This is a genomic window from Qipengyuania sp. R86523, assembly GCF_044596365.1.
GTDB classification, from domain to species: domain Bacteria; phylum Pseudomonadota; class Alphaproteobacteria; order Sphingomonadales; family Sphingomonadaceae; genus Qipengyuania; species Qipengyuania citrea.
Window position 1 is genome coordinate 1,015,620 of sequence record NZ_CP138997.1, and the last position, 110,809, is coordinate 1,126,428.

Annotated in this window: 114 protein-coding genes and 2 pseudogenes (1 of these 116 running past the window's edge); 50 read left to right on the top strand and 66 right to left on the bottom strand. The window is 66.5% G+C overall.

Features of this window, described 5'->3' with window-relative positions:
- Window positions 1-26 precede the first annotated feature (26 nt).
- Window positions 27-440 carry a DUF6628 family protein gene (locus SJY12_RS04975; RefSeq protein WP_063505516.1) on the top strand — a complete coding sequence of 138 codons (414 nt, stop codon included), beginning with the start codon at window positions 27-29 and terminating at the stop codon, window positions 438-440.
- Window positions 441-453: 13 nt separating this feature from the next.
- Here the strand turns inward: SJY12_RS04975 and SJY12_RS04980 are convergent, their stop codons facing one another.
- Complete coding sequence (locus tag SJY12_RS04980; RefSeq protein WP_397506233.1) at window positions 454-1,659, bottom strand: trans-sulfuration enzyme family protein; 1,206 nt, start codon at window positions 1,657-1,659, stop codon at window positions 454-456.
- Window positions 1,660-1,690: 31 nt separating this feature from the next.
- Window positions 1,691-2,239: a TetR/AcrR family transcriptional regulator gene (locus tag SJY12_RS04985; RefSeq protein ID WP_341859883.1), complete on the bottom strand. Its 549-nt coding sequence runs from the start codon at window positions 2,237-2,239 to the stop codon at window positions 1,691-1,693.
- A 74-nt stretch (window positions 2,240-2,313) separates the two neighbouring features.
- On the opposite strand from SJY12_RS04985, the gene SJY12_RS04990 reads away from it, so the two are divergent.
- On the top strand, window positions 2,314-2,700 hold the full coding sequence (locus SJY12_RS04990) for a hypothetical protein (RefSeq protein ID WP_050599243.1): 387 nt from the start codon (window positions 2,314-2,316) through the stop codon (window positions 2,698-2,700).
- Window positions 2,701-2,743: 43 nt separating this feature from the next.
- Complete coding sequence (locus SJY12_RS04995; RefSeq protein ID WP_397506235.1) at window positions 2,744-4,015, top strand: phospholipid carrier-dependent glycosyltransferase; 1,272 nt, start codon at window positions 2,744-2,746, stop codon at window positions 4,013-4,015.
- Window positions 4,016-4,241: 226 nt separating this feature from the next.
- Here SJY12_RS04995 and SJY12_RS05000 read toward each other — a convergent pair whose 3' ends face one another.
- The 6 genes from SJY12_RS05000 to SJY12_RS05025 form a co-directional block, all read right to left on the bottom strand.
- Window positions 4,242-5,384: a glycosyltransferase gene (locus SJY12_RS05000; protein ID WP_397506237.1), complete on the bottom strand. Its 1,143-nt coding sequence runs from the start codon at window positions 5,382-5,384 to the stop codon at window positions 4,242-4,244.
- Between the two features lie 32 nt (window positions 5,385-5,416).
- On the bottom strand, window positions 5,417-6,484 hold the full coding sequence (gene leuB / locus SJY12_RS05005; RefSeq protein WP_397506238.1) for a 3-isopropylmalate dehydrogenase: 1,068 nt from the start codon (window positions 6,482-6,484) through the stop codon (window positions 5,417-5,419).
- 117 nt (window positions 6,485-6,601) lie between these two features.
- Complete coding sequence (locus SJY12_RS05010; RefSeq protein WP_397506240.1) at window positions 6,602-7,198, bottom strand: DNA repair protein RecO; 597 nt, start codon at window positions 7,196-7,198, stop codon at window positions 6,602-6,604.
- A 113-nt stretch (window positions 7,199-7,311) separates the two neighbouring features.
- Window positions 7,312-7,557, bottom strand: coding sequence for an accessory factor UbiK family protein (locus SJY12_RS05015; RefSeq protein WP_050599249.1), 246 nt, complete (start codon window positions 7,555-7,557; stop codon window positions 7,312-7,314).
- A 339-nt stretch (window positions 7,558-7,896) separates the two neighbouring features.
- The gene (locus SJY12_RS05020; protein WP_397506242.1) at window positions 7,897-8,445 is read right to left on the bottom strand and encodes a TspO/MBR family protein; all 549 of its coding nucleotides are present in this window, start codon (window positions 8,443-8,445) and stop codon (window positions 7,897-7,899) included.
- 73 nt (window positions 8,446-8,518) lie between these two features.
- Window positions 8,519-9,538, bottom strand: coding sequence for an NAD-dependent epimerase/dehydratase family protein (locus SJY12_RS05025; protein WP_397506243.1), 1,020 nt, complete (start codon window positions 9,536-9,538; stop codon window positions 8,519-8,521).
- A 71-nt stretch (window positions 9,539-9,609) separates the two neighbouring features.
- Between SJY12_RS05025 and SJY12_RS05030 the strand changes: the two genes are divergently transcribed.
- On the top strand, window positions 9,610-10,725 hold the full coding sequence (locus SJY12_RS05030) for an NAD(P)/FAD-dependent oxidoreductase (RefSeq protein ID WP_397506245.1): 1,116 nt from the start codon (window positions 9,610-9,612) through the stop codon (window positions 10,723-10,725).
- Between the two features lie 8 nt (window positions 10,726-10,733).
- On the opposite strand, the gene SJY12_RS05035 is transcribed toward SJY12_RS05030, so the two are convergent.
- The 4 genes from SJY12_RS05035 to SJY12_RS05050 form a co-directional block, all read right to left on the bottom strand.
- On the bottom strand, window positions 10,734-11,819 hold the full coding sequence (locus SJY12_RS05035; RefSeq protein WP_397506246.1) for a histidine kinase dimerization/phosphoacceptor domain -containing protein: 1,086 nt from the start codon (window positions 11,817-11,819) through the stop codon (window positions 10,734-10,736).
- Window positions 11,820-11,946: 127 nt separating this feature from the next.
- Window positions 11,947-12,999: a TIGR00341 family protein gene (locus SJY12_RS05040; RefSeq protein WP_397506248.1), complete on the bottom strand. Its 1,053-nt coding sequence runs from the start codon at window positions 12,997-12,999 to the stop codon at window positions 11,947-11,949.
- 29 nt (window positions 13,000-13,028) lie between these two features.
- Entirely contained in the window at window positions 13,029-13,265 is a 237-nt protein-coding gene (locus SJY12_RS05045) for a hypothetical protein (RefSeq protein ID WP_230833711.1), read from the bottom strand.
- 21 nt (window positions 13,266-13,286) lie between these two features.
- Window positions 13,287-13,850, bottom strand: a complete 564-nt coding sequence (locus SJY12_RS05050; RefSeq protein WP_230833712.1) for a hypothetical protein — start codon at window positions 13,848-13,850, stop codon at window positions 13,287-13,289.
- 188 nt (window positions 13,851-14,038) lie between these two features.
- Here SJY12_RS05050 and SJY12_RS05055 point away from each other — a divergent pair, with 188 nt between their 5' ends.
- Window positions 14,039-15,439 carry a glycoside hydrolase family 140 protein gene (locus SJY12_RS05055; RefSeq protein WP_397506250.1) on the top strand — a complete coding sequence of 467 codons (1,401 nt, stop codon included), beginning with the start codon at window positions 14,039-14,041 and terminating at the stop codon, window positions 15,437-15,439.
- On the opposite strand, the gene gorA is transcribed toward SJY12_RS05055, so the two are convergent.
- Window positions 15,436-16,800, bottom strand: coding sequence for a glutathione-disulfide reductase (gorA, locus tag SJY12_RS05060; protein ID WP_397506251.1), 1,365 nt, complete (start codon window positions 16,798-16,800; stop codon window positions 15,436-15,438). The genes SJY12_RS05055 and gorA overlap by 4 nt on opposite strands.
- Before the next feature lie 155 nt (window positions 16,801-16,955).
- Here gorA and SJY12_RS05065 point away from each other — a divergent pair, with 155 nt between their 5' ends.
- Complete coding sequence (locus SJY12_RS05065; protein WP_397506253.1) at window positions 16,956-18,056, top strand: mechanosensitive ion channel family protein; 1,101 nt, start codon at window positions 16,956-16,958, stop codon at window positions 18,054-18,056.
- Here SJY12_RS05065 and SJY12_RS05070 read toward each other — a convergent pair.
- Window positions 18,053-19,441: a DEAD/DEAH box helicase gene (locus SJY12_RS05070; protein WP_397506255.1), complete on the bottom strand. Its 1,389-nt coding sequence runs from the start codon at window positions 19,439-19,441 to the stop codon at window positions 18,053-18,055. The genes SJY12_RS05065 and SJY12_RS05070 overlap by 4 nt on opposite strands.
- Window positions 19,442-19,741: 300 nt before the next feature.
- On the opposite strand from SJY12_RS05070, the gene SJY12_RS05075 reads away from it, so the two are divergent.
- Complete coding sequence (locus tag SJY12_RS05075; protein WP_397506257.1) at window positions 19,742-20,983, top strand: NRAMP family divalent metal transporter; 1,242 nt, start codon at window positions 19,742-19,744, stop codon at window positions 20,981-20,983.
- A gap of 6 nt (window positions 20,984-20,989) precedes the next feature.
- Here SJY12_RS05075 and pgi read toward each other — a convergent pair whose 3' ends face one another.
- Window positions 20,990-22,540: a glucose-6-phosphate isomerase gene (gene pgi, locus SJY12_RS05080; RefSeq protein ID WP_397506259.1), complete on the bottom strand. Its 1,551-nt coding sequence runs from the start codon at window positions 22,538-22,540 to the stop codon at window positions 20,990-20,992.
- Between the two features lie 69 nt (window positions 22,541-22,609).
- On the opposite strand from pgi, the gene lepB reads away from it, so the two are divergent.
- From lepB to SJY12_RS05100, 4 genes are read left to right on the top strand one after another with little or no spacing between them, the layout of a single operon-like run.
- Window positions 22,610-23,509: a signal peptidase I gene (gene lepB, locus SJY12_RS05085; protein WP_397506261.1), complete on the top strand. Its 900-nt coding sequence runs from the start codon at window positions 22,610-22,612 to the stop codon at window positions 23,507-23,509.
- Window positions 23,506-24,177: a ribonuclease III gene (gene rnc / locus SJY12_RS05090; RefSeq protein ID WP_050599274.1), complete on the top strand. Its 672-nt coding sequence runs from the start codon at window positions 23,506-23,508 to the stop codon at window positions 24,175-24,177. The genes lepB and rnc overlap by 4 nt, the downstream gene beginning before the upstream one ends.
- Window positions 24,174-25,076, top strand: coding sequence for a GTPase Era (gene era / locus SJY12_RS05095; RefSeq protein ID WP_397506263.1), 903 nt, complete (start codon window positions 24,174-24,176; stop codon window positions 25,074-25,076). Before rnc ends, era begins: the two co-directional genes overlap by 4 nt.
- 18 nt (window positions 25,077-25,094) lie before the next feature.
- A complete protein-coding gene (locus SJY12_RS05100) occupies window positions 25,095-26,348 on the top strand; it encodes an MgtC/SapB family protein (RefSeq protein WP_397506265.1) in 1,254 nt (417 codons plus the stop codon).
- A 12-nt stretch (window positions 26,349-26,360) separates the two neighbouring features.
- Here the strand turns inward: SJY12_RS05100 and SJY12_RS05105 are convergent, their stop codons facing one another.
- The 4 genes from SJY12_RS05105 to plsY form a co-directional block, all read right to left on the bottom strand.
- Window positions 26,361-26,543: a hypothetical protein gene (locus tag SJY12_RS05105; protein WP_050599265.1), complete on the bottom strand. Its 183-nt coding sequence runs from the start codon at window positions 26,541-26,543 to the stop codon at window positions 26,361-26,363.
- On the bottom strand, window positions 26,543-29,134 hold the full coding sequence (gene topA, locus SJY12_RS05110) for a type I DNA topoisomerase (RefSeq protein ID WP_397506267.1): 2,592 nt from the start codon (window positions 29,132-29,134) through the stop codon (window positions 26,543-26,545). The genes SJY12_RS05105 and topA overlap by 1 nt, the downstream gene beginning before the upstream one ends.
- Before the next feature lie 123 nt (window positions 29,135-29,257).
- A complete protein-coding gene (dprA, locus tag SJY12_RS05115) occupies window positions 29,258-30,364 on the bottom strand; it encodes a DNA-processing protein DprA (protein ID WP_397506268.1) in 1,107 nt (368 codons plus the stop codon).
- The gene (gene plsY, locus SJY12_RS05120) at window positions 30,361-30,966 is read right to left on the bottom strand and encodes a glycerol-3-phosphate 1-O-acyltransferase PlsY (RefSeq protein WP_230833770.1); all 606 of its coding nucleotides are present in this window, start codon (window positions 30,964-30,966) and stop codon (window positions 30,361-30,363) included. Before plsY ends, dprA begins: the two co-directional genes overlap by 4 nt.
- Before the next feature lie 125 nt (window positions 30,967-31,091).
- Here plsY and murI point away from each other — a divergent pair, with 125 nt between their 5' ends.
- The 5 genes from murI (at window position 31,092) to SJY12_RS05145 (ending at window position 36,002) form a co-directional block, all read left to right on the top strand.
- The gene (gene murI / locus SJY12_RS05125) at window positions 31,092-31,895 is read left to right on the top strand and encodes a glutamate racemase (RefSeq protein WP_397506270.1); all 804 of its coding nucleotides are present in this window, start codon (window positions 31,092-31,094) and stop codon (window positions 31,893-31,895) included.
- Window positions 31,896-32,003: 108 nt separating this feature from the next.
- Complete coding sequence (gene hemA / locus SJY12_RS05130) at window positions 32,004-33,224, top strand: 5-aminolevulinate synthase (protein WP_050599270.1); 1,221 nt, start codon at window positions 32,004-32,006, stop codon at window positions 33,222-33,224.
- Between the two features lie 51 nt (window positions 33,225-33,275).
- Window positions 33,276-34,475 (top strand): cell wall hydrolase, encoded by a 1,200-nt coding sequence (locus SJY12_RS05135; protein WP_397506273.1) that lies wholly within the window; start codon window positions 33,276-33,278, stop codon window positions 34,473-34,475.
- A gap of 64 nt (window positions 34,476-34,539) precedes the next feature.
- Window positions 34,540-35,232 carry a nitroreductase gene (locus SJY12_RS05140; RefSeq protein ID WP_083437327.1) on the top strand — a complete coding sequence of 231 codons (693 nt, stop codon included), beginning with the start codon at window positions 34,540-34,542 and terminating at the stop codon, window positions 35,230-35,232.
- Window positions 35,229-36,002, top strand: a complete 774-nt coding sequence (locus SJY12_RS05145; protein WP_397506275.1) for a hypothetical protein — start codon at window positions 35,229-35,231, stop codon at window positions 36,000-36,002. Before SJY12_RS05140 ends, SJY12_RS05145 begins: the two co-directional genes overlap by 4 nt.
- On the opposite strand, the gene SJY12_RS05150 is transcribed toward SJY12_RS05145, so the two are convergent.
- The 5 genes from SJY12_RS05150 to SJY12_RS05170 form a co-directional block, all read right to left on the bottom strand.
- Window positions 35,999-36,625 carry a 2-hydroxychromene-2-carboxylate isomerase gene (locus tag SJY12_RS05150; protein ID WP_397506277.1) on the bottom strand — a complete coding sequence of 209 codons (627 nt, stop codon included), beginning with the start codon at window positions 36,623-36,625 and terminating at the stop codon, window positions 35,999-36,001. The two genes, SJY12_RS05145 and SJY12_RS05150, sit on opposite strands and share 4 nt — an antisense overlap.
- Window positions 36,622-37,320, bottom strand: a complete 699-nt coding sequence (locus tag SJY12_RS05155) for a glutathione S-transferase N-terminal domain-containing protein (protein ID WP_230833774.1) — start codon at window positions 37,318-37,320, stop codon at window positions 36,622-36,624. The genes SJY12_RS05150 and SJY12_RS05155 overlap by 4 nt, the downstream gene beginning before the upstream one ends.
- A 124-nt stretch (window positions 37,321-37,444) precedes the next feature.
- Window positions 37,445-38,647 carry a type III PLP-dependent enzyme gene (locus tag SJY12_RS05160; protein WP_050600331.1) on the bottom strand — a complete coding sequence of 401 codons (1,203 nt, stop codon included), beginning with the start codon at window positions 38,645-38,647 and terminating at the stop codon, window positions 37,445-37,447.
- Window positions 38,648-38,835: 188 nt separating this feature from the next.
- Entirely contained in the window at window positions 38,836-40,014 is a 1,179-nt protein-coding gene (locus tag SJY12_RS05165) for a carboxynorspermidine decarboxylase (RefSeq protein WP_397506280.1), read from the bottom strand.
- A 104-nt stretch (window positions 40,015-40,118) separates the two neighbouring features.
- A complete protein-coding gene (locus tag SJY12_RS05170) occupies window positions 40,119-41,330 on the bottom strand; it encodes a saccharopine dehydrogenase family protein (protein WP_397506282.1) in 1,212 nt (403 codons plus the stop codon).
- Window positions 41,331-41,397: 67 nt separating this feature from the next.
- Here SJY12_RS05170 and SJY12_RS05175 point away from each other — a divergent pair, with 67 nt between their 5' ends.
- The 3 genes from SJY12_RS05175 (at window position 41,398) to SJY12_RS05185 (ending at window position 43,328) form a co-directional block, all read left to right on the top strand.
- Window positions 41,398-42,354: a threonine/serine dehydratase gene (locus SJY12_RS05175; protein WP_397506284.1), complete on the top strand. Its 957-nt coding sequence runs from the start codon at window positions 41,398-41,400 to the stop codon at window positions 42,352-42,354.
- A gap of 84 nt (window positions 42,355-42,438) precedes the next feature.
- Window positions 42,439-42,888, top strand: coding sequence for an MAPEG family protein (locus tag SJY12_RS05180; protein ID WP_050600328.1), 450 nt, complete (start codon window positions 42,439-42,441; stop codon window positions 42,886-42,888).
- A gap of 11 nt (window positions 42,889-42,899) precedes the next feature.
- A complete protein-coding gene (locus SJY12_RS05185; protein WP_397506286.1) occupies window positions 42,900-43,328 on the top strand; it encodes an MAPEG family protein in 429 nt (142 codons plus the stop codon).
- Between the two features lie 43 nt (window positions 43,329-43,371).
- Here the strand turns inward: SJY12_RS05185 and trxB are convergent, their stop codons facing one another.
- The 11 genes and pseudogenes from trxB to SJY12_RS05240 form a co-directional block, all read right to left on the bottom strand.
- Window positions 43,372-44,355 (bottom strand): thioredoxin-disulfide reductase, encoded by a 984-nt coding sequence (trxB, locus tag SJY12_RS05190; RefSeq protein WP_334200077.1) that lies wholly within the window; start codon window positions 44,353-44,355, stop codon window positions 43,372-43,374.
- 63 nt (window positions 44,356-44,418) lie between these two features.
- A complete protein-coding gene (locus SJY12_RS05195; RefSeq protein WP_397506650.1) occupies window positions 44,419-44,910 on the bottom strand; it encodes a tyrosine-protein phosphatase in 492 nt (163 codons plus the stop codon).
- Window positions 44,911-44,944: 34 nt separating this feature from the next.
- Window positions 44,945-45,229: pseudogene (locus SJY12_RS05200) on the bottom strand (tyrosine-protein phosphatase); the annotation flags it as partial.
- A gap of 27 nt (window positions 45,230-45,256) precedes the next feature.
- Window positions 45,257-46,663 carry a trehalose-6-phosphate synthase gene (locus SJY12_RS05205; RefSeq protein WP_397506289.1) on the bottom strand — a complete coding sequence of 469 codons (1,407 nt, stop codon included), beginning with the start codon at window positions 46,661-46,663 and terminating at the stop codon, window positions 45,257-45,259.
- The gene (locus SJY12_RS05210; RefSeq protein ID WP_050600325.1) at window positions 46,645-48,432 is read right to left on the bottom strand and encodes a glycoside hydrolase family 15 protein; all 1,788 of its coding nucleotides are present in this window, start codon (window positions 48,430-48,432) and stop codon (window positions 46,645-46,647) included. The genes SJY12_RS05205 and SJY12_RS05210 overlap by 19 nt, the downstream gene beginning before the upstream one ends.
- The gene (gene otsB / locus SJY12_RS05215; protein WP_050600324.1) at window positions 48,429-49,172 is read right to left on the bottom strand and encodes a trehalose-phosphatase; all 744 of its coding nucleotides are present in this window, start codon (window positions 49,170-49,172) and stop codon (window positions 48,429-48,431) included. The genes SJY12_RS05210 and otsB overlap by 4 nt, the downstream gene beginning before the upstream one ends.
- Window positions 49,173-49,218: 46 nt before the next feature.
- Window positions 49,219-49,914: a TIGR02281 family clan AA aspartic protease gene (locus SJY12_RS05220; RefSeq protein ID WP_233996488.1), complete on the bottom strand. Its 696-nt coding sequence runs from the start codon at window positions 49,912-49,914 to the stop codon at window positions 49,219-49,221.
- A gap of 12 nt (window positions 49,915-49,926) precedes the next feature.
- Window positions 49,927-50,925: an L-histidine N(alpha)-methyltransferase gene (egtD, locus tag SJY12_RS05225; protein WP_397506652.1), complete on the bottom strand. Its 999-nt coding sequence runs from the start codon at window positions 50,923-50,925 to the stop codon at window positions 49,927-49,929.
- 3 nt (window positions 50,926-50,928) lie between these two features.
- A pseudogene (egtB, locus tag SJY12_RS05230) lies at window positions 50,929-52,179 on the bottom strand (ergothioneine biosynthesis protein EgtB); the annotation flags it as partial.
- 181 nt (window positions 52,180-52,360) lie between these two features.
- Window positions 52,361-53,734, bottom strand: coding sequence for a class II 3-deoxy-7-phosphoheptulonate synthase (locus tag SJY12_RS05235; protein ID WP_050600370.1), 1,374 nt, complete (start codon window positions 53,732-53,734; stop codon window positions 52,361-52,363).
- 123 nt (window positions 53,735-53,857) lie between these two features.
- On the bottom strand, window positions 53,858-56,797 hold the full coding sequence (locus SJY12_RS05240) for a M16 family metallopeptidase (RefSeq protein WP_397506292.1): 2,940 nt from the start codon (window positions 56,795-56,797) through the stop codon (window positions 53,858-53,860).
- 99 nt (window positions 56,798-56,896) lie between these two features.
- On the opposite strand from SJY12_RS05240, the gene SJY12_RS05245 reads away from it, so the two are divergent.
- The 7 genes from SJY12_RS05245 (at window position 56,897) to SJY12_RS05275 (ending at window position 61,134) form a co-directional block, all read left to right on the top strand.
- Window positions 56,897-57,478: a NifU family protein gene (locus SJY12_RS05245; protein ID WP_050600319.1), complete on the top strand. Its 582-nt coding sequence runs from the start codon at window positions 56,897-56,899 to the stop codon at window positions 57,476-57,478.
- A gap of 26 nt (window positions 57,479-57,504) precedes the next feature.
- Window positions 57,505-58,098 carry a malonic semialdehyde reductase gene (locus tag SJY12_RS05250; protein WP_063506370.1) on the top strand — a complete coding sequence of 198 codons (594 nt, stop codon included), beginning with the start codon at window positions 57,505-57,507 and terminating at the stop codon, window positions 58,096-58,098.
- A 36-nt stretch (window positions 58,099-58,134) separates the two neighbouring features.
- On the top strand, window positions 58,135-58,743 hold the full coding sequence (gene tsaB, locus SJY12_RS05255) for a tRNA (adenosine(37)-N6)-threonylcarbamoyltransferase complex dimerization subunit type 1 TsaB (RefSeq protein WP_160766570.1): 609 nt from the start codon (window positions 58,135-58,137) through the stop codon (window positions 58,741-58,743).
- Window positions 58,743-59,195 (top strand): GNAT family N-acetyltransferase, encoded by a 453-nt coding sequence (locus SJY12_RS05260; protein ID WP_397506295.1) that lies wholly within the window; start codon window positions 58,743-58,745, stop codon window positions 59,193-59,195. The genes tsaB and SJY12_RS05260 overlap by 1 nt, the downstream gene beginning before the upstream one ends.
- A gap of 115 nt (window positions 59,196-59,310) precedes the next feature.
- Window positions 59,311-59,751 carry a MucR family transcriptional regulator gene (locus SJY12_RS05265; RefSeq protein ID WP_050600315.1) on the top strand — a complete coding sequence of 147 codons (441 nt, stop codon included), beginning with the start codon at window positions 59,311-59,313 and terminating at the stop codon, window positions 59,749-59,751.
- Between the two features lie 71 nt (window positions 59,752-59,822).
- Window positions 59,823-60,245, top strand: a complete 423-nt coding sequence (locus SJY12_RS05270) for a Fur family transcriptional regulator (protein WP_050600369.1) — start codon at window positions 59,823-59,825, stop codon at window positions 60,243-60,245.
- The gene (locus SJY12_RS05275) at window positions 60,217-61,134 is read left to right on the top strand and encodes a lysophospholipid acyltransferase family protein (protein WP_397506297.1); all 918 of its coding nucleotides are present in this window, start codon (window positions 60,217-60,219) and stop codon (window positions 61,132-61,134) included. Before SJY12_RS05270 ends, SJY12_RS05275 begins: the two co-directional genes overlap by 29 nt.
- A 15-nt stretch (window positions 61,135-61,149) precedes the next feature.
- Here SJY12_RS05275 and SJY12_RS05280 read toward each other — a convergent pair whose 3' ends face one another.
- The 8 genes from SJY12_RS05280 to SJY12_RS05315 all read right to left on the bottom strand — a co-directional run bounded on the left by SJY12_RS05280 (window position 61,150) and on the right by SJY12_RS05315 (window position 67,147).
- A complete protein-coding gene (locus SJY12_RS05280) occupies window positions 61,150-62,034 on the bottom strand; it encodes a LysR substrate-binding domain-containing protein (RefSeq protein WP_082835752.1) in 885 nt (294 codons plus the stop codon).
- A gap of 67 nt (window positions 62,035-62,101) precedes the next feature.
- Window positions 62,102-63,019 carry a hemolysin family protein gene (locus SJY12_RS05285; protein ID WP_341859925.1) on the bottom strand — a complete coding sequence of 306 codons (918 nt, stop codon included), beginning with the start codon at window positions 63,017-63,019 and terminating at the stop codon, window positions 62,102-62,104.
- Window positions 63,020-63,040: 21 nt separating this feature from the next.
- Window positions 63,041-63,529, bottom strand: a complete 489-nt coding sequence (gene ybeY / locus SJY12_RS05290; RefSeq protein ID WP_397506299.1) for an rRNA maturation RNase YbeY — start codon at window positions 63,527-63,529, stop codon at window positions 63,041-63,043.
- Between the two features lie 47 nt (window positions 63,530-63,576).
- Window positions 63,577-63,876 carry a GIY-YIG nuclease family protein gene (locus SJY12_RS05295; protein ID WP_397506301.1) on the bottom strand — a complete coding sequence of 100 codons (300 nt, stop codon included), beginning with the start codon at window positions 63,874-63,876 and terminating at the stop codon, window positions 63,577-63,579.
- A 58-nt stretch (window positions 63,877-63,934) separates the two neighbouring features.
- Window positions 63,935-64,978, bottom strand: a complete 1,044-nt coding sequence (locus SJY12_RS05300; RefSeq protein WP_050600309.1) for a PhoH family protein — start codon at window positions 64,976-64,978, stop codon at window positions 63,935-63,937.
- Between the two features lie 95 nt (window positions 64,979-65,073).
- Window positions 65,074-66,417, bottom strand: coding sequence for a tRNA (N6-isopentenyl adenosine(37)-C2)-methylthiotransferase MiaB (miaB, locus tag SJY12_RS05305; protein WP_397506303.1), 1,344 nt, complete (start codon window positions 66,415-66,417; stop codon window positions 65,074-65,076).
- A 5-nt stretch (window positions 66,418-66,422) separates the two neighbouring features.
- Window positions 66,423-66,689 (bottom strand): hypothetical protein, encoded by a 267-nt coding sequence (locus tag SJY12_RS05310; protein ID WP_397506305.1) that lies wholly within the window; start codon window positions 66,687-66,689, stop codon window positions 66,423-66,425.
- Window positions 66,686-67,147 carry a peptidylprolyl isomerase gene (locus SJY12_RS05315; RefSeq protein ID WP_050600307.1) on the bottom strand — a complete coding sequence of 154 codons (462 nt, stop codon included), beginning with the start codon at window positions 67,145-67,147 and terminating at the stop codon, window positions 66,686-66,688. Before SJY12_RS05315 ends, SJY12_RS05310 begins: the two co-directional genes overlap by 4 nt.
- A 114-nt stretch (window positions 67,148-67,261) precedes the next feature.
- On the opposite strand from SJY12_RS05315, the gene mgtE reads away from it, so the two are divergent.
- From mgtE to SJY12_RS05330, 3 genes are all read left to right on the top strand, one after another.
- Window positions 67,262-68,713 carry a magnesium transporter gene (mgtE, locus tag SJY12_RS05320; RefSeq protein WP_397506307.1) on the top strand — a complete coding sequence of 484 codons (1,452 nt, stop codon included), beginning with the start codon at window positions 67,262-67,264 and terminating at the stop codon, window positions 68,711-68,713.
- A 258-nt stretch (window positions 68,714-68,971) separates the two neighbouring features.
- Entirely contained in the window at window positions 68,972-69,361 is a 390-nt protein-coding gene (locus SJY12_RS05325; protein WP_063511729.1) for a DUF1489 family protein, read from the top strand.
- A 71-nt stretch (window positions 69,362-69,432) separates the two neighbouring features.
- Window positions 69,433-69,675, top strand: coding sequence for a hypothetical protein (locus SJY12_RS05330; RefSeq protein ID WP_397506309.1), 243 nt, complete (start codon window positions 69,433-69,435; stop codon window positions 69,673-69,675).
- Window positions 69,676-69,732: 57 nt separating this feature from the next.
- Here the strand turns inward: SJY12_RS05330 and SJY12_RS05335 are convergent, their stop codons facing one another.
- The 3 genes from SJY12_RS05335 to SJY12_RS05345 all read right to left on the bottom strand — a co-directional run bounded on the left by SJY12_RS05335 (window position 69,733) and on the right by SJY12_RS05345 (window position 72,584).
- Window positions 69,733-70,416, bottom strand: a complete 684-nt coding sequence (locus SJY12_RS05335) for a DsbA family oxidoreductase (RefSeq protein ID WP_397506311.1) — start codon at window positions 70,414-70,416, stop codon at window positions 69,733-69,735.
- A complete protein-coding gene (gene nudC, locus SJY12_RS05340) occupies window positions 70,413-71,195 on the bottom strand; it encodes an NAD(+) diphosphatase (protein WP_348347475.1) in 783 nt (260 codons plus the stop codon). Before nudC ends, SJY12_RS05335 begins: the two co-directional genes overlap by 4 nt.
- A 78-nt stretch (window positions 71,196-71,273) precedes the next feature.
- A complete protein-coding gene (locus tag SJY12_RS05345; protein WP_397506313.1) occupies window positions 71,274-72,584 on the bottom strand; it encodes a serine hydrolase domain-containing protein in 1,311 nt (436 codons plus the stop codon).
- Between the two features lie 109 nt (window positions 72,585-72,693).
- On the opposite strand from SJY12_RS05345, the gene SJY12_RS05350 reads away from it, so the two are divergent.
- Complete coding sequence (locus SJY12_RS05350; protein WP_050600301.1) at window positions 72,694-72,915, top strand: hypothetical protein; 222 nt, start codon at window positions 72,694-72,696, stop codon at window positions 72,913-72,915.
- On the opposite strand, the gene SJY12_RS05355 is transcribed toward SJY12_RS05350, so the two are convergent.
- Window positions 72,912-73,934 (bottom strand): A/G-specific adenine glycosylase, encoded by a 1,023-nt coding sequence (locus SJY12_RS05355; RefSeq protein ID WP_397506315.1) that lies wholly within the window; start codon window positions 73,932-73,934, stop codon window positions 72,912-72,914. The two genes, SJY12_RS05350 and SJY12_RS05355, sit on opposite strands and share 4 nt — an antisense overlap.
- 14 nt (window positions 73,935-73,948) lie before the next feature.
- On the opposite strand from SJY12_RS05355, the gene SJY12_RS05360 reads away from it, so the two are divergent.
- From SJY12_RS05360 to SJY12_RS05380, 5 genes are all read left to right on the top strand, one after another.
- Window positions 73,949-74,539 (top strand): DUF721 domain-containing protein, encoded by a 591-nt coding sequence (locus SJY12_RS05360; protein WP_397506317.1) that lies wholly within the window; start codon window positions 73,949-73,951, stop codon window positions 74,537-74,539.
- Complete coding sequence (locus SJY12_RS05365; RefSeq protein ID WP_083437325.1) at window positions 74,536-75,243, top strand: thioredoxin domain-containing protein; 708 nt, start codon at window positions 74,536-74,538, stop codon at window positions 75,241-75,243. The genes SJY12_RS05360 and SJY12_RS05365 overlap by 4 nt, the downstream gene beginning before the upstream one ends.
- 111 nt (window positions 75,244-75,354) lie before the next feature.
- Window positions 75,355-76,095, top strand: coding sequence for a thioredoxin domain-containing protein (locus SJY12_RS05370; RefSeq protein ID WP_063512025.1), 741 nt, complete (start codon window positions 75,355-75,357; stop codon window positions 76,093-76,095).
- A 28-nt stretch (window positions 76,096-76,123) separates the two neighbouring features.
- The gene (smc, locus tag SJY12_RS05375) at window positions 76,124-79,546 is read left to right on the top strand and encodes a chromosome segregation protein SMC (protein WP_397506320.1); all 3,423 of its coding nucleotides are present in this window, start codon (window positions 76,124-76,126) and stop codon (window positions 79,544-79,546) included.
- 25 nt (window positions 79,547-79,571) lie between these two features.
- On the top strand, window positions 79,572-80,951 hold the full coding sequence (locus tag SJY12_RS05380; RefSeq protein WP_397506322.1) for a M24 family metallopeptidase: 1,380 nt from the start codon (window positions 79,572-79,574) through the stop codon (window positions 80,949-80,951).
- Between the two features lie 7 nt (window positions 80,952-80,958).
- On the opposite strand, the gene SJY12_RS05385 is transcribed toward SJY12_RS05380, so the two are convergent.
- The 5 genes from SJY12_RS05385 to rpmF all read right to left on the bottom strand — a co-directional run bounded on the left by SJY12_RS05385 (window position 80,959) and on the right by rpmF (window position 83,980).
- Entirely contained in the window at window positions 80,959-81,327 is a 369-nt protein-coding gene (locus SJY12_RS05385) for a MerR family transcriptional regulator (RefSeq protein ID WP_230833796.1), read from the bottom strand.
- Window positions 81,328-81,347: 20 nt separating this feature from the next.
- The gene (locus SJY12_RS05390; RefSeq protein ID WP_197458094.1) at window positions 81,348-81,647 is read right to left on the bottom strand and encodes an integration host factor subunit alpha; all 300 of its coding nucleotides are present in this window, start codon (window positions 81,645-81,647) and stop codon (window positions 81,348-81,350) included.
- 126 nt (window positions 81,648-81,773) lie between these two features.
- Window positions 81,774-82,739, bottom strand: a complete 966-nt coding sequence (locus SJY12_RS05395; protein ID WP_397506324.1) for a beta-ketoacyl-ACP synthase III — start codon at window positions 82,737-82,739, stop codon at window positions 81,774-81,776.
- A complete protein-coding gene (gene plsX / locus SJY12_RS05400; RefSeq protein WP_050600295.1) occupies window positions 82,736-83,773 on the bottom strand; it encodes a phosphate acyltransferase PlsX in 1,038 nt (345 codons plus the stop codon). Before plsX ends, SJY12_RS05395 begins: the two co-directional genes overlap by 4 nt.
- Before the next feature lie 27 nt (window positions 83,774-83,800).
- Window positions 83,801-83,980 (bottom strand): 50S ribosomal protein L32, encoded by a 180-nt coding sequence (gene rpmF / locus SJY12_RS05405; RefSeq protein ID WP_050600294.1) that lies wholly within the window; start codon window positions 83,978-83,980, stop codon window positions 83,801-83,803.
- Between the two features lie 241 nt (window positions 83,981-84,221).
- On the opposite strand from rpmF, the gene SJY12_RS05410 reads away from it, so the two are divergent.
- Window positions 84,222-84,620 carry an MAPEG family protein gene (locus SJY12_RS05410; RefSeq protein WP_197458076.1) on the top strand — a complete coding sequence of 133 codons (399 nt, stop codon included), beginning with the start codon at window positions 84,222-84,224 and terminating at the stop codon, window positions 84,618-84,620.
- Window positions 84,621-84,709: 89 nt separating this feature from the next.
- Here the strand turns inward: SJY12_RS05410 and SJY12_RS05415 are convergent, their stop codons facing one another.
- Complete coding sequence (locus tag SJY12_RS05415) at window positions 84,710-85,351, bottom strand: MBL fold metallo-hydrolase (RefSeq protein ID WP_050600362.1); 642 nt, start codon at window positions 85,349-85,351, stop codon at window positions 84,710-84,712.
- Between the two features lie 121 nt (window positions 85,352-85,472).
- Between SJY12_RS05415 and SJY12_RS05420 the strand changes: the two genes are divergently transcribed.
- Window positions 85,473-85,844 (top strand): hypothetical protein, encoded by a 372-nt coding sequence (locus tag SJY12_RS05420; RefSeq protein WP_397506327.1) that lies wholly within the window; start codon window positions 85,473-85,475, stop codon window positions 85,842-85,844.
- A 12-nt stretch (window positions 85,845-85,856) separates the two neighbouring features.
- On the opposite strand, the gene SJY12_RS05425 is transcribed toward SJY12_RS05420, so the two are convergent.
- Window positions 85,857-86,498 (bottom strand): helix-turn-helix transcriptional regulator, encoded by a 642-nt coding sequence (locus SJY12_RS05425; RefSeq protein ID WP_397506329.1) that lies wholly within the window; start codon window positions 86,496-86,498, stop codon window positions 85,857-85,859.
- Between the two features lie 171 nt (window positions 86,499-86,669).
- Between SJY12_RS05425 and SJY12_RS05430 the strand changes: the two genes are divergently transcribed.
- The 3 genes from SJY12_RS05430 to SJY12_RS05440 all read left to right on the top strand — a co-directional run bounded on the left by SJY12_RS05430 (window position 86,670) and on the right by SJY12_RS05440 (window position 87,728).
- Window positions 86,670-86,885, top strand: a complete 216-nt coding sequence (locus SJY12_RS05430; protein ID WP_397506331.1) for a hypothetical protein — start codon at window positions 86,670-86,672, stop codon at window positions 86,883-86,885.
- A complete protein-coding gene (locus SJY12_RS05435; RefSeq protein ID WP_397506333.1) occupies window positions 86,875-87,228 on the top strand; it encodes a hypothetical protein in 354 nt (117 codons plus the stop codon). The genes SJY12_RS05430 and SJY12_RS05435 overlap by 11 nt, the downstream gene beginning before the upstream one ends.
- A 209-nt stretch (window positions 87,229-87,437) precedes the next feature.
- Window positions 87,438-87,728: a hypothetical protein gene (locus SJY12_RS05440; protein ID WP_397506335.1), complete on the top strand. Its 291-nt coding sequence runs from the start codon at window positions 87,438-87,440 to the stop codon at window positions 87,726-87,728.
- Between the two features lie 161 nt (window positions 87,729-87,889).
- On the opposite strand, the gene SJY12_RS05445 is transcribed toward SJY12_RS05440, so the two are convergent.
- From SJY12_RS05445 to SJY12_RS05480, 8 genes are all read right to left on the bottom strand, one after another.
- Window positions 87,890-89,329 (bottom strand): aldehyde dehydrogenase family protein, encoded by a 1,440-nt coding sequence (locus SJY12_RS05445; RefSeq protein WP_397506337.1) that lies wholly within the window; start codon window positions 89,327-89,329, stop codon window positions 87,890-87,892.
- A 75-nt stretch (window positions 89,330-89,404) separates the two neighbouring features.
- Window positions 89,405-90,343: a D-2-hydroxyacid dehydrogenase gene (locus SJY12_RS05450; RefSeq protein ID WP_397506339.1), complete on the bottom strand. Its 939-nt coding sequence runs from the start codon at window positions 90,341-90,343 to the stop codon at window positions 89,405-89,407.
- Window positions 90,344-90,380: 37 nt separating this feature from the next.
- Window positions 90,381-90,686, bottom strand: a complete 306-nt coding sequence (locus tag SJY12_RS05455) for a DUF559 domain-containing protein (protein ID WP_050600286.1) — start codon at window positions 90,684-90,686, stop codon at window positions 90,381-90,383.
- Window positions 90,687-90,688: 2 nt separating this feature from the next.
- Window positions 90,689-92,134: a cysteine--tRNA ligase gene (gene cysS / locus SJY12_RS05460; RefSeq protein WP_397506340.1), complete on the bottom strand. Its 1,446-nt coding sequence runs from the start codon at window positions 92,132-92,134 to the stop codon at window positions 90,689-90,691.
- Window positions 92,135-92,293: 159 nt separating this feature from the next.
- Entirely contained in the window at window positions 92,294-92,965 is a 672-nt protein-coding gene (locus tag SJY12_RS05465) for a nitroreductase (protein WP_269062286.1), read from the bottom strand.
- A gap of 98 nt (window positions 92,966-93,063) precedes the next feature.
- Window positions 93,064-94,890 carry a cobaltochelatase subunit CobT gene (cobT, locus tag SJY12_RS05470; RefSeq protein ID WP_050600283.1) on the bottom strand — a complete coding sequence of 609 codons (1,827 nt, stop codon included), beginning with the start codon at window positions 94,888-94,890 and terminating at the stop codon, window positions 93,064-93,066.
- Entirely contained in the window at window positions 94,891-95,553 is a 663-nt protein-coding gene (fsa, locus tag SJY12_RS05475) for a fructose-6-phosphate aldolase (RefSeq protein WP_063506684.1), read from the bottom strand.
- A 62-nt stretch (window positions 95,554-95,615) separates the two neighbouring features.
- Window positions 95,616-96,311: a DUF4197 domain-containing protein gene (locus SJY12_RS05480; protein WP_082847615.1), complete on the bottom strand. Its 696-nt coding sequence runs from the start codon at window positions 96,309-96,311 to the stop codon at window positions 95,616-95,618.
- A gap of 65 nt (window positions 96,312-96,376) precedes the next feature.
- Here SJY12_RS05480 and SJY12_RS05485 point away from each other — a divergent pair, with 65 nt between their 5' ends.
- A complete protein-coding gene (locus SJY12_RS05485; protein ID WP_397506343.1) occupies window positions 96,377-98,542 on the top strand; it encodes a primosomal protein N' in 2,166 nt (721 codons plus the stop codon).
- Window positions 98,543-98,597: 55 nt separating this feature from the next.
- Window positions 98,598-99,113 carry a CinA family protein gene (locus tag SJY12_RS05490; RefSeq protein WP_063506687.1) on the top strand — a complete coding sequence of 172 codons (516 nt, stop codon included), beginning with the start codon at window positions 98,598-98,600 and terminating at the stop codon, window positions 99,111-99,113.
- On the opposite strand, the gene SJY12_RS05495 is transcribed toward SJY12_RS05490, so the two are convergent.
- Window positions 99,110-99,436 carry a helix-turn-helix domain-containing protein gene (locus SJY12_RS05495; protein WP_230833467.1) on the bottom strand — a complete coding sequence of 109 codons (327 nt, stop codon included), beginning with the start codon at window positions 99,434-99,436 and terminating at the stop codon, window positions 99,110-99,112. The genes SJY12_RS05490 and SJY12_RS05495 overlap by 4 nt on opposite strands.
- A 140-nt stretch (window positions 99,437-99,576) precedes the next feature.
- Here SJY12_RS05495 and SJY12_RS05500 point away from each other — a divergent pair, with 140 nt between their 5' ends.
- From SJY12_RS05500 to SJY12_RS05510, 3 genes are all read left to right on the top strand, one after another.
- Window positions 99,577-100,173 carry an FMN-dependent NADH-azoreductase gene (locus SJY12_RS05500; protein ID WP_397506345.1) on the top strand — a complete coding sequence of 199 codons (597 nt, stop codon included), beginning with the start codon at window positions 99,577-99,579 and terminating at the stop codon, window positions 100,171-100,173.
- A 34-nt stretch (window positions 100,174-100,207) separates the two neighbouring features.
- A complete protein-coding gene (locus SJY12_RS05505; RefSeq protein ID WP_397506347.1) occupies window positions 100,208-101,770 on the top strand; it encodes a cryptochrome/photolyase family protein in 1,563 nt (520 codons plus the stop codon).
- Window positions 101,771-102,008: 238 nt separating this feature from the next.
- Complete coding sequence (locus tag SJY12_RS05510) at window positions 102,009-102,917, top strand: OmpA family protein (protein ID WP_397506349.1); 909 nt, start codon at window positions 102,009-102,011, stop codon at window positions 102,915-102,917.
- Between the two features lie 55 nt (window positions 102,918-102,972).
- Here SJY12_RS05510 and SJY12_RS05515 read toward each other — a convergent pair whose 3' ends face one another.
- Both SJY12_RS05515 and SJY12_RS05520 read right to left on the bottom strand, forming a co-directional pair.
- On the bottom strand, window positions 102,973-103,731 hold the full coding sequence (locus tag SJY12_RS05515; RefSeq protein ID WP_397506350.1) for a siderophore-interacting protein: 759 nt from the start codon (window positions 103,729-103,731) through the stop codon (window positions 102,973-102,975).
- A gap of 73 nt (window positions 103,732-103,804) precedes the next feature.
- Complete coding sequence (locus tag SJY12_RS05520; protein WP_397506352.1) at window positions 103,805-104,824, bottom strand: bifunctional transcriptional activator/DNA repair enzyme AdaA; 1,020 nt, start codon at window positions 104,822-104,824, stop codon at window positions 103,805-103,807.
- 104 nt (window positions 104,825-104,928) lie between these two features.
- Here SJY12_RS05520 and SJY12_RS05525 point away from each other — a divergent pair, with 104 nt between their 5' ends.
- Window positions 104,929-106,482, top strand: a complete 1,554-nt coding sequence (locus SJY12_RS05525; RefSeq protein ID WP_230833463.1) for a serine protease — start codon at window positions 104,929-104,931, stop codon at window positions 106,480-106,482.
- Here SJY12_RS05525 and SJY12_RS05530 read toward each other — a convergent pair.
- Entirely contained in the window at window positions 106,479-107,303 is an 825-nt protein-coding gene (locus SJY12_RS05530; protein ID WP_269062300.1) for a TauD/TfdA family dioxygenase, read from the bottom strand. The genes SJY12_RS05525 and SJY12_RS05530 overlap by 4 nt on opposite strands.
- A 211-nt stretch (window positions 107,304-107,514) precedes the next feature.
- Here SJY12_RS05530 and SJY12_RS05535 point away from each other — a divergent pair, with 211 nt between their 5' ends.
- The 4 genes in view from SJY12_RS05535 to SJY12_RS05550 are tightly spaced (at most 29 nt apart) and all read left to right on the top strand, a layout consistent with a single transcriptional unit that may run on beyond the window.
- Window positions 107,515-108,069 (top strand): F0F1 ATP synthase subunit delta, encoded by a 555-nt coding sequence (locus SJY12_RS05535; RefSeq protein WP_050600273.1) that lies wholly within the window; start codon window positions 107,515-107,517, stop codon window positions 108,067-108,069.
- A gap of 12 nt (window positions 108,070-108,081) precedes the next feature.
- Window positions 108,082-109,611 carry a F0F1 ATP synthase subunit alpha gene (gene atpA / locus SJY12_RS05540; RefSeq protein WP_397506355.1) on the top strand — a complete coding sequence of 510 codons (1,530 nt, stop codon included), beginning with the start codon at window positions 108,082-108,084 and terminating at the stop codon, window positions 109,609-109,611.
- A gap of 29 nt (window positions 109,612-109,640) precedes the next feature.
- Window positions 109,641-110,516 carry a F0F1 ATP synthase subunit gamma gene (locus SJY12_RS05545; RefSeq protein ID WP_397506357.1) on the top strand — a complete coding sequence of 292 codons (876 nt, stop codon included), beginning with the start codon at window positions 109,641-109,643 and terminating at the stop codon, window positions 110,514-110,516.
- 9 nt (window positions 110,517-110,525) lie between these two features.
- Window positions 110,526-110,809 carry the 5' portion of a hypothetical protein gene (locus SJY12_RS05550; RefSeq protein ID WP_050600270.1) on the top strand. Its footprint extends 52 nt past the window's final position, so 284 of the gene's 336 nt are visible here — the first part of the coding sequence; its start codon is at window positions 110,526-110,528; its stop codon lies off the right edge, out of view.

Here is a 110,809-nt window from a genome sequence, read left to right on the forward strand (position 1 = left end):
GGATGGCGGCCGGCAAAGGAGATTGCATGGCCCATTCGCACGATTCGACCACACTCGACCTTCCGCTCCCCGCGCGGCGGCACCAGACGCTGGGACTTGTCCTCGTCCGCCGGATCGCCGGTCACGGGCTGCACGATGCGCGGGCGACCATGCTCGCGCTCGATGCCAGCGGCGCGGAGTTCCGGCGGCTGCTGGTGCTGACGCGCGCGCTGGTCGTCGACCTGGCGCGCACCTCGCGGCGCAAGATCCTGCTCGCGCCGTGCTGCGCGGCGGGGATGACGCGCGACGAAGGGCTGCTGATGGCGCTGATCGGCGGCGGCGGGCTCGACGTGCATGGCGCGCTGACCGACGATGCGCGCTGCACCGATGCGCTCACCACCGCGCACGCGCTGGGCGAGGAACTGGAGCGGGTGGCGACGCGCAACGCGTGGCGCGGCTGAACGCGGCGGCGGGTTAGAGCCCCGCGGCGGTAAGCGCTCGGTCGAGGTCTTCCTTTACGTCCTCGACGTCCTCGAGCCCCACGTTGATCCGCAGTAGGCCTTCGGTCACGCCCATCGCGTCGCGCGCCTCCTGCGTCATGCCCGCATGCGTAGTGCTGGCGGGATGGCACATCAGGCTGCGCGAATCGCCGATATTGTTCGAGATATCGACCAGCTGGAGCGCATCGAGCAGCTTGAACGCGGTCGCCCGGTCGCCCACGTCGAGCGCGAAGATCGGGCCGGTGGCGACCATCTGTTCCATTGCCAGATCGTGCCGCGGGTGGCTGGCCAGCCCGGGGTGCAGGATGCGCGGCAGCCGCGGTTCGATGAAGGTGCCCAGTTCGACCGCATTCGCGCTCTGGCGGCGGGCGCGCAGGTCGAGTGTTTCGAGCCCCTTGAGCACCACCCAGGCGTTGAACGGCGAGATATTGGGGCCGGTGTTGCGCTGGAAGGGCAGCAGCACCTCGTCGATCCATTGCTGCGATCCGCACACCGCGCCCGCGAGCACGCGGCCCTGCCCGTCCATCAGCTTGGTCGCCGAATAGGCGACCACGTCGGCGCCGTAATCCATCGGGCGCTGCAGCGCGCTGGTGGCGAAGGCGTTGTCGACCACGGTGGTGATGCCATGCGCCCTGGCGACGGCGCAGACATGCGCCAGATCGACCACGTCGAGCGTGGGGTTGGCGGGGGTTTCGAAAAAGAACACCTTGGTGTTGGGCCGGATCGCGGCTTCCCACGCATCGTTATCGGCGCTGTCGACCACGGTGGTCTCGATCCCGAAGCGCGGCAGCAGGTGATCGAGCAGCCAGCGGCACGAACCGAAGGCCGCGCGCGCGCCGACCACGTGGTCGCCCGCCGAAAGCTGGCACAGCAGCGCGGTGGTCATCGCCGCCATCCCGCTGGCCTGCGCGCGGCATGCCTCGGCGCCTTCCATCAGCGCGATGCGCTCCTCAAGCATGGCGACGGTGGGGTTCTGCAGGCGCGAATAGGTCATGCCCGCATCATCGCCCGCGAAGCGATCGGCGACGGTCTGCGCATTGTCGTAGCTGTAGCCCGAGGTGAGAAACAGCGCTTCGCTGGTCTCGCCCTGCTCGCTGCGCCAGGTGCCCCCGCGCACCGCCTGCGTCGCGGGCCGCCAGCGGGAGGTGATCGAACGGTCGGTGCCGGTGGTGTTCTTCATGGCAGGCGCGATAGCACGCGCGCGGCGCGCATCAAGCGGGTCGCCCTTCCAAGGCTGCAAGCCCCGCTTCGGCAATGTCGCCGCGCCCCACCGCGCGCAGCGCCTGGGCACCCTCGATCGCGGTCAGCACCGCACGGGCGCCCGCAGCCGGATCGGGATCGCTCGCCGGCAGGTGATCGACCACCCATTCGAGCAGGACCTCCATCATCCCGCCGGCCGCCGCGAGATAGGCGGCATTCCCGGCCGAGCAGCCCGCGACGATGTCCCACCATACCCGCAGGAAGGGTGCGAATGCGGGCTGCCCCGTAACCGCATAGACCGTTTCCGCACAGGCGCGGCGCGAGGCACTGCGCGCTTGCGGGAAAGCGGAATCAAGCGCGTCGGCGAACCGGGCGACAAGGTAATCGAGCAGCGCTGCGACCAGCGCGTCCTTATTCCCGAAATGGTAGATCAGCATGCGGTCGCTGGTCCCTGCCGCCCTGGCAAGCGGACGCAGCGAGGCATCGGCGAGCCCGTGCGCCATCACATGCGCCGCCAGCAATGGCAGCAGCGTTTCGCGGGACATGCGGGCGGGTGACATGCGCATCTTGTAGCAGTCGCTACAAGGGGCTACAAGTGTAGCACTCGCTACATCCGATTCGGGAGCCGACTACCGTGACACCCTACGTAATCCTCTTCCTTGCCGGGCTGGTGGGAGTGCTGGCCGCCCTCGCCCATATCCTGACCGCTCGTGCCGAGACGGGCAATCCGCTCCTCGCCGCATTGCTTGCGGCGGGCTTCGGGTTCTTTACCGCCGTGACGATCGCCCGCGACGGCGTGATGCCGGTGTGGGTTAACCACACTTCGAACCTGTGGGGCATCCAGGTGTGGTGGGACCTGCTGTTCGCGCTGGGTATCGCGTGCTTTTTCGTCGTTCCGCGCGCCCGTGCGCAGGGGATGGCGGTGCCGCTGTGGCTGTTGTTCGTCGCGGCGACTGCCAGCATCGGGCTGCTCGCCATGGTCGCCCGGTTGTTCTGGCTGGAACGGCGCACAACCGGCTGATCCGCCTTGATGCGGGTGCGCGGCTTACCTAAGCCGGTTCGCGATGAGCCGCGCGCCCGAACAGGTCCAGGATCCGCTTCGCTGGTGCGCCGCGCTGGCGCTCGCCTTCTGGCTGGCCTGCCTGCCGTATCTGACCGCGGTGCCGCACCCCTATTTCGACGAGGTCCACTACCTGCCCGCCGCGCGCGAGCTGCTGGTGCTGGGCGAATTCACCAATCGCGAACACCCCCTGCTGGGCAAGCAGCTGATCGCGCTGGGGATTGCGCTGTTCGGCGACAATCCGGTCGGCTGGCGGTTGCTGCCCACGCTGCTGGGTACGCTGGCGCTGTTCGGCGCGATGCGGGCGCTGTGGTTCGCCAGCGCCAGCCGTTTCGCCACGCTTGCCTACGGCGTGCTGCTGGCGACCGGTTTCCACCTGTTCGTGCATGCGCGCATCGCCATGCTCGACATCGTCTACCTCGCCTTCCTCGCGCTGGCCGCATCGCAGTTCGCCGCCGCGATCCGCCAGCCCGAACAGGGCCGCTGGCGGCTGGCTCTGACCGGGATCGCGCTGGGGCTGGCGATGGGCGCGAAATGGAACGCGCTGGTTGTCGCCATGCTCCCGGGGCTGACCTTCCTCGTCGCGCGCACGCTGGCGGGTCGCCGCCGGCTACTGCTCAGCCGCCGCGGCGCGCCCGTCCCCGGGACCACGCTGCTCGAGGCCGCGCTGTGGCTCGGCGCGGTGCCGCTGGCGGTCTATGCCGCGACCTACCTGCCGGCCTTCTTCTTCCGCCTGCACCCGATCACCGAGGGGCTGGTGTTCCACCACCAGTTCATGCTGTCGCAGCAGGAACAGGTGCTGAAGCCCCATCCCTACCAGTCGACGTGGGAGCAATGGGTGCTCAATGCGCGGTCGATCTGGTATCTCTACGAACCGGTCGCGGGGATTCAGCGCGGGATCATGCTGATCGGCAATCCGCTGACCATGCTGCTCGGCCTGCCCGCGCTGGCGTGGTGCGCCTGGCACGGGGTGATGCGCCGGCACTGGGCGGCGCTGGGCACGGCGCTGCTCTATGCGGCGAGCCTGGGTTTCTGGGTGGTCGCAACCAAGCCGGTGCAGTTCTACTACCATTACGCATTGCCGAGCATGGCGCTGCTCGCCGCGCTGGCACTGGTGTGCGATGCGCTGTGGCAGGGCGGCTGGCGCAAGAGCGCGCTCGCGCCGGTGATCGGCAGCGTGCTGGTGTTCGCGTGGTTCTACCCGATCATCAGCGCCGCGCCGCTCGCCGGCCCCGACAGCTTCGCCGTGTGGACCTGGATGGAAAGCTGGAGATAGGGTTTTGGTGGGGTGCGTGAAGCGCATCCGCGCTTCCCTTTCGGCTGCACCGGCCCACTCCCCCACCCGGCCACCCACGGGATCATACTGACTGGGTGGCCGGGTGGGGGAGTGGGCTGGTGCCGCAAGCCTTCGACGGATGTCGAAGGCGCACACAACAAAAACTCAGGCGTGGGCTGGTGCCGCCGCAAGGTCAGGACGGATGCCCTGACCGCACGCCCGAAACCTAATACCGCCCCCACACGAAGCGGCTCGACAGCGCGTAGTTCCATACCGAGCCGATGCCGATGCCGACCAGCGCGGCGAGGACTTCGTGCAAGCCGCGGTCGTTGAGCGTGGTGGCCACCGCGACATTGGCGAAGGCGCCGATCGAACATGCGGCGATGAAGCTGAGCCAGCCCCAGAACAGGCGGTCCGCCTCTTTCAGCCGGCGGTCGCGATAGGTGAGGAAATTGTTGAGCCAGAAGTTGAAGGTCATCGCCCCGAAAGTCGCGACCGCCTGGCTCCAGCCGAAATTGGTCCCTGCCACCAGCATGAAGGCATAGAGGATCGCCATGTGCACGCCGATGCCGATGACCCCGACCGTGCCGAACAGCGCGAAGCGCGTCGGGATGATCCGACCGAAGCTCTTGTCGTACAGCCCGGCGAGGAAATCGAGCGCGATCGCGCGGTCGAGCTTGCTTTCGCCGGAGCGGCGGGCGGAGAAATTCATCGGGAAATCCTTCACCTTGAGCGGTGTTTCGGAAGTGGCGAGCAGGTCGAGCAGGATCTTGAAGCCGATGCCGGAAAGGCTGGGCACCAGCCGCCGTGCAGTCGCGCTGGGCAGCAGGAAGAAGCCGCTCATCGGGTCGCTGAGTTCGACCCCGGTGAGCTTGCGCGCCAGCATGTTGGCGACGCTGGAAAGCTTCTCGCGGTCGGGGCGGCCCCATTCCTCCATGCTAGCACCTTCGGCGAAGCGGCTGGCGACCGCGACATCGGCGTCCCCCGCTTTCACCGCGCCAAGCATGTCGACCAGCAGCTTGGGATCGTGCTGGTGGTCGGCATCCATCACCGCGACATAGGGCGCCGCAGTGGCGCAGAAGCCCTCGATCGCCGCGCTCGACAAGCCGCGCCGGCCGATGCGCTGCAGTACCCGCACGCGCGGATCCGAGAGCGACAGACGCCGCGCTTCGTCGCTAGTACCGTCGGCGGAATTGTCGTCGACCACCAGCACTTCCCAGCCCGATGCGCCCAGCGCGCCTTCGATCCGCTCGACCAGCGGGGCGAGATTGTCGCGCTCGTTGAGCGTGGGCAGGATGATCGCCAGCTCCAGTGGGCGAGCGCTGGCAGCGGTGGAGGTAGCCGGATCGGGCTGCATCTGCGGTGTCATGTCCATTGCATGACCCGGTTATCCGGCAATCCTCAAGATATGGTTACAATCTTCCTAACAATCGCATCGCCGACTTCCTGCGTCGAAGCGCTTCCGCCGAGGTCACCACCCAGCACGCCATCGGCAAGGATCGCCTCCACGGCGCGCTCGATCCGGACGGCGTCCTCCTCGCGCCCCAACGAGTGACGCAGCAGCATGGCGAGGCTGAGCACGGCCGCGACCGGATTGGCCTCGCCTTGCCCGGCAATGTCGGGCGCGCTGCCGTGGATCGGCTCGTACAGGCCGAAGGTGCCGTAGTCGGTCTGCCGTTCGCCCAGCGACGCGCTGGCGAGCAGGCCGATCGAGCCGACGCAGGCGCTGGCCTGGTCGGACAGGATATCGCCGAACAGATTGCCGGTGACGATCGTGTCGAACTGGCCCGGCGACTTGACCAGCTGCATCGCGGCATTGTCGACATACATGTGGTCAAGTTCGACCTCGGGATATTCCTGCGCGACTTCGATCACGGTTTCGCGCCAGATGCGGCTGGTTTCGAGGACGTTGGCCTTGTCGACGCTGGTCAGTTTCTTGCCGCGCCCCATCGCGGCGCGGAAGCCGGCGTGCGCGATACGGCGAACCTCGGCCTCGTTGTAGGACATCGCGTCCCAGCCCTCGCGCCCGCCATCGCTGCCGCGTTCGCCCTTGTCGCCGAAATAGACATCGCCATTGAGTTCGCGCACCACCAGCAGGTCGATGCTGCGCGCGACTTCGGGCTTGAGCGAGGAAAGGTGTTCGAGCCCCGGGAAGCCGGCCGCTGGCCGCAGGTTGGCGAACAGGCCAAGCTCGCTGCGCAGACCGAGAATCGCCTGCTCGGGGCGCAGTTCGCGCGGCAGGTCGTCGCAGGAAAAATCGCCCACCGCGCCGAACAGCACCGCATCGGCCGCGCGCGCCATTTCCAGCGTTTCGGGTGGCAGCGGATGGCCGTGGCGGCGATAGGCGGCGGCGCCGACATCGCCTTCGAACAGCGTCAATCCGGGCAACGACAGCGCTTCCAGCACGCGGCGCGCCTGTGCGATCACTTCGGGCCCGATGCCGTCGCCGGCGAAAATTGCGATTTTCAAGCGTGTTTCTCCAGCCTCGTCGCTCCTGCGCAGGAGCCTTTCTGCCCCTCGGGGCGCTCAACGGACAGTGTCTAGGCCCCTGCATGGGCCGGGGCGACGAACCATTCTTGAACGCGGCTAAACCATCCGTTCCAGTCGCTGGCGCAGCAGCGTTCGCGCGCCCATCACGTCGGCGCGGGTGTCGGCGAGCAAATAGCGCGCGATCAGCGGCTCCTGCCGGTCGAGAATTTCCAAGGCCTGCCCGAGGCCGGCCATCGCGGGCCGCTGGCCGCCATAGCCCAGCTCGCGCAGCAGCAGCGCTTCATAGACCGCCAGCGCCTCGACCCACTGCCGTGCGCTGTCGGCAGAACAGATCGCATCGAGCAAGCCGCCGAGCGCGGAATGGAGCGTGGGATAGGGATTGCGCTCGGGCAGCGCGCTCGCAGTGAGCGCGGTGACCCAGTTGATCGCCGAAGCCGCCAGCGGCTCGCCCAGCCACGGCCCGCGGCTGGCGACCAGTTCGAGCCGGGCGAAGGGCAGCTGGCTATCCGACTTCGCGCGGATTTCCGCCTGGACGATATTGCCGGGGATCACCACCGGCCGCAGCTGCCGCCCGCGCCCGCCTGCGACATAAGCGGCGACCATGCCATGCTGCTCGGTCAGCATCCGCGCAATGACCGCGGTCTCGCCATGCGCACGCGCGGCAAGCAGGATGGCGGGAGCGGAAAGCTGCATGGGGCGGCCTTAGCCGCTCGCATCGATCCTGCGAAGACGGCGAAGTCGACTTATGGAGCGTTCTATCGCGGACTGCGACGTCAGTTGGGCCCCTGCCTGCGCAGGGGCGACGGTCACTTGATCTTGGCTTCCAGCGCTGCGACGCGGGCCTTGAGGTCTTCCGCCTCGGTGCGCGCCTTGCTGGCCATGGTCTTCACCGCGTCGAATTCCTCGCGGGTGACGAAGTCCATCCCGCCGAAGCTTTCCTTGGCCCGTTCGCGCGCGGCGTCGCGGGCCTCGCGCCCCATGCCGGCCAGCGTACCGGCTGCCGAATTGGCGAGTTTGACGAAATCGGCGATCAGGGGATTCTGGCTCTGCATAGGGTTCAGATGGGACGGGATGAGGTTTTTGTCTAGAGTGCTCGTTTGGTTCGCCTCAAGCGCCGGCGGCCGCGTCCGCGGCCTTAGGCTATCCTCGCTCATGCGACCTGAAGGTCGGGTGGCTTTCAGCCATCTCAGCTGTCGCTTCGATTCCACTGCGGGCGGGCGGTCGCCCTTGCCTCGCCTGCGGCTCGGGACCAGTGCGAGCCGCTATGGTAACGCGCTTGCCGTTCGCGACCAGCGAACGGCAAGCGCGACCGCGCGCCCGCAGGGGCCCGGAGCGAAGCGGAGGAACAGCCCCGAGGATGCACCGACGGATGTCGGTGCGAAAAGCAAAAACTAGATCCTTACCCGCTCGACCGCGCCTTCGGGCGTGCCGCCATCGGCTTGCGGATTGAGCTGGAGGAACTGGTAATTCAGCGCGGTGGCGAAGCAGACCCAGGCGAGATAGGGCAGCAGCAGCACGGCGGCGAGCCGGCGGACGCGCCAGAACAGCGCGATCACCACCAGCAACGTCAGCACGATCGCCACCAGCAGTGCCAGCGCCCCGCTGATCTGCTGGGCGCCGAAGAAGACATAGCTCCACGCGAGGTTGAGCGCGAAATGCACGGCGAAGACCCACAGCGCCGCAGTGCGGCCGCGCGCGCCCCATGCCGAGGCGACCAGAGCCAGCGCGAAGCCGATCATGACATAGAGGATCGTCCAGACGATGCCGAACCACTTGGGTTCGGGATAGATGCCTGGCTTGACGAGCGACTGGAACCACGGGGTGTCGGGGCTGCCCAGCTGGCCGGACAGAAAGCCGAGTAGCACGCAGAGCGGCACGGTGAAGAGCGCCCAGCGAAGGAAACTTGCGCGCAGCTGCCCGCGCGACGCCAGCATGTTCATGTCAATTTCCCGTCAACGATTCGTTTCATGCGTCTTGTGCCGAAGCCCCGGCGGACTGGCAATGCAATGCCCGTCAGTGCGTGACGATGCCCTTTGCCACGAGGCTCCGCACGGTGTCCTCCAGCGTCTGTTCGGCGGCGATGAAGGTGAAGCCGAGCACCTCTTCGGTGTGGCGACCGGAAACGTCGCGGACATTGCCGAGCTCGCCGCGCACCTGCTTCATTTCGTCCATGAAGGGCGCAAGCAGGTGCACCAGCCAGTCCGGCATGCCGCGTCTCGGCACCTTGCCCGCATGCTCGGGCACGCGCTGGCGGATGATCGCCGCCATTTCGCGCAGCCAGAGGAATTTCTGGCTGGTCGGGAAACGCTCGCCGCGAACCTGCTGTGCCGGGGCCTCGAGCGCGCGGACATGCGCTTCGGCCACATCGCGCACGTCGGTCACGCAGATTCCCATGTCGGGCAGCAGCGGGATCGAACCGTCGATGATCTTCTTCACCATCGCGACGCTGGTCGACAGGTCGTCGTCATGGACGGGACCGAACACCGCCACCGGATTGATCGAGCAGAACGCCATGCCCGGCGCGTGCATCGCGACCCAGTCGCGCGCGGCGCGTTCGGCCACGGTCTTGCTCTCGATATAGGGCGGGACGCCGGCGGTGAGATTGGTCCAGTCGAGATGGGTGAAATGGTCCTTGTCCGGCTGGCCATAGGCGATCGCGGCTGCGCTGCTGGTCTGGACGAAGCGCGTGATGCCCGCGCGGTGCGCGAAATCGAGCGCGCGCAGCGTGCCTTCGCGCGCGGGCACCACCAGCTCGTCCTTGTCCCGGGGCGTCGCCAGCGGAAACGGCGAGGCGACATGCGCCACCGCGTCGCAGCCGGCATTGGCCTCGGCCCAGCCGGCATCGTCGAGCAGATCGGCCTGGAACACCTTCAGCCGCTCACCCGCATCGCTCCAGCGCGCGCGCAGCCGCGGTTCGCTCTTCGCGGCATCGCGGACCGTGGTGTGGACGCTGTGCCCGCGCGCCAGCAGCTGCTCGATCACCTCGCCGCCGATATAGCCGGTGCCCCCGGTCACCAGGATCGTCATTGCCATCTGTCTGCGCCCCCGCTGTTTTGCTAGGCGCGAGACTAGGCAGAATGGCTGCAGCGGGCAACGGAGTCGCTATGGAACAGGTCGATTTCCTCGTGGTGGGCGCCGGGATCGCGGGGCTGTCCGCCGCTGCGCGGCTGGCACGGCACGGGACCACGCAGGTGGTCGAGGCCGAAACCGCGCCCGGTGTGCATTCCTCGGGCCGCAGCGCCGCCTTCGCGCATTTCGACATGGACGCCTGGCTGGTGCGCGCACTAACCGCGGCGAGCATGCCGCTGCTGGCCGAACCCGGGGCGACGCCGCATCCCGCGCTGTTCATCGCTCTTGAAGGGCAGGAAGCGGCGCTCGACAGGCTGGAAGCCAATTACCGCGAATGGGAGCCGCGCGTCGAACGGCTGGCGCCTGCCGAGGCGCGCGCGTTCACCCCGGTGCTGCGCGAGGGAGACGGCGGCATCAGCGGCGCGCTGCTCGACCGGCATGCACGCAAGCTCGACGCGCATGCCATGCTCGAGGCGCATCGCAAGGAGCTGCTGGCTCGCGGGGGCAAGCTGGCGAACGGCGCCCCGGTGGAGCGACTGGCGCGCGCGGGCGAGCGCTGGACTGCCGATACGCCGGGGGCAAGCTACAGCGCACGCGTGGTGGTCAATGCCGCGGGCGCGTGGGCCGACCCGGTCGCGGCGCTGGGCGGTATCGCGCCGCTGGGCATCACCCCGCTGCGGCGCACGGTGATTACTTTCGATACCGAGCACGCGGTGCGCGACTGGCCCTTCACCAAGACCGTGGGCCCCGGCTTCTATCTCGAGCCCGAGGGCAATGGCCGGCTGCTCGCCAGCCCGATGGACGAAGGCCCGAGCGCGCCCTGCGACGCGCAGCCCGAAGAGGAAGACGTCGCGCTGGCGGCGTGGAATGTCGAACAGGCCACCACGCTGACAATCCGGCAGCTGGCGAGCAAATGGGCGGGTCTCAGGAGCTTTGCCCCCGACCGGCTGCCCGTGGCGGGCTTCGACCGGCAAGCGCCGGGTTTCTTCTGGCTGGCAGGACAGGGCGGGTTCGGCCTGCAGACCTCGCCCGCCATGGCGCTGGCCGTGGAATCGGCCGCGACCGGCGGGCCGTGGCCCGAGGAGCTGCGCGCGGTGGGCGTGACCCGCGCGATGCTGGCAGTGGAACGCCTCCGAACGCCGCCGGCATAGCAGCCCGCCTAGGCCGCAGCGTCGATCCTCAGGTGCATCCCCGACCCGTTTGCGCTCCAGTCGGGCGTCACGCCGAAGGATGAGGCGAGCGATTGGATAACACGCGTGCCCAGCCCCTTGGCCAGCGCCGCGCGTTCGGCATCCGCACCGGTGGCGCTGCCATCGTCGCTGCAGGCGATCGACCAGCCGTCGTCGCCCGCGCGGATGGCGATGGCGATCGATCCGCTGCGGTCCTGCAGCCCGTGCTTGACGCTGTTGGACACGAATTCGTTCACGATCAGCAGCAGCGCATTGGCGAGGCTGGGCGAGACGCGGTCGTCGCCGACCTCGATCACCAGCCTGATCCCGTCGGGCAGCAGCTGGCGCAGATCGCGTTCGATCCGTTCGAACAGCGAGCGCAGCTCCACCCGCTCGCCCTGCGCCAGATCGTGCAGTTCGGCATGCAGCGACGAGAGCGAGCGGATACGGATGCTGGCGTCTTCGAGCGCGGTCTGTACCGCTTCATCGGTTGCCCGCTGCGCCTTCATCGACAGCAGTGCCCCGATCGAGGCGAGCGAGTTCTTGACCCGGTGGTCGACCTCGCGCCGGAGCGTCTGTTCCTGCGCCAGCGCAAGCCGGAGTTCGAGTTCGCGCATCACGTGCTTGGACAACACCTCGAGCACGCGGCGCTGGTGCGGCGTGAGCGTGCGCGGCTTGTGATCGAGCACGCACAGCGTCCCCAGCGGCAGCCCCTTTTCGGTGCGCAGCACCGCGCCGGCGTAGAACCGGAAACCGGGCTCTTCGGTGCACAGCGGGTTGTCGGCCATGCGCTCGTCTTTCAGCGTGTCGGGGATCTCGACGAAATCGCCTTCGAGGATCACATGCCCGCATAGGCTGGTTTCGATCGGGGTGGAGCGCACGCCCAGCCCGACCTCGGCCTTGAACCACTGCCGGCCCTCGTCGATGAAATTGACGACCGAAACCGGGACCTCGCAGATCTGCGACGCGATCTCGACCAGATCGTCGAAATCGCGTTCACGCTCGGTGTCGAGGATATTGTAGCGGCGCAGCTCGCGCAGCCGTTCTTCTTCCCGGGGATGGAGACGTGGTGTCATCCCGCACCGATAGCAGGGAAATCCGCCGGGCCTAGGTTTATTGGTCCGCTGCCAGGTCCCCCGGGCAGGTGTGCCACACGGCCCCAGCGCAGCCGCCGTTCGCCATCGCGGCGGCAATCCCCACCGTTCAGCGGCTGGCGGTCAGGTAGTCCATAACGAAGTCCCACGAGCCGAAGCCGAGGAAAATCCGCCCCGCCATCATCGACATCAGCAGGATCAGCAACACCACCCACACCAGCATGATCCCGCTGGTCATCCGCCAGCTGGTCGGCGGCAGGCCCTGGAACAAGAACATCGCGATCCCCGCGACATTGACGCAGACGAGGTTGACGGTGAACAGGAACAGCGCGTTGGCGCCCGCTTCGGGAATGCCCGCACCGGCATAGATGCCTGCTGCGGTCAGGGGCGGAACCAGCGCGACGGCGATCATCACCCCGACCAGCGCGAGCGAGGCGCCGCGACTGAAAGCCAGCACGCCCGCAGCGCCGCAGGCAAGCGCCAGCGCGATATCGGCGGGCTGGACCAGCGTGCGGTTCTTCAGTTCGGGGACCAGCGGGTCGATTGCCACCGTCATGCCGAGGACGACACCCGCGAGCACTGCGAGGACGCAGCCGATGGCGAGCGTCGCAGCCGCCTGCCGGGCCAGTTTCCAATTGCCGACCGTCGCCGCCAGCGCCAGCCCCATCGTCGGCCCGAGCAGCGGCGCGATGATCATTGCGCCGATGACCACGGCGGTCTGCCCGCTGCGCATCCCCAGGCCGGCGATGATCGCCGACAGCGTCACCGTCAGCAAATAGGCGGGCCCGGGATGCAGGCTTTCCTCGATGTCGTCGTAGAGTTCATCGGTGCTGAGCCGGTCGCGGCTGAAGAACCGCTCGATCCGCGTGGGGGTCGGCAGGTCGGCCGACAGCGGCAATTCGGTGACCGGCGTTTCTTCGACCACCGGAAGGACCGCCTGCAGCTCGGACACCAGCGCGGAGAATTGCGGCAGGTCTCCGAAGGCCCCGTCGAGATCGGCAAGCAGGCGTTCGGTATAGCGTTGCTGGACGATGCAGGTGTATTTTTCCTGCGCCCCGGGCACGGTTTCCCGCCAGAACCGGCGCGTGTGGCGATCGAGGATCACCTCCAGATCGGGGACCCGGTCTTCGGGCAGATAGATCTGGACGAGCCTGGCCGCCATTCAATTCACCCGGTCATGCCCCGCGCGGGTCAATAGCCACCCGGCGGATCGCTGGCGGGGAAGCTTTCGTCGAGATCCTCGTCGGTCTCGGTCCATTCGCGCGCCTCCGGGTCGCGCATAGCGCCGGGTCCGGCATCGCGTACGTCGGTATGAAAATTATGCGGCTGGTCCTTCGCAAAGGCAGCATTGCGGGATGCATCCTTGCGCTTGAACAGCGCGTATCCGGCAAGCCCTGCGAGCCCGAGTGCCACCATCTTCGCGATCACTGTAATTCTCCCATCATGCGTTCAGTTCTGCGGCGAGCCATGCACATGGACATCGTGACCCGAATGCTTCGTCAGGATGTCGACCGCGCGTTGTTCGTCGCCGCTGTCCCAGGTGCGCACCCAGAGCAGCAGCCCGCCATGTTCAAGCTGGTTCTGCAGGTTTTCGGCGTGCCGGTCACCTACCAATCGGGCCACCCCGGCGCCCAGCGCGCCCCCTGCCCCGCCTGCAACCGCCGCGCCGACGATCACTGCCAGCAGCGAGCCACCCGAGGCCACGATACCGCCGATCGCGGTCATCGCCGCCAGGTAGAGCGGCGTGGCAACCAGTGCGCCCTGCGCCTCGCCGATCGCTTCCCTGGGAATGTAGATCGCGCGCGGCACGGCGGGATCGTCCTCCAGCTCGGCAACCTTGTGATAGCGGTGACCAAGCTGGTCCTCGACCGCCCTCTCGGTCGCCAGCAGGCTGATTTCCGCGCGGTCGAAACCCGAACTGAGCAGCTCGTCGATCGCTTCCTCGAGATCCGTGCTGGCGTCGAAATAGGCGACAGCCTCGCGGATGCGGAAAGCATCGGGTGCGGTGGTCATATGTTGTACTCCTGCAAAGCGGACATGCCTGCGCCGCGCGATGGCGCACCGTACCACGCCGACGTCCCGCCGTCCCATCCCCAGTCGTGACCATGCCGCAGCCGCCCGTTTTTCAACTTGCGGCAATGGGCGAACAGGCTTTATGACACCGGTTACCATGTGGTGGCGAGCCGGGCGGGGAGGACAGCATGACGACATTCGCATATTCGAAATCGATACGGCGCGCGGTGGCGGCGGCGCTGGTGCTGGCCGGGGTCGCTGCCGCGGTCGGCGGCTTGGCCACGGCGGCACACGCCCGGCCCACGCTCGAAATCGCCCCCGGCGGGCGTCACATGCAGACCAGCGAGGGCAAGCCGTTCTTCTACCTCGGCGATACCGCCTGGGCTCTGTTCCACCGGCTGACGCGCGAGGAGGCCGAATTCTATCTGCGGGACCGCGCGGACAAGGGGTTCACCGTGATCCAGGCGGTGGCGCTGGCCGAACTGCGCGGCCTGGACGAACCCAATGCCTATGGCGACCTGCCGCTGATCGGGCGCGATCCGGCGCAGCCCAACGAGGCTTATTTCGCGCATATCGACCATGTGGTGGCGCGTGCCAATGCGCTGGGGCTGACCGTGGGCCTGCTGCCCTCGTGGGGGCGGTACTGGCGTGATGGCGACTCGCAGATTTTCACGCCGGCCAGCGCGCATGCCTATGGGCGGTTCCTCGGGCAACGCTACCGCGATGCGGGGGTGATCTGGATCCTCGGCGGCGATTCGAACGTACGCACCGCCGATGAACGCGCGATCATCGACGCGATGGCGCGCGGCCTGCGCGAGGGCGACGGCGGCCGGCATCTGATCACTTTCCACCCCCGCGGCCCGGGGCTCTCATCGGCGCAGGTGCGCGATGCGGACTGGCTCGATTTCTACATGAACCAGTCGTCGCATGCGGCGCGCGATCTCGATACGGGGCTCTATGTCGAGCACGACCGCGCGCTGACCCCGCGCCGCCCCGTGATCGACGGCGAACCGCGCTATGAAGGCATTCCGGTCGGCTTCTACAACCATGGCCACGACCCGCGGCTGCGCTTCGACGATGACGATGCCCGGCAGGCGGCATGGTGGGCAGTGCTCGCAGGGGCGGCGGGGCACACCTATGGCAACAACAATGTGTGGCAGATGTGGGCACCGGGGCGCGATCCCGCGATCGGCGCGAACCGGCCATGGTCCGATGCGATCGACGATCCGGGGGCGCGCCAGATGGGATTGCTGCGCCGCTTCATGGAAGCGCACGACTTCGCCACACTCGAACCGCGGCAGGACCTGATCCTCGACGGGCCGCGGCATGGCGCCGCGAAGGTGCGGCTGGCGCGGGCGGCGGACGGGCAGCGGATCATCGCCTATTCGCCGCGCGGCGCACCCTTCACCATCGACCTCGGCGCGCTGGACGGGGGGATGCACACGCAGTCGTGGTTCAACCCGCGCTACGGCGCGACCTACCGCTTCCGCAGCGAACAGAGCCAGGGCATCCAGTCCTTCGTCCCGCCCTCCTCGGGCGATGGCGAAGACTGGGTGCTGCTGATCGAGGCGGAAGGCGCCGCGCCCTAACGCATCAGGACCAGTTCTTCGGCCATCGTCGGGTGGATTGCGGTGGTCGCGTCGAAGTCTTCCTTGGTCAGCCCGGCTTTCACCGCGATCGCGGCAGCCTGCATCATCTCGGGCGCTTCGGGGGCGATCATGTGGATGCCGACGATGCGCCCGCTGTCGCCGTCGCAGATCATCTTGATCAGGCTGCGTTCGTTGCGCCCGGCAAGCACGTTCTTCATCGGGCGGAAGTCCGACAGATAGACCTTCACGCTGCCGAGCTGGTTCTTGGCCTCGCCCTCGGTCATGCCGACCGCGGCGATCGGCGGGTGGCTGAACACCGCGCTGGGGATGCAGCTGTGGTCGACCGCCACCGGCTCGCCGTCGCCGAACACGCTGTCGGCAAAGGCCTGGCCCTCGCGGATCGCGACCGGGGTCAGCTGCACGCGGTCGGTCACGTTGCCGACGGCATAGATGTGATCGACATTGGTCTTGCTGAAGCGGTCGACCTTGACCTCGCCGCCCTCGCCCAGTTCGACGCCGGCATTCTCGAGGCCCAGCCCCTCGGTGTTGGGTACGCGGCCGACCGCGAACATGACCAGATCGGCCTTTTCCTCGTCGCAATCGGACATCTTCACGAAATAGCCGCCTTCCGAACACGGCTTGATGTATTCGAACGTCGTGTTGAAGCGGAACTGGATCCCCTTCATCGTCGAGATCTGCAGCAGCCGGTCGCGCACCGCCTCGTCATAGCTGCGCAGCAAGCGGTCGCCGCGATTGACGATGTGAACTTCGCTGCCGAACTCGTTGAAGATGCCGGCGAATTCATTGGCGATATAGCCGCCGCCCGCGATGATGATTTTCTTGGGCAGTTCGTCGAGATGGAACGCCTCGTTCGAACTGATCGCATGTTCGGCGCCCTGGCATTCGGGCATGCGCGGGCGCGCACCGGTGGCGATCAGGATGGTTTTTGCGGTCACGACCTTGCCGCTCGCCAGCGTGATCTCATGCGGGCCGGTGATCTCGGCGCGTTCCTTGTAGATCGTCACCTCGTGGCTTTCGAGCGTGTTGGTATAGGCGCCCTCGATCCGCTCGACATCCTTGAGCACATTGTCGCGCAGCGTGATCCAGTCGAAGGTCGCATTCTCGGTCGACCAGCCGAAATTGCGCGCGTCCTTCAGGTCTTCAGCGAAATGCGCGCCGTAGACGAGCATCTTCTTGGGGACGCAGCCGCGGATGACGCAGGTTCCGCCGACGCGGTGTTCCTCGGCCACGGCCACCTTCGCGCCATGCGCGGCCGCCACGCGGCTGGCGCGCACCCCGCCCGAACCGGCGCCGATGGTGAAAAGGTCGAAATCGTACTCGCCGGTGGGTGCTGACGCCAAAGCCTGTCTCCGTTGTGAATGCGCGCCGCACTTGGGGCCTCGCGCGCAGCGGCACAAGAGGCAAGCGGGAACCGCGCGGCGGGAACCGGGGTTGGAAGGGCAAGTCCCTGGGAGGGGATGCCGGCCCTGTCCGCATGCATCCAACGGGAGACCGCATGACCGATACGCTTGCCGATTACGCCGCCCGCGGGACGGCGATCCTGCCGCATCCATGGAATCTGCTGGCGCTGGCCGTGGCCGCGACGCTGGCCGCGCTGCTGTTGCACTGGGCGGTGTTCCGCCTGCTGCGCCGCGTCGTGGGACGCACGCGGAGCGAGGCGGACGAGATGCTGGTGCGGCGGCTCGCCATGCCCACCCGTTTTGCGCTGGTAGCGCTGGCGCTGGTGCTGACCGCGCGCGAGATTCCCGCCTTCGAGACTGTGTGGGAACGCGTCGCCGGCTTTGTCATGCCCGCGGTAATCGGGTGGATCGCGCTGGCGATCTTGCAGGCGCTGATCGAGGCGATGAAGCTACGCGCGGATATCTCGGTCGAGGACAATCTCTCCGCCCGGCGCCAGCGCACCAAGCTGACCATGCTCAGCCGCATCGCGACCTTCATCATCATTTTCGTGACCGTCGGGCTGGTGCTGCTGTCGATCCCCGGCGTGCGCGATATCGGGGTGACGCTGGTTGCCTCGGCGGGGCTCGCGGGCCTCGCCGTGGGCGCGGCCGCGCAGCCGGCGCTCAAATCGCTGATCGCGGGCGTGCAGATGGCGCTGACCGAGCCGATCAATATCGACGACGTGGTGATCGTCGAGGGCGAATGGGGGCGGATCGAGGACATCCGCACGACCTATGTGGTGGTCAAGATCTGGGACGAGCGGCGGCTGATCGTGCCGACATCGCAATTCCTCGAGGGCGCTTTCGAGAACTGGACCAAGAAAACCGCGCAGCTGCTGGGTTCGGTGATGCTCTATCTCGACCCGGCGACCCGGATCGGTCCGATCCGCGCCGAATTCGAACGCCAGATCGCGGACAATCCGCGCTGGGACGGCCGTGTGCAGGTGGTGCAGGTGACCGACACGAGGTGCGATGCCATTGAGGTGCGGCTGCTGATGAGCGCGAAGGATTTGCCCACGCTGTTCGACCTGCGCTGCGACATCCGCGAAGGCATGCTCGAATGGCTGGCCGACCACCAGCCCGCAGCCTTTGCGCGGCTGCGGCTGATGAACGAGGAAGCGGAGCCGGAAACGACCGGCCCCGCCCCTGACAGTTAGCCGCGTGCGGCGCTGCTGCGCCGGCGATTGCGGCTGCGGCCACCGCCGGGCCTGCCAGCACCGGCGTTACCGCCGCCGCCCGGACCGCCTGCGCCGCTGGGACGGCCCTTGCGGGCGGGATGCTTGTCCTTGGGCTTGGCCCGCTTCGCCGCGTCGCCGGTGGGGCGCACCTTGGGCTTGGCCATGCGCTGGCCGGGGGCCGCACGCTTGGTCGGGCCGACGCCTTCGACAACCGCGCGGAAATTGTCCGGCAGCGGCAGGCGTTCGAACTCGGCATCGGTCTTCTTGCGGATGTCCTTGAGGTAATCGCGCTCGTCCTCGGCGCAGAAGGCGATCGCGATGCCATCCTTGCCCGCGCGCGCGGTCCGGCCGATGCGGTGGACGTATTGCTCGGGCACGTTGGGCAGTTCGTAATTGATCACATGGCTCACGCCGGGGATGTCGATCCCGCGCGCGGCGACATCGGTCGCGATCAGGATCGGCGTCTTGGCGCGCTTGAACTCGTCGAGCGCGCGTTCGCGCTGCGGCTGGCTCTTGTTGCCGTGGATGGCGTTGGCGGGGATGCCGACCTGCGCCAGCTTCTTTACCACCCGGTCGCAGCCATGCTTGGTGCGGGCGAAGATCAGCACGCGCTCGAACTTGCCCGGCACCTGGTGGCGTTCGGACAGCATCATCTCGAGCAGCGTCTGCTTCTCGTCCTGCTGGACCATGAAGAGATACTGGTCGATCCGTTCGGCAGTGGTGCTTTCGGGCGTGACCGAGACCTTGACCGGGTTGCGGCAGTATTTGCCGACCAGTTCCTGGATCTGCTTGGGCATGGTGGCGCTGAAGAACAGCGTCTGACGGTCTTCGGGGACCAGCTGGCTGATCCGGCGCAGCGCGTGGATGAAGCCGAGGTCGAGCATCTGGTCGGCCTCGTCGAGAACTAGCACTTCGACCTTGTCGAGCGTGAAGGCCTTCTGATCGATCAGATCGAGCAGGCGGCCGGGCGTGGCGACGAGGATGTCGGTGCCGCGGTGGAGCTTGTTGCGGTCCTTGTTGACCGAGGTGCCGCCGACGATCGAATGGACCTTGAGACCGGCCAGCGCGCCGTAATCCTTGGCGCTCTGGGCGATCTGGCCAGCCAGTTCACGCGTCGGGGCCAGCACCAGCATGCGGCAGGATTTGAACGGCGTCTGCTTGTCGGCTTCGCGCAGCCGGTCGATGCTGGGCAGCATGAAGGCGGCGGTCTTGCCGGTGCCGGTCTGCGCGATACCCATCAGGTCGCGCCCTTCGAGAACGGGCGGGATCGCCCCTTCCTGGATCGGTGTGGGAGTGGAATAGCCCTTGAGGTCAAGCGCCTGAAGGACGGGCTGCGACAGCCCAAGATCGGAGAACTGTGTCATGAAAACTCGCATTCGTAATGCGGCGCGCTCAGCGTTCCATGACGGAATCCGGGCGCGGGCGCGGGGTTTGAAACCACCCGCGTGAATAGGGAAGTCTGGAAAAAGGAACCGAGGCGCGGCCGGGGCAATCGCTGTAAACCGATCGCCGCTTCACGCTGGCTAGCGCGCTTCGATGGAGAGCAGATGGGCGCAAAGGCGCGGAATGTCAATTTGTTTCGCAAGAACGAACGATCATTTCGCTTGCGTGACCGGCAATTTCGGAAGCATCGTCCGCGCCTTGCGGAGCCTTGGGGATATAAGATGAGAAACGCGATCCTGCGCCGTCTGGCGGGCCCCGGCCTGATCTTTACCGGTTCTGCCATCGGTACTTCGCATCTCGTCCAGTCGACCCGCGCGGGTGCGATGTTCGGGGTCGCCCTGCTGGGGGTGATCGTGCTCTCGACCTTGCTCAAATATCCCGCCTACCGCTTCGGCGTCGATTACGCACATGCACGCGGGCGTTCGCTGCTGTCCGGCTATCGCGAGTTGGGCCCATGGGCGGTGTGGCTGTTCCTCGTCGCCGTGATCCCGCTGGTACCGATCGTCTATGCCGCGCTGGGCGCAGCGACCGCGGGAATCTTCGCTGCCGTGTTCGGCCCGCTGCTGCCGCTGCCGGTCATGGGATCGCTGGTGATCGCGCTCGCCTCCGCGCTGCTCTTCGCCGGCGGGTACCGGCTGCTCGATCGGGTCAACGGCGTGCTGCTCGCCTTCCTCGTCATCGCGACGGTGGCGACCACCATCATGGTCCTGCCACGCGTCGAATGGGCGACGCTGACCGATTTCGGCTGGACACGGCAAACCGCCGCGCTGCTATTCATCGTCGCGCTCGCGGGCTTCATGCCCAACCCGCTCGACGTCTCGGTCGCTCTGTCGCTGTGGAAGGTGGAAGCCGACCGCACTTTGCCCACAGGCGCACATCCCACGTTAGCGCAGGCGCGCAGCAGCTTCCTGTGGCCCTATGTCATGACCACCGTGATGGCGCTGTGCTTCTGCATCATGGGCGCGGGCGTGATGCATGCAGAGGATATCGCCCCGCTGTCCGATGCGCCGGGCTTCGCGGGCCAGCTGGTGAACCTCTACCGCGAAGCGCTCGGGCCGACCGCCGCAGCGCTGGCCGCCGTGGCCGCGCTCTCGGTGATGCTGACCACGGTGATCGCCGCGATCGACGCCTATGCCCGCACCCTGCCCGCCGCGATCCAAGTCCTGCGCGGCGCGGAACAGCAGAGCGGCACGCGCACGCAATATGTACTAAGCACGCTGGCGCTGGCCGGACTGTCGATCTTAGTGCTGTTCACCGCGATGGGCGCGTTCACGAGCTTCCTCGACTTCGTGACCAGCGCCACCTTCGTGGTCGCGCCGCTGCTCGCGCTGCTGAACTACCTCGTTGTGACGCGCTGCGAACTGCCCACCGACGCGAGGCCAAGCACCGCAATCAAGGCGCTGAGCCTGACGGGCACAGTGGTGATGGGCGCGTTGGCTGTGATGTATTTCGTGCTGGTTTGAAGTTGCTCACCCCAACCCAGCGGCATCCAGCAGCGCCTCGGTGCTTGCATCGAACGCCTCGCCGCCCTGTTCGATCGCCTTGGCCATCTGCTTGCCCAGTTCGACCCCGAACTGGTCGAAGGGATTGATCCCCATCAACACCGCGCTGGCGAAGACGCGGTGTTCGTGGAAGGCGATCAGCGCGCCCAGTGCGGCGGCGTCGAGGTCGTCGCACAGGATCGTCGCGCTGGGGCGGTCTCCGGGGTAATTGCGAGCGGGGTCCTCGCCCTGCTTGCCCGCCATCAGCGCCGCGCCTTGCGCAAAGCAGTTCATCAGCAGGATGCGGTGGTGCGCGGGGTCGAGCTCGTCGCCCGGGGCGATGCTGGCGATGAAATCGACCGGCACCAGATGCGTGCCCTGGTGGAGCAGCTGGAACACCGCGTGCTGCGCATCGGTGCCCACCCCGCCCCAGGTGATCGGCGCGGTCGGGCCATCGACCGGCTGCATTTCGGCAGTGACGCGCTTGCCGTTCGATTCCATCTCGAGCTGCTGGAGGTAATCGGGGAACAGCCCCAGCCGTTCATCATAGGCGAACACGGCGCGGGTCTGGCAGCCGCGCACGCGGGTGTAGTAGAGATCGGCAAAGGCCGCGCGCAGCACGAGGTTGGCCGCGCCGTCGGTGTCGCGGAAATGTTCGTCCACCGCCTTGGCGCCCGCGAGCATGGCGCGGAAATCGTCCATCCCCACCGCCATGGCGATCGGGAAGCCGATCGAGGACCAGATCGAATAGCGCCCGCCGACGCTTTCCTGGAACGGCAGGATGCGCGTTTCGTCGACGCCCCATTCGACCGCGCCTTCGGGATTGGCAGTCAGCGCGATGACGCGCCCGCCGGGATCGGAAACGCCATTGTCGCCCAGCCATTTGAGCGCACTGGCGGCATTGGTCATGGTCTCGATCGTGGTGAAGGTCTTGCTCGCCACCGCGATCAGCGTTTTGGCCGGATCGCATTTCGCAAAGGCTGCCTCGAGCGCGACGCCGTCGATGTTGGAGACGACATGGACATCGCAATAGGACAGATCGCGGCCGAGCGCGTCGACCCCCAGCGCGGGGCCGAGTGCACTGCCGCCGATCCCGATGTGGATCAGGTGCTCGATCTCGCCCAGCGCGCCCTGGTGGATCGCCTCGACCAGCATGCCCATGCGGTCGATCAGCGCCATCGCTTCCTCGACCTTGGCGCCCTCGCCCGTGCCGCGCAGCGTCGCGTGGTCGGCGGCGCGGCCTTCGGTCGGGTTGACCACTTCGCCGGCGAACAGTTTTGCGCGCATGCCGGCGAAGTCCATCGCCTCGGCCAGCTCTTCGAAGCCCGCGACCACGGCGCGGTCGAGATGCGTCTTCGACCAGTCGAACAGGATCCCGCCCTCCTCGAGCTCGATCCGGCCCGAGAGCATCGCGACCCGGTCGGCGCCGCCGGGCTCGTCAGCGCCTTCGCCGCCATCGCGCGCGGCGCTGAACAATTCGCCCAGTGTCGGGCGCGGCAGGGTTTCCAGGCGGGTCCAGAGCTGGGCGGCGGTGGTCATGGCGGGCAAAAATCCTTTGATGGCTGCGCTCCTGCGACTAGGGAACTCGGCAATGATTGAGAACCCCGCATGACACAGCAAACGCTGGATACCGCTACGCCTGCCGCCGGCCCGGGCGAGACCGAGAAAAAGGAAAGCCTCGGCAGTTTCCTGTGGTTCGTCACCAAGCTGGTGATCGCGGTGCTGATCTTCCGCAGCTTCATCTTCTCGCCCTTCACCATTCCCAGCGAAAGCATGCTGCCGAACCTGCGCAATGGCGATTACCTGGTCGCGGCGAAATGGCCCTACGGCTTTTCCAACCTGTCGCTGCCGGGCGAACCGGCGCTGTTCGACGGGCGCATCTTCGCCAGCCTGCCCGACCGCGGCGATGTCGTCATCTTCAAGCATCCGGTGACCGGCGCGGATTACGTCAAGCGCGTGATCGGGCTGCCGGGCGATACGCTGGCGCTGGAAAACGGCCGCGTGATCCTCAACGGCGAGCCGCTGCCCAAGCAGCCCGCGGGCGCCGCCGATATCGCGATGGGCCCCAACACCGCCTGCCGCAGCGATGGCGGGGTCGTGGTCGATGGCGGGGCCACCTGCCGCTACCGCCAGTTCCGCGAGACCCTGCCGTCGGGCAAAAGCTACCTGACGATCGATTTCGGCACCGTCGGCCCGCGCTTCCTCAGCGATGGCGCGCGCGGTGTCGCCACCGACGAACGCGGCAACCCGCTGCGCATCGACCCCGATAATGCCGCGCCGATCGTGGTTCCCGCAGGCCAGCTGTTCGTGATGGGCGACAACCGCGACAATTCGCTCGACAGCCGCTTCCCGGCCGTGCGCGACGGCGGCGTCGGACTGGTCGATACCGACCTGCTGGTGGGCCGCGCCAGCCGCGTGCTGTGGTCGACCGACGGCAGCGCCGAATGGCTGCTGCCATGGACCTGGTTCACCGCCGCGCGCTGGGACCGGATCGGGGCCGACATATGAGCGCGCTCGACCCGGATGCCCGCGACTGGCTGACCCGCACGGGCTTCACCGTGCAGGACGAAGCGCTGTGGTTCGCCGCGCTGACGCATGGCAGCATGGGCGAAACGCGCGATTACGAACGCCTCGAGTTCCTCGGCGACCGCGTGCTCGGCCTCGCGATCGCCGACTGGCTCTATGCGCAAAGCGAAGCGCCCGAGGGCAAGCTGGCACAGCGGCTCAACGCGATCGTCAGCCGGGCGATGTGCGCGCAGGTGGCGCGCGGCATCGGGCTGGCGCCGCATATCCGGATCTCGCGGCAGGCGAGCAGCGATGGCGGCCGCGACAGCGACAACATCCTTGGCGACGTGATGGAAGCGCTGCTCGGCGCGCAGTTCCTCGACAACGGCTTCGCCGCGGCGCGCGACGTCGTGCGCCTGCTGTGGCGTCCGGCGCTGGAAAGCGGCGCGGGCAAGTCGAAACACCCCAAGAGCGCGTTGCAGGAATGGGCCGCGGGTAACCAGCGGCGCCCGCCCGAATACGAGCTGATTGAGCGGTCGGGCCCCGATCACGCGGCGCGCTTCACCGTGCGGGTGAAAGTCCACAAGGTCGGCGAGGCCGAAGGCACCGCGGGCAGCAAGCAGGAAGCCGAAAAACAGGCGGCACGCATATTCATGGAGACATTCGGGTGACGCAGGAAAGAACCAAATGCGGCGTGGTCGCAGTGCTGGGTGCGCCCAATGCGGGCAAGAGCACGCTGGTCAACCAGCTGGTCGGCCAGAAGGTCGCGATCACCAGCGCCAAGGCGCAGACCACGCGGGCGCGGATGATGGGCATCGCGCTGCATGGCGACACGCAGATGATCCTCGTCGACACGCCGGGCATCTTTGCGCCCAAGCGGCGGCTCGACCGGGCGATGGTCAGCGCCGCGTGGGAAGGCGCCGAGGCGGCCGATGCGCTGCTGCTGCTGGTCGATCCGCTCAAGCAGCGACGGCACGAGCTGGAACCGCTGCTCGAACAGATCGCCGCGCGGCCCGAACGCAAAATCCTCGTGCTCAACAAGGTCGACCGGGCGAAGAAGGAACCGCTGCTGGCGCTGGCGCAGGAGCTGACCGGGAAGGTCGAATTCGAAACGGTCTATTTCGTCTCCGCGCTGACCGGCGACGGCGTGGACGAGATGAAGGACGCGCTCGCCGCCATGATGCCCCAAGGCGCGTGGATGTATCCCGAAGACCAGGTCAGCGATGCCAGCGAACGCCTGCTCGCCACCGAAATCACGCGCGAGCAACTCTACCAGCAGCTGCACGAGGAACTGCCGTACGACAGCGCGGTGCGGCCCGAGAAATACATCCAACGCAAGGACGGCAGCGTCGAGATCCACCAGCAGATCGTGGTGATGCGCGACAACCAGCGGATGATCGTGCTCGGCAAGGGTGGCAGCCGGATCAAGGCGATCGGCCAGGCCGCGCGCGAGGAGCTGAGTGAACTGCTCGGCCAGAAGGTCCACCTGTTCCTCCACGTGAAGACCGACGAACGCTGGAGCGAGGACAAGGAAATGTTCGAGGAAATGGGACTGGACTGGAAGAGCTAGGAGCTCTTCATCCAGCAGATGTTCGCGATCGATTCCCTCCCCCAGATGGCTGCCGCGCTCGCGGCCGGGCTGCTGGTGGGGATCGAACGGGGATGGAAGCTGCGTGACGAAACCCCCGGCATGCGGGTTGCCGGGATTCGCACATTCACCCTGCTGGGCGCCGCGGCAGGCCTCGCGGGAATCATCGCGGGCCATGGCTTCGCAGCGGCCTCGGGTCTCCTGTTTGCAGCGGCCACCGCCATCGTCGCGATCGGCTATTCACGCGCGGTGCTCGACAGCGGCAGGCCCGATGCGACCAGCGCCATCGCCGCCATGGTCACGCTGGGCCTCGGGTTCCTGGCCGGGATCGGCGAGGAAGCGCTGGCGGTCGCGGGCGCGGCGGTGGTCACGCTGATCCTTGCGCTGCGTACCGAAGTCCACCGCTGGGTCGGCGCGCTCGACGAAGCCGATATCAAGGCCTTCACGCGTTATGCGGTGATCGCGCTGGCGGTGTTCCCCTTCCTGCCCGAAGGGCGCTACGGCCCCTACGACGCGTGGGAGCCGCGCACCTTGTGGCTGGTGGTCATCATCGTCACCGGCTTTTCCTTCGCCGGCTATGTCGCCAACCGCCTGTTCGGCGCGCGCCGCGGGACCATTGCGACCGCCGTTATCGGCGGCGCCTACAGTTCCACCGCGGTGACGCATTCCTTCGCCCAGCGGCTTGGCGCAGGCGCCGGGCACGGTGCGGAGAACGCGGGCGTCGCGCTGGCCAGCGCGGTCATGTATCTGCGGGTGATCATCCTGGTCGCGGTGCTCGCGACGAGCCTGCTGGCCGATTTCGCGATCCTCGTCGCCCCGGCGCTGCTGGCGGGCTTCGCTGCAGCGCTGTGGCTCTACCGAGCGGCGCCCGCAACCACTGGCCCCGCCCCGCCCGGCAATCCGATCGCCATGCTGCCCGCGCTGACCTTCGTCGCCTTCGTGGCCGTGGCTGCGGTCGCCGCGCGCTGGGCCGAAACGCGCTTCGGCGAGGAAGGGATCGCGGTCCTGCTGCTGCTGATGGGCAGCATGGACGTCGATGCCGCCATCGTCACCGCCGGCGGGCTGGAGCCGGGCACCATCGCCCCCCGGCTGGCCGCGCTTGCCATCGCGGGAACGATCCTTGCCAATATGAGCGTGAAACTGGGCGTCACGCTTGCCTATGGCGGACGCGAGGCCCGCCCCGCGGCATGGGCGCTGGGCGCCAGCATGGTGGCGCTGGCGACAAGCCTCGCCGCGGGTTACATGCGCCTCTGATCGGGCGGTCCCCTACCGCTTTTTCAGGATCTCGATCTTGTTCTTCTTGGCGAAGTCTTTGGTCGATTCCTCGCTGCGGCCGATCGCCTTGGCGATTTCCCTGAGGCCCTTGCCCTTGCCCGCGAGCAGCCGCAGTTGTCCCGCCTCCTCGGACTTCCACGGCTGCTTGTGGCGTTCGAAGCGTTCCTTCGCCATCAGCCGGCCTCCGCCTTCTTGGCCGCGGCCTTTTTGGCAGGGGCCTTCTTCTTGGCGGGGGCCTTCTTGGCCGCAGGCTTCTTCTTCGCTGCCGCCTTCTTCTTGGGCGCGGCCTTCTTCTTTTTCGCCGGACCCTTGGCGGCGCGCGCATCGATCAGTTCGATCGCCTGCGCCTCGGTGACGTCCTCGGGCTTCATGTCCTTGGGGATCGTCGCATTGGTGGTGCCATCGGTGACATAGGGGCCGTAGCGCCCCGGCATAACCTTCATCTCGGCGCCGCTGGTCGGGTGTTCGCCCAGCGTCTTGATCGGTTCCGCCTTGCCGCGCGTGCCGCCCTTGCGATTGGCGGCTTCCGCAAGCAGCGTGACCGCCGCATTCATGCCGGTGTCGAACACGTCGCGCGCGCTCTGCAGCTTGGCGTATTTGCCATCATGCCGCAGGTACGGGCCGTAACGTCCTATCGCGGCTTCGATATCCTTGCCGGTCTCGGGATGCTGGCCGACGATGCGCGGCAGGCTGAGCAGCTTGAGGGCCCATTCGAGATCGAAGTCGTCGAGGTCCTTGGGAATGCTCGCGCGCTTGGCTTCCTTGCCCTCGCCAAGCTGGATGTAGGGGCCGAAGCGTCCCGTCTTGCGTTCGACCGGGAGGCCGGTTTCGGGATCCTCGCCCATCACCCCGTCATCGGCGCCGTCATCGCCCTCGCCGCCGGGCTTGGCGAACTGGCGGGTGAACTTGCAGTCGGGGTAATTGGCGCAGGCGACGAACGCGCCATAGCGGCCACCGCGCAGCGCCAGCCGGCCGCCGTCGCGGCCTTCGGTTTCGCACAGCGGGCAATGGCGCGGGTCCTTGCCGTCGGCGCGTTCGGGGAACAGGTAGTCGGACAGGAATTCGTCGAGCACCTCGGTCACTTCCGAAGGCTTCTTGTCCATCACCTCTTCGGTCTTGGGCTTGAAGTCGCGCCAGAAGGCCTCGAGCAGCTTCTTCCAGTCCTCGCGCCCGTCGCTGACGGTGTCGAGCTCGTCCTCGAGCCCGGCGGTGTAGTCGAAGGCGACATATTGCGGGAAGAAGCGTTCGAGGAAAGCAGTCAGCAGTCGCCCGCTTTCCTCGGCGAAGAAGCGGTTCTTCTCCATTCGCACATAGGCACGGTCGCGCAGCGTCTGGATGGTGCTGGCATAGGTCGAGGGGCGGCCGATGCCGAGCTCCTCGAGCCGCTTGACCAGGCTCGCTTCGGAAAAACGCGGCGGCGGCTGGGTGAAGTGCTGGTTGGCGTCGACGCCGCGCTTGAGCGGGCTGTCGCCCTTGCTCATCGCGGGAAGCAGGCCGTCCTCGTCGTCATCGGCATCGTCGCGGCCTTCCTGGTAGACCGCGAAGAAGCCCGGATATTTCACCACCTGGCCGGTGGCGCGCAATTCGTGCTGGCCGGTGGCCTCGCGCAGCGTGACCGTGGTGCGCTCGAGCTGCGCGGCCGCCATCTGGCTGGCCATCGCGCGCTTGAACACGAGATCGTAAAGCTTGCCCTCGTCGCCCGAACCCACGCGGTCGCGCGAGAAATCGGTCGGCCGGATCGCTTCGTGCGCTTCTTGCGCGTTCTTGGCCTTCGACTGGTAGATGCGCGGCTTTTCGGGCAGCGCATGGCCGCCATAGCGATCGGACACCGCCTTGCGGCATTCCGAAATCGCGCTGCCATCCATCTGCACGCCGTCGGTACGCATGTAGGTGATCGCGCCCGCTTCATAGAGCGACTGCGCGAGCCGCATCGTGTGGCTCGCGGAAAAGCCCAGCTTGCGCGCGGCTTCCTGCTGCAGCGTCGAGGTGGTGAACGGCGGCGCGGGATTGCGCTTGAACGGCTTGGTCTCGATCTCCTCGATCGTGAAATTGCCCGCTTCGACCGCCGCCTTGGCGGCCATGGCGCTGGCTTCATCGCCCAGCGTCAGCTTGTCGAGCTTCTTGCCCTCGTACTTGACCAGCCGCGCGTCGAACTCGCTGCCGTCCTGCTGCAGCTTGGCGATCACCGACCAGTATTCGTCGGCGCGGAAATGCTCGATCTCGATTTCGCGGCCGACGATCAGCCGCAGCGCGACCGACTGCACGCGGCCCGCGCTTTTCGCGCCGGGCAGGCGGCGCCACAGCACCGGCGACAGCGTGAAGCCATAGAGATAGTCGAGCGCGCGGCGCGCCAGATAGGCGTCGATCAGCGGCTGGTCGAGCTCGCGCGGGGCCTTCATCGCCTCGGTCACCGCCTGCTTGGTGATAGCGTTGAACGTCACGCGGTCGACCTTCTCGGGCAGCGTCTTGCGCTTCCTGAGCAGTTCCTGGACGTGCCACGAAATCGCCTCGCCTTCGCGGTCAGGGTCAGTCGCGAGGACGAGGCGGGTGGCCTGTTTCGACGCGTCGCTGATTTCCTTGAAGCGCTTCTGCTTGTCGCGATAGAGTTCCCAGTCCATCGCGAAGCCTTCGTCGGGGCGCACGCTGCCGTCCTTGGGCGGCAGGTCGCGGACGTGACCGTAGCTGGCGAGAACCTTGAAGTCCTTGCCGAGATATTTCTCGATGGTTTTCGCCTTCGCGGGCGATTCGACGATGACCAGTTGCATGGTGGTGTGGGCAGTCCCTTACGTGTGTACGTGCGTATACGCGCGAAAATGGGGCCGGGGTTCGGAAGGCGTCAAGCGGCAAAACGCCCAGGCCCGCCCGCGCCGACTTGGCCGCGCATGCCGTCAGCGTACGCTGACGCGGCCCCCGGCATGGCGCTGGAGCCGACCGGCGATCTCCAGTTCGAGCAGCGCGAGCTGCACCGCGGCGGCGCTTTCACCCGACTGGCGGATCAGCTCGTCGATCCCCACCGGTGCCGTCGTCAGCCGCGCGGCGATATCGGCGTGCTCGGCCGTGGCGATATCATCGGGCGTGTAGTCGAAGCCATTGGCGGGTTCGCGAAAGGTCGAGCGTGGCTCGCCGGCGAAGGTGCTCAGCAGTTCGACCACTTCACCGGGTTCCTGCACCAGCACCGCGCCTTCGCGGATGAGGTGGTTGCAGCCGTGGCTGCGCGGCTCGAGCGGACTGCCGGGGATTGCCATGACCTCGCGCCCCGCCTCGCCCGCGAGCCGCGCGGTGATGAGGCTGCCCGATTTGACCGCCGCCTCGACCACCAGCGTACCGCCCGCCAGCCCGGCGATGATCCGGTTGCGGCTGGGGAAATGGCTGCCGCGCGGTTCGGTGCCCGGCGGCTGTTCGGCCAGCAGCAGCCCTTCGCTGGCGATCCGCTCCTGCAATTCGGCGTGCTGCGGCGGATAGGCAATGTCGATCCCACTGGCGATCACGCCCACGGTGTGCGGAAAGGCGCCCTCATGCGCCGCGCCGTCGATCCCGCGCGCCAGCCCCGAGACCACGGTGAACCCCGCCTCGGCCAGCCCGCTGGCGAAATCGCGCGCCAGCTTGACCGCTGCCGCGCTGGCATTGCGCGCACCGACCATGGCAACGCAGGGGCGTGCGGCCAGCGCCAGGTTGCCGCGCCAGATCAGGATCGGCGGCGCACTATCGAGCTGTCCGAGCAGCACGGGGTAATCGGGCTGGTCGTGGAACAGGTATTTCGCGCCTGCCTTGCGCACTGCCTCGACCTCGCGCTCGACCGCTTCGGCGGCGGTGGCGCGGTACTGGCGCCCGCCGCGCCGGCCCAGATCGGGCAGCGCCTCGAGCGCCTGCACCGCGCCGCCGAAACGCTGCAGCAGCATGGCATAGATGACCGGGCCGATATTGGGCGAGCGCAGCAGCCGGATGCGGGCGAAAGCCTCGTCCTGCGACAGGGCCGAGGTCGCCGCGCCGGTCATCCCCCCGCGGTGTCCTTGCTGCCGCCGACGCGGGGCTCCTCGCCCTTGGCCAGCCGCGCGATATTTTCGCGGTGGAGGTAGATGATCAGCAGCGCGATCGCGCCGAGCACGGGGAAGAACTGCGGATAGCCGAACAGCGGCGCGGCGGCCGCCGCCGCGACCACCGCGGCCATTCCGGCAAGCGAGGAAATGCGGAAAATTGCCAATATGCTGAGCCAGACGAAGGCGTAGGCCAGCCCCAGCGGCCAGGCGAGCCCGAAGGCCACGCCGGCATTGGTCGCCACGCCCTTGCCGCCCTTGAAGCCGAGCCAGACGGGGAAGCAGTGACCGAGCACCGCGGCCCCGGCGGCAAATGCCATTGCCACTTCGCCCCACAGATGGCCGGCAACCGCGACCGGTGCGAAGCCCTTGAGCAGGTCGAGCACCAGCGTGCCCGCCGCGAGCCCCTTGTTGCCGGTCCGCAGCACGTTGGTGGCGCCGATATTGCCGCTGCCGATCTGGCGCACGTCGCCCATGCCCGCCGCCTTGGTCAGCAGCAGACCGAAGGGAATCGAGCCGATCAGATAGCCGAGCAGCGCGGCCCAGATCAGGTTGGTGGTCATATCGGTCGGCACAGCACACTCCGCAAAACAGGAAACCGTTCGAGCCGAGCTTGTCGAAACCCCGCACTTTCTTCTACCGCCCTAAATGGAAACACGCCCACTCGACAAGCGCAGGACACACGGAATTGGATCAACCGGCCCAAGACTTACCCATCCTGCTGTTCGATTCGGGTGTCGGCGGGCTGACCGTGCTGGGCGAGCTGCGCGAGCTGCTGCCGCAGGCGCCGGTGATCTACGCCGCGGACATGGCCGGCCTGCCCTATGGCGCGAAGAGCGAGGCCGAAATCGCCGCCCGGGTTGCCGGGCTGCTCGGGCGGATGGCCGAACGCTACCAGCCGCGGCTGATCTGCATCGCCTGCAACACCGCCAGCACGATCGCGCTGGGCATGGTGCGCGACGTGCTCGAAACGCCGATCGTGGGCACGGTGCCCGCGATCAAGCCCGCGGCGAAGATGACCCGGACCGGCGTAATCGGCCTGCTGGGCACCGAGGCGACGATGCGGCAGGCCTATGTCGACGAGCTCGAACGCGAATTCGTCGGCGACTGCACGCTGCTGCGCTACGGCGCGAACAACCTCGTCGCGCTGGGCGAGGCCAAGCTGCGCGGCGAGAGCGTCGATGTCGACGATGTCGCGCGCGCTGCAGCGGGGCTGGTGCTGCAGAACCACGGTGAGCGACTCGACACGGTGATCCTCGCCTGCACCCATTTCCCGCTGCTCGAGGACGAATTGCGGCAGGCGTTCGGCGAAGGCGTGGCGTTCATCCACGGCGCCGAGGGGATCGCGCGGCGCATCGTATCGCTGACCGAGGGGCAGGATTTCGCGCGCAGTGCCCCCGATTTCGCGGTAGGAACGGGAGAGCTGGCCGATTTCCAACGACTTGCGCCGGCCTTCGCGCGCTACGGGATCGACGATCTGCGCGCGTTCTGATCTGCGAACCACTCGCAAAGATCGCGGTGGCGATTTGCAACGTATTCGATTAGGGCGACCCGCACAGGATGGCCGCGGAAGGCGGCGCAGATACGGGCGACTACGCCAGTGAACTACGACCAGATCTTCGACGAAGCGATTTCCCGGCTGCACGAGGAAGGCCGCTATCGCGTCTTTATCGATATCCTGCGCAACAAGGGCGCCTTCCCCAACGCGCGCTGTTTCGCGGGTCACAACGGGCCCAAGCCGGTCACCGTCTGGTGTTCGAACGACTACCTCGCGATGGGCCAGCACCCCAAGGTGATCTCCGCCATGGAAGAGGCGCTGCACGATGTCGGCGCGGGTTCGGGCGGCACGCGCAACATCGGCGGCAACACGCATTACCACGTCCAGCTCGAGGCCGAGCTTTCGGACCTGCACGGCAAGGACGCCGCGCTGCTGTTCACCAGCGGCTATGTCTCGAACGATGCGACGCTGTCGACCGTGGCCAAGCTGCTGCCCGGCTGCGTGATCTTCTCCGACGAACTCAACCACGCCAGCATGATCGCGGGGATCCGCAATTCGGGCTGCGAGAAGCGCGTCTTCCGCCACAACGATCTCGAGCATCTGGAAGAACTGCTCGCCTCCGAGGATGCCGACACGCCCAAGCTGATCGCTTTCGAAAGCGTCTATTCGATGGATGGCGACGTCGCCCCGATCCACGAAATCTGCGACCTTGCAGAAAAATACAACGCGCTGACCTATATCGACGAAGTCCACGCGGTGGGCATGTACGGCAAGCGCGGCGGCGGGATTTCCGAGCGCGACGAGGCCGCACACCGGATCGACATCATCGAAGGCACGCTGGGCAAGGCCTTCGGCGTGATGGGCGGCTATGTCGCGGCCGACAAGAAGATCATCGACTGCATCCGCTCCTATGCCCCGGGCTTCATCTTCACCACCTCGCTCAGTCCCGCGCTGGTAGCGGGCGTGCTTGCCTCGGTGCGGCATCTTAAGGAAAGCAGCGTCGAGCGCGAAGGCCAGCAGGCCGCCGCCGAACTGCTCAAGACCAAGATGCGCGACGCGGGCCTGCCGGTGATGGACAGCGTCACGCATATCGTCCCGCTGATGGTCGGCGACCCGGTGCATGCCAAGAAGATCAGCGACATCCTGCTCGCCGAATACGGCGTCTATGTGCAGCCGATCAATTTCCCCACCGTCCCGCGCGGCACCGAGCGTCTGCGCTTCACCCCCGGCCCTGCGCACACCGCCGAAATGATGGACGATCTGGTCGGCGCGCTGGTCGAGATCTGGGACCGGATGGACATGGAACTGGCCAAGGCGGCCTGACCGGCGCGCCTTGCGGCTGGTGCGGGCGCGAATTGCGCCTAGATAGCCGTAATGGACAGCGCCGCCCCCTCTGCCGAACCGCCGCGCGATAGCGCCGCGCTGGCCGCCTTCGCGGCGCTGGTGCTGCTCCCGCTCGTCCTGCTCGCAGTGGTCGGCGGCTGGTCTGCGTCCGGCGTGGCCACGGCCGACCCGGCACCTGCCGCTGCGGACGGACCGCTTCCCGACCTCCCCGCCTCGCCCGAAGACACTGTGGTCGGGACCGAACTGGCCGCCGGCGATGCGCAGGCGCGCAATGCGGCGGTGGCGTTCGCAGCCATCGGCCCGGGCGCGCCCCTACCCTTCGGCTTTGCCGGGAATGCGGCCGACCGCCTGCGCGCGCGCGACTGCCTCGCGCTCGCCGGGATGGCCGAGGCGGGCGGCGCCGATGGCGACCAGCGCGCGGTGATGCAGGTGGTCCTCAACCGCGTGCGCCATCCGGCGTTTGCGGGCACCGTCTGCGGGGTGGTGTTCGAAGGCTCGCAGCGGCCCACCGGCTGCCAGTTCAGCTTCACCTGCGACGGCTCGCTCGCGCGGCGCTATCCCGACGCGGCATGGAATGCGGCGCGCGCGCGGGCGGAGGACATGCTGGGCGGCGCGACCCATGCCCCCGTCGGCAATGCCACGCATTTCCATGCCGACTATGTCTACCCGTGGTGGAGCGACCGGCTCGACAAGGTGGCCAAGGTGGGGCCGCATATCTTCTTCCGCTGGCGCGGCTTCTGGGGCAGTCGGCAGGCGTTCTCGGCACGCTATGCGGGCGGCGAACCCGATCCGCTGCGTCTGCGCGACACCGCGCTCGCCACCGCTGCCGCCAATCCGCTGCCCGGACTGCTGGGCAGCGGCGAGGCGGTGCGCAGCATCACCCGCGACAGCGTGGCGCGCGCCGCCGGCGAGCCGCCGCGCGCAGCCGCATCCTCCGGCCAGCCCGGCCCGGGCGCAGGCGTGCATTTCGTCCTCGTATCGCCGGGCAATTCGCCGGCCGCGCTGGTCGAGCGGGCGCGCAGCCTGTGCGCGGGCGGCGGCTACTGCCGCGTGCAGGGTTGGAGCGATCCCGCGCAGGTCCCGGCCAGCCTGCCGCTGAGCGATGCAGCACGGCGCAGCCTGCGGTTCAGCTTCGCCGCGGCGAATGCCAATGGCGGCGAAGCAATATTCTTCGATTGCCGGCTGTTTTCCGCGCCGGACATCGGAACCTGCCTGCCCGCAATCCCGTAGGGGATTTGTCCGCGTCGGTATGGCGCGCTAGGCATGGCAGTGAAACTTATGGGAGCGAGACTGAATGAGCGGCAATCCGGATATGACCTATGACGAAGTGGTGATGGGACGCCGCTCGATCCGCGGCTATCTCGACAAGCCGGTGCCGCGCGCGGTGATCGAGGAAGTGCTGACGCTCGCCATGCGCTCGCCCACCTCGATGAACACGCAGCCGTGGCATTTCCACGTCATCACCGGCGAACCGCTCGACCGGATCCGCAAGGGCAATACCGAACGCATTCTCGCGGGCGAGCCCGACAGCCGCGAGTTCCGCCGCGGCGAACCCTTCGCGGGCGTGCACCGCGAACGCCAGGTCGGCGTCGCCAAGCAATTGTTCGGCGCGATGGGGATCGAACGCGACGACAAGGACAAGCGGCAGGACTGGGTGCTGCGCGGCTTCCGCCAGTTCGACGCGCCGGTCTGCGTGATCGTAACCTACGACCGCGAATTGTCGGGCAGCGACGACACGCCGTTCGATTGCGGCGCGGTCACCACCGCGCTGGTCAATGCCGCATGGAGCCGCGGGCTCGGCTGCGTGATCAACAGCCAGGGGATCATGCAGAGCCCGGTGGTGCGCGAACATGCCGGCATTCCGGACGACCAGGTGATCATGAAGGCGGTTGCGATGGGCTGGCCCGACGAGAGCTTCCCCGCCAATGCGGTGGTCAGCGAGCGCAAGAGCGTGGACGAGGCCGCCCGCTTCGTCGGCTTTCCATGAGCGACCGGCTCGTCGACCTCGGCGAAGGCTTCTGGAGCCTGCGCGGCAGCCTGCGGCTTGGCGGGATCGTGGATATCGGCACGCAATGCGCGCTCGTCCGGCTGGTGAGCGGCAATTTCGTCTTTCTCGACAGCTATCCGCTGACCGACGCGATCCGCGCCAAAGTCGACGCGCTGACCGATGGCGGGACGAAGGTCGAGGCGATTCTCAACCTCCACCCTTTCCACACGCTGCACTGCGAATGGATGCATTCGGCTTTCCCGCAGGCCAAGCTCTACGGCACGGCGCGCCATGTCGAACACCTGCCCGAACTGCCGTGGGAAACGCTGCGCTGCGAACACGATGCGCTGGCCGAGCTGTATGCCGAGGATTTCGCCTTCTCGGTCCCGCGCGGGGTGACGCTGGTGAGCGACGACGAGAGCGTGCACTTCTCCTCGGTGCTGGCGCTGCACCGCGCGAGCGGCATGGTCCATGTCGACGACACCTTCGTCTACCTGCGCAAGGGTTTCCCGCTGTCGTTGCTGCCTTTTACCGGACGGTTCGGCTTCCATCCGACACTGGCCAAGGCGCTCGAACCGCGAGCGGGCGCGGCAGACGAATTCCGCGAATGGGCGATCGAGCTGGGGATCGACTGGGCCGACGCGGGCTGCATCGCAGCCGCGCACAACGCGCTGTTGCCGCTCGATGCGGAAGAGCTGCCCGAGCTTATCGGCGCGGCGCTGGGCCGGGTCAAACCGGTGCTCGACGCCCACCGCGCCGAATACGGCTAGGCGAGCGCCGCCACCTTCGCGCGCACCAGCGGCAGCTGGTCGTTGCCGAAATACAGCTGCTCCTCGCCGGCGGGCTCGTGGACGATGATCGTCGGCGACCCGAAGGCCCCGCGCGCGATCGCCTCGTCGGTGTTGGCGCGCAGTCGATCCTTGATCGGCTGGCTGCCCGCGCGCTCGGCCAACGCCGCGCCGCCCAGCCCTGCCTCATTGGCTACCGCCACCAGCACGGCCGGGTCGTCGAGATTGCGGGCGTGGGTGAAATAGGCCTCGAACGCGGCATGGGCAAAGCGCTCGAGCGCCTCCTGCTCTTGCTCGAGCGCGCAGCAGAAGCGCATCGCGTTGACCGATTTCAGCGGATGGTGCTCGGACGGGAAGTTCATCCCCACGCCTGCCAGTTCGGCCCATTGCTTCAGCCAGCCGAAACTGCGCGCCAGCCGCGCGGCGTTTTCAGGCTTGCGGCTTTCATAGACCGACGGGTTCACCGCGTTGAACACCCCGCCGACCAAGAAGGGCCGCCAGGTGATGGAATAGTCCAATCCGTCCAGCGCGGGACGGATGTTGGCGAAGGCCAGCCGTGTCCACGGGCTCGACAGGTCGAAGAAGAACTCCACCCGCACGGTCATTGCACGCGCGCCTTGGCAGTGCCGAACAGGTTCTGGCGTTCTGCCGCGCTCATTTCCCCGCGCCGCGCCATGTCGCTGCCCAGCGCCACCCCGCGCCGCAGCCCCTCGCGCGTCTTGAGGGCATCGTACCACCGCTTAACATGCGGGAAGTCTGCCAGCGGGATGCCCTGCGCCTTCCATGTGCGCACCCACGGGAAACAGGCCATGTCGGCGATAGTGTAATCCGCCCCGGCGAGGTGTTCCTCCTGCGCCAGTTGCCGATCCATCACGCCGTAGACACGCAGCGCCTCGCGGTGGAACCGCTCGATCGGATAGGGCAGTTTCTCTTCGGCATAGAGGTGGAAGTGGCCGTGCTGGCCCAGCGTCGGGCCGAGGTGGCCGACCTGCCAGAACAGCCACTGCCGCACGCGCGATTGCCCGCGCAAATCGGTCGGCAGGAAGCGCCCGGCCTTCTCCGCCAGATACAGCAGCACCGCACCCGATTCGAACACCGTCACCGGCTCGCCGCCGTCGCCGGGCGCGTGGTCGGTGATCGCGGGAATACGGCCATTGGGATTGATCGCGAGATATTCTTGCGAATGCTGGTCGCCCGCCGCCAGATTAACCCAGCGCGGCTCGTAGGCGAGCCCGCATTCCTCGAGCATGATGGCGACCTTCCACCCATTGGGCGCAGGCGCGGTGAAGAATTCGATCATGCGGCAGTCTCTCCCCTTCTCTCTCGCGAGGGAGAATTCAGGTCCGCGCCGGGTGATGCAAGCAAAAAGCCCCGGCGAGCGCGAGGCTGCCGGGGCTTAGTGAGTTGATCCGTCGAGCAAATGGTTAGCGCAGGCTCACCACATTGTCCGCCGCAGGACGTTGGCGGCTGCCGTCGTAGAGGCTGGCCATCGGCTCGTCGGTGACGAGCACGCGGTCGGCCGCGCCGAAACCGTTGAAATCGGTTTTCATCGCCGCGCCATAGGCACCGAGCATGCCGATCTCGATATAGTCGCCCGCCTGGATATCCTCGGGCAGGACGAAGGGGCCCTGCATGTAGTCGGCATCGTCGCAGGTCGGGCCGTAAAAGGCGAAATCCATGTCCGGCTTGATGAGGTCGTCCTCGAGCGCGCGGACGGGGAATTTCCAGTCCACATGCGCCGCATCGAACAGCGCGCCATAGGCACCGTCGTTGATGTAGAGCTCCTCGCCGCGGCGCTTCTCGACCTTGACGATGAGCGACGAATATTCGGCGCACAGCGCACGGCCGGGTTCGCACCACAGCTCGGCGTTGTACGCGATCGGCAAATTGTAGAAGTTCTGGTGGATGATCTGGAAGTAGTCCTCCAGCGGCGGCGGCTCCATCCCCGGATAGACCGACGGGAAACCCCCGCCGACATCGATCATGTCGATCACCACCGAGGCCTCGCCGATGGCGATACGCACGCGTTCGAGCGCCTGGACATAGGCAAAGGGCGTCATGGCCTGGCTGCCCACGTGGAAGCACACGCCGAGCCAGTCGGCATGCTGACGCGCCTGTTGCAGCAGCGCGGGCGCCTCGGTCAGGTCGCAGCCGAATTTGGACGCGAGGCTGAGTTCGGAATATTCGCTCGAGACGCGCAGCCGCACGCACAGCCGCAGGTCCTGCGCTGCTTCGCCCGCGTCGTCGCGGCAGGCCTCGACGATCTTCTCCAGTTCCTCGACCGAATCGAGGCTGAAGGTGCGCACGCCGTGCTGGCGATAGGCTTCGCGGATCGCGCTGGGCGCCTTGACCGGGTGCATGAAACACAGCGTTGCGCCGGGCAGCGTAGCGCGCACCAGCCGCACTTCGGCGATCGAGGCGACGTCGTAATGCGTCACGCCATTGTCCCACAACACCTGCAGCAGGTCGGGCGAGGGATTCGCCTTTACCGCATAGAGCGACTTGCCCGGAAACTTCTCGACGAAGAATCGGGCGGCGCGCGCGGCGGCGTGCGGGCGATTAAGGATGATCGGTTCGTCCGGCTGGAGAGCGCGAACTACGGACCGGGCGTCAGGAAATGTGTGCAACTCAAGGGACCCCCAAAACGGCTAGGTTTCAGACAAGGCTGCCTTGCGGATCGGATCCCCTTGGGGCAGCGGAGCGGCGCACATAAGCGAGATGTGCGATAAAGCAAGCGGAATCGCAGCGTTCAGCCTCGTCGTCTTACCCTATCAAAGGCTGAGAAGGCGCTGTGTTCCGCGCCCCGGCCGCAACCTTAGCTCAGCCGGTCGCGGAAGGTGTCGTAACCGAACTCCTTGACCAGTTCGAGCTGGTCGCTGTCGCTGTCCCAGAGGTAGATGCTGGGCAGCTGGACGCCGTTGAAGGTGTTGGTCTTGACCATCGAATAATGCGCCTGATCGAGGAAGGCGAAACGTTTGCCGACGTCCGCCCCGCCGGGAATCCGGTAATCGCCGATCACATCGCCTGCGAGGCATGACGGGCCGCCGATCCGCACCGCGGGAGTCGCCTCGTCGCTGCTCTCGCCAAGCATGGCAGGGCGATAGGGCGCCTCGATCACGTCGGGCATGTGGCAAGTGGCCGAAACATCGGCCACCGCGACCGGCAGGCCGTTGAAGCCGGTGTCGAGGATCGTGCCCACCAGAATGCCCGCATCGAGCGCGACCGCCTCGCCCGGTTCGAGATAGATTTCGGCGCCGGTATCCTCGCGCGCGTCGCGCAGGAACTCGACCAGCTCGTCGCGCTGGTAATCGGCGCGGGTGATGTGGTGCCCGCCGCCCATGTTGATCCATTTGAGCTGGCCGAACCACGGCTCGATCGCATCGAACACCTTGTCCCAGGTGGCCAGCAGCGGTTCGAAATCTTGTTCGCACAGATTGTGGAAATGGATCCCGTCGACCTGCGCCATGATTTCGGGGGTAAGCTGGTCGAGCGGGAAGCCCAGCCGGCTGCCCGGGCTGGAGGGATCGTAACGCGGCACCTCGCCCGTGGGATGCAGCGGGTTGATCCGCAGCCCGACATCGAAATCCTGCCCCGCGGCGCGCGCATTCTCGAGGATCAGCGTCGCGCGTTCGAGCTGGCCGGGCGAATTGAAGATCACGTGGTCCGACAGGCGGCACACCTCTTCCAGTTCTTCCGGCTTGTAGGCCGCCGAATAGGTCGCGATCTCGCCGTCGTAGAACTCGCTCGCCAGCCGCGCTTCCCACAGACCGCTCGTGCACACGCCGTCGAGATATTCGCCGATAATCGGCGCGGTCGCCCACATCGAGAAGGCCTTGAGCGCGCTGAGCATCTTGATCTCGGCCGCATCGCGCACTTCGGCCAGCACCTGGCAGTTGGCACGCAATTTCGCCGCGTCGACCACGAAGGCGGGACTGTCCACGCGGTCGAGGTCGAACTGGGCAAAAGCGCCCGGATCGCCGGCTTTGGTTTCCATGGCGTCAATTCCCTTTTGAAGCGGTATTCATCTGGCTTGCCGCGGCGGACGTCGACCCCTCGCTCGCGGCGATCAAGGTCGCGTCCGCACACCGGGCTTGCCCGCTAGAACCCGACCGGGCCGTCGAGTTCCTTGACCTGCCAGGGCAGGCCGTGGTCGTTCAGCATGTCCATGAAGGGATCGGGATCCATTTCTTCCATGTTGAACACGCCGTCGCCGGTCCATTTTCCGGTTACCATCATCGCGCTGCCGATCATTGCGGGGACGCCGGTGGTATAGGAAACCGCCTGGTTGCCGGTTTCCTCGTAAGCCGCTTCGTGGCTGCAGATATTGTTGATGTAGAAGGTCTTCTCACCCGAGCCGTCGAGCGCCTCGCCGGTCGCGATGACGCCGATATTGGTGTTGCCCTTGGTGGTTTCGCCCAGCGTTTCGGGCTTGGGCAGCACCGCGGCGAGGAACTGCAGCGGGATGATTTCCTTGCCCTGGTACTTGACCGGGTCGATCCGTGTCATGCCGACATTCTGCAGCACGGTCAGGTGCTTGATGTATTCATCGCCGAAGGTCATCCAGAAGCGCGCCCGCTCCATCTCGGGGTTGAACTTGGCGAGGCTTTCGAGCTCCTCGTGATACATCATGTACATGTTCTTCGGGCCGACCGCCTCGAAGTCGAATTCGACTTTCTTACCCATTGCCGGGGTCTCGACGAATTCGCCGTTTTCCCAGTGGCGCGCAGGCGCGGTGACTTCGCGGATGTTGATTTCCGGATTGAAATTGGTGGCGAAGGCCTGCCCGTGATCGCCGCCATTGCAATCGAGGATATCGAGCTGGCGGATCGACTTCAGCTTGTGTTTCTTGAGCCACATGGTGAAGACGCTGGTGACGCCCGGATCGAAGCCCGAACCCAGCAGCGCCATCAGCCCGGCATCCTTGAAGCGGTTGTGATAGGCCCACTGCCACTTGTATTCGAACTTGGCCTCGTCCTTCGGTTCGTAATTGGCGGTGTCGAGGTAATCGACGCCTGCTTCGAGGCATGCATCCATGATCGGCAGGTCCTGATACGGCAGCGCCAGATTGACCACGAGGCTCGGGCCGACCTTCCGGATCAGATTGACCATCGCCGGGACTTCCTCGGCGTCGATCTCGTACGTCGCCACATCCTGCCCAGTGCGCTCCTTCACGCTCGCGGCGATGCTGTCGCACTTGCTTTTCGTGCGGCTGGCGAGGTGGATGTCACCGAAGATATCGGCGTTCATCGCCATTTTGTGGACGCAGACCGAGCTGACGCCGCCCGCACCGATCACCAGGACTGTGGACATGGGTAAACCTCTTTCGTGGAATTTCGAATCTTGCGCGCCCTCTAGCGAAATGCGCTACGGGGGCCAAATGATCCGAGACGATATGCGCAAGCCCACCCGCGAAGGCGTTCTCGCCGCGGCCGCATCCATTGCCGAACTGCTTCCGCCGACCCCGCTGTTGCCGGTCGAGATCGGCGGGGTGCGCTGCCATGTGAAGGCGGAAAGCCTACAACCGATCGGCGCATTCAAGATCCGCGGCGGCTGGTGGCGGCTGTCGAACCTCGACGATGCGGAGAAGGCGCGCGGCGTGGTCGCGGTGTCTTCCGGCAATCACGCGCAGGGCGTCGCCTGGGCGGCGCGGCGGTTGGGGATCGCGGCCACCATCGTGATGCCGCGCAATGCTCCCAAGGTGAAGCTCGACGCGACCCGCGAGCTGGGCGCGGACATCGTGCTCTACGAGCGGCCGGGCGAGGACCGCGACGAAGTGGCGGCGGGCATCGTAGCCGAGACCGGCGCGACGCTGGTGCATGCCTTCGCCGATGCGTGGGTGATCGAAGGGCAAGGCAGCGCGGGCGTCGAGATCGCCGCGCAGCTTGGCCGCGCGCCATCGCGGCTGGTGGCTTGCTGCGGGGGCGGCGGGCTGTCCGCGGGACTGGCGCTGGCCTGCCCCGATAGCGCGGTGCACGTGGTCGAACCGCATGGCTGGGACATGGTCGGACAGGCGCTCGAAGCCGGTAAAGTGGTTCGCGTCGGTGCCAACCCGCTCTCCACCATCTGCGATGCGCTGCAACCCGATGCGAGCGCACCAATCGTGCTGTCGGTGCTGCAGAGCCGCGCCGAGCCGGGAGTTGCCGTAACCGATGACGAAGTGCGCGCAGCGCAGCGCTTCGCTTTCGCGCAGCTCAACCTGGTGGTCGAACCCGGCGGCGCGGCGGCGCTGGCTGCAGCGCTAGCGGGCAAGGTGCCGGTCGATGCGGACACGGTCATCATGGTGACCGGCGGCAATACCGATGCGGCGAGCTTTGCCGAAACGCTGCGCGGCTGAGCCGCAGCGCGATAGGTTGCATTTGACAATCCGGATGCGGACCACCACTCTCGCGCGCAAACGGGTCTGAGGGGAGAATAACTGATGCTAGCCCAGATGCTTGCACCCGCCGCGGTGCTTGTCGCATGGTCGATCGTGGTCCTGTTCTGGATGGCCTTCACCCGGCTGCCCGCGCTGGGCAAGGCCGGGGGCCTGGGCGAAGCCAAGCCCGGCGGGCGCGGACAGGATCTGGAAGGCGTATTGCCCGACCGGATCAACTGGAAGGCGCACAATTACGCGCATCTGATGGAACAGCCGACGCTGTTCTACGCCGCCACCGTCATCATCGCGCTGATGGGCGCTGGCGCGGTGGATGTGGTCTTCGCTTGGATCTACGTCGCGCTGCGGATCGTCCATTCGATCTGGCAGGCCACTGTCAATGTGGTGAAGATCCGCTTCCTGCTGTTCATCGCCTCGACCGTGGCGCTGATCTATCTCGCCTATCGCGCGCTTGCGCTGACGCTGTTCCACGATCCCGCACTCGTTGCGGTCTGACGGAGACTTCCATGATTCAATCGCAAATCCTCCAGCCCGTCGTCGTGTTGCTGGCGTGGACCATGATCATGTGGCTGTGGATGTACGCCACCCGCATCCCGGCGATGTCCGAGGCGGGGATCGAACCCAACGACGCGCGGCGGACCAAGGCGCTGGATGAAACGCTGCCCGCAAACGTCCAGTGGAAAGCGCACAATTACAACCATCTGCACGAAGCGCCGACGGTGTTCTACGCGGTTGCGCTGGTGCTGGCGATGATCGGCCTGGGCGACGGGATGAACGCGCTGATCGCATGGATCTACGTCGGCCTGCGAATCATCCACTCGCTGGTGCAGGCGACCGCCAATGTCGTGATGGTGCAATTCGTGCTCTACGCACTGTCTAGCGTGGCGCTAATCGCGCTGGTGTTCAACGCGGCGAGCGCGGTGTTCGCCGCCTGAGATACGGCATCAGGCGGCCCCGCCGCGGCGGGGCCGCCTACCGTTATTCCGCCGCCTCGGCTTCATGCGCGTGGCCGTCGGCGTCGATCTCCAAGCCCGCGATGAAGCGTTCGGCGTCAAGCGCGGCCATGCAGCCCATCCCAGCGGCAGTGACCGCCTGGCGATAGACGTGGTCGGTGACGTCGCCCGCGGCGAAGACGCCTGGCACCTCGGTCTTGGGCGATCCCGCCTCGGTCAGCAGGTAGCCGCCCTCGTCCATCGGCAGCTTGCCCTTGAACAGTTCGGTCGCGGGCGCATGGCCGATCGCGACGAAGGCGCCATCGACTTCGAGCGTGCTGTCTTCGCCGGTGACCGTGTCGCGCAGGTTGAGATGTCCCAACGCACCGGTGGGGCCGGCTTCGAAGCTTTCGACTGCCTTGTTCCAGATCACACTGATCTTGGGATGGTTGAGCAGGCGCTCCTGCAGGATCTTCTCGGCGCGCAATTCGTCGCGGCGGTGGATCAGCGTGACATCGTCCGAATGGTTGGTGAGGTAGAGCGCTTCCTCGACCGCGGTATTGCCGCCGCCGATGACCGCGACCTTCTTGCCGCGGTAAAAGAACCCGTCGCAGGTGGCGCAGGCGCTGACGCCCTTGCCGCCCAGTTCCATCTCGCCCGGGACGCCCAGCCACTTGGCCTGCGCGCCGGTGGCAATCACCAGCACGTCGGCGACATATTCGTCGCCGCTGTCGCCAGTCGCGGTAAAGGGCGAGCCGTTCGATACATCGACATCGACGATCGTATCCCACATCATCCGCGTGCCGACATGTTCGGCCTGCTTCTGCATCTGCTCCATCAGCCACGGGCCCTGGACGACATCGGCGAAGCCGGGATAGTTCTCGACATCGGTGGTGATGGTCAGCTGGCCGCCGGGCTGCAGCCCCTGCACCACGATCGGTTCCATCATCGCGCGCGCCGCATAGATGGCAGCCGAATAGCCCGCGGGGCCCGAGCCGATGATGAGCATCTTGGTGCGATGGGTAGCCATGTCGTCAATTTCCGTCAGTCTGAAGGGGTGTTCGCGGCTATATGGGAAGCCGCAGCCGCAGAGTCACGCCACGAAGCGGGCGATCAGCGCCTCGCGCAGCGCGTCATCCACACCTATCGCGGCCTCGAGATAGGTGTCGAAGCTGCCGTGGCGCTCGGTCGCGATCTCGAGATAGCGGTCGAGATATTCCTCGCGCACGCCGAGCAGGTCCTTCGCCGCGCCCTCGTCGAGCTTGCGGCCCAGCCGCGCCTCGATCCCGGGCAGCGACTGGCGCGCGAGCACGTCGAAGGTCGGGCTGTCGTTGGTGCGCAGGAATTCGCGCCGCTGGTCTTCTTCCGCCACGCCGAGGATGTGCAGCAGCATGGTTGCCGCTACGCCGGTGCGATCCTTGCCGGCATAGCAATGGACGAGGCTGGCACCCTCGCGCTGTGCAAGGATGGTGAGATAGCGGCCGAACATGTCGATCATCGCCGGATTGTCGGGCATGCGCGTGTAGACCGCGAGCATGCGTTCGCGCGCGAAATCGGCGGCGCTGGTGTCGGGACCGATATCCATGTGCGGCGGGCTGGAAGTGGTCTCGCCTTCGTAGAACAGCACCTGCCCGTCGAACCCCTCGAACTCGGCGGCAGGGATTGGCCGCGCGCTCGCTTTCGCCGCGCAGGTCGATGACCGTGTGGATGCCCAGCGGGGCAATCGCGGCGAGATCGTCGTCGGTCGCCTCGACATGGTGGCCCGAGCGGAACAGCAGACCGGTGCGCACCTGGCCGCCGTCACGCGTGCGCCAGCCGCCGTAATCGCGGAAATTGTGGATGCCCCGGGTTTTCAGAAAAGGTTCGCGAATCATGCGCGCGACGGTGGCAGCGCGGCAGGACATGCGCAATCGCAGCGATCGGCGCCGCGCTCAGGCCTCGCTCAGGTCGCGCAGGAAATTGGCGGTCCATTCCTGCACATTATCGTCGCGCACGGTGGCGATCAGCTTCTGGTAGCGCGCCTTGCGTTCTTCCAGCGTCATGTCGAGCGCAGTCTGGATGGCATGCGCGATATCGTCGGGGCTGTGCGGATTGACCAGCACCGCATCGGGCATCTGCGCCGCTGCGCCGGCGAAGCGCGAGAGGATCAGCACGCCGGGATCCTCGGGGTCCTGCGCCGCTATATATTCCTTGGCGACCAGGTTCATCCCGTCGCGCAAGGGGGTTACCAGCCCGATCTTGGCGGCGCGGAAGAAGCCGAACAGTTCTTCGTGGCTGTAGCCGCGGTTGACATAGCGGATCGGGACCATGTCGACCTCGCTGCGCGCGCCGTTGATGCGGCCGCATTTCTGTTCGAGCTCGGCGCGGATCGCCTGGTAGCTGTCGACATCCTCGCGGCTGGGCGGCGCGATCTGGATGAAGACAAGATCCTGCACCCGCTCGGGATGCTTGTCGAAGAAGCGCCCGATCCCGTCGATGCGCTCGGGAATACCCTTCGAATAGTCGAGCCGGTCGACCCCGATCATGGCGGTGCGTCGGCGCGACGAGCTGAGCAGCCGTTGCTGCGCCTGCCGCGCTTCGCCGGCACTGCCCAACTGCGAAAAATGGTCCCAGTCGATCCCGATCGGATAGGCGCGCGCGATCGTGGTGCGCCCCTCGAAACTGACGGTGCCCTTCGCGCCGTCGACTTCGGCGCCCAGCTCGTGCTCGCAGTAATGCAGGAAGCTTTCGAGCCATTCCTGCGTCTGGAAGCCGACCACGTCGTAATAGAGCAGCGTGCGCACGAGCCGCTCGTGATAGGGCAGCGACACGAACAGCCGCGTCGGTGGCCAGGGAATGTGCAGGAAGAAACCGATGCGGTTCTTGAGCCCGCGCGAGCGCAGCCGCTCGCCCAGCGGGATGAGATGGTAATCGTGCACCCAGACGGCATCGTCGGGTTCGATCAGCGGCGCGACCTGGTCGGCAAAGCGTTCGTTGACGCGTTCGTAGCCCTTGCCCGTCTCGCGCTCGTATTGCGCGAGGTCGAGCCGGTAATGGAACAGCGGCCACAGCGTCGAGTTGGCATAGCCGTTGTAGTATTCGTCGATATCGCGCTGCGACAGATCGATCGTCGCGGTGGTCACGCCGTCAGTGGTCTGCGTGTCGATATGCCCGGTGCGCCCGCTTTCGCTTTCCTGCCCCGACCAGCCGAACCACAGCCCCTTGCGATCGCTGAGCGCCGCATGCAGCGCGCCGGCAAGGCCGCCCTGCGCGCCCGCTGCGCCGCGCGCCTTGGGCACTGCAACGCGGTTGGAGATGACGACGAGTTGGGGTTGATCGGTCAGCGTACTTCGCTCCACGGTTTGCTCAGCAGGCCGGCACAGTTGATGATACCGACCAGTGAATAGGTTTGCGGGAAATTGCCCCACAATTCATCGGTCTCGTAGTCGAGATCCTCGCTCAGCATGCCCGATGCGGTGGTGTGGCTGAGCATGGCCTCGAACATCTCGCGCGCCTCCTCGCGGCGGTCGACCAGCGCCAGCGCCTCGATCAGCCAGAAGGTGCAGACGTTGAACGCGGTTTCGGGTGCACCGAAGTCGTCCTCTGCAGCGTAGCGCAGCATGTGATCGCCGCGCCGCAGATCGCGTTCGACCGCGGCGAAGGTCTTGAGGAAGCGTTCGTCGTCGGGCGTAAGATAGCGCAATTCGACCAGCTGCAACAGGCTGGCGTCGAGATAGTCGCTTTCGAAGCTGGCGCCGTAATGCCCGCCCTCCTCGCTCCACGCATTCTCGTCGATCTTGGCGCGGATCGCGTCGGCGCGCTGTTTCCAGTGGACCACGCGGTCGCCCTTGCCCAGCGTCGCGGCGACATTGGCCAGCCGGTCGCAGGCGGCCCAGCACATCACCGCCGAATAGGTGTGCACTTCCTGCCGGGTGCGGAACTCCCAAAGCCCGGCATCGGGCTGGTCGTGCTTCGCCCAGGCCGCTTCGCCCACTTCTTCCAGATGTTCGAAATCGCGTTCGTCCGCCATGCGCAGCAGTCGCGTGTCGAAAAACGCCTGTGCGGTCGGCATGACGATCTGGCCGTAGCAATCGTGCTGCACCTGCTTGTAGGCCGCATTGCCCACGCGCACCGGCCCCATGCCGCGATAGCCGGCAAGATGCTCGGCCTCGAATTCGTGAAGCTCGTCCGCGCCCATCACCGAATAGAGCGGCTGGATCTGCCCGCCGCGCGCCTGGTCGACGATGTTGCGCAGATAGGCGAGATATTTCTCGAGCACGTCGAGCGCGCCCAGCCGGTTGAGCGCCTGGACGGTATAATAGCTGTCGCGGATCCAGCAGTAGCGATAGTCCCAGTTGCGCTGGCTGTTGGCAGCCTCGGGGATCGAGGTGGTCAGCGCGGCGACTATGGCGCCGGTTTCCTCGTGCTGGCACAGCTTGAGCGCGATCGCGGCGCGGATCACCTCTTCCTGCCATTCGAGCGGGATATGTAGCCCGCGCACCCAGTGCTGCCAGTAGCGCGCGGTCATCGCCTCCATTCGCCGCACTTCGCTGCGGATATTGCCATCGAAGGGCTCGTCGGGGCCAAGGAAGAAGTGCTGGTCGCTTTCGACCCGGTAGCTGCGCCCCTCGAGGACGTAACCCACCGGCGCATCGGTCGACAGGCGCAGCGCCTGCGGGCCGATCATGTAGCGGATGTGATTGGTGCCGTTGGTCGTTTCGGCAAGCGAGGCGCCGTAGCCGTTCATCGGCGCGAGGACGATGCGCAGCCGCGGCGCGCCAGCCACGGGGCGCACGATGCGCGCATAGGCAACCGGGCGGTACATCCGGCCCGAACGTTCGAAGCGCGGCGCGAAATCGTGGATCTCGACCGCGCTGCCATCATCGGCCTCGAGCCGGGTGACCAGGATCGCGGTGTTGCGTTCGTACCGCTGGCTGCTGCGCGCCTGCCCTTCCAGCTCGAACCGCCAGATGCCGCGATCGCGCGCATTGTCGTTGAGCAACGAACAGAAGACCGGATCGCCGTCGACGCGCGGGACACAGCCCCAGACGAAGGCCCCCTCGCTATCGACCAGCGTGCTGACCTGGCAGTTGCCGATCGGGGAGAGCTCAAGGTCCGACTGCATCATATCTCCAACCAATGGTGCACTGCAGCAACGCTGTCGAGTCCGTATCGTGCCTGCCGGCTCGGACGTTCGCCCACGGCGATCCCGAAACCGCCATGTTCGCCCGCGCCTGCAAACCCGTCTTCGTCGGTCACATCGTCGCCGATGAATACCGGGACGGCGCCCGCGAAAGGCGCGACTTCCATGAAGGCCGACACAGCCGCCGCCTTGGTCGCACCGGGGCGCACCAGTTCGGCCACGCCCTTGCCGCTGGTGACGCACAATTCGCGCGAGGCGGCGAATTCCTCTGCGAAGGCCAGGGTCGCCTCGCGCTTTTCGGGTGCGCCGCGGAAATGCAGCGCGCCGCCATGCGTCTTGGTTTCGTAGAACAGGCCATGCGCTTCGGCGAAGGCGCGCAATTCGTCCACCGAGGCTTCGGACAGGCCGCGTGGCTCGTCACCGAGACGCGTGCCATCGGCGAGGAAGCGCGAGGCGCCGTGCGACCCGGCCCGGCAGATCGCCGGTTCGCCCAAGTGCCCGGTCAGATCGTCGAGCGCGCGCCCGCTGACCAGCGCCAGCCGGCCTTCCAGGCGGTCGCGCAGCGCGTGCAGCCGGTCCAGCAGCCCCTCGGGCACGTGGATGTCGCCCGGGCGCGGCGCGATCTCCACCAGCGTGCCATCGAAATCGAGGAACAGTGCAGCGGGGCCGCGGTCAAGCAGCTGCGCCAGCGGCGGCGGGGGCGGAAGCGTTGTCGAGCCGTCCATCGCGCGCTGCCCTAGCGTTTCGGCGCGCGTGGTCCAACGGGGGAATTCACGAAATCGTATCCTCGGCCCGGGGCACGAGGATGAGCGTGTTGTCCTCCACCCGCCACGAACCGAGCCGCGCCAGCACATTCATCCCGATGACGTTGAAATCGCCGAAGCTTTCCGCGATCGCCGCATCGGTCCCGCTGGCGCTGACATTGCCGAAGGTCAGGCTGTCGATCGTCGCGACATGCGCCTGCACCGTGCCGTTGGCAGTGCCCAGCATGATCGGGATACCGCCGCGGCGCGGCTCGAGCCCGGCGCGCTCGGCCAGCGGCGCGGAAATCGCGGTCAGCGTGGCGCCGGTATCGATCATGAAATTGCCCGGCACGCCGTTGACCTCGGCGCGGACCCAGAAATGCCCGTCGGCTGATAGCGGGATCTGCGTTTCGCCGCCCTCCACCACCTGTTCGGGCAGGCCGATCTGCGGCACCGCGACATCGAAGCGCGGGTCGAACCGCGACAGCTGCAGCACCACCGTCAACAGAATCGCGCCCAGCGCCACCGAGCTGGCCAGCCGCAGCACCCGGCCAAGCGCCGAGCGCTTGGCGATGATCGCGCCGATCCAGCCGAGCACCATGGCCGCGACGGCGGCGATAAGCAGTTCCGAACGCGGGATTGCGCGCAGCGTGTCAGCGGCGGCGCTGAAGACGGGTTCGAGTTCCATGCGGCACATATAGGAACGCGCCGGTGTCGCGTCCATGAACTCGGCGCGTCAGGGCGCCTCGCGCTGGTCGGTCGCCCGGGCGAGGATCACCGAGAAGCGGTCCTGCTCATCGGTCCAGCGTTCGAGCGGGGTCCAGCCGCCGGCGAGCAACAGCAGGCTGGCGGTACGCGGGGTGAACTTGTGGCTGTTCTCGGTGTGGATGGTGTCCCCCTCCCCCATCGCGAAGCGCTGGCCCGAGACCTCGAAAGCGACGGCCCGCGTGGCAACGAGATGCATCTCGATGCGCGCCAGATCGTCATTCCAGCGCGCTTCGTGGGCAAAGGCATCGGCGGGCATGGTGCCGCCGAGTTCGCGGTTGATCCGGGTGACGAGGTTCAGGTTGAACGCCGCGGTGACGCCGGCGGCATCGTCATAGGCGGCTTCGAGGACGGCGCGGTCCTTGATCAGGTCCATGCCGATCAGCAGCAGCGGGCTGGCGCCTTCGTCCGCGCCCAACGTCGCGCGCATCGACCGCAGCAGGTCGACTGCCGTGCGCGGGACCATGTTGCCGATCGTCGACCCGGGGAAGAAGCCGAGCTTGCCCAGCTTATCCACTTCGCCGGGCAGGGTCACGCGGCGCATGAAGTCGGCCTCGACCGGGTGCACCGGCAGGCCGGGGAACTTGGCCCCCAGCGCGGCCGCGCTTTCGCGCAGGAAATCGCCCGAAATGTCGAGCGGGACGTAAGCGGCGGGATCGATCGCCTCGAGCAGCAACGGCGTCTTGACCGAGCTGCCCGAACCGAATTCGACCACCGCGCGTCCGGGCCCGATCAGCTCGGCAAACTCTGCCCCGCGCGCGCCGAGGATTTCGGTTTCGGAGCGGGTGGGATAATATTCCTCCACCTGCGTGATCTTCTCGAACAGGCGCGAGCCTTCCGCGTCGTAGAACCAGCGCGCGGGGATCGCCTTGGGATCATGGCGCAGCCCGGCCAGCACATCCTCGCGAAACGCCCGGTCGACGCCGTCCTCGTCGCGGTCGACGAGCGCGATCCCCTTGTCGGTAGCCATCGAGATGTCCTTTGCCAGCCGCAGTCCGGTGAACTGCCAGCGCTGATGCGGGTAGAAGAAATTGCGGTAGCTGGAACGCGAATGGCCGCGCGCCGTGGCGCAGCTGGCGCCCTTGAGCACGAATTGCCCGCTCATGAACTTACCGTTGTATTCGCCCACGGCGCCTGCAGCCGGCTTGAAGCGCGGATAGGGCAGATAGGCCGAGCGGGTGAACTGCCAGCAATCGCCGAACAGGCCTTCGCTGCCGCGGGGCAGCGGCGGCGCGGCGTCGTCGAGCTGGTTCCCGCCGCACGGATCGTGCGCCTGCGCCTGCCCTTCCTGCCCGCGCGCGATCGCTTCCCATTCGAATTCGGTGGGCAGCCGCTGCCCCGCCCAGCTGGCGAAGGCATCGGCCTCGAAATAAGAGATATGCGTGACCGGTGCATCAGGGTCGCGCGGCTGCCAGCCGGAATGGGTGAAATGCTCGCCTTCGCGCCAGTAGAGCGGCGCCCCGACGGCGTGTTCGCGCACCCACGCCCAGCCGTCGGACAGCCACAGGCTGGCGGTGTCGTAGCCGTCATCGGCGATGAAGGCATCCCATTCGCCGTTGGTCACCAGCCGCGACGACAGCGCGAAGGGTTCGAGCAGAACGCGGTGCGCGGGGCCTTCGTTGTCGAAGGAAAACCCGTCCGCCTGGTGGCCGATGCGCGCGATCCCGCCGGGATGTTCGTGCCACTCCTGCGGCTGCGCTTGGGCAGCGGCTGCGGGTGCGTCCCACATCGCGGCGCCCAGCGGGTTCTGGAACAGGCCGTGCTTGATATCGGTGAGCAGCAGTTCCTGGTGTTGCTGTTCGTGGCTGAGGCCCAGCTCGATCAGCGGCGCCAGGTCCTCGCGCGCGAACAGCGGCTCCATCGCGGCATCGACATGCGCGCGCCAGGCAAGGATTTCCTCCAGCGTCGGCCGCGACAGCATCCCGCGCGAAAAACGGTGGATGCGTTCGCCTTCGGCTTCGTAATAGGAATTGAACACGAACGGCCAGCGTTCGTCGAACAGCGTGTACCCTTCCAGCCGGTCGCGCAGGAGGAAGGTTTCCCAGAACCATGTGGTATGCGCCAGGTGCCACTTGGCAGGGCTGGCGTCTTCCATCGACTGGATCGTCGCATCGGCATCGGACAGCGGCTCGGCGAGCGCTTCGCTGAGCGAGCGGACGGTATCGTAGCGTGCGTCGAGGCTTTCCCCGGTGGATGGGCGCGAACTGGGCTGCAACTGGGACATCGCCGGTCCCCCCTAGGTAGCAGTCACCGGACGCTGGCGACCATGATCCATCATGGCCGAAATCCATTTCGGTTTAAAGGCCGTGGGTATAAAACCGTGTCCGTACAATCGCCTGTCGCGCATTCCCGAACAATGCCGCGCGGCCGGGGCGGTTCCCCGCCGGCGGCGCGAAGCGGCGGTTTCAGGCGGCGTCGGCCTGCCGGATCCCGTGTTCCTCGTTGAGCATTTCCGCGATCAGGAAGGCCAGTTCGAGCGACTGCGCGGCGTTCAGGCGCGGATCGCAATGCGTGTGATACCGGTCCTTCAGCGCCTCGTCGGTGATAGCCACCGCGCCGCCGACGCATTCGGTCACGTCCTGCCCGGTCATCTCGATATGGATACCGCCCGGATGCGTGCCTTCGGCGCGGTGCACGGCGAAGAAACCCTTCACTTCGGACAGGATCCGGTCGAAGGGCCGCGTCTTGTAGCCGCTGTCCGACTTGACGACATTGCCGTGCATCGGGTCGCAGCTCCACACGACGGGATGGCCTTCCGCCTTCACCGCGCGCACCAGCCGCGGCAGGCCGTCCTCGACCTTGTCATGGCCGAACCGGCTGATCAGCGTGATACGGCCGGGTTCGCGTGCCGGATTGAGCGTGTCGAGCAGCTTGAGCAGCGCATCGGTTTCCAGGCTCGGCCCGCACTTCATCCCGAGCGGATTGCCGATGCCGCGCGCGAATTCGATATGCGCGCTGTTTTCGAAGCGGGTGCGGTCGCCGATCCACACCATATGCGCCGAGCAATCGTACCAGTCGCCGGTCAGGCTGTCGCGGCGGGTCAGCGCCTGCTCGTAAGGCAGGAGCAGCGCTTCGTGGCTGGTGTAGAAGCTGGTGCGCTGCAATTGCGGGAGCACTTGCGGATCGACCCCGCAGGCCTCCATGAAATCGAGCGCCTCGCCGATCCGGTCGGCAATGTCGGAAAACTTGTCCGCCCACGGGCTGCGGCCCATGAATTCGAGCGTCCACTGGTGCACCTGCCGCAGATTGGCATAGCCGCCGGTGGCGAAGGCGCGCAGCAGGTTGAGCGTGGCAGCCGCCTGCGAATAGGCGCGGACCATGCGCTGCGGATCGTTGGTGCGCGTCGCGGCGTCGAATTCGATGCCGTTGATGTTGTCGCCGAAATAGCTCGGCAGCGTGACATCGCCCTGCGTTTCGGTGTTCGAGCTGCGCGGCTTGGCAAACTGCCCCGCCATGCGCCCAACCTTCACCACCGGCTTCTTGCTGGCGAAGGTCATCACCACCGCCATCTGCAGCAGCACCCGGAAGGTGTCGCGGATGTTGTTGGGGTGAAATTCGGCGAAGCTTTCGGCGCAATCGCCGCCCTGCAGCAGGAAGGCGCGGCCCTCGGCGACTTCGGCGAGATCGGCCTTGAGCGCGCGCGCTTCGCCCGCAAACACGAGCGGCGGATGCGTTTCGAGGGTGGTGGTCGCAGCCTCGAGCGCGGCCTTGTCGAGATAGTCGGGCAAATGCCTTGCCTCGTATCCCTGCCAGCTATCGGGTGCCCAATTGGTCGCCATGGTATCTTCCGGTTGCGGCGCCGGGAATGGCGCCTGATTGCCCGTCTGTAGCAGACGAGCGCCCATCATGTCGCAAGCAGCATTTGCTTGGCCAGCGTAAAAGGGCGATTGCAGTAAGCGGAATCAGCGCCCTTCGCCGGCACTGGCTGGTCCGCTCGCGATGGCCAGTTCCTGTCCCTCGGGCAGCACTGCGAGGCGCCAGCCCGCGCGCGAACCGAAGTATTTCTGCGCCAGCGCCTGCAACACCCCCGGATCGGTCTGCGTGTAATCGGCCAGCAGGAAGCGCAGGTCGGCAATGCTGCGCGGGTCCACGGTCGCGCCTTCGAGCTGGTAGAGCCAGAACAGGTTCCCGGTCGACGCGCGGCTGACATACTGCCGCAGCGGTTCGACCACGCGGTTGTATTCATCCTCGCCCACCGGCGTGCTGGCCAGTTCCTGCGCGATGCGTTCGGCCTCGGCGAAGAACACCGGCACGTCCTCGGGTCGCAGCTGCGCGAGCGCGGCGATGCGCCCACCGCTGTCGACATCGCTGGGCCAGTCGGACCGTACGACGGGCGAATAGCTGGCGCCGGCATGTTCGCGCATCGCTTCCATCAGCCGGTTGTTGAACAGCGACACCAGCACTTCGAGACGGCGCGATTCGCGCAGCCCGTCGACCCCGGCCCCGCTGGGCCAGGCGATGACCGCGGCGGCCTGATTGGCATCGCCGCGATGGCGGCGGATGACCGTCTCGCCCGCGTCGGGGAAGTCGATCGCGCGTTCGAGAACCTCTGCGGGCGCGGTCTCGCGCTGGTCGAGCGCGCCGAACGTCTTGCGCAGCGCTTCGATCGTGGCGGCCTTGTCGAATTCGCCGAACACCAGCACTTCGACCGGCCCCTGCTCAAGCAGCGGTTCCCACACTTCGCGGAAGCCCGCGGGTGTCGCGGCATCGAACATCGCGGGCGTGGGGGTCTGAAAACGCGGGTCCTGATCGCGAAGGAGATATTCGAGGTCGCGCTGCAGCACGCCGTTCGGATTGGCGCCATAGCTTTCGTAAGCGAGCTTGCCCGCCGCTTTCGCCCGGATCACCGGGTTGGGATCCCAGCCGGGCATCGCCAGCTTCGCAGCGAAAAGATAAAGCTGTTCTTCCAGATCCTGTTCGCGGGTCTGCGCGTAGAAACTGAAGGCGCCGTCGCCGGTCTGGAAGTCGAAGCCGAACTTGCGCCCCGTAGCGAGCACGTCGAGCTCTTCCTGCCCCAGCTCGCCGATGCCCGAGCCGATCAGCGCGGCATAGCCGAGGTTAGCATAGACCGCCTCGTCGGGCGCGAAGGCGCGATAGCCCGTGCCGAACCGCACCTTCACTGCAACGCGGCCGGGTTCGGCATCGTTCGCCCACAGGATCGCCTTGACGCCATTGGCGAATTCGACCTGCTCGATGTCGAGCACGCCGATCGGCGCCTGCGCCACCACTTCGCCCGGTTCGCCCACTGCAGGCAGATCGTCGAACGCGATTGCCTGCGCGGTGATGCGGGCCTCGGCATCGGCGGCAATGGTCTCGCCCAGCGCGGCGCGGATCGCCGCTTCGCTCGCCTCGCCGGCTTCGGGCGTGACGTAGGCGGCGCGGATCACATCGCCCGCAAACAGCGCGCGGGTATGCTCGAGCACGCGTTCGGGGGTGATCGTCTCGCGCATCGAGTTGAACACCATCAGCACGGTTTCTGGCGCGGCGACCGCCTCGCGGATATCGACCGCGTTGACGATGTCGTCGGCCAGCCGCGGTCCCGGCAGCACCCGGCGCTGTTCGACCTGGCTGGTGAAGACGATCTCGAACTCGGCCAGCTCGCGGTCGATCTCTTCCTGTGAAGGCGGGGTCGCCAGCGCATCGGCAATCACTCCGCGAATATCATCGAGCGCGGATTTCCAGTCGCCGGTGAGCGGCGCGAAATTGACGAAGGTCATGTCGGCGGAGCGGCTGACATCGTCCTGCGACACCTGGGCATAGAGATAGCTGCCACCGGCCCGGGCGCGCAATTCGAGCCGCCGGTTGATCAGCGCCTGCGCCAGCGCGTCGCGCAGCAGGCCTTCATTGTAGGCAACGGTGTCCTGCACCGGGCGCCAGGGCCGCATCACTGCATAAGTGAAGCTGCGCGGCAGGTCGGGTTCGACCACCACGCCGATTTCGCCCACCGGATTGGCCGGGTCGGCGCCCGCGGGGGCGACCGGATCGCCGAAATCGGGTGCGGGCACCAGTGCACCCTCGCCTTCCCAGTCGCCGAACCACGCTTCGATCTCGGCAGCCAGCTGCTGCGGGTCGATATCGCCTGCGGCCACCACCACGGTGTTTTCGGGGCGGTACCAGCGGCGATAGAAGGCCGACACGCTTGCGCCGGTGGCCGCGCCCAGCGTGGCCTCGGTGCCGATGGGGCTGCGGGTGGCCAGCCGCTGGCCGGCGAACAGCACTTCGCGGCTGGCGTTGCCCGCGCGTTCGGCGGGCCCGCCGCGCTCGCGCTTCTCGGCCAGCACGATCGGGACTTCGGCCTGGACATTGGCATCGCTCAGCACCGGGCTGCGGACCATTCCCGACAACAGTTTCATGCTTTCGGCCAGCTTCCCCGCGTCGACATTGGGCAGGTCGAGCTTGAAGACGGTGTGCGTCGGGCTGGTTTCGGCATTGGTATCGCTGCCGAAAGTGGCGCCCAGCCGCTGCCAGGTCGGAATCGCCTCTGCGGGGCCGAGATATTTGCTTTCACGGAACAGCAGGTGTTCGAGCAGATGCGCATAGCCGAGCTCGCTCTCGTCTTCGTGCAGCGAACCCGCATCGATCCGCACGCGGACCGAGACCTGGTCGGGCGGAACGGCATTGCTGCGCACTGCATAGCGCAACCCGTTGGGCAGTTCGCCGAAAATCCATTCCTCGTCGCGGGGGACGTCGCTGCCTTCGTAGATCCACGGCGTCCCGCCGGCCGGGGTCAGATGCTGCGGGGTCGGCGGGGCCGGCTCCTGCGCCAACAAGGGCTGCGGAGCGAGCAACACGGCGGGAAGGATGAGCGCGAGACGCCGCAAGGCGCGCGTAAAATCGGTCATGGTTCAGCATATAGGCAGGCGATGCGTGAAGGCTAGGTGAATGTCGCGGACAAGCGTTCCTTCCTTGCCCCGGACCGCCCGCCTCCCTACATCGCTGACATGTTCATCGAGACCGAAACCACGCCCAACCCCGCGAGCCTCAAGTTCCTGCCCGGCCAGCCGGTCATGCAGCAGGGCACGCGCGAATTCGCCACCCCCGAAGCCGCCGAGGCCAGCCCGCTGGCGCAGGCGATCTTCGATACGGGCGAAGTCGTGAACGTGTTCTTCGGCGGCGATTTCGTCACCGTGACCGCCGCGCCCGGCGTCAGCTGGAGCGATCTTAAGCCACAGGTGCTCGCGATCCTGCTCGACCATTTCGTGGCGCAGGCACCGCTGTTCGTGCCCGGCACCGCCGGCGGCATTGCGGTTCCGCCCGAAGACGAAGGCATGCTGGTCGACGAGCGCGAGGAAGACGGCGACATCATCGCGCAGATCAACGAACTGCTCGAAACGCGTGTCCGGCCCGCAGTGGCGGGCGATGGCGGCGATATCCAGTACCGCGGCTACCGCGACGGTGTGGTCCACTTGCAGATGCAGGGTGCCTGTTCGGGCTGCCCCTCCTCGACCGCCACGCTCAAGCACGGCATCGAAGGTTTGCTGAAACATTACGTCCCCGAGGTCGTTGAAGTCCGCGCCGCCTGAATTCCACGAAGCGAAGGACAAACCTCTTGGCCGATACCCTTTCCGCCGACGCGCTCGACCTCATCTTCCGCGAAGCCCGCAGCTACAACGACTGGCTCGACCAGCCGGTGAGCGATGACGAGATCCACGCGATCTACGAATTGCTCAAGATGGCGCCGACCTCGGCCAATATGCAGCCCGCGCGCATCGTCTGGGCCAAGTCGCCCGAGGCCAAGGCCAAGCTGGCCGACTGCGCTTCCGACGGCAATAAGGACAAGATCACTTCGGCCCCGGTGGTCGCGATCATCGGCTACGATATCGATTTCCACGAGGAACTGCCCTGGCTGTTCCCGCATACCGACGCCAAGAGCTGGTTCGACGGCGATGAAGACGGCCGCAAGGAAGGCGCGTTCCGCAATTCCTCGCTGCAGGGCGCCTATCTGATGATCGCCGCCCGCGCTCTCGGGCTCGACTGCGGGCCGATGTCGGGCTTCGACAGCGAGGCGGTCGACAAGGCGTTCTTCGCCGACCAGCCGCGCCATCGCAGCAATTTCATCTGCGCGATCGGCCATGGCGATCCGAAAAGCATTTTCGATCGCAGCCCGCGGCCCGATTTCGACAAGTTCAACCGTATCGACTGACTTGCGGACCGGTTTGCGCTGGGGCAGTGGGCGCTGATGCGCATTCTGGCGATAGAAACCGCGACCGAAGCCTGTTCGACCGCGCTGTTCGATAACGGCACGCTGCTCGATGCCCGGCACGAGGTGCTGGGGCGCGGCCATGCCGAACGACTCGTCCCGATGATCGCCGAACTGCCGGGCAAGGGCTGCGCCGGGGAAATCCGCGTGTCGCTGGGCCCGGGCAGTTTCACCGGGGTCCGGATCGGTCTCGCAGTCGCGCGGGCGCTGGGCATCGCCTGGCACGCGCAAGTGCGGGGCTATCCCACGCTGGCACTGGTCGCGGCCATCGCGCGGGGCGAAGCGGGCGGTCCGGTTACCGTATGCATGACCGGCGGGCACGGCGAATGGTTCGTCCAGGATTTCGATGCGGGCGCCATCCCCGCAGGCGCGGTCGCCTCGCTCGCACCCGAGGCTGCGGCGGCGCGGGCGGTGCATCCGCTGATCGCCGGGTCGAAGGCAGCAGCGCTGGGCGAACTTGCGCAGATCGAGCCCAGCGCGGTCGAGCTGCCCGATGCCCGCCATGCGCTCGCGCTGCCGGATGCGTTGCTGACCGACAATCTGGCGCCGCTCTACGGCCGCCCGCCCGATGCGAAGCTGCCGGGGTAATGGAGCAGCTCGACCAGTTGATGGCCGTGATGGAAGCGGGGTTCGACCCGCACTGGCGCGAAGCCTGGACCCGCCAGCAGGTCGCCAACTCGCTGGCCATGCCGCACACTTACGCCATTCTCGCCGACGCCAGCGTGAAGCTCGCGAGCGGCAGCGATCCGGCCGCCGGTTTCATCCTCGCTCGTCGGGCGCCGGGCGAAGAGGAACTGCTGCTGATCGGCGTCCGCCCGGAAATGCGCGGGAGAGGGCTCGGCCGGTTCCTGATCGAGACCTTCGCCAGGCGCGCGCGTGACGGCGGCGCAGACCGGGTCTTCCTCGAAATGCGCGCGAACAACCCGGCGGAAAGCCTGTATCGGGCCTGCGGTTTCGAGCCGATCGGCCGCCGACCGGCCTATTACCGGACGCTTGATGGCGCGAAACTGGACGCCATTACCTTCGCGCGAAAGTTGTAAAAACGCGCCAAAAGTCAGAATTGCCAACAATTGTTGCAATTTCTTGTCCATTTTATACAATGGTACCCACACGGGGTCGCAACCTAGTGATTTCCACAATATAGAAGGTACCCTGATGGAAGAATTCCATACCGACATGGCTGAAACCCTCATCACGCTGACGTCGGACATCGTGGCCGCTCACGTGAGCAACAACAGTGTTTCCGTCGAGGACGTGCCCACGCTTATTTCGAATGTCTATTCGGCGCTGTCGGGTCTCGATACGGGCGATAGCGCGGCCGAGGAAATGCCCGAACCCGCGGTTTCTATCCGTTCGTCGGTAAAGAAAGACCATCTCGCCTGTCTCGAGTGCGGCAAGAAGATGAAAATGCTCAAACGGCACCTGTCGACCGAGCACAGTCTTTCGCCCGAAGAGTATCGCGCACGCTGGAACCTTTCCGCCGACTATCCGATGGTTGCTCCCGACTATGCCGCCACGCGCCGCGATCTTGCGGTCAAGATCGGACTGGGCCGCAAGCCAGGCCAGAAGCGCGGCCGCAAGAAGAAGGAAGCCTGAGGCTTCCGGTTCGCCTTGAGCAAGACGCCCCGGCCCGATAAGGGTACGGGGCGTTTTATTTGGAAATGACTGTGCATCAGAAGATCGATCTCGAACAATTGTGCGCCGACAAGGGCCTGCGGATCACCGAACAGCGCCGCGTGATCGCGCGCGTGCTGTCCGAGAGCGACGACCACCCGGATGTCGAACTGCTGCACGAACGCGCCAACAAGATCGATTCGGGCATCTCGATCGCCACGGTCTACCGGACCGTGCGGCTGTTCGAAGAAGCGGGCATTCTCGACCGCCACGATTTCGGCGATGGCCGCGCACGGTACGAAGCTGCACCCGAAGCCCATCACGACCACCTGATCGATGTCGAAACCGGCAAGGTCGTCGAATTCGTCGATCCCGAGATCGAGGCGCTGCAGAAGCAGATCGCGGCCAAGCTGGGCTACCGCCTCGTCGACCACCGGCTGGAACTCTATGGCGTCCGTCTCGACCGCGAAGGATAGCGATCGCGCCGACGCCGAGCGTCGCCTTGCCGCCCTATCCGCTCGCAGGCTTGCCGCGATGCGCGGCGAGACCACTCCGTTGACCCCGCGCGAATGGGTGCGCTTCGTCCGGCGGACGCTGGGCATCCTGCTGGGGCTGCTGATCTGCGTGCCGCTGCACTACCTCTACCGCGTGTTCGCCTATGGGTCGCCCTTCCCCATGCTGTTCCTGCGCTACACCGCCTGGATCATCGGCGCGCGCGTGAAAATCCACGGGACACCGCTACGGCGCGATGTGTTCTTCATTGCCAACCATGTCTCGTGGGTCGACATACTCGCGCTGGCCGGTGCCACCGGAACCGCCTTCGTGGCCAAGTTCGAACTGTCGCAGGTCCCCGTGATCGGGTGGCTGTGCCGGCTCAACCGCACGGTGTTCGTCAAGCGTGAGAACCGGATGGGCGTGGCGCAGCAGATCAACGCGCTGAAGGAGGCGCTGGCCGACAATTGGTCGGTCACCGTCTTTCCCGAAGGCACCACCACCGACGGCCGGTCGCTGCTGCCCTTCAAGAGCTCGATGCTGTCGGTGCTGGAACCTCCGCCCACAGGCGTGCTCGTCCAGCCCGTGGTGCTCGATTACGGCGACGTGGCCGAATTCATCGGCTGGATCGGCGAGGAAGGCGGGGTCAACAACGCCATGCGCGTGATGGGCCGCAAGGGCAGCTTCCCGCTTCGCATCACCTATCTCGAACCGTTCAGTCCCGAAGACTATCGCGGGCGCAAGGCAATCGCGGCGCAGGCACGCCTGGAAATCGAGCAGGAACTGGGCGCGACGCTGGACGAACCCTTGCGCGATTTCCGCCATACGGTCGCAGCGATCCGCTACACCGCGCCGGCGCTGGACGAGACCTGACGCCGGGCGCCTGCGCTAGAGCCCGGCCTTGACCAGCCAGTCGTGGAACAGCCGCACCGGGCGCTCTTCCAACGCGGTCGGCTTGCACACGAACCAATAGCTGTACGGGCTCTCGACATCCGCGCCGAACAGCGTCGCCAGGCGGTTGTCCGCCGCGCGGCGCATGTGGTCGTCGTGCATGATCGCGATGCCCAGCCCCTGCGCCGCCGCCTCGAGCATGATCTGGCCCGAATCGAAATGGTCGATCGCCGCCGGCTCGAAATCGTTCAGGCCGATCTCGGCGCGCCACGCGGTAAAGCTTTCGGGCAACTCGTTGTGGATCAGGAACGTCTGGCGGCCGAGAACTTCGGCATCGGGCTCTTCCCCGATCTTGGCGGCCAGATCCTGGCTGCAGATCGCGTGGACCTTGTTGTAGTCGAGCCGGACCGCGTGCAATCCCCGCGAGGGACCCCGCGACAGGATGATCGCCGCGTCGAGCACATCGCCCACCCGGTCCTCCAGATGCGCGCCGGTATCGATGTCGATATGCAGCAGCGGATGCCGTTCGCGCAGTTCGGCCAGCCGCGGAAACAGGCGCTGCGTGCCGAACAGCGGCAGGACGCCCAGATGCAGGCGCAGGACCGACAGGTTTTCCGACTGGCTTTCGACTGCGCGCGCCAGCGCTTCGAGCTGCGGGTTCACCGCTTCGAAGAAGGCATGCCCGTCATCGGTCAGCTGCATCGACTGCCGCGCCCGCGTGAACAGCTTCTTGCCGACGAAGTCCTCGAGATTGCCGATCCGGCGCGACAGCGCCGAAGGGCTCAGTCCCAGTTCGTCTGCCGCGGCACGCGCGGAGCCCAGTCGGACGGTGCGCACGAAAGCCTCGAGGGCGCGAAGAGGGGGAAGTCGCCGGGTAGCCATGACCGTTGCATGCTATGAGCGTCAAACGCACCTGTCGAGCATGAATGTGCAGAAATCTGCAACTCACTTAGCCCGGCGTGGCAGCCAGGTCGGGCGCATGTAGCCGTAGCCGCGTGACATGCGTTTCATCGCCGTCGATCACCTCGATCCGCCAGCCGCTGGGGTGTTCGAGCACGCGGCCCACTTCGGGCACCTGCTCGGCCAGGACGAAGGCCACGCCGCCCAGCGTATCGACCGATTCTTCCACTTCGACGATCGCGGGCGAGACCTGCCGTGCGACATCCTCGAGCTCGGCGCGCGCGTCGCAATCCCACATGCCGCCGCCGATATCGACGATCCACTGCTCGGGCGCATCGTCATGCTCGTCCTCGATTTCGCCGACGATTTCCTCGACCAGATCCTCGATCGTGATGAGGCCGTCGGTGCCCGAGAATTCATCGACCACGATAGCCAGATGCATGCGCTGCGCGCGCATGTCGGCCAGCACGTCGAGCGCGTTGCGGGTCTGCGGGACGTAGAGCGGCTGCCGCAGCAGCACCGTCCAGTCGCCCGGCGGGGTCTCGCCGCGCGCGAGGATGGTGAAGACATCCTTGATGTGGATCATGCCGATCACATCGTCGAGCTGCTCGCGATAGACCGGCATGCGCGAATGGCCGTGTTCGGCGAAGGTCTCGACGAGCTGGTCCCAGCTCGCCGTGGCCTCGATCGCGATGATCTGGCCGCGCGGCACCGCGACATCGTCGGCGTCGTGCTCGGAAAAATGCAGTAGGTTGCGCAGCATCTGGCGTTCAACCAGCGACAGGTCGCCCGTGCCGCTGTGTTCGGGCGTATCCTCGCCGTTCTCGTCCTCGTGCTCGTCGATCGCGTCTTCGAGCTGCGCACGCAGCGAGCGTTCGCCGTGATCGGGGTCGAAGAATTTCCGGATAGCGAGGATCAGCCCGCTGCTACTCTCCGCGTCTCCCGCGGGTGATGAAGAATCGGGCATGGCCCTACCAGTGTACTCCAGTCAATTGCGGTCCCCATATGGGTCGCCGATACCCAGTTTTGCAAGCGCTGCGATTTCCAGCGCCTCCATTGCCTCGGCCTGTGCGTCCGAATCGACGTGATCGTGCCCGGCAAGGTGTAACAAACCGTGTATAAGCAGGTGCGTCGCATGCGTTTCCAGCGGCACCCCCTTCTCCGCTGCCTCGCGCGCGCAGGTGCCCGCGGCCAGCACAATGTCGCCGAGCATTTCGGGCGGCCCCTCGGGTGCAAGGTCGAGCAGGTCCTCACGCTCGAGCATGGGGAACGACAGCACATTGGTCGGCTTGTCCTTGCCGCGCCATTCCTTGTTTAGCGCGTGGACGTCCGCATCGGAGGTGAACAGCACCGAAGCGGTCAGCCGCGGATTGTGCAGCGCGGGCTCGACAGTGCCCAGCGCCGCATGCGCGCGCACGGTCAGCGCATCCCACTCCACGTCCGCGGGCCAGCCGTCGATGTCGATGTCGAAATCCACCGTTCTAATCCTTCGTCATCCCCGCGCAGGCGGGGATCGCGCTCCTGCTACATGTTCAGCGTGTCGAACAGATCGTGCCACTCGGAATTCTGCTCCTCGATCGCCCTGATCTTCCACGCGCGGTTCCATTTCTTCACCGCTTTCTCGCGCGCGATAGCATCGGTAATGTCATCGTAGCGCTCGAGATAGACGAGCCGTGTGAGCCCATACCGGTGGGTAAACGACCCGCCCTTCCCTTCGCGGTGCTGCACTGCCCTCGCGGCAATATCGGCAGTCACGCCCACATAGATGGTACCGCGGTAGCGGTCTGCCATGATGTAAACGTAGCCGCCTTTCTCGAAAGTCACGCCCGAAGGTAGCGGGACCCCCGCCTGCGCGGGGGTGACGACATAATGGTTTTTGTCATTATGCGTTCGGCCCCTCGTAGGCCTCGACGATGCGCCCGACGATCGGGTGGCGGACCACATCGGCGGCGGTGAAGCGGATGGTGCCGAAACCATCGACGCCCTCCAGCTTGCCGACCGCATCGGCCAGCCCGCTCATCCCGTCGCCGCCGGGAATGTCGACCTGCCGCGGATCGCCGCAGATCACCATCCGGCTGTTCTGCCCGAAGCGGGTGAGGAACATCTTCATCTGCTCGCGCGTGGTGTTCTGCGCTTCGTCGAGGATGACGAAGGCATCCGCCAGCGTGCGGCCGCGCATGAAGGCGATCGGCGCGATCTCGATTTCGCCCGAGGCCAGCCGCCGCTCGACCTGTTCGGGCGGCATGCAATCGTAGAGCGCGTCGTACAGCGGGCGCAGGTAGGGATCGACCTTTTCCTTCATGTCACCGGGCAGGAAGCCCAGCTTTTCGCCCGCTTCCACCGCCGGACGCGAAAGGATCAGGCGCTGCACGCTGCCGGTGATCAGCTGCGCCACCGCCTGCGCCACCGCGAGGTAGGTCTTGCCCGTTCCCGCCGGACCTAGCGCGAAGATGATGTCGTCGCGCACCAGGCTGCGCATGTAGGTTGCCTGCATCGCGCTGCGCGGAACGATGGTCTTGCGCCGCGTCCGGATCATGATCGGCGGACCGCCCTTGCCATTGCCCGCATCGGCATCGACGATCCCGTCGAGAGTGGGTTCGTCCGACATGGTGATCAGCGCTTCGATTGCCCCGGCGTCGAGATCCTGCCCCACCGCCAGCCTGTCATACATAGCGGTGAGCACATCGCGCGCGCGCGCCACGCTATCTTCGGGTCCTTCGATATGCAGCTGGTTGCCGCGCGCCGACATGAACACGCCGAGGCGGTTCTCGACCTGTACCAGATTGGCATCGAACTGGCCGAACAGGGCGGCCAGCAAGCTCTGGTTCTCGAAGCTGATATCGATTTGCGCGCGGCGCACTTCGCGCTGCGGCGAAGGCGGCGGGGAGAAGGCCTGGGCGTCCTTCTGTACGGGTTTGCGGGCCATAGGCTCCTTTCAAATGCGAGTCGGAGTTTAGGCTTCAACGCATGACGCGCAAGCTGGTCCCCGGCGCGGGACGGTGGATAGTCATCCCGCTGTAATCAGGCAGCGACGGTTTCGCGCAGCATCCCGGCAAGCGAGTTGGGCCCCGCCTCGACCAGTTCGACCTGCACCAGGTTGCCGATCTGCACGTCGCCTTCGAACCACGCGCTCTGCAGCCACGGCGTCTTGCCGAGCCACTGGCCGGGCAGCTTGCCCTTGCGTTCGACCAGCACCTCGCAGGTGCGGCCCACGGTGTTCTGGTTGAACGCCAGCTGGTCGCGGTTGAGCGCGGCCTGGAGCCGCTGGAGGCGCTCGTCCATGACCTCTTTGGCGACCTGCCCGTCCATCGTCGCGGCCGGGGTGCCGGGGCGCGGCGAGTATTTGAAGCTGAACGCCTGCGCATAGGCAACCTCGCCGACCAGCTGCAGCGTTTCCTCGAACTCGGCGTCGGTCTCGCCGGGGAAGCCGACGATGAAGTCGCCCGACAGCGCGAGGTCGGGCCGCGCAGCACGGAAGCGGTCGAGCAGCTTGAGATAGCTCTCTACGCTGTGGCTGCGGTTCATGGCTTTCAGCACGCGATCGCTGCCCGCCTGCACCGGCAGGTGGAGGAACGGCATGAGTTTGGGCGTGTCGCCATGCGCGGCAATCAGCTCGTCGTCCATGTCGGCGGGGTGGCTGGTGGTGTAGCGGATGCGCGCGAGGCCATCGATCGCCGCGATGTCGCGGATCAGCCCCGCGAGACCGACTGTGTGGCCCCTGTCGTTCTCGCCGCTCCACGCGGAGACGTTCTGGCCGAGCAGCGTGATTTCCTTCGCGCCGGCTTCGACCAGCTTGCGCGCTTCGGTCACCAGGTCGCTGTAAGGACGCGAGATTTCTGCGCCGCGCGTATAGGGCACCACGCAATAGGTGCAGAACTTGTCGCAGCCTTCCTGCACGGTGAGGAAGGCGGTCGGGCCGATCCGTCGGCGTTCGGGCAAGGCGGCGAACTTGGCGATCGCGGGCATGTCGGTATCGGTCGCGCGTTCGCCCTGCACCGCGCGGTCCAGCATTTCGGGCAGGCGGTGGTAGGCCTGCGGGCCGACGACCATGCTCACCGCGGGCGAGCGTTTCATGATCTCCTCGCCCTCGGCCTGCGCGACACAGCCCGCGACCGCGATCATCGGCGGCTTGGTCTGCGTCTTGCCCTTGGTCAGGCGGCCGATGTCCGAATAGATCTTCTCCGCCGCCTTCTCGCGGATGTGGCAGGTGTTGAGCACCACCAGATCGGCATCCTCGCCCTCGGCCGCGGGCTCAATGCCCTGCGCGTCGAGCATCTCGGCCATGCGTTCGCCGTCATAGACGTTCATCTGGCAGCCGAAGCTCTTGACCCGGTAGGTCTTGGGAGGGGTGGTGGTCGGTTTCATTGTCGCTAGTAGCTTAGCTCTGCTCTCAAAAGCGCATTCTCTGCTTCAAGGAAGTCGATCTTCGAGTTTAGGTCTTCGACTTCCGACTCCAATCGCTCGACCCGCTCGCTCAGATCGTTCGACTTGCCAGCATTTGTATCTACGACATTCGCAACATAGCGGGTTTCCTCCCTAGCCATCTCGCGAATGTCTTCTTCCGTCCATGTTTTCGGAAGATCACAGCTTGAGAGGAAACCTACTATCAATAACGCCGAGATCGGTCGGAGTTTCAACCAACCGTCGCCTTGACGATCTTGCCCGGGTTTGCGGGCGGTTCGCCCTTGGGCAGCGCGTCGACGTGTTCCATGCCGCTCTCGACCTGGCCCCAGACGGTGTACTGGCCATCGAGGAATTCGGCATCGTCGAAGCAGATGAAGAACTGCGAATTGGCGCTGTCGGGCACCTGCGTGCGGGCCATCGAGCAGGTGCCGCGGGTGTGCGGTTCGCTGTTGAATTCGGCCTTGAGGTCGGGCTTGTCGCTGCCGCTCATGCCGGTGCCGGTCGGATCGCCGCCCTGCGCCATGAAGCCGGGGATCACGCGGTGGAAGACCACCCCGTCGTAGAAGCCTTCGCCGGCCAGCGTGGTAATGCGTTCGACATGGCCGGGCGCGAGATCGGGGCGCAGCTTGATCACTACGTCCTTGTTTTCGCCGTCGCCGGTGTCGAGGGTCAAAGTCAGCTTGTCGGCCATGGATCGTGTCTCCTGTGAGTGATTGGCGGCCTACATAGGGATTGTGGGCCGAGAGTCACCAGTCGAATGGCACCGGCCGCTTGCATTCCCCCCGGGTCTGCCTAGACCGCTGCCATGAGCGAAAGCGACCGCCCCCTCGACGATGACGGTTTCCTGCTGGCGCGCGAGTCGGCCGACGAAGCGCGCCCCGACGACCGCATCGACGACGAGCGGATGGACGAGGAAAACACGCTCAAGAAGGAGTATGTCGAAGCCGTCGAGCAGGCGCTGGAGGACGGCGACACCAAGGCGGTGTACGAGCTGGTCGAACCGCTCCACCCCGCCGACATCGCCGACTTGCTCGAACTGTTCGAGCGCAAACAGCGCTACCAACTGGCCGCGGCGATCACCGACCTGATGACCTCGGAAGTGGTCGCCGAACTCAACGACTACGTCCGCGAAGACATGATGGAAGCGCTGCCGCCCGAAGCGGTGGCGCAGATCGTCGACCAGCTCGAAACCGACGATGCGGTCCAGCTGATCGAGGATCTCGACGAGGCCAACCAGCGCGCGATCCTGGCCGGAGTCGAGATGGAGGACCGGATCGCGATCCAGTCCGCGCTCTCCTATCCCGAGGAAACCGCCGGCCGTCTGATGAGCCGCGATTTCGTGGCCGTGCCCGAGCACCTGACCGTGGGCGATTTGATCGATTTCCTGCGCGACGGGCGCGACCTGCCCGACGATTTCTACGAGATCTTCGTGGTCGACGAGAAGCACCACCCGGTCGGCACCTGCGCGCTGAGCTGGGTGCTGCGCGCGCCGCGCACGATCCCGCTGGCCGACGTGATGAAGCGCGACCAGACGCTGATCCCCGTCCTGCTCGATCAGGAAGAGGTCGGGCTGATGTTCCAGAAGTACAACCTCATCAGCGCCGCGGTGATCGACGAGAACGACCGGCTGGTCGGCCAGATGACGGTGGACGACGTGGTCCACATCATCTCCGAGGAAGCGGGCGAGGACGCGCTGCTGATGAGCGGCGCGGGCGAAGGCGACATCAACGAGCCGATCCGCGAAGCCTATTCGGCGCGCGTGCGCTGGCTGGTCGCCAATCTGGGCACCGCGCTGGTCGCCTCGGTGATCATCGCGCTGTTCGGCGCGGCGATCGAAAAGCTGGTCGCGCTGGCGGTGCTGATGCCGATCGTCGCCAGCATTGGCGGCAATGCCGGCACGCAGACCATGGCGGTGACCGTCCGCGCGATTGCCACCAACCAGCTGACGCGCAGCAACACGCGCCGCATCCTGCTGCGCGAGATGCGCGTGGCGGTGCTCAACGGCATGACCATCGCGGTGCTGGTGGGGCTGGCGACGGGGGTAATCTTCACCCCTACGCTGGGCGCGGTGATCGCGCTGGCGATGGTGATCAACGTCGTCACCGCGGGTTTTGCCGGGGTGATGGTGCCGGTTGCCTTCGAACGGCTCGACCAGGACCCGGCAGTGGCCAGCAGCGTGTTCGTGACGATGATCACCGATTCGATGGGCTTCTTCGCCTTCCTCGGACTGGCCGTGGCCAGCGGCGCGGTGGGCTAGCAAGCCTACACATGGACCGCCTGTTACACGGTCCAGGGCGAAAAAATGCCGCGGGTGGTCGCTGCGCTGCGAAACCGCGGAATTGCGGGAGCTGGAGGGTTAGAGATGCGCGCATTGGTGCATCCTGCCAGTGGCGGGTCGGTGTAGGAAAGCAGTGAGTTTGCCGCCCTTCATCCCGTCACCCCGGACGACAATTGAGATTGAGGACCGGCTCCGGATCGCGGTTGAGATATGGGGGCAAAGCGCTACATCCACGCCATGCCGCTCAACCTGACCAAGATCGCTTTCGGTGCGCAGACCTATGGCGATATCGAGAACTGGTACGCCGCGCGGCGCAGCCCCAATCTGACCACGCGCTATCGCCCGACCAAATGGGAAGAATGCATCGGCGGGTCGCTCTACTGGATCCACCAGCACAGCATCGTCGCACGCAGCGAAATCCTCGGGTTCAGCGAGACCAGTGACGGGCGCTGGTCGATCGACCTCAAGCCCGAGCTCGTCCGCGTCCATCCGCGCCCCAAGCGCGCGCACCAGGGCTGGCGCTATCTCAAGGGCGAACCCCCGCGCGACCTCGCCCCCGGCGAGGATATCGGCGATGCGCTGCCGGGCAAGCTGGCGGGCAAGCTCGAACGGCTCGGCTTGATCTGACCGCACGCGGCGGCGCTGAATGGAACATCCGGGCGGGGCAGTCCGTTGGTAGGGCAAAGGAGAAACAACTTATGCCCGAACGCCAATCGCTTCACCCCGACAACGAACTGATCGCCGAGATGACCGAGAATGCGACCCCGTCGCAGCAGGGTTCCTCCGGCGGCGAAGTGAACCGCCAGGTCGGCAAACGCGGCGAGCTGAACAGCGCGACCGATCCCGACAATCGCGAACCCGAAACGGGTTCGGACAATCCCGCGCAGGATGCGCAGAAGGGCGACAAGACGCTGGCCGCCATGCGGGACTCGCGCGGCTGATTCCTCGCCCATGACCGATAATGCAGCGCCCCGCCCTTCCCGGCGGGGCGTTTGCGTTCAGGCCGCGGTTTTCTCCGCCACGCGGCGCAGCGCGTCGGCATAGGCTTCGGCCGGCTGCGCGCCGGGGATCATGAACTTGTTCTCCACCACCATGGCGGGCACGCCGGTGATGTTGAGGTCCCACGCCGCGCGTTCTTCCGCGCGGACCTTGTGCGCCAGCTCCTCGCTGGCCAGAGCCGCGCGCGCAGCGGTGCGGTCGAAACCCTCTTCCTCGGCGATGTCGAGCAGCACTGCGTCATCGCCCAGCGCGCGGCGGTGGTTGAAGTGCGCGCGGAACAGCGCGAGCTTGAGCGCGGTCTGGCGCTGCGGGCCATGTTCCTCGCCCGCCCAGGTCAGCAGCTTGTGCGCCGCGAAAGTGTTCCACATCATGCCCGTGGGTTCGGGGTTGCCGCCCTCGTAATCGAGCGAGACGCCGGCATTTTCCGCGGCCTCGCGCATGCGCCCCTGCACCGCTTTCGACTGTTCGGTCGTGGTGCCGTACTTGCGCGCGATATGCGCGGTGCGCTCCTCGCCTTCGGGTGCCATGTCGGGATTGAGTTCGAAAGCGTGCCAGCGGATATCGGCCTCGATCTCGCCCTCGAGCTGCGCGAGGCCCTTCTGCAGGCTGCCCCAGCCGACGAGGCACCAGGGGCACATGACATCGGACCAGATATCGATCCGCAGGGTTCTTGTTTCGCTCATTGCTCGATCCACCATTGCATGAGGTGATGGGCGATCGCGTGCGGCGGCGGGGCGACGAAGGGCCCATCGCCCGCCATCGCCGTCTGCACCTGCGCGCGAGTGAAGAATTCGACTTCGGCCATCTCGGTCTCGTCGATCGTCAGTTCGTCGCTATCGGTATGGCTGTGGCAGCCGATCATCAGCTGGCTGGGGAACGGCCACGGCTGGCTGGCGACATAGGTCACGTCGCGCACCCGCACGCCGGCTTCTTCCAGCACTTCGCGCGCGACGGCTTCCTCGATGCTTTCGCCCGGTTCGACAAAGCCCGCCAGCGCGGAGAAGCGCCCTTCGGGCCAGCCGAGCCCGCGGCCCAGCATCAGCCGGCCTTCGTGTTCGACCAGCATGATCGTGACCGGGTCGGTGCGCGGGAAATGGCTCGCTTCGCAGGCGGTACAATTGCGCTGCCAGCCGCCCTTGGCAAGCTTGGTATCGCCGCCGCACTGCGCACAGAACCGGTGCCGCGCATGCCAGTCGGTCAGGCTGCGCGCACCGCCGTACAGCGCCAGGTCGTCGGGCGGCAGCGTCGCCATCAGCGACCACAGCTGCGGGTTCGCCATGCGCGGGGTGGCGTCGCCGCGCGGCGGAACCGCGGCGAAGCAGGCCTTGCCTTCGTCCAGCCCGAGGAAGCACAGCTCGGCATCTTCAGGCACGTCGGCCAGCGTGCCCCAGACCAGCCGGTTGCTATCGTCGAGCGCGGGGATCAGTCCGTCGAGCGCGAGCACCCGCGCCTTCCAGTTCATGTATCCCGCCAGCCGTTCGGGGTCGGCGCGGACGTGATCGGCACGGTCGAGCCGCGACCCGGTAAACGACAGCACGGCTTACGCCTTCGCCCCCTGCATCGCGGCCAGATCGGCGGTCACCGCTTCGGGGAAGCCTTCGTGAATGGGGTAGCTGTCCGACGGCATGAACTGCGTCATCAAATTGGCACGCAGCCCCGCCTTGTAATTGACGAAGGCGATCGTGCCTGCCGCGCCGCCCCAGCCATAGGACCCGTCGCTCACGCGGCCGCCCGCGCCAAAGCCCTGGCCTTCGACCCAGGTGCCTTCGGTGGTGGCGGTTTCGGGCAGCAGGTTGGACGTGCCCACGCGGACCGCGAGTTCGCCCATCACGCGCCTGCCCTCGATCACGCCGTAGCCGAGCAGCATCTGGAGGAAGCGGTCGTAGTCGCGCGGGCTGGAGACCAGCCCCGCCCCGCCGAAGGGGAACGGCGGCGGGTCGAGATAGATCGAGGCCTTGGCCGGGTCGACCGGCAGCGGCGTGCCGTTCATGATGCCGTAATTGGTGGTGAAGCGGCCGATTTCGCTGTCGGGCACGGTGAACCAGGTGCTGGTCATCCCCGTGGGTTCGAAGATCCGCGTGCGCAGGAATTCGTCGAAGGCCATGCCCGAGGCGACCTCGATGACGCGGCCGAGCAGGTCGAGACTGACCGAATAGCTCCACTTGGTCCCCGGCTGCAGCACCAGCGGCAGCTCGGCCAGTCGGTCGGCGAAGACATCGAGCCCCTCGACCGCCTTGGCACGGCCAAGTCCGGGGATCGGCATGCGGCTGACCTGGCCCGGGATCAGGCCCTTCTCGGCATAGGCCTCGGTAATCGGGCCCTTCTGGACGATGCCATAGCCGAGTCCCGCAGTGTGCGTGAGCAGCTGGCGGACGGTGATCGGCCGTTCGGCGGGCACCACATCGGTGACCGAGCCATCATAGGTCTTCTGCACCTGCATGTCGGCGTAGGCGGGCAGCAATTCGGCGATCGGCTGGTCGAGCCCGAGCCGGCCCTCGTCGATCATCATCATCGCGGCCATGCCGGTGATCGGCTTGGTCATCGAATAGATGCGGTAGAGGCTGTCGGCATCGGCCTGCGCCGCCCCGCCCAGCGCCAGCGTGCCGCGGGCGATCGTGAGCGGGTCCTGCCGGCCCCAGCCGAGCGTGGCGACCATATTGGCGACCTTGCGTTCGGACACGTATTTGTCCGCCAGCGCGGTGACCGCGGGCCAGCTGGCGGTACCCGCCTGCGCCATCGCCACCCGCCCCAGCGGCGCACCGGCGAGCGCAGCCCCCGCGGTCAGCCAGGCACCCCCGCGCAGCAGCGCGCGGCGGGACAGGTTGGGGGTGTCGAATTCGCGATAGGCCATTGACGTCTCTCCGGAAGCTCTTTGACGGGGTTTTGCGGGACCGGCGGCGGAGCGTCAATTGCGAATTGAAACGGTTGCATTCGGGCAGTGTCCTATCCATATACGACACATGCTGAACCTCCTTTCGATCCTCCTCGGACTGCTCTCGCTCGTCATCGTCATCCCCGCGACCATCCCGCTGCTCGGCTGGGCGAACTGGCTGGCGCTGCCGCTGATCGTCCTCGGCGTGGTCGTCGGCCAGCTGTCCTCGACCAATGGCGGACGCAATTTCTGCCTCGTCGTGCTGCTGATCGCCGCAATCCGGCTGAGCATCGGCGGCGGGCTGATCTAGGCCGCGCGCACCAGCCGCGCGGCCTTCGCGAACAGCGTCGGCAGCCCGGCCTCCTCGATCCGGTCGAGCGGCCACCATTCGCCCGGCCCCGCGGGCTGCGGCGCGTCGCGCTGCACCAGCACCGACAGTTCGAGCGCGGCATGCGTGAAGACATGCCGCACCACGCCCGCATTTTCCCATGCCCCCGCCAACGGCGGATCGGCGGTGCCATCGCCCTGCGCGCTCCAGCCGTCGTCGGGCAGCGCGCGCATCCCGCCCAGCATCCCCGTGCCCGCGCGGCGAACCAGCCACACCGCCCCGTCACGCTCGATCCACCAGGCGCGGCCCCGGCGCAGCGGCTTGGCCTTGCGCGGCGCCTTGACCGGGAGGCGTGCAGGATCGCCCGCTGCGCGCGCCGCGCACGCCTGCGCCAGCGGGCACAGCAGGCACCTGGGATCGCGCGCGGTGCAGACGGTCGCACCCAGATCCATCATCGCCTGCGCGAAATCGCCCGCGCGCCGATCGGGGGTGACGCGGTCCGCGGCGCTGCGGATCGCCTTGCGCGCGCCGGGCAACGGGTCCTCGATCGCGAACAGCCGGGCGACGACCCGCTCGACATTGGCATCGACGACCACCGCGCGCCGGCCGAAGGCGATCGCCGCCACCGCCGCGGCGGTGTAGGCACCCAGCCCCGGCAATTCGCGCAAGTCCGCCTCGGTCGCGGGAAACCCGCCGCGCTCCGCCACGGCGCGCGCGCATTTCACCAGATTGCGCGCCCGCGAGTAATAGCCCAGCCCCGCCCACGCCGCCATGACGTCATCCTCGGGCGCGGCGGCCAGCGCCTCGACATCGGGCCAGCGCGCGGTGAAGGCTGCGAAATAGGGCTTCACCGCCGCCACCGTTGTCTGCTGCAGCATCACTTCGGACAGCCACACGCGATAGGGATCGGGCGGCGCCGCGCCGGGCGGCGCGCGCCACGGCAGGTCGCGCGCATGGCGATCGTACCAGGCAAGCAAAGTTTCGGAGACGGTGGCGGCCACGGCGCGCCTATGGCATGAGCATCGCCATCATGGAAAGCGACAAGACCAAGGGCGGCGCAAAGCCCCCGCGCGGCGCGAGATCGGGCGGCAAGCAGCCCGCGGCGAAGCAATACAGCCGCCCGCGCGGCGGCAGCGCCAAGCCGATCAGCGACCTGATGCCGCAGATCGGTCGCAGCGCGTTCCGCCGCTTCGGTTTCGTGCAGAGCTCGATCGTCAGCCGGTGGCCCGAAATCGTCGGCACCGTGCATGCGCGGACCTGTACCCCCGAGATGATCCGCTTTCCCCCCGGCGAGAAGTCCGAAGGGATCATGCACCTGGTGGTCAAACCCGCACATGCGCCGCTGGTGCAGCAGGTCATCCCCGAGATCATCGACCGCGTGAACCGCTTCTTCGGCTACCGCGCGGTGGCCCGCATCAAGCTGCGGCAAGGTGAGGTTAAGCCGCCGCCCGACAGGGAAAAGCCCAAGGCGCCGCCGTCGCTCAAGCCCATTCCGATGGAATTGGGCGACAGTCTGCGCGATATCGGCGATCCGGAACTGCGCACCGTGCTCGAATTGCTGGCGCGCAGCCTCGAATCGCAAGAGGATGGGAACGACAACAGGTGAAGACGAAAACCGCGATGATCGCTGCGCTGGCGCTGGCCGGCGCGGGAACGTTGGCCCTTTCCGCCAGCGCGCAGGACCGGCCGATGCTGCCCGGCGGCAACTGGGCCGGAATGCTCGACGAAACCGATGGCGGGCACCGCTTCGGCAATCCCGAAGCGAAAACCAGGCTGGTCGAATTCATGAGCTACACCTGCTCGCACTGCGCCACTTTCGCGCGCGAGGGTGATGGCGCGATCAAGCTGACGCTGGTTCCGACCGGCCGCTTCAGCTACGAAATCCGGCACCTGATCCGCGACCCGATCGACCTTACCGCAACGCTGCTGACGCATTGCGGCGATCCCAAGAGGTTCGGCGGCAATCACGAAGCGATCATGTATCGCTATGACGAATGGATCGAGAAGGCGCGCAAGACCACGCAGGCGCAGCGGTCGCGCTGGCAGTTCGGCAGCCTGTCGGCGCGCTTCCAGGCAATCGCCAGCGATCTCGATTTCTACGACATCATGGAGACGCGCGGCTACGAACGTGCCGAGATCGACCAATGCCTGACCGACGAAGCCAAGGCCAGCGCGCTGGCCGACCGCTCGGCCGCCGATGCCGAACGCTACGGCATCACCGGCACGCCCAGCTTCGTGCTCGACGGCGAACTGCTCGAGGGAACGCATGACTGGTCCGCGCTCGAACCCCAGCTCGCCGACGCGCTCTAGCGGGCGAATGATCCGCCTTTTCGGGGGAAAGCCCTGTGGATACGCCGCGCGGCGGCTTCCCCTGCCCCCGCCCTCCGGCCTAGCCTTCGCCATCCAGACACGAGGAATCCGATGACCAAGACCCTGCGCTTCGCCCTTGCCGCCCCGCTCGCCCTGGCGCTTGCCGCCTGCGGATCGGGCGCCGAGCAGAGCGGCGAAATCCAAGGCGACGCAATCGCCGCCATTCCCGCGCCCGCGGGCAGCGAATGGCGCACCACCGCGGTGATGACCGAAGAAGGCGGCACGCTGGTCGGCAATCCCGACGCCCCGCTCAAGCTGGTCGAATACGGCTCGCTTACCTGCCCCACCTGCGCGCGCTTCTCGATGGAAGGCGGCGAACCGCTGCTCGAATATGTCGATAGCGGCGTGGTCAGCTTCGAATTGCGCCAGTTCGCCGTGCACGGCCCGCTTGACCTGCTGCTGCAGCGCATGACGCAATGCGGCCCGGTCGAAGCGGTGATCCCGCTGTCGGACCAGGTCTGGGCCAATTACGAAACCATCATGCAGCCGATCCAGGCCAACCAGGCGGCCTTCGAGGCCGCGATGCAGCGCCCGATGGAAGAGCGTTTCGTGGTCGCCGCCGAACAGATGGGCTATCTCGATTTCTTCGCCGCGCGCGGGATCAGCGAAGACCAGGGCCGCCAGTGCCTGGCCGATGTCGGCGCGCTCGAGGACATGGCCAATTACACGCAGCGCTACAGCAGCGAATTCGACATCACCGGCACCCCGACCTTCGAACTCAATGGCAACAAGGTCGATGCCAACACCTGGGGCGCACTGGAACCCATTCTTCAGCGTGCCGGCGCCAGGTAAGTCCGGCACGCGGGGGGCATAGGCGCGGATGAAGATCTCGAAGCTCCGGCTGAGCGGCTTCAAGAGCTTCGTCGAACCTGCCACCTTGCATATCGAACCGGGGCTGACGGGGGTCGTCGGCCCCAATGGCTGCGGCAAGTCCAACCTGCTCGAGGCGATCCGCTGGGTGATGGGCGAAAACTCGCCCAAGTCGATGCGCTCGGGCGGGATGGAAGACGTCATCTTCGCGGGTACGCAGAGCCGCCCGCAGCGCGATTTCGCCGAAGTGGTGCTGCACGGCGCGGACGATGACGGCGACGAGATGGAAGTCGTCCGCCGGATCGAGCGCGGCGCGGGCAGCGCCTATCGCCTCAACGGACGCGATGTGCGCGCCAAGGACGTGGCGCTGATCTTCGCCGATGCCGCCACCGGGGCGCACAGCCCCGCGCTGGTCAGCCAGGGCAAGATCGCGCAGGTGATCGCCGCCAAGCCGACCGAACGCCGCCAGATGCTCGAGGAAGCCGCGGGGATCGCCGGGCTGCACGTCCGCCGCCGCGATGCGGAAAGCAAGCTGCGCCAGACCGAGACCAATCTCGAACGGCTCGAGGACATCATGGCCGGGCTCGACAGCCAGATCGCCTCGCTCCGCCGGCAGGCGAAGCAGGCCGAGCGCTACCGGAAACTGTCCGACAAGATAAAGACCGCCGAGGCCCGGCTGGTCTTCGCGCGCTGGCGCGATGCCGCCGCGGCAGCCGAACAGGCCAAGGCCGCTGCCGCCGATGCGGAAGCGCGCGTGAACGAGGCGCAGACGGCCGCCGACGAAGCGCAGAAGGCGCAGCGCAGCGCAGCGGAAGCGCTGGCCGAAGCGCGCGAGGAACAGGCCGATCGCCGCGACGATGCCAGCGCGCATGGCCACCGCATGGCGGCGCTGACCAGCCAGCTCGAGGCCGCCGAACAGCGGCTGGCCGATCTCGACCGCCAGAAGGCGCGGCTCGAGGCCGACCGCGGCGATGCCGACCGCTTGACGCGGGACGCCGCCGAGGCGCTGTCGCGGCTCGAACGCGAACTCGCCGAAAGCGAACAGGCGCTGGCCGCCGACGAGGAGCGCCGCCCGGCGCTGGAACGCGGGCGCGAACAGGCCGAGCGCGACAGCCGCGCCGCCGAACTCGCGCTGGCGCGCGCGACTGCCGACAATGCCGGGGTCGAGGCTGAATGGCGCGTCGCCGAAGCTGCGATCGCGCAGGCGCGCACGCGGCTCGACCGGGTCGAGGCAGAGGCTCGGCGCATGGCCGAACAACGCGCCGCGCTGGCGGGCGAGGATCCCGACGCCGATGTCGCCGCGGCGCGTGCGGCAGCGGAAGAAGCAGGCACGCGCCTCGGCAACCTGCGCGGCACGATCGAGACGATGCAGGCGCGCAAGGCGGAACTGCAGGCTGCGCGCGATACGGCATCGTCGCAGCTGGCCGAGGCCCGCGCCGAACTGTCGGGCGTCCAGCGCGAATGGGAAGCGCTGAAGCGCGACCGCGATGCACGCGAACGCGCCGCGGCCAAGCGCAGCGGGCGCCAGCAGGCAATCGACGGCGTGCGCGCGGCCAAGGGCTATGAACGCGCGGTGGCGGCGGCGCTGGGGCGCGATGGCAAGGCCTTGCTCGGCGCGCCCGATGGCGATGCCGAGGGGCGCTACTGGACCGGGGCCGAACCACCCGCGCCCGTCGCCGGCAGCCTGTCCGCGCATGTCGAGAGCGCGCCGCAGGAATTGCGCGCGCTGCTGGCGCTGGTCCAGGTTGCCGACGAGGATGACGGCCGCGCGCTCGCGCCGGGCCATGCGCTGGTCACCACCGACGGGCAATTGCGCCGCTGGGACGGGCTGGTGGTGCGCGGCGAAGGTTCGGCCGAAGCCGCGCGGCTGGAGGCGGAAAACCGCTTTGCCGAGCTCGATGCACACCTGCCGGCGCTGCGCGAAGCTGCGGAGGACGCACAGGCCGCGCTCGACACTGCGGGCGAGGAACTGGCGCGGTTGCAGCGCGATCTCGTCGCGCGCGAACGCGAGCTGGCGGGCGCTGCGGATGCCGAACGCCAGGCGCTGCGCACGCTCGACCAGGCCGAGGCGGCTCGCGAACGGCTGGCCGCGCGGCTCGAGGAACTCGCGCGCAGTGAAAACGAACAGGGCGAGCTGATCGCCGCGGCCGCCACCGAACTCGATGCCGCGCAGGCGCGGCGCGATGCGCTGCCCGATCCCGCAGCGGGGCGCGCCGCGCTCGAAGCCGCGCGCGCAAAGAACGAGGCGGCGCGGGCGACCTTGCAGGCGCGTGCCGCCGAACTCGCCAGCTACGACCAGGCGCTGGCGGTCGCACGCGAGCGCGCCGCAGCGCAACGCAGCGACATGGCCAATTGGCAGGCGCGCAGCGGCGATGCCGCGCGGCGGCTGTCCGACATGGAAATCCGCGCCGAGGAAATACAGCAGGAACGCGCGGTAACCGCGGCCAAGCCCGAAGGGCTGATGCGCGAGATCGAACAGGGCGACCAGGTCCGCGAGCGATTGACGCGCGCGCTGTCGGAAGCCGAACAGGCGGTCAGCGCCGCCAGCGCGCAGGCGCAGCAGGCCGACAAGGACTTTTCCGCAGCCAATGAAGCGCTGGCCAGGGCGCGCGAAAGCCGCGCCGGCCTGGCCGAGCGCGCCGAGAACCAGGATGGCCGCCGGATCGAGATGGCGCGCGTGTCGGGAGAGCGTTTCCAGTGCCCGCCCCCGCTGCTGCCGCAGCGCTATGAATTCGACGAGGAAGTGATTGCCGCAGCGGAGGCGGAGAGCGAGGAGATGGACCGGCTCACCGCCAGCCGCGAGCGGATCGGTCCGGTCAATCTGGTGGCCGCGGAAGAACTCGAACGGATCGAGAGCGAGCATGGCAGCAATGCCGCCGAGCAGGAGGAACTGCGCGAGGCGGTCAGCCGGCTGCGCGGGTCGATCGGCAATCTCAACCGCGAGGGGCGCGAACGCCTGCGCGCCGCGTTCGAACAGGTCAACGACCACTTCAAGCGCTTGTTCATGCGGCTGTTCGAAGGTGGTGAAGCGCATCTCGCGCTGATCGACAGCGACGATCCGCTCGAAGCGGGCCTCGAGATTTTCGCGCAGCCGCCGGGCAAGAAGCTGCAGTCGCTCACGCTGCTGTCGGGCGGCGAACAGGCGCTGACCGCGACCGCGCTGATCTTCGCGCTGTTCCTGACCAATCCGGCGCCGATCTGCGTGCTCGACGAGGTCGATGCGCCACTGGACGATGCCAATATCGACCGCTTCTGCGATCTGCTCGACGCGATGACGCGCGAGACGCAGACCCGCTATCTGATCGTGACGCACAATGCGGTGACGATGAGCCGGATGCACCGGCTGTTCGGTGTGACCATGATCGAAAAGGGCGTCAGCCGGCTGGTCAGCGTCGACCTGGGTGCGGCCGAAGAACTGCTCGCGGCCGAATAGCCGCGCTGCCACGGGGGAGAATTCGATGATGTCGCTGCGCCTGCCACTTGCCGCCCTGCTGCTGGGCTGCGCCGCCCACAGCCCCGCCGCGCTCGCTGCCGCTTCCGCCGCGCCGACGCAGATCGGCATGAGCGAAACCGAACAGGCGGCCCCCGCCATGCCGCCGCTGCTTTCCATGCGCGCGCGCGCCGAGGTGATCGACGCGGTGCTGGCACAGCGGCTGGAGACGGTCGTTCCCGCAATCATGCGCGAACAGGGCATCGCCATGTGGGTGCTGATGGCGCGCGAATATTTCGAGGAGCCGGTCATTGCGACGATGCTGGATGCGCAAAGCATGCATGCGCGGCGGCGGACGATCCTGATCTTCCACGATCCCGGCGAAGGGCAGGAAATCGAGCGGCTGACCGTCAGCCGTTATGGGCTTGGCGACCTGTTCGAGGCAGCTTGGGATCCCGAGCAGCAGCCCGACCAGTGGCAGGCGGTGGCGGACATCATCGCGCAGCGCGATCCGGCGAACATCGCGATCAACACGTCCGATCTGTCTGGCTTCGGCAACGGGATGACGCTGAGCCAGTACCGGATGATGAAGGAGGCGCTCGCGCCCGAGCACCGCGAGCGGATCGTGTCGGGCGAGCAGCTGGCGACCCGCTGGCTCGAAACGCGCACACCCGCCGAGATCGCGCTTTACCCCGGAGTCGTGCGAATCGCGCATGCGCTGATCGCGCAGGCTTTCTCGCGCGCGGTCATCACGCCGGGGGAAACCACGGCCGCCGATGTCCAGTGGTGGTATCGCGACACGCTCGCCGCGCACGGCCTGACGCCGTGGTTCCACCCCTCGGTCGGCATCCAGCGCGAGGGCGCCGAAGGGATGCTCCGCGGCGATACGGTGATCCTCCCGGGCGACCTGCTGTGGACCGATTTCGGCATCACCTACCTGCGGCTCAACACCGATACGCAGCATCTCGCCTATGTCCTCAAGCCGGGCGAGAGCGAGGCGCCCGCGGGCCTCCGCGCCGGGCTGGCAGCCACCAACCGCGTTCAGGACGCGCTGATCGGCAGCTTCGCGGCAGGATCGAGCGGCAACGAAATCCTCGCCCGCGCGCGGCGCAAGGCGATCGCGGAGGGGCTCGATCCCTCGATCTATTCGCACCCCATCGGGCTGCACGGCCACGGCGCGGGCACGCCGATCGGGTTCTGGGACAATCAGGACGGCGATCCGCGCGGCCAGTACATCCTCCAGCCCGACACCGCGTGGTCGATCGAACTGACGTCCTACAACGCAGTGCCCGAATGGGGCGGACAGGTGGTCGATTTCCGTTCGGAGGAAGACGCGTTCTTCGATGGCGAGACGGTGCGTTACCTCGACGGGCGCCAGACCGAACTGACGCTGATCCCCAGCGACTGAGCCGGGTTCAGGCTGCCAGCGCAGCCGCCAGGTCGGCGCGGATGGACTTGAGACGCGCGACCAGGTCGCCATCGACCGGAGCGGTGCGCGGATCGGCAACCTGTGCGGCTGCCTGCGGATCGGGAGCGCCCTTGAGCGCCGCCTTGGCGCCTTTCAGCGTGTAGCCCTGGCGATTGACCAGCGCGTCGATGCGTTCGACCAGCGCCACGTCTTCGGGGCGGTAGTACCGCCGGCCGCCGCTGCGGGTGAGCGGCTTGAGCATGGGGAACTGCTGTTCCCAGTAACGCAGCACATGCGCCTTGATCCCGGTCGCGCGGGCGACTTCGCCGATGGTGCGCAGCGCGCCCTCTTCCTTGCCGTCGTCGAATTCCGCCATCGCGCACCCTTGTCCCGGCCTCAGCCGTTTGCAATCCGCTCCTTGAGCAGCTGGCTGGCGCGGAAGGTCATCACCCGGCGGGGCGTGATCGGCACTTCGACCCCGGTCTTGGGGTTGCGGCCGATACGTTCCTTCTTGTCGCGCAACACGAAGCTGCCGAAGCCCGAAATCTTAACGTTCTCGCCGTCGGCCAGCGCATCGCACATCTTGCCAAGGATCGCTTCGACCATGTCGAGCGACTCGGCGCGCGACAGCCCCATCTTGCGGTTGATCGTCTCGGCCAGATCGGCCCGGGTAAGCGTGCCTACGGAGCGCATCATATCCATTCTATCCTTCCCCCAGAAACGACCCTGAACGGGAATGCGACCCCAACTCGAACTTCACCAAGCAATATAGAGGTTTGGCAGCGCGCTGGCAAACGGGTTCCCGCGGCTACGGGGCTGCCCTTACATCCGCGCGAGCGCGGCGCCCCAGGTGAAGCCGCCGCCCATCGCCTCGAACATCACCAGATCGCCGGTCTTGATCCGGCCGTCGCGCATCGCGGTATCGAGCGCGAGCGGGACCGAAGCCGCCGAGGTATTGGCGTGCCGGTCGACCGTCACCACGACCTTTTCGGCCGGCAGGTCGAGCTTGCGCGCGGTGGCATCGAGGATGCGGGCATTGGCCTGGTGCGGCACCACCCAGTCGATATCGGCGGCTTTGGTGCCCGATTCCTCGAGCACTTCCCTGAGCACGCTGGCGAGATTGACGACCGCGTGGCGGAACACCTCGCGGCCCTTCATGCGCAATTTGCCGACCGTGCCCGTGGTCGAAGGGCCGCCGTCGACATAGAGCATGTCCTTGTGCTGCCCATCGGCATGCAGGCGGCTGGCGAGGATGCCGGGGCCGTCCGCGGCGACGTCCTGCGCCTCGAGCACGACCGCCCCCGCGCCATCGCCGAACAATACGCAGGTGGTGCGATCGTCCCAGTCGAGAATGCGGCTGAAGGTTTCCGAACCGATCACCAGCGCCTTTGTCGCCATTCCGGTCCGCAGCAGCGAATCGGCAGTGGCCAGCGCATAGAGAAAGCCCGAGCACACGGCCTGCACGTCGAAGGCCACCCCGCCGCCGCACCCCAGCGCCGCCTGCACCTGCGTGGCGGTGGCGGGGAAGGTATGGTCGGGAGTGGCGGTAGCGAGGACGATCAGGCCGATTTCCTGCGCATCGACGCCTGCCGCTTCGAGCGCGTTGCGCGCTGCCGCGGTGGCGAGAGTGGAGGTCGTCTCGCTATCCCCCGCGATATAGCGCTGGCGGATGCCGGTCCGCTCGACGATCCATTCGTCGCTGGTGTCCACCCTGGCGGCGAGATCGGCATTGGTGACGCATTTGGCGGGCAATGCCGAACCCGTGCCGGTGATCACCGAACGGATCATTTCGCGGTAACGCCCGCCGCTTCGATTTCGCCCAGATCGCGTTTGATGCGGTTGGTGATGTCGTCCTCCAGCAGCCGCGCGGCGACTTCCACCGCATTGGCGACGCCCTTGGCATTGGCGCTGCCGTGGCTTTTCACCACCACGCCGTTGAGGCCGAGGAAGACCGCGCCATTGTGGTTGTTGGGGTCGAGATGGTGGCGCAGCAGATCGGTCGCGGGACGCGAGACGAGGAAGCCGATCTTCGAGCGCAGCGAGCTGGTGAAGGCATTGCGCAGCAGGTCGGTGACGAAGCGCGCCGCGCCTTCGATCGCCTTCAGTGCAATATTGCCCGAGAACCCGTCGCAGACCACCACGTCGCATTCGCCGCGGTTGATCTTGTCGGCTTCGACATAGCCTTCGAAATCCATCGCCAGCCCGGTGGCGGCGCGCAGCGCCTCGGCGGCGGCCTGGATATCTTCGGTGCCCTTGGTTTCCTCGGTCCCGATGTTGAGCAGCCGCGTGCGCGGGCGTTCGCGACCGGTCACGATGCGCGAATAGGCCGCGCCCATGATGGCGAACTGGATGAGGTTGCGCGCGTCGCATTCGCGATTGGCGCCGAGGTCGAGCATGACGACATCGTCGTCGGTCAGCGTCGGCAGCAGCGCGGCCAGCGCTGGCCGGTCGAGCCCGGGCATGGTGCGCAGCGCGAGCTTGCTCATCGCCATCAGCGCGCCGGTGTTGCCGCCCGACACCGCGGCGCCGGCATCGCCCTGCTTCACCGCATTGACCGCAAGGCCCATGCTGGTGGTCTTGGCGCGGCGCAAGGCGCGGCTCGGCAGCTCGTCGCCGCCGACCACGTCGGTGCAATGCAGGATCTCGGACGCCCCGGCCATGCCGGGGTGCGTATCGAGCGCGGCCTTGATGCGTGTTTCGTCGCCAACCAGCAGGAACTGGAACTTGTCGTGGCGGCGACGCGCAAGCGCGGCGCCTTCCACCATGACGCGCACACCTTCATCACCGCCCATCGCATCGACGGCGATACGCGGCAGGCTCATGCGCTGTCTCCGGCTTGGCTGACGGTCTTACAGACCGACGGCGATGATTTCGCGGCCGTTGTAATATCCGCAGTGCGGGCACAGATTGTGCGGCCGCTTGAGTTCGCCGCAGTTCGAGCACTCGTGATGAGCTTCGACCTTGAGCGAATCATGCGAGCGGCGGTTGCCGCGACGGTGGGGCGATACTTTCCTCTTGGGGACGGCCATGGCGGCACCTGTTCCTCAAACAATTACAATCAATTTCGGTGGCCGCCCTAGGGGATGGTCCGGCACGCTGCAAGAGCGCGTGAACCCGAAAATCCCGACCGTGACGGTGAAGGCGCGCGTAATAGCCAAATTTGCAGGCGATGCAACCCGATTCCGCATGCCGCGGCGGGATTGCGCGGCGGCGGGCTTCGCCCTAGCACGCAGGCGGGTAGCGTTCACGGGGAACGCGAGGGAGAGAAACATGGGCATTATCCTGCCGGTTACACTGACCGCGGCGGCTGCAGCGGCGATCATCAACTTGTGGCTTGCGATCCGAGTCGGGCAGATGCGCGGCGCGACCAAGACCATCCACGGCGACGATGCGGGCGGTCCGCTGACGCGGCGGATGCGCGCGCAGCTCAATTTCGTCGAGAACACACCGTTCGTCCTGGTGCTGATTGCGGCCATCGAACTGACCGGCAAGGGCGATCCCTGGCTGGCCTGGGTGGCGGCGATCTACATGCTTGGCCGCGTGGCGCACGGCTTCGGCATGGACGGCGAAGGCGCGACCAAGCCGCGCATGATCGGCACGCTGGTGACGATGCTGACGCTGCTCGGCCTCGCGGTGGTTGCGGTGCTGATCACGCTTGGCGTGATGTAAGAGAAGGAAATTTTGCGGCGTACGGTCGGGACATCCGTCCCGACCTTGCGCAAGCTATCGACGGAGGTCGATAGCGCACCCCACAAGTATCACGACAACGCGTAATCGCTCACGAAGGCGTTGGTCTGGCGTTCCTGGCCGAATGTACTGGTCGGCCCGTGACCGGGAATGAAGGTCACGTCATTGCCGAGCGGCCACAGTTTCTGTGTGATCGCGTCGATCAGGTCCTGGTGGTTGCCCATCGGGAAATCGGTGCGCCCGATGCTGCCCTGGAACAAGACGTCGCCGACGATGGCAAATTTGCTCGGCCGGTTGAAGAACACGACATGGCCCGGCGTATGGCCGGGGCAATGGATCACCTCGAGCGTCAGTTCGCCCACGGTGACCGTGTCGCCATCGACCAGCCAGCGATCGGGTTCGAACACCTCGGCCTGCATGCCGTATCTGGCGCCGTCTTCCTCGAGCCGGCTGATCCAGAAACGGTCCGCCTCGTGCGGGCCTTCGATCGGCAGGCCCAATTCCTTCGCCAGCACGCCCGCCTCGCCGCAATGGTCCATATGGCCATGCGTAATGAGGATCTTCTCCAGTTCCACCCCCGACTTGGCGACCGCCGCCTTGAGCTTGTCGAGATCGCCGCCGGGATCGACCAGCGCGCCCTTGTTGGTCGCGGTGCACCAGATCAGCGAGCAGTTCTGCTGCAGCGGCGTGACCGGGACGATACCGGCTTTCATGGGCGGAGTGGCGGGCTTTTGGGTATCGGTTTCCATATATCCGCAAAAATGGTCGGCTTCTTGATCGAAAACAAGCCGCATCTGCGGCAAAGTGCTAACACCGCGGTAGAGGAGCAGATTCATGAAGCATATCGCAACCATCGCGGCGGGCTGCGCGGTGCTGGCAGCATGCCAGACCTATCCCGATCGCCCCGCCCCGCCGGGCGGCGCAGTGGCCAGCGCCGCAGCGCCCACGCCCGATTTCATCACCGGCGTGTGCGGGGAATGCCATGCCGTGACGAGCGATACGGTGTCGCTCGACCCGCAGGCCCCCGGCTTTGCCGACATCGCCAACAGCCCGGGCCTGACGCGCGCGACGCTGGTGACCTTCCTGTCGGATGCGCACAATTACCCGATGCAGATGGATGTCGACCTGGTCGAAGAAGATATCGAACTGGTTGCCGACTACATGCTGACGCTGCGCTCGGACGATTACGTCAAGCGCCCGTCGTGATCGGGCGGCGGGTCACACCCGCCCCCCTTTCCAGACAACCCGGCCGATTACCTCGACCTCTTCGCGCGCGAGGTCGATCGGCGCATAGCTGTCGTTGGCGCTGATCAGCGCGATGCGTCCCGGCGCGCTGGCCTGGACCTGCTTGACGTGCAGCGCATCGCCGATGCGCACGACATGAATGCCCTCACCTGAGCGCTTGTTGCGGTCGACGAAGATCTCGTCGCCGCTGCGCAGGGTTGGTTCCATGCTGTCGCCCTCGACGCGGATCGCGGTGAGATCGGCGCCCTCCAGCCCCATTTCGCGCAGCCAGCGGCGGCTGAAGCGGAAGCTGTCGAAGGAAATTTCCTCCGCCGAGAACGTGCCGGGACCCGCCGAGGCGTCGAGCGGGAGGCGGGGTACGGTGATGAACTCGTCCGGAGCAGACGCGCGCACATGGTCGGGATCGGCGCCCAGCGCGACCTCGGAAACGCCGAAGAACTCGGCCAGCCGCCGCCGGTCCGCCTCCTCCAGCTTGCGCGGCGAACCCTTGCGGACGAATTGCTGCAGATAGCTGGGATTGCGGCCGAGCATGGCGGAAAGCGAGGCTAGGCTGGTGCGTCCGGCCTCGGCCAGTTCGACCAGCTTCGCGCGGTCCGGCGTCATTCCGTCACTCATCAGACCGTGTCCTCCAGTCCGCCACCATCCAACCCGCGTCACGCAGGATGGAGCATGCGAGAAAATTCCTATAGCATAGGATTTTTCCTAGACAAGTAGGATTTCGACTGGAACAAATCAGGAACGAGGCGAGCGATTCGCCTGTCTGACCAGCCTATTGGGGAGCCCGCCATGCTGATCCGATCCGTCGAGAAATTCCTCCGCCAGCACGAGATGGCGGCTACCAAGTTCGGCCGCCTTGCCGCGCATGACCCGCGTTTCGTGCTCGATCTGCGCATGGGCCGCGAGCCGCGCGACCGCACCGAACAGCGCATCCGCGGTTTCATGGCCGGTTTCGAGGCCGCGCGTGATGTCGCACCCACGCGGGAGACCGCGCATGTCGGATGAAACAGCCCCGCCCCGGGCGCCGCGCGCACGCCGTACCGCCGCCGACCGCCTGCGCGCCGCACTGACCGAGCTGCACGCGCACCATGGTGAGGTGCTGATGCATACCGAGAAGGCCTGGGCGAGCATCACCTTTGCGGGCACGCGGCACAGCCTCACGATCCTGTTCGCGGGCGACGAGGCGGTGGCGGCCGGTGAAAAGTTCGTCGCCGCCCTGCCCGATCACGAATTCGCCATCCCCGGCCAGCTGGTCGCCGATGCGGGCGTGGTCGAAGTCGAACACCGCCTGCTCCCCGAACCGTGGCTGGTGGTGCGGTGCGAGTTGTTGCTGCTAGAGGAGAGTTGACCGAGCGCCCTAATGTCAGCTTCTGCTGCGCGACGCGGATTGACAGGAGCGGTGAGCAATAAAGTAGGGAGCAATTTCCCGGCAACGGTCGGCAAAGACCCTTTGGTCGCGGCTTTGTTCAGCGATGCGAAAGGTTTGAATTGATCTGATGCCTCGCTCATACAGAGGGAGGTTTTTCGATGAGGAAATCTACTTTAGTCGCATGTGCGGTGTCAGGAATGATCGCCGCTGGAGCGAGCGCCAATACCGGTGCTCCCGATCCGACACTCACCCCCCTCACTTATGCGGCGCCCCAGTTCCGCGCCCTCTCGCCGCTGGGTACCGCGGGGGTTCCCCGGGGTGCCATTGACGACGCGCGCGAGTACCGCGTCGAGCGAGCTCGCTTGCTGAGAAAATACCTGGCTCTCGAGGAAGATAACGACGGGACCCTTACCCCAGACGATTACGCCGCAATGCAATCGGATATTGCCGAACTCAAGGCTCGATACTTCGGCTCCTAGTTGGCCCGATCATCTACGGCGTCGTGCAGCTGATTCAGGTCTCTTGCCGATTTCGCTAGCGCGTCGATCGTTTCGAAGGTGAAGCGAAAGCCGGATGTCGGGGGTCAGCGGAACGACTGCTGCCTTCGTGCTGAGAACGAATAGCCGCCGCCTCGCCCTGATCACCCGCGCCGGATCACCAGGTTCCGGATCTCGGTCATGTCCTCCATCGCGAACTTGATTCCTTCGCGTCCCAGCCCGGAGTCCTTCACGCCGCCATAGGGCATGTTGTCAACGCGGTAGCTGGGGACGTCGTTGATCACCGCGCCGCCAACCTCAAGCCGGTCCCAGGCGTCGAACATCTTGAACAGGTCGCGGGTGAAGATGCCCGCCTGCAAGCCGAACGTCGAGCGGTTCACTTCGGCCAGCGCCTCGTCGAAGTCCGCAAACTTCTGCAGGATCGCGAGCGGGCCGAAGGCTTCCTCGTTGAGCGCCTTGGCGTCCTTGTGCACGCCCTCAAGCAGCGTTGCCTCGAGCATGTTGCCCTTGCAGCTGCCGCCCGTCAGCAGCGTCGCGCCGCCTGCCACCGCCTCGTCGATCCAGCCCTTGAGGCGCTTGGCCTCGCCTTCCGAGATCATCGGGCCAATGAAAGTGTCGCGGTCCTTGGGATCGCCCGCGACCAGCGTCTTCGTTTTGGCGACCAGCATGTCCTTGAAGCGGTCGTAGATGTCTTCGTGCACGATGATCCGCTGGACGCCGATACAGCTTTGCCCGCTCTGGTAGAAGGCGCCGAAGACGATCCGGTCGAGCGCATCGTCGAGATCGGCATCGTGATCGACCACCACCGCGGCATTGCCGCCAAGTTCGAGCACGACCTTCTTCTTGCCGCAGCGCGCCTTGAGATCCCAGCCCACGCCGGGCGAGCCGGTAAAGCTGAGCAGTTTGAGCCGTTCGTCCACGGTGAACAGGTCCGCCCCGTCGCGGCTGGCGGGCAGGATCGAGAACGCGCCTTCGGGCAGGTCGGTCTCGGCCAGCACCTCGCCCATGATGATCGCGCCGAGCGGGGTCTTGCTGGCGGGCTTCATCACGAAGGGGCACCCCACCGCGATCGCGGGCGCGACCTTGTGCGCGGCAAGATTGAGCGGGAAGTTGAACGGCGAGATGAAGCTGCACGGCCCGATCGGGTAGCGTTTCCAGATCGACTGGTAGCCCCTGGCGCGCGCGGAGATGTCCAGCGGCATGACCTCGCCATACATGCGGACCAATTCTTCCGCCGCGATGCGGAAGGTATCGATCAGCCGGGTGACTTCGCCCTCGCTGTCGTTGATCGGCTTGCCCGCTTCGACGCACAGCGCGTAGGCAAGCTCGTCGAAGCGTTCGGTGAAGCGGTCGACGCAGTGCTGCAGCACCGCCTGGCGTTCATAGCTGGCAAGCCGCGCCATCGGTTCGGCCGCCCTTACCGCCCCCGCAATCGCCTCATCGATGATCTCGGGGCTGGCGAGCGCGGTGCGAAAAGCCACCTCGCCGGTGAACTTGTCGGTTACCGCCAGATCGGTGTTCGGCTGCTCGGCCTTGTTGTTGAGATAGAGCGGGTAGGTATCCTTCAGCGTGGGCATCGGCATCTCCACCCTCCCGCGGGCGGGAGGGACCGGGGGTGGGTCTGACCCTTTAACCGCCTGGGCGGGCGGTGCGTTCCGTCAATAGCCCAGATCGAGATCGAGCTGCGGCTGCACCGCTTCGCCGCGGTGCCAGCGGGCGAGGTTTTCGATGAAACGATCCGCGCTGCGCTGGAACATCTTGGTCTGCGCGCGGCCCGACAGGTGCATGGTGACCTGCGCATTCTCGAGGCCCCACAGCGGATGATCCTCGGGCAGTGGTTCGGGATCGGTGACGTCGAGCAGCGCGCCCTCGATCTTGTTCTCCCGAAGCGCTTCGACCAGTGCCGGCTGGTCGACCACATCCCCGCGCGCGATGTTCACCAGGACGCCGTTGGGCCGCATCGCCGCCAGTTCTACCGCCCCGATCATATTGCGCGTTTCGGGGGTCGAGGGGACCGCCAGCACCACCCAGTCGAATTCGCCCAGCCGCCCGCGCCATTCGCCAGGCTTGAGCGCGCCATCGGCGCCCGAGCGGCGCACGGGCACGACCTTCATGTCGAAGGCTTCGAGCCGCGTCTTGATGAGCGATCCGATTGCGCCCATCCCGAGCAACAGCACGCGCTCGCCCGCCAGTTCGCGCTTGCCCGGGCTATCGAGCAGCCATTCTTGGCGGTCCTGCGCGCGCACCACTTCGCGGTAGCCCTTGGCATGCGCGAGCATCAGCATGACGACATATTCGGCGATGGTGATCGCATTGATGCCGACGCCATTGGTGACCACCACGCCGCGTTCGGCGAGCAGGTCGAGCGGCATGAAATCGAGCCCGGCATAGATCGAGTTCATCCACTTGAGCTGCGTGGCAGCGGTGGCGATCTCGACCATCGGCTCCTTCTCGTTGAGGTCGAACCAGCCGATTTCCGCCTGGGGGGCAAATTCGAGCGCCTGTTCCTTGCTGGCAAACCACAGCGGCTCGACCCATTCGGGCAGGCGCGGTTCGACCAGCGGGCGGATCATGGCGGACAGGACGGCTTTGGTCATCGATTTCTCCCTCGAAACCTCCATTGCCGTTCAGGGATTATTTCGCAAACCGTTCTTTGCGCCGCGCGGCGATGTCGAGGATCGCCTCGGCCACTTCGCTGGCATTGCGCTGCACATGGCTGGGCGGAACCTGCATGATGTCGACGCGGTGGCGTTCCTGCCAGCGTTCGCGCGCGCCGTCTTCCCTGTGACGGAACGGATCATCATCGACCTCGATCGCCAGATGCGCATCGGCGCAATAGAACGGCAGGGTGAAGCCTTCGGCATCGTGATCGCGCACGAAGGAAAGGCCCTGGGGCGCGTCCTTGAGATGTTGCCAGAGAAGGGTCTGCGCGTCGGCCATCGTCAGAGCTTCCAATCCCAACCCAGCGGGTCGCCGTCCATTACCTCGACACCCTTTTCCCCAAGGCTTTCACGGATCGCATCCGAAGTGGCGAAATCCTTCGCCATGCGCGCCTGCTTGCGGCGGATCAGTTCGGCCTCGATTTCCTCTTCGGTGATGGTCGCGCCCTCCGGCCGCAGCCGCAAGTCGGCGCGGGACAGGTCGAACAGGCCCAGCCCGAGCACCGCGTCCATTTCCGCGATGACCGCGCGCTTGATTCCGGCATCGACCTTCTTGACCGCGAGCGCCTCCTCCAGCGCAACCAGCGCGATCGGCGTGTTGAGATCATCGGCCAAGGCGGCGGCGAATTTTTCGCGCATCGGGGCGAACTTGGGATGGTCGGGGGTGCCCGAGGCGGCATCCTTCAGTGGTCCGATCGCCATCACGATCCGCTTCAACCGCGTCAGCGCGGCGCCGAGGCCCTCCCACGAGAACTCCAGCTCGCTGCGGTAATGCGCCTGCAGGCACATCATCCGGTAGGCGAGCGGGTGGTAGCCCCGGTCCATCAATAATTGCAGCCGCAGGAATTCGCCCGACGACTTGCTCATCTTACCGCTGCGCTCGACGAGGAAGTTGTTGTGCATCCAGATCTTCGCGCCCGAATTGGTCGCTTCCGACAATCCGCCGCAGCCGCAGAAGGCCTGGTTCTGCGCGATTTCATTGGGGTGGTGGATCTCGCGGTGGTCGATCCCGCCGGTGTGGATGTCGAAGGGGAAGCCGAGCAGTTTCTCGCCCATGACCGAGCATTCGAGATGCCAGCCGGGCGCGCCCATTCCCCAGGGGGACGGCCATTCCATCTGCCGCGTCTCGCCCGCCGGGGTCTTGCGCCAGATCGCGAAATCGGCGGCGTTGCGCTTGCCCGCGACGGTGTCGATCCGGCCCTCGCCTTCCTCCGTCACCGCTCGTGCGAGGCGGCCGTAATCGGCCACGGTCGAGACATCGAAATAGAGCCCGCTGTCGAGCTCGTAGCAATGCCGGTCGGCAATGCCCTTCGCGAAGTCGATCATCTCGTCGATGTAATCGGTCGCCACCGACCACTTGGCCGGCTCGCGGATGTTGAGCGCTTTCACATCGGCCCAGAAGGCCTCGGTATAGTGCTTCGCGATGTCCCAGATCGACTGCGCCCTGGCGGCAGCCATCTTCTCCATCTTGTCCTCGCCCGCATCGCCATCGTCGGTCAGATGGCCGACATCGGTGATGTTGATGATGTGGGTGAGATCGTAGCCCTTCCAGCTCAGCGTGCGGCCGAGCACGTCGGCGAAGACATAGGCGCGCATGTTGCCGATATGGGGGTAGTTGTAGACCGTCGGCCCGCAGGAATAGACGCGCGCTTCGCCCTCGTGGACGGGGGTGAATTCCTCCAGCTCGCGGGTGAGCGAGTTGAACAGCTTGAGCGGCGTTTGGGTCATGCGAAGCGCAATGGCGCGGAGGCGGGGGGCGGTCAACAAGCAGTCAATGCGAGGAGCCGTAGGCGACGTGGCAATCCATCTTCCGACCTGGTGTATTTCGCTAGTGACGGGTGATGGATTGCTTCGCCTTGCGGCTCGCAATGACTGCTGGGCAGGGAGCTACCACCCTTCCCAGCGCACGCTTTCCTCGATCCCGGCGCGCTTCACGGCGAAATTGTTCACCGCGGCTTCCTCGTCGCGGTAGCCGATGGCGACGCCGCAGAAGAAGGTGTGATCCTCGGGGATATCGACCATTTCGCGGATCTGCGGCGCATAGACCGCCCAGGCTTCCTGGAAGCAGGTGTCGAGCCCTTCCTCGCGCGCGAGCAGGCCCACGGTCTGCAGCCACATGCCGATATCGCTCCATTGCGGCGGGCCCATGTATCGGGGCGTATGGACCAGCATCAGCACCGGCGCCCCGAAGGCGCGAAAATTGTTGGCGAACCACATCAGCCGCTTGCCCTTCTCCTCGCGGGAGATTTGAAGCGCGCCATACATGTCCTCGCCCACCCCGCGACGGCGCTGTTCATAGGCCCCGTCAAGCTCGGGCGGATAGACATTGTATTCGGGCGCAAACGCCGCGCGCCCCTTGGGCAAATCCTGCGCGACGCGGTCGAACAGCGCCTGCATCGGTTCGCCGGTGAGGACGATCCCGTGCCACGGCTGCGTGTTGCCGCCCGAGGGACTGCGCTGGGCCTTCTCGAGGATACGGGCGAGCGTTTCGCGCTCAACCTTCCGGTCAGTGAAAGCACGCACGGAGCGGCGCGTCTGGACGGCTTCGGTAACGTTCATTGTAGCTTGTCTCTCCTCCTCGCCTGCAAGCAGGCGCCCCGATTTGCGGCTTCTGGCCCCGCCCCTCGGCCCGTCGCGCCCGCACACACAGGCGCGGCCTATTTCTCGATCTCGAACAAATCGGCCAATTGCTCGATGATCGTTCCACCGAGTTGCTCGACGTCCATGATCGTCACCGAACGCTTGTAATAGCGCGTGACGTCGTGGCCGATGCCGATCGCGGCGAGTTGCACGGGCGACTGGTTCTCAATCCAGTCGATCACCTTGCGCAAATGGCTTTCGAGGAAGCCCGCCGGGTTGACCGACAGCGAACTGTCGTCGACCGGCGCGCCGTCGGAAATGACCATCAGGATGCGGCGGTCCTCGGGGCGGCGCAGCAGGCGGTCGTGCGCCCACATCAGCGCCTCGCCGTCGATGTTTTCCTTGAGCAACCCCTCGCGCATCATCAGGCCGAGATTGCGGCGCGCGCGGCGCCACGGCTCGTCGGCCTTTTTGTAGAGGATGTGGCGCAGATCGTTGAGGCGTCCGGGGTTCGCGGGGCGCCCGTCGGAGAGCCACATCTCGCGGCTCTGCCCGCCCTTCCACGCGCGGGTGGTGAAACCGAGGATCTCGGTCTTCACGCCGCAGCGTTCGAGCGTGCGCGCGAGGATATCGGCGCTGATCGCGGCGATCGAGATCGGCCGCCCGCGCATGCTGCCCGAATTGTCGATCAGCAGCGTGACGACCGTGTCCTTGAACTCGGTATCGCGCTCGATCTTGTAGCTGAGCGCGTGGCCGGGGCTGACCACCACGCGGGTCAGCCGTGCGGCATCGAGCATGCCTTCTTCCTGGTCGAAGTCCCAGCTGCGGTTCTGCTGCGCCATGAGCCGGCGCTGCAGCCGGTTGGCCAGCCGCGTGACCACGCCCTGCAGGCCCGCCAGCTGGCTGTCGAGATAGGTGCGCAGCCGGTCGAGTTCTTCATTGTCGCACAGCTCGGCGGCTTCGATCTCCTCGTCGAATTTCTGGGTATAGGCCTTGTAGTCGAAGCCTTCGGGAAAGTCGGTCCACGGGCGATTGGGGCGGACGGGCTGCATGCCCTCCTCGCCATCGTCCGACGGATCGCCATCGGACATTTCCTGTTCGCCCTCGACGTCCTGGTCGGCGTCGCCCTCGGCCTCGCCATCGGTGACTTCCGAACGGGCATCGGCGGCATCGGGTTCGGCCCCGCCCTCGTCTTCCTCGTCGGTCTCGTCCTGGTCCTCGGGGTTCTCGCCCTCCTCGTCCTCGCCATCCTCGGCATCGGTCGGTTCGGGGGTCTCGGGCAGCGTCAGGTCGAGATCGCGCAGGATGTCGAGCGTCAGGTTCTGGAAGGCGCGCTGGTCGTCGAGCACATCGGCCAGCCCGTCCATGTCTGTACCGATCTTGGCAAGGATATCCTCGCGCACCAGATCAACCGCCGCGCGGGCGCGTTCGGGCACCGCTTCGCCGGTCAGCGCCTCGCGCAGCATCAGCGACAGCGCGGTGGGCAGCGGGACATCGCCCGCCGCCTCGGCGCGCACGATCGGATCGGACGCGGTACGCATCTCGACCGCCGCGTCGAGATTGCCGCGAATGCCGGCATAGCGCGTCGAGCCGATCGCTTCGTAGCGGACCTGTTCGATCGCGTCGTAACAGGCGCGCGCGATCGGTTCGGGCGGCGCGCCCTTGCCATGCAGCGCTTCGCTGTGATGCCGGAGCCGCAGCGCGAAACTGTCGGCGAAGCCGCGCGCTTCGATCGCCTGCTCGCGGGGAAGATTGCGGCCGGGCAGGGGGACGCGGAAGTTCTTACCCGACTGGGTCGGCGCATCCGCACTCCACGCCACCTCGACTTCCGCTTCATGCGCGAGCGCGCGGCTGGCGCCGGTCAGCGCCTGCTTGAAGCGGTCGAGAGGGGTCTGTTCGCTCACTTATGCGGTGGGGATCGACTGGCCCGTCTTGTCCCAGTCCTTGAGGAAGCCTTCGATGCCCTTTTCGGTCAGGACATGCTTGAACAGGCCCTTGATCACCGCCGCGGGCATGGTCGCGACATCGGCACCGATGCGCGCGCTTTCGAGCACATGCACCGGATTGCGGATCGAGGCGACGAGGATCTCGGTCGAGAAATTGGGATAGTTGTCGTAGATCAGGCGGATATCGCGGATCAGCGCCATGCCGTCGAAGCCGTTGTCGTCATGCCGCCCGACGAAGGGCGAAACGAAGGTCGCGCCCGCCTTGGCCGCCAGCAGCGCCTGGTTGGCGGAGAAGCACAGCGTCACATTGACCATCGTGCCATCGCCGGTCAGCTTCTTGCAGGTCTTGAGCCCGTCGATCGTCAGCGGGACCTTGATGCAGACATTGTCCGCGATCTTGCGCAGCGTTTCGGCCTCTTTCATCATCGTGTCGTGATCGAGCGCGACGACTTCGGCGCTGACCGGGCCATCCACGATATCGCAGATTTCCTTCGTCACTTCCATGAAGTCGCGGCCCGATTTGGCGATCAGCGACGGATTGGTGGTGACGCCGTCGAGCAGGCCGGTGTCGGCCATTTCCCTGATGTCGGCGATATCGGCGGTGTCGACAAAGAATTTCATGCGCGAAGGCTCCGGGGGAATTGCGATTCCCGCAGAGCCTTAGCGCCCGATATGGCCTGCGGCTAGTACTGCGCGCCCGCGCCGAACACGCCGATGATCAGCGGGTCGCGCGTGGCCTGCGGGTTGCGGCGGATCGCCGCTTCCTCGGTCCCGATCTCGCGCCAGATGGTGGTGTCGATAGTGCCTGCGAAGCGCGTAACCGCGCCCGCCAGATCGACCCCGGCGAGACCCTGCACCAGCTCTGCCACCAGCGGGTCCTGCGCCACGCGCAGCGCGTCGCCCAGTTCGGGCACCATCGCCTCGACCAGGCTGCGACCCATCGAATCGCGCAGGAAACTGGTCGCGGCAGTGGGGCCGCCGCGCACGAGGTCGATCGCGTTCTGGATGCCGATGGTGCGCACCGCATCGGTCACCAGCGGAGCCGCGCGCTGCGCGCCTTCATAGGCGATATCGCCGAACGCGTTTTCGAGCCGGCTCTTGAACAAGGCGGAGGTGAGGATACGCGACACCACATCGCCGCGCGCGCCCAGCAGCTCGCCGAAGCCGACCTGCGCGACCTGTTCGTCCCAGAAGCCGCCGCCTTCGAGCATCCGCGCGAAGGCGCGTTCGCTCGACAGGAACAGGATCCGCTGGACCGCATCGACCATCCCGAAACCGGGTATCGTCGAACAGGCGGGCAGCAGCAGAAGGCCGCCCCCGGCCATGGCCCCGCCAAGGAAGCCGCGCCGTCCGGTGGGTTTGACGAGAATATCGGTCATATCGCTGGTCCTCATTGTATCCTGCCCTTGTTTCACGCGCCTGCCCCCGCCCATATGGCCGGGCCATGAACCGCGTGCGCTGCCTCGTCCTCAATGCCGCTCTCGGCCCGCTCGACTACAAGGTGCCCGAGGGCATGGATGTCGGACCGGGTTCCGTGGTCGAATGCCCGCTGGGTCCGCGCACGGTAATCGGAATTGTCTGGGAAGCTGAACGGCTTGCCGGAACCGAGGTTCCGGCCGAAAAGCTGCGCCCGCTGCGCGGCGTGCTGCCCGTGCCGCCACTCTCCGCCGCGCTCAGGCGGCTGATCGAATGGACCGCGGACTATTACGTCGCCTCGCTCGCCAGCGTGGCGCGGATGGCGCTGTCATCGGGCGGCGCGCTCAAGGGTCCCGCGACAATGACCGAATACCGCCTGACCGGCGGCCTGCCCGAGCGCATGACGCCGCAGCGCGAGGCGGCATTGGGCGCGCTGGAAGGCGAGCAGGCGACGATCCGCGAACTGGCGGGGATCGCCGGGGTTTCCGAAGGCGTGCTGCGCGGGCTGGTCAACCACGGCGCACTCGAGCCGGTAGAGGTCGATTGCGACCGCCCCTATCCGCCCGCTCGGCCCGATTTCGTCGAGATCGCGCTGAGCCCGCAGCAGCGCGAGGCGGCGGACATCTTTTCCAACGCGGTGCGCAAGGCGGAGTTTGCCCCCTTCCTGCTCGACGGGGTGACCGGATCGGGCAAGACCGAGACCTATTTCGAACCCGTTGCGCAGGCGCTGCGGATGGGGCGGCAGGTGCTGGTCCTGCTGCCCGAAATCGCGCTGACCGAAAACTTCCTCCACCGCTTCGAGGAGCGGTTCGGCGCGCCGCCGGTGCTGTGGCACTCCTCGCTCAAATCGACCGAACGCCGGCGCGCCTACCGAGCCGTATCCGAAGGTAGCGCGCAGGTGGTCGTCGGCGCGCGCTCGGCCCTGTTCCTGCCTTTCGCACGGCTTGGCCTGATCGTGGTCGACGAAGCGCACGAGACCAGCTTCAAGCAGGAGGAAGGCGTGCGCTACAATGCGCGCGACGTCGCGGTGATGCGCGGGCATTTCGAGCAGGTGCCCGTGGTGCTCGCCAGCGCCACCCCCGCGCTCGAAAGCCTGCAGATGGCCGAAAGCGGGATCTACGCGAAGATCGACCTGCCGAGCCGCTACGGCGGGGCGCAGATGCCCACGATCGAGACGATCGACCTGACCGAGGAAAAGCCGCCGCAGGGCATGTGGCTGGCTCAGCGGCTGGTCGACGGGATCGAGGCGCGGCTCGAACGCGGCGAACAATCGCTGCTGTTCCTCAACCGGCGCGGCTATGCGCCGCTGACGCTGTGCCGCAATTGCGGCTTTCGCTACCAGTGCCCCAATTGCAGTGCGTGGCTGGTCGAACACCGCTTCACCAGCCGGCTTGCCTGCCACCATTGCGGGCACGAGGCGCCCGCCCCCAAGACCTGCACCGAATGCGGCGAACCCGACTGTCTCGTCGCCTGCGGCCCGGGGGTCGAACGGATCGCCGACGAAGTGGCCGAACGCCTGCCGCAGGCGCGTGTCTTCGTCGCCACCTCGGACACGCTCAATTCGCCCGGCCGCGCGGCGGAGTTCATTGCCGCAGTCGAGGCGCGCGAGGTGGACGTGATCGTCGGCACGCAATTGGTAACCAAGGGGTTCCATTTCCCCGAGCTGACACTGGTCGGCGTGGTCGATGCCGATCTGGGCCTCGAGGGCGGCGATCTGCGCGCGGGCGAGCGGACCTACCAACAGGTCGCGCAGGTCGCCGGACGCGCGGGGCGCGGTTCGAAACCGGGCGAAGTGCTGCTGCAGACCCGCCACCCCGACGCGCCGGTGATTGCCGCGCTGGCCGCGGGCGACCGCGATGCCTTCTACTCCGCAGAAACCGAGATGCGCCGCGAGGCGGGCGCCCCGCCCTTCGGCCGCTGGGCCTCGATCATCATTTCGAGCGAAGACGATGCCGAGGCGCGCGAGGCAGCCAACCGCATCGGCGCCTTCCGCCCCGATGTCGCCGAATGCATGATCCTCGGCCCCGCGCCCGCCCCGATGGCGCTGCTGCGCGGCCGCTATCGCTATCGCTTCCTCATCAATGCGCGGCGCAGCGTGCAATTGCAGCAGGTCATCCGCCGCTGGCTGGCCGCGATCGACCACCCGCCCGGCGTGCGCGTGGCAGTCGATATCGACCCCTACAGCTTCGTCTAGGCTTGGGCCACGCAAGTTCGGGAACCCGGGGTTTCGGTGGGACGTTTGCCGCCGTATGGCCGAAGAACTCGAAGCTGCCCTTCCCGACGACGTCTGCCGGTTGGCCGAGCGAATCCTTGCCGCCGCCAAGGACCGCGGCTGGCAGCTGGCCACCGCCGAAAGCTGCACCGGCGGCTTGCTCGCTGCGCTGTTCACCGACGTCCCGGGTTACAGCCACGTGTTCGACCGCGGCGTGGTGTCCTATTCGGATGGGGCCAAATGCGATCTGCTGGGTCTCGCAAGTGACATGGTCGAGAATTGCGGCGCGGTCAGCCGCGCGGTCGCCGAAGCGATGGCGGCAGGCGCGCTTGAACGATCGGATGCGCAGCTGGCGGTTTCGATCACCGGTTTCGCTGGCCCCGGGGGTGAAGATGACGAGGAAGGCCTCGTCCATTTTGCGCTCGCCGATACAACCGGCGCGCTGACTCACCGCGAAGAGCATTTCGGGCCGATCGGCCGCGACGGCGTACGGATCGCCGCGCTGCGCGCCGCGCTCGACATGCTGCGCGAAAAGCTCGACCTTTCGGCCTAGTCCTGCCCGCCGTCATAGACCGCACGCGCAGCCTCGACCTTGCCGATATTGGCAATCGCCCAATTGCCCAGCTGCGCCACCGGATCGCACAGCGAGCGCCCCAGCGCGGTGAGCGCATAGTCGACGCGCGGCGGCACGCTGGGGGTGACCGTGCGGCTGACCAGCCCGTCGCGCTCCAGCCCGCGCAGCGTGCGCGTAAGCATGCGCTGCGAAATACCCGGAATATCGCGCCGCAATTCGTTGAACCGCCGCGACCCGTCGGCCAGCCCCATCACGACGCGGACCGACCATTTGTCGCCGACACGCGCGAGGATGTCGTTCACCGCAGTGCATTGCGGCGCATTATGAACCTCAAGGGGAACACCCGTGTCCCTATCGGACAACGAAGTGCCTTCTTGCGCGGGGTGGGGTACAGTTTCCATATGGCCTCCAGGTTATCAACAGTAACTATGGAGTTCCCCCTATGCAAATCCTTCGTATCGACAGCTCGACCACCGGCGACCAGTCGATCAGCCGCAAGCTGACCGACGAACTGCTCGCCCATTTCACTGCCAAGCATCCAGAGGCCAAGGTCGTCACGCGCGATCTCGTGGCCGAACCGTTGCCGCATATCGACCCGATCACCACCAGCGCGATCCGCACCCCGCCCGAAACGCATGAGGAAGCGGTTGCCGCAGCCTATCCCGAACAGCGCGCGGTGCTCGACGAATTCCTCGCCAGCGACGTGGTGATCGTCGGCGCGCCGATGTACAATTTTACCATCCCCAGCCAGCTCAAGGCATGGCTCGACCGGCTCGGCGTGCCCGGCGTGACATTCAAATATGGCGCAAACGGCCCCGAGGGCCTCGCTGGCGGACGCAAGGTCGTGGTCGCCTCGGCACGCGGCGGCGAATATTCGACCGACCAGCTGGCCGAGAACCAGGAAAGCCTGCTGACCACCTTCTTCGGTTTCATCGGGGTAGACGATCTGCACCTCGTCCGCGTCGAGAAGGCGGGCTTCGGTCCCGAGGCGATCGAGCAGGGCATGAATGCGGCGAAGCAGGAAATCGCCAAGCTGTAAGGCACCATCGGGGGGGCCGGGCATTGGAACAAGCATGCCCGGCCCCGTCCTCGTGCCCATCCTCGGCGACCAGCTGACCCGCGACCTTGCCAGCCTGCGCGGGCGCACCAAGGACGATAGCGTTATCCTGATGATGGAGGTGTGGGACGAGGCGACCTATGTCCGCCATCACAAGCAGAAGATCGCGCTGATCTTTTCCGCCATGCGCCATTTCGCCGCGGAATTGCGCGATGCGGGATGGAGCGTCGACTACACCGACCTTGGCGATCCGGACAATGCAGGGAGCTTCACCGGCGAGGTCGCGCGCGCGATCGAACGGCACGGCCCGCGGTTGGTCAGCGTGGTCGAGGCGGGCGAATGGCGCGTCAGGCAGGACATGGAGCAATGGGCGGACAAGTTCGCCTGCGAAATAGAAATCCTGCGCGACGACCGCTTCATATGCACCCAGGCCGAGTTCGACGAATGGGCGCAGGACCGCAAGGAATTGCGGATGGAGTTCTTCTACCGCGAGATGCGGCGCAAGACCGGGCTGCTCATGGCCGAGGACGGCAGGCCCGAAGGCGGCGCGTGGAATTACGATAGCGAGAACCGCAAGCCGCCCAAGGACGGGCTCGCCGCCCCGGAACGCCCCAAATTCTCACCCGACGCCGTGACGCAGGAGGTCATCCAGCTGGTCGAGGCGTGCTTCGGCGACCATTTCGGATCGCTCGACACATTCGGCTGGCCGGTCACTCGCGACGAGGCAGAAGAGGCCGCCGATGCCTTTTTCGCCGAGCGGATAGAATGTTTCGGCCCCTATCAGGACGCGATGGTCGCGGGCGAGGACGACCTGTTCCATTCGATGCTTTCGACCAGCATTAATCTCGGCTTGCTCGACCCGCTCGAGCTGTGCCGCCGCGCGGAGGAAGCTTATCGCGCGGGGCGCGCGCCGCTCAACAGCGTCGAGGGGTTCGTCCGCCAGATCATCGGCTGGCGCGAATATGTGCGCGGCTTCTACTGGCACCAGATGCCGCACTTGCAGGAAGCCAATGCGCTCGACGCGCAGCGCGGCCTGCCCGAGTTTTACTGGACCGGCGAAACCGACATGGCCTGCCTCGCCGACTGCATCCGCTCGACCCGCGACAATGCGCATGCGCACCATATCCAGCGGCTGATGGTACTCGGCAATTTCGCATTGCTCGCTGGAGTGAACCCGCGCGAGGTGCAGGACTGGTATCTCGTGGTCTATGCCGATGCCTATGAATGGGTCGAATTGCCCAATGTGGCGGCAATGATCCTTTATGCCGATGGCGGGAAGCTGGCGTCCAAGCCCTATGCGGCCAGCGGCAATTATATCAACAAGATGAGCAATTACTGCGCGGGCTGCACCTATTCGCCCGGCAAGAAGACCGGCGAAGGCGCCTGCCCGTTCAATCCGCTGTATTGGCATTTCATGGACCGGCACCGCGAGCGGCTGGAGCAGAACCACCGGATCGGGCGCATCTATGCGACCTGGGACCGGATGGGCGAGGAGCGCCAGCGCGACTATCTCGACAGCGCCGAGGCCTTCCTCGACCGGCTCGAACCGGCGCGCGCCGACTGGGCGCGGAACGGGTAAGCGTCGGTTCATCGCAGTTCCTGCCCCGCCCACCGGCTTGGCAAAAGGTTTGCGCGTCCCGGTTCATTTGCGAGACAGGCTGCGGGCAACACCAGCCCCCGCCTGCGGCCCCGCGCCGCTCGACCAAGCCGTTACCGAATGAAGGGGGCTGATTGACCGCACAGGCGCAATTGGGGAGAAAGCGGCATTCCACACCCGCTCGACGGCCCGTGTCGGTTCGAATTGAAGGAGTATGAATATGATTGCCTTGTCCAAAAGTTCGAAGACAGTCGCAGCGCTCGCCGCGCTCGTCCTGCCCGTCACTGCTGGTGCGCAGGCGCAGGAGCTTGAGCCCCAGGGCGGCGCGAATAGCGGCGGCGAACCGATGACCGTTGTCGGCACGACGCCCAGCGACCTGTCGGGCATGCCCGAAGGCCCCGAATTCGAAGGCGTCATTTCGGCGCGCGACGGCGACAAGGTGCAGGTGACCAGCGCCGATGGCACGCGCACCGTAATCGCGCTCAGCCCCGCAACCGAAATCCGCAGCAGCGGTGGTTTCCTGGGTCTCGACAAGGACCAGCTTTCGGCCGCCGACCTGCTCAATGGGCTGCCGGTCGAAGTCGAGACGGTCGAATGGGCCAATCGCGGGCTGATCGCCACCAAGGTCGCGCTCAAGAGCAAGCATCTCGAAACCGCGCGGATGATCCACACCGGGACCGACCAGCGCTTCACCGCCAATGAAGCCGCGACCGAGGCGCTGCGCGGACGCGTCGCCAATATCGACCAGTACAATATCAAGGGCACGACCAACGTCTATTTCGACACCGCCAAGTACAATCTGTCGCAGCAGGCGCGCTACGAGCTGTGCCAGGCCGCGGCGCAGGCAAAGAACACCGACAACGCGCTGCTGCTGGTGGTCGGCTACACCAATTCGACCGGCGACTATGAATACAACCAGGAACTGAGCGAAAAGCGCGCCTCGCGTGTGGTCAACTTCCTCCAGCAGGAATGCGACTGGGCACCGTACCGGATGCTGACCCCCACGGGCATGGCCGAGGCCGATCCGGCAGCGGACAACACCACCGAACAGGGCAAGGCGCAGAACCGCCGCGTGGCGGTCAACATCCTCGTCAGCAAGAGCGTCGACGGAATGAACTCGGGCCTCTGATCGGGCTTCGAATTCGGATCATGCGGGGCGGGCCTTGGGTCCGCCCCGTTTTGATTCAGCTAGGCTGCGCGGCGGCGTCCTGCTGCTTGGCGAGCTTGTGCTCGTCCTCGATCATGCCGTGTTTCCAATAGCTGGAGAGGTAGAGATCGGCGGGCGCGAGCGCGAGTTCGCCGCGCAGATATTCGCGCAGCCGCTTCATTGCGGAAAATTCGCACGCTGCCCATGCGGCGAGCGAGCCTTCGGGCCGCGCGGCACTGCGCAGCGCATCGACCAGCAGCGCGGGCCGCTGCCCCGGCTCGGGATTGACCAGCCAGGCGATCTCGACCCCCTCGGGCGCAGCGATGTCCTGCCGGTCGCGTTCGTCCTGGATCTCGATTGCGGCGAACCCGCGCGCATCGGCCGGCAATGCTTCGAGATTGACCCCGATGGCCGGCAGCGCAGTCATGTCGCCCGCCACGAGATAGAAATCGCGCCCCTGCGGCAGCGGCTTGGGCAGGCCCGGACCGCCCACCTCGATCGTGTCGCCGGGCGTGGCCGACAGCGCCCAGCGGGTCGCCGGGCCCGCAGCCTCGCCGCCGTGCAGGGCGAAATCGATCGCGATCGCATCCTCGGTCTGATGGCGGATGGTATAGGTGCGGATCACGGGCTTGCCGCCCGCGGTGGCCGGGGCCAGCATGAGCTTGACGTAGCCGCCTGCGAAATCGGGCGGAAACCCCGCCAGGCCCGGACCACCGAGTGATACCCGGATCATCGAGGGCGAAAGGGACTGGCGCGAGAGGACGGTAAGCGTCCGCGGGGGAGGTCTGGTGCTCATGGCCACTAGTTAATGCGAATGGATCGCAATACAAGAGCGGCTGGCAGCGCGGTGAATGCGTCGATCCTGCGGATCATTTCCGTTCCCGTTCGAGCAATTCGCGCTTGATGTCCTGGCCATAGGCATAGCCGCCCAGATCGCCGCCCTTGCGCACCACGCGGTGGCAGGGGATCAGCACCGCGACATTGTTGCGCGCATTGGCGCTTCCCGCGGCGCGCACCGCTTTGGGATTGCCCGCGGCCGCGGCGATTTCGGCATAGGTGCGCGTTTCGCCCGGCGGGATCGCGCGCAACGCTTCCCAGCACGCTTCCTGGAACGCGGTGCCCTTCACGTCGAGCGGGATATGCGCGAAATCGCCCGGCGTCTCGACGCTGGCGACGACATCGGCGAGCAATTCGCCGAACGCCGCGCCGCCTTCGACCAGATCGGCCCTGGGGAAGCGGCGGCGCAATTCGCTGTCGTCTTCGGCAAAGGACAAGCGGCACACACCCTTGTCGGTCGCCGCCACCAGCATCCGCCCCATCGTGGTGTCGACCACCGCCCAGCGGATTGTCACTCCCGCCCCGCCATTCGCCCATGCGCTTGCCGCCATGCCCAACCGTCCTTTCGTATTCTCGTAAAAGCGCGAGGCCGAGCCATAGCCGGCCTCGTAGATCGCGCCGGTCACGCTGTCGCCGCCCGACAGCGCATCGCGCGCGCGTTCCTCGCGCAAGGCGCGGGCATAGGCGGCAGGCGAAAGACCGATCGCGCGTTTGAACACCCGCTGGAAATGGGCGGGCGAATAGCCGGTCAGCTGCGCCAGCGTGGCCAGCGAGGGCGCATCTTCGGCCTGGCTGATCTCGTCGATCGCCGCGAGCACTGCCGCCTCGTCGCGGCCGACATCATCGGGCAGGCACCTCCTGCAGGCGCGCAATCCCGCCGCGCGCGCCGCTGTACCATCGGCGAAGAAACGCACGTTGCTGCGGCGCGGGTGCCGCGCGGCACAGGACGGACGGCAATAGATGCCGGTCGTCAGCACGCCGGTGACGAAGCGTCCGTCGAAGGTGCGGTCGCGCCGCTCAACGGCGGCCCAGGCTGTATCGGCGTCGATCATCGCAGTGCCTTTCATAGCGCAAGGGCAACGCTTGTGCCCGCACCGAATTGCGCTGGCATCCCGCGCCTTGCGGTCAAAGCGAATGATCGTCACAAGGCGCCGCAATGGCCCGCTTTTTCACCCGTATCGCCGCGCTGCTTGCGCTGCTCGCGCCGCTGCTGGCGTCCGTGCCTGCCCAGGCCGAACCCGCGGATATCGACGCGGCCGCGCGGGGCGTGGTGCGGGTGGTGATCGTGGGCGAGCGCGACGGCGAACTGTTCCCGATCAGCCATGGCACCGGCTTTGCGGTCACTGGCGATACGGTGGTCACCAATGCGCATGTGGTGCGCGATGCACTGCGTGACGAAGGAATGCAGATCGGCATCGTCCCAACTGGCGGCGGCGAAGCGGTCTATGGCCGGATCATCGCGGTGCTGGCGCGCAACGATCTGGCACTCATCCGCATTACCGGGGACCTGCGCCTGCCCCCGCTGGCATTGGCCGGCGGGATGCCGCCCGACAGCGGCGAGGTTACCAGCGTCGGCTATCCGATGAATGTCGATCGTGCGCAGGGGCTCGATATCAGCGACATCTTCCGCAGCCAGCCCCCGGTCAAGAGCCGCGGGTTCATATCGGGTGCGCGGCCCAGCCGCCAATTCGACACCATCCTGCACACCGCCCCCATCGCGCGCGGAAATTCGGGCGGCCCGCTGCTCGATCCGTGCGGCCGGGTGGTCGGTGTGAACAGTTTCGGGGCGGACAATGACGGCGGCGACGCCGAGTTCTTCTTCGCCGTATCGAACCGCGAGCTGGTGCCCTTCCTGCGCGCCAACGATGTCGAGCCGCGGATCAACACCAGTACCTGCCGGTCGATGGCCGATCTCGACGAGGCCGAACGCGAGCGGCTCGAGCGCGAACAGATGGCTGCGCGCGCCGATCTGGCCGAACGCGCCGAAGAGCGCCGCACCCGGCGCGAGCGCGCGCTGCTCGAAGCCGAACAGGGCGTGATCGTCGAGCGCGAGGACCGCGTCTTCCTGTCGTTCGTCCTGCTGCTGGTGGCCTTCGGGCTGGGCCAGTGGGCGATGACGCTGTGGCGCGCAGAGCCGCGCGACGAGACCCGGTTGCGGATCGCGGCGGGCGCGACCGCCGTGGTCGTGCTTGCGGCGCTGGCGGCCTATCTGACCCGTCCCGGGCTCGACGAGATCGACCGGCGCGTCGCCGCCGCGATGCAGGACGGGCAAGGCGCCGCCGAACCCGGCCCCGCCGCTGGCGGCGAAGATTATGCGCTCCTGTGCCGGCTGATCCCCGAACGCAGCCGGATCACCAGCGCCAAGGTCGAGGATATCGAATTCGACTGGACGCCCGACGGATGCGTGAACACCCGCACGCAATACGGTTTTGCCGGCGGCAGCTGGAGCCGGGTGTTCGTGCCCAATTCGGAAGACGCGGTCTCGGTCAACAGCTTCGACCCCGACCGCCGCATCTTCCGCTCCGAACGCTATCTGCTGCCGCGCAGCGCGATGACCGAAGCCCGCGAAGCACGCGGCAAATACACCGCGCCCGAATGCGGCAGCGACAATGCCGCCGCGCGGCTGGGCGAGTTGCAGGGCGAAGTGCTTGGCCAGTTGCCGCAGCAGGCCAACGAGCGGCTGGTGTACGAGTGTAACGCCCGGAACTAGGCCGCCAGCGGTTCGCCGGTCAGCGTGATGCGGTGCATTTCGCGGGCATGGCCCTGATAGTCGTTCATCGCCAGGTGCCAGGTCGTGCGATTGTCCCAGATCGCCACCGAGCCCGGTTCCCATGCCACCCGGCAGGTGTTGTCCGCCGCTGTCGCCGCATCATAGAGCCGCTGGAGCAGCGGCAGGCTGTCTTCACGGCTTCGCCCGACGATATTGATGGTGAAGGCGCTGTTGACGTAGAGCAGCTTGCGCCCGGTCTGCGGGTGGCGGATCACCACCGGATGCGTGGCCCCGGTGGTGATCGACTGGCCGCGCAGGTCACGGCCCATGTCGGTCTGCGCGTAGAGCCCGCCTTCCTCATAGATATGGTCGGCGGTGTGATAGGCTTCGAGCCCCTCGATCTCCTGCTTGAGCGTGTCCGGCAACGCATCATAGGCCGCGCCCATATGCGCCCACAGCGTATCACCGCCGCTTGGCGGCAGGGTGCGCGCCACGAGGATCGATCCCATCGCGGGCACCTGGTCGTAGGAATGGTCGGTGTGCCACCCGCCGCCGATATTGGTGACCTGGTCGGCGCGCTTACGAACCACCGCGATTTCGGGATGTTCGGCGGTGAGCGGGAAATAATTGTTGATGTCGATCCCGCCCCAGCGCCGGGCAAAGGCGATATGCGCTTCGGGGGTGAAATCGTCCTGCCCGCGAAACAGGGCGACGCCGTGTTCGTAGATCGCCTGCCGGATCGCATCGAGCACCGGCCCCTGCGCCTCGGCCAGCTTCACATCTTTGATCTCCACCCCGCAGCGGGGCGCCAAGGGTACCATTTCCAACGTTTCTCTCCCCGGTGAACGGTTGTTTTATGCCACCCACTCTACGCCAACGCCGCTCGGAGTCCAGATTCCCCACCCGCAGGCGGCTTGCCATCGTCGGGGGGCTTTGCTAGGCGCGCGCCGACCTTCCGGGGCGACTCCCGTCGGCCCATGACCGGCTTGGTCACACAGACTTTTCTTCCGGACCCGAGAGGATCTTAAGCGCGTGGATAATTCCGCCGGTATTCAGGCTAGCCTGGCAGGGCGTTACGCTTCGGCCCTGTTCGATCTCGCCAGCGAAAACGGAACCGTGACTGCGGTCGAATCGGATCTCGGCCAGCTCGAGACCGCTCTCGCCGAATCGAGCGAGCTCGCCGCCGTCACCACCAATCCCAAGGTTGGCCGCAGCGATGCGCAGAAGGCCCTGTGGGGTGTTTCCGCGATCCTCGGCGTGACCGAGCTGACGCAGAATTTCCTCGGCGTGCTGGCGCAGAACCGCCGACTTGCCGAACTGCCCAAGGTGATCCGCGCCTTCCGCTCGATCGCTGCCGCGCAGCGCGGCGAAGTGACGGCCGAAGTCACCAGCGCCCATGCACTTACCGATACGCAGCTGGCCGATCTCAAGGCCAGGCTGACCGCCCGCGAGGGACGTACGGTCAAACTTTCCACGAAGGTCGAGCCCGATCTGCTCGGCGGCCTCGTCGTCACCATCGGCTCGAAGCGCATCGACGCTTCGATCCGCACCCGTCTCAATTCGCTTTCGCAAGCCATGAAGGCTTAAAGGACACACATCATGGATATCCGCGCCGCAGAAATCTCCAAGGTCATCAAGGACCAGATCGCCAATTTCGGGACCGAAGCCGAAGTCAGCGAAGTCGGCACCGTGCTGTCGGTGGGTGACGGTATCGCCCGCATCCACGGCCTCGACAACGTGCAGGCCGGCGAGATGATCGAATTCGCCAACGGCGTTCAGGGCATGGCGTTGAACCTCGAAGCCGACAATGTCGGTGCGGTGATCTTCGGCTCGGACCAGGAAATCGGCGAAGGCGACAGCGTCAAGCGGACCAACACCATCGTCGACGTCCCCGTCGGCAAGGGCCTGCTCGGCCGCGTGGTCGATGCGCTCGGCAACCCGATCGACGGCAAGGGCCCGATCGAATTGACCGAACGCCGCCGCGTCGAAGTGAAGGCACCGGGCATCATCCCGCGCGAATCGGTTTCCGAACCCGTCCAGTCGGGCCTTAAGGCCGTCGACGCACTCGTCCCCGTCGGCCGCGGCCAGCGCGAGCTGATCATCGGCGACCGTCAGACCGGCAAGTCTGCCGTCGCGATCGACACCTTCATCAACCAGAAGGAAGCGAACGCCGGCGACGACGAGAACAAGAAGCTCTACTGCGTCTATGTCGCGGTCGGCCAGAAGCGTTCGACCGTGGCGCAGATCGTCAAGCAGCTCGAAGAAAACGGCGCGATGGAATATTCGATCGTCATCGCCGCGACCGCTTCGGAGCCTGCCCCGCTGCAGTATCTCGCGCCCTACACCGGCTGCGCGATGGGCGAATATTTCCGCGATAACGGCATGCACGCCGTGATCTGCTACGACGACCTTTCCAAGCAGGCCGTGGCCTATCGCCAGATGTCGCTGCTGCTGCGTCGTCCTCCGGGCCGCGAAGCCTACCCGGGTGACGTGTTCTACCTGCACAGCCGCCTGCTCGAGCGCGCGGCGAAGATGAGCAAGGCCGAGGGCGGCGGTTCGCTGACCGCGCTGCCGATCATCGAGACGCAGGCGGGCGACGTTTCGGCCTACATCCCGACCAACGTGATCTCGATCACCGACGGCCAGATCTTCCTCGAAACCGACCTCTTCTACCAGGGCGTCCGTCCGGCGATCAACGTCGGCCTGTCGGTCAGCCGTGTCGGCGGCGCCGCCCAGACCAAGGCCATGAAGAAGGTTTCGGGTTCGATGAAGCTCGACCTCGCGCAGTACCGCGAAATGGCGGCCTTCGCGCAGTTCGGTTCGGACCTCGATGCCGCGACGCAGCGTCTGCTCAACCGCGGTGCACGCCTGACCGAGCTGCTCAAGCAGCCGCAGTTCTCGCCGATGCCGTTCGAAGAGCAGACCGTCTCGATCTTCGCCGGCACCAATGGCTATATCGACAGCGTCCCCGTCGACCGTGTGACCGAGTACGAAGAGCAGATGCTCAGCTACATGCGCACGGAACACGCTGGCGTGCTGGAAGAGATCCGCAACACCGGCAAGTTCGAAGACGACACCAAGAACAAGGTCGTCGACGCGCTCAAGACCTTCGCCAAGCAGTTCGCCTGAGCCCAGAGACACGAAGATAGGGAGCCGAAATGGCTAGCCTCAAGGAACTCAAGGGCCGTATCAACTCGGTCAAGTCGACCCAGAAGATCACCAAGGCCAAGCAGATGGTGGCAGCGGCCAAGCTGCGCCGTGCGCAGGCTGCGGCCGAAGCCGCACGCCCCTATGCCGAACGGCTTTCGGGCGTGATGGCATCGCTGGCCGGCAAGGTCAGCGGCGACAGCGCGCCTCAGCTGCTGGCCGGCAATGGCGCCGACCAGCGTCACCTGCTGGTGGTGGTCAACACCGACAAGGGCCTGTGCGGCGGTCTCAACGCCAACATCGTCAAGGCCGCCAAGGCCCAGGCCCGGGCGCTGATCGCCGAAGGCAAGGAAGTGCGCTTCTATCTCGTCGGCAAGAAGGGCCGCGCGCCCATCAAGCGCGATTTCGCCGAACGTATCGAAAAGCATTTCGACACCTCCGAGGTCCGCACCCCCGGGTTCGAGGAAGCCGAAGCGATCGCCGACGATCTGATCGGCCGCTTCGAGCAGGGCGAATTCGACATTGCCCACCTGATCTACCCGGTCTTCCGCTCGGCACTGGCGCAGGACCCGACCGTCGACCAGCTGATCCCCGTCCCCTCGCCCGAAAGCGATGCCGGGACCGGCGGCGACGCGGTGGTCGATTACGAACCCGGTGAGGAGGAAATCCTCGAGGAACTGCTGCCGCGCTACGTCAAGACGCAGCTGTTCGGTTCGCTGCTCGAACGCGAGGCGTCCGAACAGGGAGCCTCGATGACCGCCATGGACAATGCCACGCGCAACGCCGGCGATCTGATCAACAAGCTGACCATCCAGTACAACCGCAGCCGCCAGGCCGCCATTACCACCGAGCTGATCGAAATCATCGCCGGTGCGGAAGCTCTCTAAGGACCCTACGTGAACAAGCTTGCCCTCCTCCTGCCCCTCGCCCTGCTCGCAGCCTGCGGCGAAGAACCCGCCGCCCAGACTGCGCCCGAACAGGTCGTGACGCCCGAGCCGATCGAAACCCTGCCCGCGCCCGACCAGGCGTTGCTGACGGAAAAATACGCCGAAGCCTGCCCGGACGAGGAACCGATCAACACCGCGATGTGCAAGCGCGCCGGCATGGGTTCGCCCGACGTCGTGTGCGAGTTCGGCCTCGGCGACGACGAATATCTGCGCAACAAGGCGACACTCACTGC

Bases quoted from the DNA above. Each gene is read 5' to 3' on its own strand.
- SJY12_RS04975 (WP_063505516.1), top strand. From the start codon at position 27: ATGGCCCATTCGCACGATTCGACCACACTCGACCTTCCGCTCCCCGCG.
- SJY12_RS04980 (WP_397506233.1), bottom strand. From the start codon at position 1,659: ATGAAGAACACCACCGGCACCGACCGTTCGATCACCTCCCGCTGGCGG.
- SJY12_RS04985 (WP_341859883.1), bottom strand. From the start codon at position 2,239: ATGTCACCCGCCCGCATGTCCCGCGAAACGCTGCTGCCATTGCTGGCG.
- SJY12_RS04995 (WP_397506235.1), top strand. From the start codon at position 2,744: ATGAGCCGCGCGCCCGAACAGGTCCAGGATCCGCTTCGCTGGTGCGCC.
- SJY12_RS05000 (WP_397506237.1), bottom strand. From the start codon at position 5,384: ATGACACCGCAGATGCAGCCCGATCCGGCTACCTCCACCGCTGCCAGC.
- SJY12_RS05010 (WP_397506240.1), bottom strand. From the start codon at position 7,198: ATGCAGCTTTCCGCTCCCGCCATCCTGCTTGCCGCGCGTGCGCATGGC.
- SJY12_RS05015 (WP_050599249.1), bottom strand. From the start codon at position 7,557: ATGCAGAGCCAGAATCCCCTGATCGCCGATTTCGTCAAACTCGCCAAT.
- SJY12_RS05020 (WP_397506242.1), bottom strand. From the start codon at position 8,445: ATGAACATGCTGGCGTCGCGCGGGCAGCTGCGCGCAAGTTTCCTTCGC.
- SJY12_RS05025 (WP_397506243.1), bottom strand. From the start codon at position 9,538: ATGGCAATGACGATCCTGGTGACCGGGGGCACCGGCTATATCGGCGGC.
- SJY12_RS05030 (WP_397506245.1), top strand. From the start codon at position 9,610: ATGGAACAGGTCGATTTCCTCGTGGTGGGCGCCGGGATCGCGGGGCTG.
- SJY12_RS05035 (WP_397506246.1), bottom strand. From the start codon at position 11,819: ATGACACCACGTCTCCATCCCCGGGAAGAAGAACGGCTGCGCGAGCTG.
- SJY12_RS05040 (WP_397506248.1), bottom strand. From the start codon at position 12,999: ATGGCGGCCAGGCTCGTCCAGATCTATCTGCCCGAAGACCGGGTCCCC.
- SJY12_RS05050 (WP_230833712.1), bottom strand. From the start codon at position 13,850: ATGACCACCGCACCCGATGCTTTCCGCATCCGCGAGGCTGTCGCCTAT.
- SJY12_RS05055 (WP_397506250.1), top strand. From the start codon at position 14,039: ATGACGACATTCGCATATTCGAAATCGATACGGCGCGCGGTGGCGGCG.
- SJY12_RS05065 (WP_397506253.1), top strand. From the start codon at position 16,956: ATGACCGATACGCTTGCCGATTACGCCGCCCGCGGGACGGCGATCCTG.
- SJY12_RS05070 (WP_397506255.1), bottom strand. From the start codon at position 19,441: ATGACACAGTTCTCCGATCTTGGGCTGTCGCAGCCCGTCCTTCAGGCG.
- SJY12_RS05075 (WP_397506257.1), top strand. From the start codon at position 19,742: ATGAGAAACGCGATCCTGCGCCGTCTGGCGGGCCCCGGCCTGATCTTT.
- pgi (WP_397506259.1), bottom strand. From the start codon at position 22,540: ATGACCACCGCCGCCCAGCTCTGGACCCGCCTGGAAACCCTGCCGCGC.
- lepB (WP_397506261.1), top strand. From the start codon at position 22,610: ATGACACAGCAAACGCTGGATACCGCTACGCCTGCCGCCGGCCCGGGC.
- rnc (WP_050599274.1), top strand. From the start codon at position 23,506: ATGAGCGCGCTCGACCCGGATGCCCGCGACTGGCTGACCCGCACGGGC.
- SJY12_RS05100 (WP_397506265.1), top strand. From the start codon at position 25,095: ATGTTCGCGATCGATTCCCTCCCCCAGATGGCTGCCGCGCTCGCGGCC.
- SJY12_RS05105 (WP_050599265.1), bottom strand. From the start codon at position 26,543: ATGGCGAAGGAACGCTTCGAACGCCACAAGCAGCCGTGGAAGTCCGAG.
- topA (WP_397506267.1), bottom strand. From the start codon at position 29,134: ATGCAACTGGTCATCGTCGAATCGCCCGCGAAGGCGAAAACCATCGAG.
- dprA (WP_397506268.1), bottom strand. From the start codon at position 30,364: ATGACCGGCGCGGCGACCTCGGCCCTGTCGCAGGACGAGGCTTTCGCC.
- plsY (WP_230833770.1), bottom strand. From the start codon at position 30,966: ATGACCACCAACCTGATCTGGGCCGCGCTGCTCGGCTATCTGATCGGC.
- SJY12_RS05135 (WP_397506273.1), top strand. From the start codon at position 33,276: ATGGACAGCGCCGCCCCCTCTGCCGAACCGCCGCGCGATAGCGCCGCG.
- SJY12_RS05140 (WP_083437327.1), top strand. From the start codon at position 34,540: ATGAGCGGCAATCCGGATATGACCTATGACGAAGTGGTGATGGGACGC.
- SJY12_RS05145 (WP_397506275.1), top strand. From the start codon at position 35,229: ATGAGCGACCGGCTCGTCGACCTCGGCGAAGGCTTCTGGAGCCTGCGC.
- SJY12_RS05150 (WP_397506277.1), bottom strand. From the start codon at position 36,625: ATGACCGTGCGGGTGGAGTTCTTCTTCGACCTGTCGAGCCCGTGGACA.
- SJY12_RS05155 (WP_230833774.1), bottom strand. From the start codon at position 37,320: ATGATCGAATTCTTCACCGCGCCTGCGCCCAATGGGTGGAAGGTCGCC.
- SJY12_RS05165 (WP_397506280.1), bottom strand. From the start codon at position 40,014: ATGGAAACCAAAGCCGGCGATCCGGGCGCTTTTGCCCAGTTCGACCTC.
- SJY12_RS05170 (WP_397506282.1), bottom strand. From the start codon at position 41,330: ATGTCCACAGTCCTGGTGATCGGTGCGGGCGGCGTCAGCTCGGTCTGC.
- SJY12_RS05175 (WP_397506284.1), top strand. From the start codon at position 41,398: ATGATCCGAGACGATATGCGCAAGCCCACCCGCGAAGGCGTTCTCGCC.
- SJY12_RS05180 (WP_050600328.1), top strand. From the start codon at position 42,439: ATGCTAGCCCAGATGCTTGCACCCGCCGCGGTGCTTGTCGCATGGTCG.
- SJY12_RS05185 (WP_397506286.1), top strand. From the start codon at position 42,900: ATGATTCAATCGCAAATCCTCCAGCCCGTCGTCGTGTTGCTGGCGTGG.
- trxB (WP_334200077.1), bottom strand. From the start codon at position 44,355: ATGGCTACCCATCGCACCAAGATGCTCATCATCGGCTCGGGCCCCGCG.
- SJY12_RS05195 (WP_397506650.1), bottom strand. From the start codon at position 44,910: ATGGATATCGGTCCCGACACCAGCGCCGCCGATTTCGCGCGCGAACGC.
- SJY12_RS05210 (WP_050600325.1), bottom strand. From the start codon at position 48,432: ATGATGCAGTCGGACCTTGAGCTCTCCCCGATCGGCAACTGCCAGGTC.
- otsB (WP_050600324.1), bottom strand. From the start codon at position 49,172: ATGGACGGCTCGACAACGCTTCCGCCCCCGCCGCCGCTGGCGCAGCTG.
- SJY12_RS05220 (WP_233996488.1), bottom strand. From the start codon at position 49,914: ATGGACGCGACACCGGCGCGTTCCTATATGTGCCGCATGGAACTCGAA.
- egtD (WP_397506652.1), bottom strand. From the start codon at position 50,925: ATGGCTACCGACAAGGGGATCGCGCTCGTCGACCGCGACGAGGACGGC.
- SJY12_RS05235 (WP_050600370.1), bottom strand. From the start codon at position 53,734: ATGGCGACCAATTGGGCACCCGATAGCTGGCAGGGATACGAGGCAAGG.
- SJY12_RS05240 (WP_397506292.1), bottom strand. From the start codon at position 56,797: ATGACCGATTTTACGCGCGCCTTGCGGCGTCTCGCGCTCATCCTTCCC.
- SJY12_RS05245 (WP_050600319.1), top strand. From the start codon at position 56,897: ATGTTCATCGAGACCGAAACCACGCCCAACCCCGCGAGCCTCAAGTTC.
- tsaB (WP_160766570.1), top strand. From the start codon at position 58,135: ATGCGCATTCTGGCGATAGAAACCGCGACCGAAGCCTGTTCGACCGCG.
- SJY12_RS05260 (WP_397506295.1), top strand. From the start codon at position 58,743: ATGGAGCAGCTCGACCAGTTGATGGCCGTGATGGAAGCGGGGTTCGAC.
- SJY12_RS05265 (WP_050600315.1), top strand. From the start codon at position 59,311: ATGGAAGAATTCCATACCGACATGGCTGAAACCCTCATCACGCTGACG.
- SJY12_RS05275 (WP_397506297.1), top strand. From the start codon at position 60,217: ATGGCGTCCGTCTCGACCGCGAAGGATAGCGATCGCGCCGACGCCGAG.
- SJY12_RS05280 (WP_082835752.1), bottom strand. From the start codon at position 62,034: ATGGCTACCCGGCGACTTCCCCCTCTTCGCGCCCTCGAGGCTTTCGTG.
- SJY12_RS05285 (WP_341859925.1), bottom strand. From the start codon at position 63,019: ATGCCCGATTCTTCATCACCCGCGGGAGACGCGGAGAGTAGCAGCGGG.
- SJY12_RS05300 (WP_050600309.1), bottom strand. From the start codon at position 64,978: ATGGCCCGCAAACCCGTACAGAAGGACGCCCAGGCCTTCTCCCCGCCG.
- miaB (WP_397506303.1), bottom strand. From the start codon at position 66,417: ATGAAACCGACCACCACCCCTCCCAAGACCTACCGGGTCAAGAGCTTC.
- SJY12_RS05315 (WP_050600307.1), bottom strand. From the start codon at position 67,147: ATGGCCGACAAGCTGACTTTGACCCTCGACACCGGCGACGGCGAAAAC.
- mgtE (WP_397506307.1), top strand. From the start codon at position 67,262: ATGAGCGAAAGCGACCGCCCCCTCGACGATGACGGTTTCCTGCTGGCG.
- SJY12_RS05325 (WP_063511729.1), top strand. From the start codon at position 68,972: ATGCCGCTCAACCTGACCAAGATCGCTTTCGGTGCGCAGACCTATGGC.
- SJY12_RS05330 (WP_397506309.1), top strand. From the start codon at position 69,433: ATGCCCGAACGCCAATCGCTTCACCCCGACAACGAACTGATCGCCGAG.
- SJY12_RS05335 (WP_397506311.1), bottom strand. From the start codon at position 70,416: ATGAGCGAAACAAGAACCCTGCGGATCGATATCTGGTCCGATGTCATG.
- nudC (WP_348347475.1), bottom strand. From the start codon at position 71,195: ATGAACTGGAAGGCGCGGGTGCTCGCGCTCGACGGACTGATCCCCGCG.
- SJY12_RS05345 (WP_397506313.1), bottom strand. From the start codon at position 72,584: ATGGCCTATCGCGAATTCGACACCCCCAACCTGTCCCGCCGCGCGCTG.
- SJY12_RS05350 (WP_050600301.1), top strand. From the start codon at position 72,694: ATGCTGAACCTCCTTTCGATCCTCCTCGGACTGCTCTCGCTCGTCATC.
- SJY12_RS05360 (WP_397506317.1), top strand. From the start codon at position 73,949: ATGAGCATCGCCATCATGGAAAGCGACAAGACCAAGGGCGGCGCAAAG.
- SJY12_RS05370 (WP_063512025.1), top strand. From the start codon at position 75,355: ATGACCAAGACCCTGCGCTTCGCCCTTGCCGCCCCGCTCGCCCTGGCG.
- smc (WP_397506320.1), top strand. From the start codon at position 76,124: ATGAAGATCTCGAAGCTCCGGCTGAGCGGCTTCAAGAGCTTCGTCGAA.
- SJY12_RS05380 (WP_397506322.1), top strand. From the start codon at position 79,572: ATGATGTCGCTGCGCCTGCCACTTGCCGCCCTGCTGCTGGGCTGCGCC.
- SJY12_RS05385 (WP_230833796.1), bottom strand. From the start codon at position 81,327: ATGGCGGAATTCGACGACGGCAAGGAAGAGGGCGCGCTGCGCACCATC.
- SJY12_RS05390 (WP_197458094.1), bottom strand. From the start codon at position 81,647: ATGATGCGCTCCGTAGGCACGCTTACCCGGGCCGATCTGGCCGAGACG.
- SJY12_RS05395 (WP_397506324.1), bottom strand. From the start codon at position 82,739: ATGATCCGTTCGGTGATCACCGGCACGGGTTCGGCATTGCCCGCCAAA.
- plsX (WP_050600295.1), bottom strand. From the start codon at position 83,773: ATGAGCCTGCCGCGTATCGCCGTCGATGCGATGGGCGGTGATGAAGGT.
- rpmF (WP_050600294.1), bottom strand. From the start codon at position 83,980: ATGGCCGTCCCCAAGAGGAAAGTATCGCCCCACCGTCGCGGCAACCGC.
- SJY12_RS05410 (WP_197458076.1), top strand. From the start codon at position 84,222: ATGGGCATTATCCTGCCGGTTACACTGACCGCGGCGGCTGCAGCGGCG.
- SJY12_RS05415 (WP_050600362.1), bottom strand. From the start codon at position 85,351: ATGAAAGCCGGTATCGTCCCGGTCACGCCGCTGCAGCAGAACTGCTCG.
- SJY12_RS05420 (WP_397506327.1), top strand. From the start codon at position 85,473: ATGAAGCATATCGCAACCATCGCGGCGGGCTGCGCGGTGCTGGCAGCA.
- SJY12_RS05425 (WP_397506329.1), bottom strand. From the start codon at position 86,498: ATGAGTGACGGAATGACGCCGGACCGCGCGAAGCTGGTCGAACTGGCC.
- SJY12_RS05430 (WP_397506331.1), top strand. From the start codon at position 86,670: ATGCTGATCCGATCCGTCGAGAAATTCCTCCGCCAGCACGAGATGGCG.
- SJY12_RS05435 (WP_397506333.1), top strand. From the start codon at position 86,875: ATGTCGGATGAAACAGCCCCGCCCCGGGCGCCGCGCGCACGCCGTACC.
- SJY12_RS05445 (WP_397506337.1), bottom strand. From the start codon at position 89,329: ATGCCGATGCCCACGCTGAAGGATACCTACCCGCTCTATCTCAACAAC.
- SJY12_RS05450 (WP_397506339.1), bottom strand. From the start codon at position 90,343: ATGACCAAAGCCGTCCTGTCCGCCATGATCCGCCCGCTGGTCGAACCG.
- SJY12_RS05455 (WP_050600286.1), bottom strand. From the start codon at position 90,686: ATGGCCGACGCGCAGACCCTTCTCTGGCAACATCTCAAGGACGCGCCC.
- cysS (WP_397506340.1), bottom strand. From the start codon at position 92,134: ATGACCCAAACGCCGCTCAAGCTGTTCAACTCGCTCACCCGCGAGCTG.
- SJY12_RS05465 (WP_269062286.1), bottom strand. From the start codon at position 92,965: ATGAACGTTACCGAAGCCGTCCAGACGCGCCGCTCCGTGCGTGCTTTC.
- fsa (WP_063506684.1), bottom strand. From the start codon at position 95,553: ATGAAATTCTTTGTCGACACCGCCGATATCGCCGACATCAGGGAAATG.
- SJY12_RS05480 (WP_082847615.1), bottom strand. From the start codon at position 96,311: ATGACCGATATTCTCGTCAAACCCACCGGACGGCGCGGCTTCCTTGGC.
- SJY12_RS05485 (WP_397506343.1), top strand. From the start codon at position 96,377: ATGAACCGCGTGCGCTGCCTCGTCCTCAATGCCGCTCTCGGCCCGCTC.
- SJY12_RS05490 (WP_063506687.1), top strand. From the start codon at position 98,598: ATGGCCGAAGAACTCGAAGCTGCCCTTCCCGACGACGTCTGCCGGTTG.
- SJY12_RS05500 (WP_397506345.1), top strand. From the start codon at position 99,577: ATGCAAATCCTTCGTATCGACAGCTCGACCACCGGCGACCAGTCGATC.
- SJY12_RS05505 (WP_397506347.1), top strand. From the start codon at position 100,208: ATGCCCGGCCCCGTCCTCGTGCCCATCCTCGGCGACCAGCTGACCCGC.
- SJY12_RS05510 (WP_397506349.1), top strand. From the start codon at position 102,009: ATGATTGCCTTGTCCAAAAGTTCGAAGACAGTCGCAGCGCTCGCCGCG.
- SJY12_RS05515 (WP_397506350.1), bottom strand. From the start codon at position 103,731: ATGAGCACCAGACCTCCCCCGCGGACGCTTACCGTCCTCTCGCGCCAG.
- SJY12_RS05520 (WP_397506352.1), bottom strand. From the start codon at position 104,824: ATGATCGACGCCGATACAGCCTGGGCCGCCGTTGAGCGGCGCGACCGC.
- SJY12_RS05525 (WP_230833463.1), top strand. From the start codon at position 104,929: ATGGCCCGCTTTTTCACCCGTATCGCCGCGCTGCTTGCGCTGCTCGCG.
- SJY12_RS05530 (WP_269062300.1), bottom strand. From the start codon at position 107,303: ATGGTACCCTTGGCGCCCCGCTGCGGGGTGGAGATCAAAGATGTGAAG.
- atpA (WP_397506355.1), top strand. From the start codon at position 108,082: ATGGATATCCGCGCCGCAGAAATCTCCAAGGTCATCAAGGACCAGATC.
- SJY12_RS05545 (WP_397506357.1), top strand. From the start codon at position 109,641: ATGGCTAGCCTCAAGGAACTCAAGGGCCGTATCAACTCGGTCAAGTCG.